We start from the raw sequence: 112,044 nt of genomic DNA on the forward strand, positions 1-112,044 counted from the left end.
CGTCCTCGACGAGGTGCGGACACACGCTCCAGTCCGCGAGGACCGCCGCCGCACGACGGCGTACGGCCGAGACGGCGCCGGCGACGGGCGGCACCGGACACACGTGTTCGTATGCCGCTTGAACCAGCGTCTTGAGCTGTGCCGCCATGGTTTCTCCCAGTGGTGCGTACGGCCGGTCCAGCGCCGTCATGCCGCGTGTTCCGGACTCGCATGCACGTTATGGACACAAATCGGGCCGGTCAATGAACGGCGGTCGGCATTACCGAACGCCCTCTCGCGGGCACGGCGTCCGTGCGGGTAATAGGCTCGCTTCATGGCCGGCCCAGTCCAGTCGATCGAACGGGCGGCGGCGATTCTGCGTCTGCTCGCCGGCGGGCCGCGCCGACTCGGTCTCGGCGAGGTGGCGGCCTCGCTCGGGCTCGCGAAGGGCACCGCCCACGGCATTCTGCGCACCCTCCAGCACGTGGACTTCGTGGAGCAGGACGCGGCGACCGGGAAGTACCAGCTCGGAGCCGCCCTGCTGCACCTCGGCACCAGTTACCTCGACGTCAACGAGCTGCGCTCGCGCTCGCTCAACTGGGCCGACGCCCTGGCCGCCCGCAGCGGGGAGGCGGTACGCCTGGGCACCCCCCTGGAGGGCAGCGTCCTCGTCGTCCACCACGTGTTCCGGCCGGACGACACCTTCCAGACCCTGGACGTGGGCGCGCTGCTGCCCCTGCACGCCTCCTCGCTCGGCAAGGTCCTGCTGGCGTACGGGACCGCGAGCGTCGAGCCGGTCAACCGGGAGCTGGAGGCGTACACCCGGCACACCCTGGCCGATCCCGAGCGGCTCGCCCGGGCGCTCGCGGAGGTCAGGGAACTCGGATGGGCCGCCGAGGTCCAGGAAATGAGCATGGGCGAGGCCGGAATCGCCGCGCCGATCCGCGGGCACGGCGGCCTCGTCGTCGGCGCCATCGGGCTGTCCGGGCCGATCGAGCGGATCTGCGACGGCCAGGGACGCCCCCGCCCGAACCTGATCACACTGCTCCGTGAAGCCGCACGGGCGATCTCCAGAGACCTGGGAGCCGCCCGCTGGTAGGCCAGGACAGCCGCCCCTCGATCCGTCGGAAGGCAGACCCGATCATGGCTGAACGGTATGTAATGTCCATCGATCAGGGCACCAACTCCACCCGATGCATCCTGTTCGACCACCGTGGGCGGCTGGTCTCGGTCGCGCAGAAGGAACACCGGCAGCACTTCCCCAGGCCCGGCTGGGTCGAGCACGACGCCGTGGAGATATGGCAGAACCTGCGGCACATCGTGCCCGAGGCGCTCTCCGACGCCGGTGTCGACAGGGGGCAGGTCACCGCCATCGGCCTGGCCAACCAGCGTGAGACGACGGTGCTGTGGGACCGGCGGACCGGCGCCCCGCTGGGCCGGGCGATCGTCTGGCAGGACACCCGCACGGCGCCGCTCGTCGACGAGCTCGGACAGCGCCCCGGGGAGGCGTTCTTCCTCGAGCGGTGCGCCCTGCCGCCCTCGACCTATTTCTCCGCGCTGCGGATCCGGTGGCTGTTCGACCACGTCAAGGGGGTCGAACAGCGCGCCAGGGACGGCGAGGTGCTGTTCGGCACGATGGAGAGCTGGCTGATCTGGAATCTCACCGGGGGCGCCGACAACGGCCTGCACGTCACCGACGCCACCAACGCCAGCCGCACCATGCTGATGAACATCCGCACGCTCACCTGGGACGACGAGCTACTGGCCTTCTTCGGGGTGCCCCGCGCGATGCTGCCCGAGGTCCGGTCCTCCGCTGAGACGTACGGCGAAGCCCGTTCACTGCTGCCCGGGGTCGCGATCACGGCCGCACTCGGCGACCAGCAGGCCGCCCTCTTCGGCCAGACCTGTTTCTCCCCGGGCGAGGCCAAGTGCACCTACGGAACGGGCAGCTTCCTGCTGCTCAACACCGGCAGCCAGCTGGTTCGGTCCCGGCACGGGCTCCTCACGACCGTCGCCTACCAGATCGGGGACCGGCAGCCGGCCTACGCCCTGGAAGGGTCGATCGCCATCACCGGCGCACTCGTCCAGTGGTTCCGGGACCGCCTGGGCCTGATCAACAGCGCCCCGGAGATCGAGACCCTCGCGCGGACGGTCGAGGACAACGGCGGCTGCTACATCGTCCCCGCGTTCTCGGGTCTGTTCGCACCCCGCTGGCGCAGCGACGCACGCGGGGTCATCGTCGGCCTCACCTCGTACATCACCAAGGGCCACCTGGCGCGTGCCGTCCTCGAAGCCACCGGATGGCAGACCCGGGAGGTCGTCGACGCCATGAACGCCGACTCCTCGGTCTCACTTCAGCAGCTCAAGGTGGACGGGGGCATGACCGCGGACAACCTGCTCATGCAGTTCGTGGCCGACGTGCTCGACGTACCCGTGGTGCGGCCCATGGTCGCCGAGACGGTCTCACTGGGCGCCGCCTACGCGGCCGGCCTCGCCGCCGGCTACTGGCCCGATCTGGAAGTGCTGCGCCGCAACTGGCACCGGGCCGCCCAGTGGCTGCCCGCCATGGACCCCGAACTGCGCGAGTCGGAGTACGACAACTGGCAGCGGGCCGTCGAACGGTCCCTGGGCTGGGTTCGACGTTCGTAGGCGCGCTGAGCCGCATTGACTTGCTCGACTCAAGTAAGTCCTGAGTGGGGACCCGGCCGCTCGCTGCAGAAGCGCTCAGGCAGTCGGGCCGACCGGGGCCAGCCACAGCCCCAGGATGGCGTCCGTGAGGCCCGTGGCGGCGTCCGACCAGGATGCCCTCGGGGTCGGGGTGCCCTCGGCGAGGGACCGCTCCCGTTCGGCGCAGGTGTGCAGGATCAACAGGCGGACCATCTGGCCGCGTTCGGCTCGGACCTCCGGCGGCAGGTCGGGAAGGGTGCGGTTCAGCTCCCCGATCGCCTGCCGCAGCGCCGGTGAGGCCATGGACTCCTCGACCATGATCTCGTGCAGCGCCGGGTCGGTCATCACCTGGGCGCAGAACCGGGCGTACCAGGTCGGGCTGCCGAGTCCGGCCAGGTGCTCGGTCACCGGACGCACCAGGCAGTCGACCCAGTCCCGTACGTCGGTGGAGTCGGCGGCCGCGGCGAGGGCCCGCTCCCTGAGCACCTCGATGCGCTCGGCGTGCCGGCGGGCCACCGCGCGGACCAGGTCGGCCTTGGTGCCGAAGTGGTAGCCGACCGCCGCGTTGTTGCCCTGGCCGGCGGCCTCGCTGACCTGCCGGTTGGAGACGGTGTACACGCCGTGTTCGGCGAACAGCCGTTCCGCCGCGGTCAGGATCGCCTCCCGCGTCGCACTCACCTGTTCGGCCCGCGCCGTCCTGCGCGCCATGCTCACCGCCGCTCCGGGACCGTGCACCACCCCCGGGGCGTTCGGTCCCGCGCGCCGCCCCGGGCCCTCGCCCGGGGCGGCGAGGTCCAGCCGATGAAGCCTACGGTGCGCCTGCCCCGCCGGGGGCAGGCCCCGCGTGCGGTACCGTTTCGGCTCGTATTGTAAGTCAAGCACTTGACTTAAAATGGGGTCGGCTTGCCGGCCGATGTCGCCCTGCCCGTCCAACGCTCCTCGGAAGGTCTCTCCTCATGTCCGACACCCCCGCCCGGCCCGCCGCGGCCGGCAGATCCGTTCCGTCCCGGCCGGGTGCCGTGGTCGCGGTGCTGGCCCTGGCCGGCATCACCGTGTCGCTGATGCAGACCCTGGTGATCCCGATCGTCCCGGAGCTGCCCGGCTATCTGCACGCCTCGGCGTCCGACGCCGCCTGGGCGGTCACCGCCACGCTGCTGGCGGCCGCCGTCGCCACCCCGGTGGCGGGCCGGCTCGGCGACATGTTCGGCAAGCGGCGCCTGCTGCTGGTCAGTCTGGTGCTGCTGGTGGCCGGTTCGGTGGTGTGCGCGCTCAGCGACGCACTGGTGCGATGATCGTCGGCCGTGCCCTCCAGGGGCTGGCCGCGGCCGTGGTGCCGCTCGGCATCAGCATCATGCGGGACGAGCTGCCGCCGGAGAAGCTGGCCGGCTCCACCGCGCTGATGAGCGCCTCGCTCGGTGTCGGCGGTGCGCTGGGGCTGCCCGCCGCCGCGTTCATCGCCGACCACTTCGACTGGCACGTGCTGTTCTGGACGTCCGCCTCCCTCGGCGTCGTCGCCTTCGCGTGCGTACTGACCCTGGTGCCGGAGTCCAGCGTGCGCACCGGTGGCCGCTTCGACCTCGTCGGGGCGCTCGGCATCGCCGTCGGGCTCGTCTCGCTGCTGCTCGCCGTCTCCAAGGGCGCCGACTGGGGCTGGGGCAGCGGCACCACCCTGGGTCTGCTCGCGCTCGCGGTGGCCGTCCTGGTGGCCTGGGGCTTCTTCGAACTGCGCACGCAGGCGCCGCTGGTGGACCTGCGCACCACGGCCCGCCGCCAGGTGCTGTTCACCAACCTGGCGTCCGTCGCGTTCGGCTTCTCGATGTTCGCGATGTCCCTGGTCCTGCCGCAGCTGCTCCAGCTGCCCGCGCAGACCGGCTACGGCCTCGGCCGGTCCATGCTCACCGTGGGGCTGGTCATGGCTCCGCAGGGCCTGGTGATGATGGCCATGGCGCCCGTGTCCGCCATGATCACCAAGGCTCGTGGTCCGAAGACCACGCTGATGGCCGGGGCGGTGATCGTCGCCGCCGGCTACGGCCTCGACATCGTGATGATGAGCGAGGTCTGGCAGCTGATCCTGGTGTCCTGCGTCATCGGCGCGGGCGTCGGCTTCGCCTACGGCGCCATGCCGGCCCTGATCATGGGCGCGGTGCCGCCGTCCGAGACGGCCGCCGCGAACAGCCTGAACACGCTGATGCGCTCCATCGGTACGTCGGTGGCCAGCGCGGTCGCCGGGGTGATCCTGTCGCAGCTGACGATCAGTCTCGGCGGTCACGCGCTGCCGTCCGAGAACGGCTTCAAGGTCGTCATGGCGATCGGCGCGGGCGCGGCGCTGCTGGCCCTCGTCCTCGCCTCGTTCCTCCCCCGGCCCCGCCCGGCCACTGCGGCTCCCGCACCGGCGTCTGCGGAGCCCTCGGCGGAGACGGTCGGCTGAGACGGGCCGGGCCGCTGAGACGAGCCGGTCGGCTGAGACGGGCTCAGGCGGCCGAGGCGGGCCCGTAGATGGCCGTGTGGGGCCGGCATGCGGCCGCGGAGCAGACCGTACGGCCACACTCCCCCGGCCACGGCTCCCTTTGCCCGGCGACCGGTCGGGGCGCCGGGCCGGCCCGGGGCCGGGCATCCCCCGGCCGAGTCGGCACTCGCAGCGTCGGCACACGCCGCCCCGCGGTGTTCTGCCGCAACCGTCCGGTCCGGCGATGTCCGCTGTCGGGCAGCGTGCTTCGAGCTGCCAGGCGGTGCGGGCCCGTTCAGGGGAACCGGTGGCCGAAGGCGCGTGAGGGGGCCGGGAGTGGTCGAGGTCTTCAGCCGTGACCGTCGTACCCCTGCCGCTCATCGTGCCGATGCTCGCCACTCCCGGAGCCCTGCCGCCCGCCGCCCAGGACCAGAGGTGGGCGTACGAGACCAAGCAGGACGGCCAGCGGGTCATGGTCTATCTGCCCGGCGACGGCAGCCTGCTGCTGCGTGCCCGCTCGGGCGAGGACATCACCGCGGCCTATCCGGAACTGCGGCCGCTCGGGGGCGCGCTGGGGCCCACACCTGCGGTACTGGACGGCGAGGTGCTGGCCCTCGACGAACAGGGCCGGGCCGACTTCCAGTTGCTGCAGAGCCGCATGGGCCTGGCACACGCCCCCGCGCGGGCCGCACGCCGGGCCGCCCAGGTGCCGGTGCACCTGGTGCTGTTCGACGTGCCGTACTGCGAGGATTCCCAGCTGCGGCAACCGTACGTACGGCGGCGGGCCCGGCTGACCGAACTGGGCCTGGCCGGACCGTACTGGTCGACTCCGGGTGCGGTGACCGGACACGGCGCCGAGGCCCTCGCGGCGACCCGGGAGCACGGCCTGGAGGGTCTGGTGTGCAAGCGGCTGGATTCGGTGTACGAGCCCGGGGTGCGCTCGCGCGCATGGATCAAGATCCGGAACATGCGCGCCGAGGACGTGATCGTCGGCGGCTGGCTGCCCGGCAAGGGGCGGCTGAGCGGACTGCCCGGCGCGGTGCTGGTCGGTCAGCGCGACGCCATCGGCCGGCTGCGGTACGTCGGCGGGGTGGGCACCGGCTGGAGCGAGGCCGAGCGGAGGGAGCTGGCCGCGCTGCTGCGGGACACGGCGAGCGAACGGTGCCCCTTCGATCCGGTGCCGCGTGTCCCGGGCGCCCGCTGGGTGCTGCCCCGGCTGGTCGGCGAGGTCAGCTACAGCACCCGCACCCGGGCCGGCCTCCTGCGCCAGCCGTCCTGGCTGCGACTCCGACCGGACCTCACCCCGGAGGACTCCGCGGCGGACCTGCCGGTGGGCTTCGGCTGAGGAGACACGCCGACGCGCTGCCGCTCTCCTCCCAGCCGCCCGGGCACGATCACTGGACGGCACCCCAAGGTCAGCGGGGAGAAGTATCCGGCGTTCTTCGCGGGGCCCGGAATGGCGCCGTTCGGGGAGACCGTGGTGTTCGACCCGTTCCTGCACGAGATCGTGGAGGCCGAGCGGGTGGCCGACCCCGCCGAGCCGGTCCGGATCACCGGCCCACGGTCGATCCGCCCATGGGCCGGGACTCCAACTCCCGGTGGCGCACCGACTTCCCCAGTGGGCCCCGACCGGGCGTCGGGCCAAAGGGTCTATCGTGTCCCCATGTCCGTCCCGGAATTGATCCGAATCGTCTCCCGCGACTCCCCCATGGCCCTGGCTCAAGTCGAGCGGGTGCGCGCCGAGTTGGCCGTACTTCACCCCGGTGTGCGCACCGAGGTGGTGCCGGTGAAGACCACCGGCGACAAGTGGCTCGGCGATCTGTCCAAGGTCGAGGGCAAGGGGGCGTTCACCAAGGAGGTCGACGCGGCCCTGCTGGCCGGGGAGGCCGATCTCGCGGTGCACTGCGTCAAGGACGTGCCCGCAGACCGGCCGCTGCCCGCCGGGACGGTGTTCGCCGCCTTCCTGAAGCGGGACGACATCCGGGACGCGCTGGTTCACCCGGGCGGGCTCACCCTGGACGAACTGCCGGCCGGTACCCGGATCGGCACCTCCGCGGTGCGCCGGGTGGCCCAGCTGTCCGCCACGCACCCGCACCTGGAATGCGTGCCGTTCCGCGGCAACGCCAATCGCCGGCTGGAGAAGCTGGCCGCCGGGGACGCGGACGCGCTGCTGCTCGCCGTGTCCGGTCTGGAGCGGATCGGCCGGACGGACGTGATCAGCGAGGTGCTGTCGCCGGACGAGATGATGCCGCCGATCGGTGCGGGCATCCTCGCGCTGCAGTGCCGGGAGGACGACACCGATCTGATCGACGCCGTGAGCGGACTCGGTGACCCGGACACGCATCGCGAGGCGACCGCCGAGCGGATGTTCCTGCACGTGCTCCAGGGCCACTGCAACAGCCCCATCGCCGGGTACGCGCGCGTGGACCGCGGCGGGGAACTGTCCCTGCGTGCCTGTGTCTTCACCCCGGACGGCAAGACACGGCTGAACGCCCACGAGTGGGCGGGCCGGCTCGACCCTGCCACGCTCGGCACCTCGGTCGCGGTGGCGCTGCTGCGGCAGGGCGCGCGGGAGATCATCGACGGCATCCCGCACTGACCGCACTGACCACACCGGCCGTACTGACGGCACGGTCCGGCCCGGGGGTCGTACGACGGCTCCGTCTCGGACCTGCGGCGGGCCCGGTCGCCCGTGTCAGGCGGTGCCGGGCTCCGTCTGGTCCTTCAGGAAGGCGCTGACCTGGTGGGCGAGGCTGTGCTGCCCGGCGGACGCGGGGGCGGCCGCCGTGGTCGCCTCCAGTACGCCGATGCCGCCGGTCCACAGCCGGCGGTCGGCCCACTCGTCCTCCACCCGCAGCTGCACCTGCACGTCCACGTGGGTCAGGGCGGCCTCGGGGGCGGCGGCGTAGAGCACGACGGTGGCCCGGCGCAGCGGGTAGACGTCGAAGCCCTCGATGAACTGGGAGTTGCGCCAGTCGATGAACGCGCCCTCCCCGTCGGGGCCGACGCGGACGTCGATCTGGCCGTCCTCCAGGTGGATGCTGTAGGGCTGTGCGCCGCGGTTCTCGACCGTCACCCGGACGGTGAAGTACGTCAGCCCGACGGCGGCGTCGTCGCGTCCGCGCGGAGGCTCCGCGGCCTCCAGACGGTGGACGCGGACCCGCAGACCGGCATGCTCGTCGTACTCCTGCCAGTCCCCGACCACGTTCGGCTCGTACACAGTGCCCCTCTCGACCTCCGAGAGCTGCTGTCTATCTGTGCGCTGAGCGCACTGTCAAATGAGCGGAATGCGCTGTGGCCAGCGGGTTCGCCCGCTTTGATCGCTGATCAAGCGCTGCCCAGGAAGAATCCCCGCACGGCGGCTTCGGAGGGGGTACGGGTGCGTGCCACACATCACGTCCACAGGCAAGATCATCGGGCCAGGCGGCCGAGCAGTGAGGAGGCCGCGGCGATGCCGAGGGCGGCGGCCACCGCCAGGACGGCGAAGTCGGTGCCGAGGTGGGCGGGCGTGCCGAGGAGCAGGCCGCGCAGGGCGTCGACCTGGTAGCTCAGCGGGTTCACCTTGCTCACGGCCTGGAGCCAGCCCGGCATCACCGAGACGGGGTACAGGGCGTTGGAGCCGAAGAACAGCGGCATGGTGATGGCCTGCCCGAAGCCCATCAGCCGGTCGCGGCTGAGCACGATGCCGGCGATGGTCATCGACAGACAGGAGAAGAACGCGGAGGCGAGTACGACGGCGACGGCGACGCCGAGCAGCTTCAGCGGGTTCCAGGTGAGGGCCACGCCGAGCACGGCGGCGATGACGATCACGACGATCGCCTGGATCAGCGACTTCACCCCGGCGGCGAACGCCTTGCCGGTGATCAGTGCCGAGCGCGGGGTCGGGGTGACGAGGAGCTTGTTCAGGATGCCCGCGTCGCGTTCCCAGATGATCTGGATGCCATAGAAGATCGCGATGAACATCGCCGACTGGGCGATGATGCCGGGCGCCATGAAGTCGATGTACGGGATGCCGCCGGTGGGTATCGCCCGTATCCGGGTGAAGGTCTGGCCGAAGATCAGCAGCCACAGGGCGGGCTGGACCGCGCGGGTGTACAGCTCGGTGCGGTCGTGCCGCAGCTTCTGCAGCTCGACGGCGCACATGGCGACGACCCGGGCGGGCAGCAGCCGCCAGCCGGCGCGTGGCACCGGCGGGCTGAGCAGCAGGGCGGTGCCGCTGCCGGGGGTGCGGTCAGCCGACTCGGCGCGCGGTGCGGCGGGTGCTGCGGACATCGCGGAAACCTCCTCCGGAGTGGGCGTCGAGGCCGCTGCCGGCGACGTCGCGGAAGACGTCCTCCAGCGTGGGCAGGGTGTCGGTGCCCTGGCGTTCGGCGAGGCCGCGGCGCAGCTCGGCCGGGGTGCCGAGGGCGCGGATGCGGCCGCGGTGCATCAGGCCGACCCGGTCGCAGTACTGGTCGGCCTCGTCCATGTAGTGGGTGGTGACCAGGACCGTCATGCCGGTGGCGGCGCGGACGGCGTTGATGTGCTCCCAGACGCCGGTGCGGGCGATCGGGTCGAGCCCGATGGTCGGCTCGTCGAGGATCAGCAGACGGGGCGCGCTGACCAGCGCCTGCGCCAGCTCCAGGCGGCGGACCATGCCGCCGGAGTAGGTGCCGGCGAGCCGGTCGGCGGCGTCCGTGAGACCGACGGCGGCCAGCGCCTGGGCGACCCGTTCGGCGCGCTCGCGGCGGGGCACGTCGAAGACACGGGCGAACAGGGCGACGTTCTCCCGTCCGGTGAGCCCGCTGTCGGCGGACAGCTGCTGCGGGACGTAGCCGAGCAGCCGGCGCACCGCCATCCGTTCCCTGGCCGCGTCGTGCCCGAAGACACCCACCAGGCCGGCGGGGACGGGCAGCAAGGTGGTGATGCACCGGATCGCGGTGGTCTTCCCGGCACCGTTGGGCCCGAGCAGCCCGAACACCTCCCCCTCCCGGACGACCAGGTCGAGTCCGTCGACGGCACGGGTGTCGCCGAAGGCGTAGACGAGCCGGGTACAGCTGACGGCGTCGACGACGGGGGCGGCGGCGGCCGCGGGGCACGCGGCTTCGACGGCTGCATCGCCGGAGTCGGCGGATCCGGGGTCCGCACCGACGGTTCCGGCGGAGCGCGCGGCTGCGGCGGGGGCACCGGAAGCCTCAGCGGAGGTGCCGGGGGGCATGTCGGTACCGATGCCCTGAGCGGGTGCGTCGGCCCCCTCGGCGGACTCGGCGAACCGACCCACGGCTCCCGCGCAACCGACGCCCGCGGCGGACTCACCGAGAGCCCCGCTGGACGCGCCTGGGGCCACGCCGCCACCAACCGCCTCGGCGGGCGCGTCGACACCCTCGGCGAATTCGGGCAACGCGCCCATGATTCCGGCGGAACCAGCGGCTGCGGCAGGCGCATCGAAAGCCTCAGCGGACGCGCCCGAGGCCACGCCGCCACCAACCGCCTCGGCGGGTGCACCGGCGGCTGCCGCCGAGGCATCAGGGCTGTCGACGGCGTCCGCGGAGAAGCACGGGCTGCCGGCAGTGTCCCTGACGTTGTCAGGGGTACCGGCGGCACTCACGGAGGCCCCGGGAGCGTCGGCGGCACCCAGGGAGGCCCCGGCAGCGTCGGCGGCACTCACGGAGACCCCGGCAGCGTCGGCGGTGTCCACGGAGGCGCCCGGGTTGCCGGCAGTCTCCACGGGGGCGCGGGTGCCGGCCGTGGTGCTCGCTGCATCGCCGAGGCTGTCCGTGGTGCCGGCGGCGTCTGCGGGGGTTGCTGCGGTGTCCCTCGTCATGGCCTGCGGACCTCCGTCGTGATCGTCGGCCTCCGTCATGCTTCCTCGGTCTCCTCGTGCAGGCCGGCCGCCAGCCTGCGCAGCGCCGGCAGGGCGGCGCGCAGGGCCTCTCGGTCGGTGTCGTCGAGGCGGGAAACGTGCCGGCCGACCAGTTCGGCCCGGCGCCACTTCCAGTCGCCGAGCCGTTTCCCGGCGGCCGCGGTCAGCTGCAGCCGGGCCGCGCGCCGGTCGGCGGGGTCGGTCTCGCGGAGCAGATATCCGGCCCGGACCAGCTGGTTGACCAGGGTCGACACGGAGTTGCCGGCCAGGTGCAGCGTCCTCGCCGCGTCCGAGATGCCGATGCCGGGCCGGGACTCGACCAGCCGGAGCAGCTCCACCTCTGCACCGCGCAGCCGGGGCTCGCTCAGCCCGTCGCGCAGCCGCCGTCGGACCAGCCGCTGGATGCGCACCAGCGCGTCCGCCAGCTCCTCCGAAAGGGTCTCGGACTCCGTTGCCGCTCGCGGCACCGTCTCGGGTTCCACGCCAGAAGATTACCTCTGTGACAGAGATACTTCCCGCCAAGGGGAGGTCAAGGCCAGTCCGACCTTGCATCCCATTTGTACTTAATTGTTTTGTGATGTCCGGGACGGGGAAAGCGAAGGGCAGTGCTTCGGACCGGAGGCACGTCCGTGGGAGTCGGCACACAGCCGGACGCCCCGCTTTCCATTTTCCCGGTCCGAGCGCGCCTCCCACGGTGTCTGTACATCCAGCACCTGCTGAGAGAGGTGCGCACCATGCGTGTCACCGGCAGCACCACCTCCCATCCCCACGACGACGCCCCCGACACGGCGGACTCCTTCGAGCGGCTCGCGAAGCTGCCCGACGGCCCCGAGCGGCGGGCGCTGCGTGATGAACTGGTCCAGTTGTGGCTGCCCATGGCCGAGCGGATCGCCGTGCGGTTCCGCGGCCGTGGGGAGACCCTGGAGGACCTGTACCAGGTGGCCGCCCTCGGCCTGGTAAAGGCCGTCGACCACTACGACCCCGGACGTGGCCGTGCCTTCGAGGCGTACGCCGTGCCCACCATCACCGGCGAGATCAAGCGCCACTTCCGCGACCACATGTGGACCCTGCACGTGCCGCGCCGGGTGCAGGACCTGCGCAACCGGGTCCGCTCCGCCGGCAAGGAACTGGCCCAGAGCACCTCGGGGCGCCCGCCCACCGTGGCGGAGATCGCCGCCCACACACGGCTCACCGAGGACGAGGTCCGCACCGGCATGGAGGCCCTCGAGTGCTTCTCCGCACTGTCCCTGGACGCCGAGGTGGCCGGCACCGACGGCTACGCCCTCGGTGACTCCCTGGGCGGACCCGACCCCGGATACGACCTGGTGATCGACCGGACCGCCGTCAGGCCCTGTCTCGAGGCGCTGCCGGAACGCGAGCGCATCATCCTCTACCTGCGGTTCTTCCGCGGGATGACCCAGAGCCGGATCGCCCAGCAGCTGGGCATCTCGCAGATGCACGTCTCCCGGCTGCTCAGCAGCTGCTTCGACCGGCTGCGCGAGGAACTGCTCGCCGAGGCCCAGTGATTCACGCCGGCCCGCCGTACGGCCGGCACGCCCCCGGAACTCACTCCTCCAGGGTCCCGGGCACCTGAGTGGGACCGTACCGGTCCAAGGCGTCCTCCAGCTCCGCGCGGACGTCGGGGGGAATGTCGCCGCGGCGGCCCCAGATGAGGATCAGCTCCGCGATGTTGCGCAGCTTGATGTTGGTGTGCTGGGAGACCTCCCGCAGCACCTCCCAGCCCTCGTCCGGGGTCACCCTGCCCAGGGCCACCACCATCCCTATCGCCTGGTCGACGACCGCGTGGGAGACCACGGCCTCCTTCATCTGGTCCACCTCGGCCTGCAGCTCGGAGATCCGGTCGGGCTCGTTCGCTCCCATGCCCCCATCGTGCTCGCCGGCCTGCACCGATGCCACCGGGGGTACTCGGCAGGCATCCGCCCCCTTCCGGTTGGACACTGGTGCGAGAGCGGTGGCCGCCCGGCCCCGAGAGCAGGACGCGACTGACATGAACCACAACGCCCCCGTCAGTGGTGGACCGCGCAGACGAGACGTCGTCTCCACGCACTCCGTCTTCGGCGCCCCGTGCTGGGTGAGTCTGACCAGCCGTGACCTCGCGGCCACCCAGGACTTCTACTCGGCCGTCCTGGGCTGGCGCTGGCGCGGCGCGAAACTCGGCGAGCACTTCCGTATCGCGCTGGCGGACGGGGTGCCGGTGGCCGGGATCGCCGCCGTCGCGGCCATGTGGCAGATGGCCGTGGCCTGGACGCCGTACTTCGCCGTGCCGGACGCCGATGTGGCGGTGTCCCGGGTCCGCGAGCGCGGCGGTACGGCGGCCGTCGGACCGCTGTCCTTCCCGCCGGGCCGCGCCGCACTGCTCGCCGACCGGGACGGGGCCACCTTCGGCATCTGGCAGGGGGAGCTGGTCGCCAACTGGGAGGCATGGCGGCGGGCGGCACCCACGTCCATCCGGCTGCACACCCGCGACGCCTTCGACGCCGCGATGTTCTACGGCGAGATCCTCGGCTGGGCGTCCGGGCTGCCGGGCTGCTGCGAGGTGGAGTACGAGGCCGGTGAGGTGGTGCTGCGCAGCCAGGGCGACATCGTGGCGCGCATCGACTCGGGCGCGGTGGAGTCGGCGCCGGATCCCTCCGTCCGGCCGCACTGGCAGATCCACTTCGCCGTCGCGGACGTCCCGGGCTGCGCCCGGGCAGCGGAGAAGCACGGCGGCAGCGTGCTGAGCGAGGACGAGGACGAGGCGATCCTCCGCGACGCCGACGGGGCCCAGTTCACCGTGAATTCACGCCGGGTGCGCTGAGCGGGCCGTCTCCCGCGGACAGCCGCTCAGTGCGCCATGCGCGCCACCCGTGACGGGCGCGACAGCAGAACGAGACTGCGGGCCTCCGCGCGAAGCCTCGTGCCGGCCTTGCGTTCGCGTTCGTCGGGCATGCCGTCCGGGTCGGCGGTGTCGATCAGGGTCGTCCAGCGCTCGCCGAAGGTGCCGTCGGGCAGGCGGAAGTCGACCGGTTCCCAGTAGCCGTTGACGAGCAGCAGAAAGGAGTCGTCGACCATCCGGCGCCCCTGGGCGTCGCGTTCGGCGATGGCGTCACCGTTGAGGAACACCCCCACCGAGTGCGCGTCCCCGCGTTGCCAGTCCCGGGCGGTCATCTCACGGGCGTCGGGCCTGAGCCACATCAGGTCGGGCAGCGGCTGCCTGGCGTTGGTCGCGGTCTCGCCGCGGAAGAAGCGGCGCCGCCGTAGCACGGGGTGCCCGGCGCGCAGGGCGATCAGGTGCCGGGTGAACTCCGCGAGGGCCTGCTGCTCGTCCGTCAGCTCCCAGTCGATCCAGGAGATCTCATTGTCCTGGCAGTAGGCGTTGTTGTTGCCCTGCTGGGTGCGGCCGAGTTCGTCGCCGTGGCAGAGCATCGGGATGCCCTGCGAGAGCAGCAGCGTGGCCAGCAGGTTGCGCTGCTGCCGGGCGCGCAGTTCGAGGACGGCCGGGTCCTTGGTGGCGCCCTCCACGCCGCAGTTCCAGGACCGGTTGTGGCTCTCGCCGTCCCGGTTGTCCTCGCCGTTGGCCTCGTTGTGCTTGTCGTTGTACGACACCAGGTCGCGCAAGGTGAAACCGTCGTGCGCGGTGACGAAGTTGACGCTCGCGCGCGGTCGGCGCCTGCTGTGCTGGTACAGGTCGGAGGAGCCGGTCAGCCGGGAGGCGAACTCGCCGAGCGAGCCGGGCTCGGCCCGCCAGAAGTCCCGTACGGCGTCCCGGTACCTGCCGTTCCACTCCGACCACAGCGGCGGGAAGTTGCCGACCTGGTAGCCTCCCTCCCCCACGTCCCAGGGCTCGGCGATGAGCTTGACGCGGCTGATCACCGGGTCCTGCTGGATCAGGTCGAAGAACGCCGAGAGCCGGTCCACCTCGTGGAACTGCCGGGCCAGCGTGGCCGCGAGGTCGAAGCGGAAGCCGTCGACGTGCATCTCGGTGACCCAGTACCGCAGCGAGTCCATGATCAGCTGGAGTACGTAGGGGTGCCGCATCAGCAGGCTGTTTCCGGTGCCGGTGGTGTCGTAGTAGTGCGCCCAGTCGCCGTCGACCAGGCGGTAGTAGGACGCGTTGTCGATGCCGCGGAAGGACAGCGTGGGGCCCATCTCGTTGCCCTCGGCGGTGTGGTTGTAGACCACGTCGAGGATCACTTCGAGGCCGGCCGCGTGCAGCGCCTTCACCATGGCCTTGAACTCGTTGACCTGCTGGCCGAGGGTGCCGAAGGCGGCGTAGGCGTTGTGCGGGGCGAAGAAGCCGATGGTGTTGTAGCCCCAGTAGTTGGACAGGCCGCGGTCCTGGAGCACGCCGTCCTGCACGAACTGGTGCACGGGCATCAGTTCCACCGCGGTCACGCCGAGCGAGGTCAGGTGCTCGACGACGGCGGGATGGGCGAGCCCCGCGTAGGTGCCGCGCAAGCGCTCGGGGACGTCGGGGTGGCTTCGGGTCAGGCCGCTCACATGGGCCTCGTAGATCACCGAGTCCGCGTACGGCGTCCGGGGCGGACGGTCGTCGCCCCAGTCGAAGTACGGGTCGGTGACCACGCCCAGCATGGTGTGCCCGGCGCTGTCGGCGGGAGCGGGGCCGTCCGGGGCGCGCTCGTACAGCGAGGCGTGGTTGTCGATCCGGCCGTCCACGGCGCGGGCGTACGGGTCGAGCAGCAGCTTCGCCGGATTGCACCGGTGGCCGAGCGAGGGCTGCCAGGGGCCGTACAGCCGGTAGCCGTAGCGTTGGCCCGGCGCGATGCCGGGCAGGTAGGCGTGCCAGACGAATCCGTCGACCTCGTGCAGCCGGACGGGGGTCTGCTTGCCGGCATCGTCGACGAGGATCAGCTCTACCCGCTCGGCCACCTCGCTGAACAGGGCGAAGTTGGTGCCCTGTCCGTCGAAGGCGGCACCCAACGGGTAGGGCTGCCCACTCCACACGGGCAGCCCTTTCCTGGTCCTGCGGGCGGTCACCGGCTGCCCTCCAGGGCGTCGTACAGGCCGGTGGCCGGCACAGCGGTCGCCTCGTCCGGATCGGCGGCCGGCACGACCACCACATCATCCGGACCGGCAGCCGGCGCGGCGGTCGGCACGGGTGCCAGCGCGCCCAGCGCGTCGTCCATGGCGCCCGCCGGCGCGGCCAGCACCACGACCCGCTCCTCGCGCGGCACCTGCAGCCCCTGCTGCAGCGTCGGCTCGGGGGCGGTCGGCACCAGCGGGACGCGCTGACCGGCGCGGGCCCGCTGCGAGAACCAGATGATCTTGCTGCCGGTCTCCGAGGCGCAGCAGCCCCAGCCGTCGCTCATGGCGGCGATGTCCGCCAGGCAGGACCGCAGGTCCTGGTCGGGGCGCAGGTCCGGGTCGTCGTCGCCGAAGGCGGTGATGAGGTGCTGTCCGTTCCACCACATCTCGATCGACGTGTGCTTGTCGGAGGCGTGCTGGTCGATCGCCCGCAGCAGCAGTTCGGCGCCGCGGCAGACGGGGTCCGCGAGGTTCTCGAGGTCCCAGTAGCGGAGGTGGGCGGCCAGGATGCGGCTGACCTGACCCACCCGTTCCGGGCTGACTTCCACATCGAGGTGGTAGTAGCAGGGCACTGCGGTCTTCATCGTCGCTTGCTCCTCACCGGCGAAGCTCTCGCTCCCCTCGCCCGTCCGGGAGAGATCCCGGATGCCCGTCCGGGAGGGATCCCGGACACATAGCGTGAGCGCTGATCGCTTCTGAGTCACCTCCACGGTGACGGCGCTACGCCATTCGTGCAACACGAGGGTCCGACACGTTCCGTCGTTGAAGATCCAACAAGACGCTGCGTCGTCGTCCGTGCACCATAAGTGAAAGCCTCGATCGCCGTAACGGTGCCGTGCCCTTCCGCGCGCGGACACCACCCGACCGTCGGGAACGCGCCCAGTCGAGAGCGTGGAAGGTGAAGAGGGCAATGCTGCTACCCGCCAAGGCCGAAGTGGCCCGGGCGTTGCGGCGTTACCGGGCGTGGGAGCGCGTGATGCTCGCCTCGCCCCACGACCGCACGGTCCGGGCCACCTTCGAGGACTCGGGCTACACGCTGTGCGTACTGATGGGCAAACGCTGCGCCCGCGAGGCCGCGGACGCCGCCGAACGCTATCTGCGCACCAATCTGGTCACCTACCTGCGCGAGCAGGACGGACGGCCGCGGCCGCGTCGATCGGCCAGAAGAGCGCCGCCACCGGAGCGGCGTTCCACGACGCCAAGCCCCTGACCTGGCACCGTACAAGGCGTTCCCCCCGGGGCCGGCGTGAGTCGGCCCCTCTCGGATCGCGAAGCCGGGCCGGGTGCCCGGCTTCGCGCACGGCGGAGGTGAGATACATGCGCAGGACCCCGGCCATCGGCCGCGTCCCGGTACGTGACGTCCGGCCGGCCGTGGAGTGCGGCAGGCGCCCGGCGAAAGCGGTGGCCGGTGAGACCTTCCAGGTCACTGCCACCGTGTTCCGTGAAGGGCACGACGCCGTGGGCGCCAATGTGGTCCTGCGCGATCCGAAGGGCCGCCGTGGCCCGTGGACGCCGATGCGGGAGCTGTCCCCCGGCAGTGACCTGTGGGGTGCGGACGTCACCCCGGACGTGACGGGCCGCTGGACCTTCCGGGTGGAGGCGTGGAGCCATCCGCTGGCGACGTGGCGGCACACCGCCTCGGTCAAGGTGCCGACCGGGATCGACGTCGGGCTGGTGCTGGAGGAGGGCGCCGAGCTGTACGAGCGCGCGGCCGCCGGAGTGCCGAAGGGTCCGGAGCGAAACGTTGTCCTCGCCGCCGCACAGGCCCTGGGCGACGACGCCCTGCCGGTGCACGAGCGCCTGGAGTCGGCCCTGGCGCCGGAGGTGGACGCGCTGCTGACGCGCTATCCGTTGCGCGAGCTGGTCACCGCCTCCGACCCGATGCCGCTGCTGGTCGAGCGGGAGCGGGCGCTGTACGGCTCCTGGTACGAGTTCTTCCCGCGTTCCGAGGGCACGGCAGAACAGCCGCACGGCACCTTCCGTACGGCCGCGCGCCGGCTGAAGCCGATCGCGGACATGGGATTCGACGTCGTCTATCTGCCGCCCGTCCACCCCATCGGTACGACCTTCCGCAAGGGGCCCAACAACACGCTCACCGCCGGGCCGGAGGACGTGGGCGTGCCGTGGGCGATCGGCTCTCCCGAGGGCGGGCACGACGCCGTCCATCCCGACCTCGGCACGATCGAGGACTTCGACCACTTCGTGGGCGAGGCGCAGAAGCTGGGCCTCGAGGTCGCGCTGGACTTCGCGCTGCAGTGCTCGCCCGACCATCCGTGGGTGCACAAGCATCCGGAGTGGTTCCGTCATCGCCCCGACGGCACGATCGCCTACGCGGAGAACCCGCCGAAGAAGTACCAGGACATCTACCCGGTCGCCTTCGACGCGGACATGGACGGACTGGTCGCGGAGACGGTGCGCGTTCTGCGGCACTGGATGGGCCACGGGGTGCGCATCTTCCGGGTCGACAACCCGCACACCAAGCCGGTCGTCTTCTGGGAGCGGGTCATCGCCGAGGTCAACCGCAAGGACCCGGACGTGGTCTTCCTGGCCGAGGCGTTCACCCGGCCGGCGATGATGCACACCCTCGCCCAGATCGGCTTCCAGCAGTCCTACACCTATTTCACCTGGCGCAACAGCAAGCAGGAACTCACCGAGTACGCCGGCGAGTTGGCGGGTGAGGCAGCGGCCTACATGCGGCCGAACCTCTTCGCCAACACCCCGGACATCCTGCACGCCTACCTCCAGCACGGCGGACGCCCCGCCTTCGAGGTGCGGGCCGTGCTCGCCGCGACCCTCTCCCCCGCCTGGGGCATCTACAGCGGCTACGAGCTGTGCGAGAACACCCCGCTCAGGGAGGGCGGCGAGGAGTACCTCGACTCGGAGAAGTACCAGCTCAGAAGGCGGGACTGGGAGGGGGCGGCGCGCGCGGGCCGGACCATCGCGCCCCTCATCACCCGCCTCAACACCATCCGACGGCAGCACCCCGCGCTACAGCGCCTGCGGAATCTCCGCTTCCATCAGACCGACAACGATGCCGTGCTCGCCTACAGCAAGAGCACGGACGCGGACACGGTCATCGTGGTCGTCAATCTCGACCCGCACCACACCCAGGAGGCAACGGTCTCGTTGGACATGCCGCAACTCGGCCTGGACTGGAACTCCGCCCTGTCCGTGCACGACGAACTGACGGGTGAGACGTACCACTGGGGCAGGACCAACTACGTGCGCCTGACGCCCGGCAGCGCGCCGGCGCACGTGCTCCACGTCGGGCGATCGACGCCCCAGAACGGAGGGCCCGCAGCCTCATGACCGTCAACGAACCCGTACACGACACCTTCGAGGACACGCCGGCCAAGGACCGGGATCCGGAGTGGTTCAAGCGGGCCGTCTTCTACGAGGTCCTGGTCCGCTCCTTCCAGGACAGCAACGGCGACGGCATCGGCGACCTGAGGGGTCTGACCGCCAAGCTCGACTATCTGCAGTGGCTGGGGGTCGACTGTCTGTGGCTGCCGCCCTTCTTCAAGTCGCCGCTCAGGGACGGCGGTTACGACGTCTCCGACTACACCGCCGTGCTGCCCGAGTTCGGTGACCTGGCCGACTTCGTGGAGTTCGTGGACGCCGCCCACCAGCGCGGCATGCGCGTGATCATCGACTTCGTCATGAACCACACCAGCGACCAGCACCCGTGGTTCCAGGAGTCCCGCAAGAACCCCGACGGCCCCTACGGGGACTACTACATGTGGGCCGACGACGACAAGCAGTACGAGGACGCCCGGATCATCTTCGTCGACACCGAGGCCTCCAACTGGACCTTCGACCCGGTGCGCGGCCAGTACTACTTCCACCGCTTCTTCTCGCACCAGCCGGACCTCAACTACGAGAACCCGGCCGTGCAGGAGGAGATCCTGGCGGCGCTCAGGTTCTGGCTGGACCTCGGGATCGACGGCTACCGGCTCGACGCCGTCCCCTATCTCTACGCCGAGGAGGGCACCAACTGCGAGAACCTGCCGGCGACCCACGAGTTCCTCAGGCGGGTGCGCCGCGAGATCGACGCGATGTACCCGGACACCGTGCTGCTGGCGGAGGCCAACCAGTGGCCCGAGGACGTCGTCGACTACTTCGGCAACTACGCCTCCGGCGGCGACGAGTGCCACATGGCGTTCCACTTCCCCGTCATGCCGCGCATCTTCATGGCCGTACGCCGCGAGTCCCGCTACCCCGTCTCCGAGATCCTCGCCAAGACCCCCGCGATCCCCACCGGCTGCCAGTGGGGCGTCTTCCTGCGCAACCACGACGAGCTGACCCTGGAGATGGTCACCGACGAAGAGCGCGACTACATGTGGGCCGAATACGCCAAGGACCCACGGATGCGCGCCAACATCGGCATCAGGAGGCGGCTCGCGCCCCTGCTCGACAACGACCGCAACCAGATCGAACTGTTCACCGCCCTGCTGCTCGCGCTGCCCGGCTCACCGATCCTGTACTACGGCGACGAGATCGGCATGGGCGACAACATCTGGCTCGGCGACCGCGACGCCGTGCGCACCCCGATGCAGTGGACCCCCGACCGCAACGCCGGCTTCTCGACCTCCGATCCCGGACGCCTGTACCTGCCGACGATCATGGACCCGGTCTACGGCTACCAGGTCACCAACGTCGAGGCCTCGATGTCCTCGCCGTCGTCGCTGCTGCACTGGACCCGCCGCATGATCGAGATCCGCAAGCAGAACCCCGCCTTCGGACTCGGCTCGTTCACGGAACTGCAGTCCTCCAACCCGGCGGTCCTGGCGTTCTTGCGCGAGTACGGCGACGACCTCGTGCTGTGCGTCAACAACTTCTCCCGCTTCGCGCAGCCCACCGAACTCGACCTGCGGGCCTACGACGGCCGGCACCCGGTGGAGCTGATCGGCGGAGTGCGCTTCCCCGCCATCGGTGAACTTCCCTACCTGCTGACCCTGCAAGGCCACGGCTTCTACTGGTTCCGGCTCACCCGAGTCGCATCCCGCATCGGCCGCCGACGCTGAACGACCGGCGCCGAGGAAAGGACGCGTCACCATGCCGAAGACCATCACTGTCCGACCGAGAACGGCGGGCGGCCTCGACGGGCCCCTCGCCTCCCTCGGCGGGCTGCTGCGCCAATGGCTGCCCAGGCAACGCTGGTTCGCCGGCAAGGACCGGCCCGTCACCGATCTGTCGGTGCTCTCCCTGACCGAGCTGTTCCCGGGATGTCTGCATCTGCTGGTGCACGCCTCGCACGCGCCCGTGCCCACGCCGGGCGGCACTCCTCTGCCCGGTGACTGCTACCAGCTGCTGCTCGGCCTGCGCGAACACCTCGCCCCGCGACTGGAGCGGGCGTACATCGGGCGGGCCGAGGAAGGCCCGTTCGCCGGGCTCGCGGTCTACGACGCGCTGCACGACCCGCGCGCGGCGAGCCTGCTGCTGGAGCGGCTGCGACAGCCCGGCGCGGCCGGCCCGCTGCGCTTCCGGGCCGACCCCGCGGCCCGCGTGCCCGGCGGTCTGCCGCCGCGCCTGCTGGACGCCGAGCAGTCCAACTCCTCGATCGTGTACGGCGACGCGTACATCCTGAAGGTCTTCCGCCGGATCCAGCCGGGCGTCAACCCGGATCTGGAGGTGACGGCCGCGCTGGCCGCACAGGGGTGCACCCGGGTGCCGGCACCGGTGGCCTGGTTCGGTACGACCGCGCCGCAGCCGGCCACGCTGGGCGTGCTGCAGCCCTTTCTGCCGGACGCGACCGACGGCTGGACGCTGGCGCTGCGCGCGCTCGCCGCGGGTGACGAATTCACCGCCGAGGCCTGGGCGCTGGGCCGGGCCATGGCCGAGGTGCACCTCGCACTCGCCGAGGCCTTTCCGTCGGCCGGGCCGGGCGGCGAGAACGGCCGTACGGCCGAGGCGATGTGCGCACGGCTGGACGCGGCCGCGCACGCCGTACCGGGGCTGCTGCCCTTCGTGCCGGGGCTGCGGGCGGCGTTCGGAGCGCTCGCCACCTGCGACTCCGGGCCGCCGGCCCAGCGCATCCACGGCGATCTGCACCTCGGTCAGGTGCTGCAGGCCGGCCGTGACTGGTTCGTCATCGACTTCGAGGGCGAGCCGTCCCGGCCGCTCGCCGAGCGGCAGGCCCCGCACTCCCCGGTGCGGGACGTGGCGGGGATGCTGCGCTCCTTCGACTACGCGGCCCGGCAGCGCCGCCCCTGGCGACCCGAATGGGCGCGCCGCTGCCGGGAGGCGTTCTGCGCGGGCTACGCGGCCCGCGCCGGCTGGGATCCACGCAAGAAGCACGCGCTGCTGCGCGCGCACGAGACGGACAGGGCGGTGTACGAGGTGCTGTACGAGGCGAGACACCGGCCGGACTGGATGCCGGTACCGATGGCGGCGATCAAGCGGCTCGCCGTGTGGGGAGGATGACGTCATGGCTCTGCGCGACACCTCGCTCCCCGAGGCCGCCGGCCCCGCGCCGGCGCCGGCCCTGCCCCTCGACCCGGCCGATCGCGGCCGGCTGCTCGGCGGCGCCCATCACGATCCGCACGCCCTGCTCGGCGCCCACCCGGTCCCGGGCGGCATCCTGTTCCGGGCCCTGCGCCCGAACGCGCGCGTGGTGAGCGTGGTGGTCGACGGGATGCGCAGCCCGCTGCGCTCCGAGGGCGACGGTCTGTTCGCGGCCGTCCTGCCGTACCCGGAGATCCCGTCATACACGCTGCTGGCGACCTACGACGACGCCGAGCAGGAGGTGCACGACCCGTACCGTTTCCTGCCCGCCCTGGGCGAGCTGGACCTGCATCTGATCCGGGAGGGGCGGCACGAGCAGCTCTGGCAGGCGCTCGGCGCCGAGCCGATGACGCACCAGGGCGTGACCGGCACCCGCTTCACCGTGTGGGCGCCCAACGCCCAAGGGGTGCGGGTGGCCGGGGACTTCACGTACTGGGACGGCACCCAGTACCCTATGCGGTCGCTCGGCGCGTCCGGGGTGTGGGAGCTGTTCCTGCCCGGGATCGGCGAGGGCGCCCGCTACAAGTTCGAGATCACCTCGCGCTACGGCCACCGCTTCCTCAAGGCCGACCCGATGGCGCGGTGCACGGAGACGCCGCCGGACACCGCGTCGGTCGTCGCGGTCTCGCGGTACGAGTGGGGCGACGCGGAGTGGATGGCGCACCGGGGTGACACGCCCGTGCACCAGGCGCCGTTCTCCGTCTACGAGGTACACCTTCCGTCCTGGCGGCCAGGTTTGACGTACCGCCGGCTGGCGGAGGAACTCCCTGCCTACGTCAGGGAGATGGGCTTCACGCATGTCGAGCTGATGCCGGTCGCCGGGTATCCGTTCAGCGGCTCCTGGGGCTACCAGGTCACCTCCTACTACGCGCCGACGCCGCGCCTGGGCGCCCCGGACGACTTCAAGTACCTGGTGGACGCGCTGCACCGGGCCGGCATCGGCGTGATCATGGACTGGGTGCCGGCGCACTTCCCGAAGGACGACTGGGCGCTGGCCCGGTTCGACGGGGATCCGCTCTACGAGCCCGGGAACGCGACGCGCGCCGAGCACCCGGACTGGGGGACGTACGAGTTCGACTACGGCCGCACCGAGGTGCGCAACTTCCTCGTCGCCAACGCGGTGTACTGGTGCCAGGAGTTCCACATCGACGGGCTGCGGGTGGACGCCGTCGCCTCGATGCTCTACCTGGACTACTCGCGGGACTCCGGCCAGTGGCAGCCGAACGTGTTCGGCGGCCGGGAGGACCTGGACGCCGTCGCCTTCCTGCAGGAGATGAACGCCACCGTCTACCGGCGCTGTCCGGGCGTGGTGACCATCGCCGAGGAGTCCACCGCCTGGGACGGGGTGACCCGGCCGACGGACAGCGGCGGGCTCGGCTTCGGGCTGAAGTGGAACATGGGCTGGATGCACGACTCGCTCCAGTACGTCCAGAAGGAGCCGGTGCACCGCAAGTACCACCACAACGAGATGACCTTCTCGATGGTGTACGCCTACAGCGAGAACTATGTGCTGCCGATCTCCCACGACGAGGTGGTGCACGGCAAGCAGGCGCTGGTGTCGAAGATGCCGGGCGACTGGTGGCAGCGGCGGGCCAACCACCGCGCCTATCTGGGCTTCATGTGGGCCCATCCGGGCAAACAGCTGTTGTTCATGGGGCAGGAGTTCGCCCAGGGGGCGGAGTGGTCCGAGCCGCACGGCCCCGAGTGGTGGCTGCTCGGCGACGACTACCACTCGGCCGGGGACCACCGCGGCGTGCGGGACCTGGTACGGGATCTGAACACCGTGTACCGGGCGACGCCGGCGCTGTGGCAGCGGGACACCGACCCGGGCGGTTTCCGGTGGGTGCTGTGCGACGCGGCGGACGACAACGTCTTCGCGTTCCTGCGCTACGCCGCCGACGGCTCCCCGCTGCTCGCGGTGTCGAACTTCTCCCCGGTCGTCCGGCACGAGTACCGGCTGTGGGCCGGCGACGAGATCGCGGCCTGGCAGGAGGAGCTGAACACCGACGACGTCCGCTACGGCGGCAGCGGGGTCGGCGATGAGGGGCTGCTGAAGCCCGAGGACGGGTTCCTCAAGCTCACGTTGCCACCGCTCGCCACGGTCTGGCTGACGCCGGAGCGCTGAGAACCGCAGGTGTCGGCGGCCCGCCCAGGGGCAGTCGGGGGTCGTACGGAGCCTTGACTGCCCCTCGTGGCATGGACTCGGAAGGGTGGCACCACGTGCGCACCGTGGGAGTGGAGGAGGAGCTCCTTCTGGTCGACCCCGACAGCGGCGAACCGAAGGCGCTGGCGGCGGCCGTCCTCGCCCGGTTCGCCCATGACGATCCGGGCCAGAACGTCTTCGAGAAGGAGCTGTTCCGGCAGATGCTGGAGTTCGCCACGCATCCGCAGACCAACATGGCGGACCTCGGCGAGGAGATCGTGCGCTGCCGCAAGGAGGCGGCGCGGCACGCCGGGGAACTCGGCTGCGCGGTCGCGGCCCTGGCCACCTCTCCCCTGCCGGTCAGCCCCTCCCTCAGCGTGAACGAGCGGTACCAGTGGCTGGCCGAACACTACGGGATACCGACCTGGGAGCAGCTGGTGTGCGGCTGCCATGTGCATGTGTGCGTGGAGTCCGACGAGGAGGGCATCGCCGTCCTCGACCGGATCCGCCCGTGGCTCCCGGTACTGCGCGCGATGAGCGCGAACTCGCCGTTCTGGCAGGGAAAGGACACCAGCTACGCCAGCTACCGCAGCCGGGTGTGGAACCGCTGGCCGTCGGCCGGGCCGACCGAGCCGTTCGTGTCGGCCGAGCACTATCACCAGCGGGTGGCGGAGATGGTGGCCACCGGCACCCTGCTGGACGAGAGGATGGTCTACTTCGACGCCCGGCTGTCCGCCCGCTATCCCACCGTGGAGATCCGGGTGGCGGACGTGTGCCTGGGCGCGGACACGGCCGTCCTGATCGCGACGCTGACCCGCGCCCTCGTGGAGACGGCCGCACGACACTGGCGGGCGGGCCGACCGGCGCCCGGCCACAGCGTGAGCATGCTGCGGCTGGCCGACTGGCAGGCCGCCCGGTTCGGCCTGGAGGAGAACCTGCTGGATCCGGCGACCATGCGGCCCGGCCCCGCCGCGCAGGTGCTGCGGTCGCTGCTGGCGCACACCCGGGACGCCCTCGACGCCGTCGGTGACGCCGAGCGCGCCGAGCACGGCGTGGCGGAGCTGCTGCGGCGCGGCAACGGCGCACTCCAGCAGCGCCGGCTGCTGGAGCGGGCCGGCGACCTGCGGGGCGTCGTCACCGAGTGCGTACGGCACACCCAGGCCTGAGCACCCGGGGCCGAACGCCCCCGGGTGGCAGGGCCGAGCAACCGCTCAGACCATCAGCGACACGGCGTACGCCAGGAAGCCCGCCGCGACCAGGGCGACGACGATGAGGATCAGCGTCAGCGGCGCCACGGCCCAGCCGCGGGTCGGGTTGTGCGTCTCCTGGGGCCCGGCCTCGGGCATGCTGCTCTCGGCCGGCGGGGTCTCGCCGGGCGGTACCGAACCCCCGGGCTCCAGCCCGGTGGTCCGCTCGGGCTCCGGATCGGGGTTCACATGACTCATGTCTGCCGAGTCCCCAGGACACGCTCACATCATCAGCCGATCACGACTTCTCCGTTCCCGTCACCGAACGCGGTCCGCTGGGCTACATTCGAGCACCGCCGACACCGAGCCGGTCGGCGGTGTGACCCTCTGTACATCCAGGAGCAGCGCATGCGCGACGTCGCCCTCGCTCCCTCCGTTGCCCCGCCGCTCACCGGCGGCCTCGCCGACAGCGTCTTCGAGACCGCGGAGCGCAGTCCCACCCTGCCGGTGCTCGCGCACCGCGTGGACTCCGCCGCCACCGTGTGGCACGAGGTGACGGCCGTCGAGCTGCGCGACGAGGTGGTGGACCTGGCCAAGGGGCTGGTCGCCGCCGGGATCTCCCCCGGCCACCGGGTGGCCCTGATGTCCCGCACCCGCTACGAGTGGACGGTGTTCAGCCATGCGCTGTGGGCCGTGGGCGCCGAGGTCGTGCCGATCCATCCGGCCTCCTCGCGGGACCAGGTCGAGTGGATCCTGCGGGACGCCGGCTGTGTGGCCGTGGTCGTGGAGGACGAGCAGGGCGTCATGACCGTCGGCACGGTGTGCGCCGGGCTGCCGCGGCTGCGCCACGTCTGGCAGCTGGACGCGGGCGCGCTGCCCGAACTCGTCGGGCAGGGCACGGTCGTGCCGTACACCACGGTGGAGTCGCTGCGCCGGATCGTGCTGCCGGACGCCACGGCGGCGGTCGTGTACACCTCCGGCACGTCCGGCCGTCCCCAGGGCTGCGCCCTGAGCCACCGGAGCCTCGCCTATCCCTGCGACACCTACCTGGCCGGCTGGAAGCACACCGCGGCTCCGCCCGGCGAGCAGCCGTCCGTGCTGGCGTTTCTGCCGTTCTCCCATGTGTACGGCATCATGATCATGCTGGTGTGTGTGCGCGGCGGCGCCCTGATGGCGCACGAGCCGGAGCTGACCGGAGCGTCGCTGGCCTCGGCACTGACCACGTTCCGGCCGACGTATCTGTACGGCGTGCCGTCGGTGTTCGAGAAGCTCTACAAGAAGTTCCTGCAGGCGGCCGAACAGGCGGGCCGGGGTGCCCTGTTCGAGCGGGCCGCGCAGACCGCGCGGGACTTCGCCCAGGCACAGGAGCGCCACCGGCTGGGCACCGGACCGGGTCCCGGGTTCGAGCTGAGGCTGCAACACGCCCTGTACGAGCGGACGGTGTACCGCAGGCTGCGCGCGGCGCTCGGCGGACGGGTGGTGCGCGGCAGCTCCGGCGGTTCCTCGCTCAACCGCGAACTGACCCTGTTCTACGAGGGCATCGGGATGTTCGTCCACGACGGGTTCGGCCTCACCGAGTCCTCCGGCGGGATCACCATGCAGCCGCTCGGCCGGGAGAAGTCCGGTACGGTCGGCCGGCCGCTGCCGGGCACCGAGATCCAGGTGGCCGACGACGGGGAGATCCTGGTGCGCGGTCCGTCGGTGTTCCAGGGCTATGTCGGCGACGAGCCGGCGACTCGGGCCGCGCTGCGCGGCGGCTGGCTGGCCACCGGGGACATCGGACGGCTGGACTCCGAGGGCTATCTGACGATCACCGGGCGCAAGAAGGACGTCATCGTCACCCGCGGCGGCACCAGCGTCGCCCCGGCCCCGCTGGAGCAGCGGCTGCGCATGCATCCGCTGGTCCACCAGGCGGTCGTGATCGGCGACGACCAGCCCTGTGTCGGCGCCCTGATCACCCTGGACCCGGACTTCCTCGCGCACTGGCGCGCCGCCCTGGCGCTGCAGGGCGACAGTCCGGCCCGGGAGAGACGTGAGGAGAACGCGCTGCGGGAGGAGATCGCGCGGGCCGTCGCCTCCGCCAACAGCGCCGTCTCCCGCGCGGAGTCCATCCGGGTCCACCGTGTGCTCCCGGAGCCGTTCGCCGCGGACAACGGACTGCTCACGCCGTCGTTGAAGCTGCGCCGTGACGCCATAGTGCGGCACTACGCCGCCGAGATCGACGCGATGTACCAGGCGCGGTCCCGGGCGGCGCGGGTCCCGCAGGAGCCGGCGGACTGGGACGAGCCCGACGACGTCTTCCGCTGACGCCCTCCCCCCAAAGGGCGCGTCCGACCGGAAGACGCGTCCGTCCGGACCACGGGGCCGGGGCGGACGGATATCCCGCCCGGCAGCGGGAACTCGCACGCACAGAATGAGATCAGCACCGACAGCCGTCCTGGTCGGAGGGCCTCGCCACGGGCCTGACCGCCCGGGACCGGGGAATGCGAGATGGCGACGGAGCCACGTGGGGACGACACACCGCCCTCGGAGGACGAGTACGAGCGCACCTTCTCCTTCGCGGGTGAGCTGCGCAACGTCACCGAGGCCCGGCTCGCCGCGGAGGAGTGGCTCTGCGCGCTCGCCACCCAGGCGCCGCCCGCCGCGCCCGAGTACTGGGACGACATACTGCTGGTCGTGACGGAGCTGGCCGCCAACGTGATCCAGTACGCGCCCGGGCCGTTCGGCCTGCGGATGCGCCGCACCTTCGACGGCGTGCACGTGACGATGCGCGACACGAGCACCACCAAGCCGGAACCGCGCCCCTTCCACCCCCGCACGGGCGGCGGCGGCATCGGCTGGCACCTGGTGCACACGCTGTGCACACAGGTCAGCGTCGTCGTCCACGACGCGGGCAAGGACATCCACGTGTTCCTGCCCTGGTGACCGCACTGGATGTGCGACGTGTATCTGTGCGACAACCGGTTACTCCAGCCGCAGCGGGGGCATGCTGGAGCCCACGCGTTCGTCTGCCTGCCGCACCCGGCTGGCGGAACGGCTCGGGGCACGGTGGGATCGAAGGTGGCGCGCGCCGAATCCAGGGCAAGCGAACGGCGTGGAGTCGGACCGCCTGGAGCCGCAGAAAGGGATGAACACCGTGACACGACCCAGGATCCTGGTGGTTGGCGCAGGCTTCGCCGGAGTCGGGTGCGTGCGCCGCCTGGAGCGCAAACTCGCCCCCGCCGAGGCCGACGTCACCCTGGTGACGCCGCAGTCCTACCAGCTGTATCTGCCCCTGCTGCCCCAGGTGGCCTCCGGCGTGCTCACGCCGCAGTCGATCGCCCTGAGCCTGCGCCGCAGCAAGAGGTACCGCACCCGGATCATCCCGGGTGGCGCGATCGGCGTGGACCTGAGGTCCAAGGTGTGCGTCGTTCGCACCATCACCGACAAGATCGTCAATGAACCCTACGACTACATCGTGCTGGCACCGGGCAGCGTGACCCGCACCTTCGACATCCCGGGGCTGACCGAGCACGCCTTCGGGCTGAAGACCCTGGCCGAGGCCGCCTACATCCGCGACCACGTCATCTCGCAGCTCGACCTCGCGGACGCCAGCGACGACCCTGCGGAGCGGGCCGCCCGGCTGCAGTTCGTGGTGGTCGGCGGCGGATACGCCGGCACCGAGACCGCCGCCTGTCTGCAACGGCTCACGCACGCCGCCGTACAGCGCTACCCGCGCCTGGACCCGGGCCTGATCAAGTGGCATCTGATCGACATCGCGCCCAAGCTGATGCCGGAACTGGGCGAGAAGCTCGGCCGCAGCGCGCAGGAGATCCTCAAGCGGCGTGGCATCGACGTGTCGCTGGGCGTGTCGATCGACAAGGCCGGCCCCGAGGAGGTCACCTTCACCGACGGCCGGGTGGTGCCGACGCACACGCTGATCTGGACGGCCGGCGTGGTCGCGAGCCCGCTGATCGGCACGCTCGGCGCGGAGACCGTGCGGGGCCGGCTGGCGGTCACCCCCGAGATGTGCCTGCCGGGCCACGACGGGGTGTTCGCGCTCGGCGACTCGGCCGCCGTGCCGGACCTGGCCAAGGGCGACGGCGCGGTGTGCCCGCCGACCGCGCAGCACGCCATGCGGCAGGGCAAGAGCGTCGCGGACAACGTCATCGCGACGCTGCGGGGCGCGCCGATGCAGCCGTACGTGCACCACGACCTCGGCCTCGTCGTCGACCTCGGCGGCAGGGACGCGGTGTCCAAGCCGCTCGGCGTCGAGCTGCGCGGAGTGGCTGCCCAGGCGGTGGCCCGCGGTTACCACTGGTCGGCACTGCGCACCAACGTCGCCAAGACCCGGGTGATGACCAACTGGCTGCTGAACGCGGTCGCCGGCGACGATTTCGTGCGCACCGGCTTCCAGGCCCGCAAGCCGGCCCGGCTGAAGGACTTCGAGTTCACCGACGCGTACCTGACGCCGGAACAGGTCCGGGCGCGGGTGCAGAGCGGGGCGGCGGAGAACCCGTGACACCGACCGGCAGGAGCTGATCCGTTCCGCGCTGCTGCCCCGGCCCGTGGGGCAACCGGTCAGGACCGTCGTGCGATGCTGGGTCGGAGATCGATTTCCGGCACGGGAGAGAGCGCGGCGGCGTGAGCACAGCGGGACGACCTGGGCGGGTACGGATGTGGGACCGCCTCGCGGCGTCCGATCCCGGGCTGCTCCGGCTCACCGCGGGAGCGCGCACGGTCACGGCGATCGCGCTCACCCTCGCCGTCCTGGCCGCCCTGCGGGTGCCGGTGCCCCAGCTGGTCGCCGGCGCCATGGCCGCGATGGTGGCGACCTTCGCCATCCGGGAGAAGCAGCGCGCGGCGCAGGCCGTGACCCTCGCGCTCGGCCTGCCGGTGGCGCTGGCGTCGGTGTCGCTGGGCACACTGCTGAACCAACGGGTCGTCGTCGGGGACCTGTTCTTCGTCGTCCTGATCTTCTGCGCGGTCTACGGCCGCCGGTTCGGCGACCGCGGCACGGCGCTCGGCCTGATCGGCTTCCAGGTCTACTTCCTCTCCCTGTTCGTGCGCGCGACCACCTCGGCGCTGCCCGCGCTGTGCGGGGTCGTCTGCGTGGCCTTCGCGTGCAGCGCCGCCGCGCGCTTCGTGCTGCTGCCGCAGACCCCGGCGGGCACCCTGGACCAGCTGCGGCGGGCGTTCCGCGCCCGGCTCGCGCAGCTGATCGCCGTCCAGGCCGAGTTGCTGGACGCCGGGCCGGACGACGTGGACAAGGTCCTGGACGATCTGCGTACCGCCACCGCGCGGCTGCACGAGACGGCACTGCTGATCCAGGGGCGGCTGGAGGACGGCGCCTCCGACCCGGCGGTGGCCCGGCTGCTGCAGCGCCGGGTCGCGGACGCCGAGATCGCCTCCGAGCGGCTCGGCCTGCTGCTGCTCACCGCGCGCAGCGCCGAGCGGACCGACACCCTCACCCTGCATCTGCCGGGCGCCGCGCTGCCCTACGGCGGGGAACTGCCGGTGCGGGACGAGGCGACGGAGGCGCTGCGCCGGGACCTGCAGGCGCTGCGGCTGCTGATGCTGCGGCCGGTCGGCGAGGCCCGGGGCACCGCTCTCGCCCAGGTGCGCAACCGGCTGCTCGGCTACCGCGAGGAGGAGAACCTGCCCAAGGCCTCGCCTGCCGTGCAGGACGTCTTCCGTGGGCTCGGTGAGGCCGCCCGGGCCTCGCTGGGTCTGCGGGTCGCGGTGGAAGGGCCGCAGGACGAGTCCGACGACACCCCGGCGACGGCCCGCTCGCGCGAGGAGCTGGACGCGGAGGACGCCGCGATCGAGGCGGGCGAGGAGGCCGAGGCGGAGGAGCCGGGGCCGAGCGGTCTGGAGCGGCCCACGACCCGCGCCGCGGTCCAGGTGGCCGTCGGCTCCGCACTGGCCATCGCGGGCGGCGAGCTGCTGTCCAGCCAGCGCTGGTACTGGGCGGTGCTGACCTGCTGGATCGTGTTCATCAACACCGCCTCGACCGGCGAGATCCTGGTCAAGGGCTACCGGCGGCTGCTGGGCACGGTGCTCGGCGTGGTGGCCGGCATCGGGCTGGCCGGTCTGGTCGGGCCCCACACGTGGACGGCGTTCGGCCTGGTGCTGGTGTTCATCTTCGCGATGTTCTACACCGCGCCCCTGTCGTACACGCTGATGTCGTTCTTCGTCACGGCGATGCTGGGCCTGCTGTACACGCTGCTGAACACCTACAGCATGGCGGTGCTGGTGCTGCGGGTGGAGGAGACGGCGCTCGGCGCGGCCTGCGGGGTGATCGCGGCGGCGGTGGTGCTGCCCGTGCACACCGACCGCCGTACGAACGACCTTCTCGGCACGGTCCTGAACCGGCTCGCCGAGGTCACCCGGGCCGCCGTGGACCAGTTGAGCGGCGGGGCCGGCGCCGATCTGGTGGAGCAGGCGCGCGATCTGGACCAGGCGCTGGCGGACCTTCGCGCGGCCACCCAGCCGCTGACCCATCCGATCACCCCGCTGCGCGCGCGCCGGGACACCGCCCGGTACGTGGTGGCGCTGCTGGAGACGTGCGCCTACCACGCGCGCTCGCTCGCGGCCACGGCCGAGCTGCTGCCGACGCACCCGTCGATCTCGGCGGATCCCCGGCTGCGCGGGGCGTGCAGGCGGATCGTGCACAACATCGAGGCGATCGCCGCGCATGTCGCGGACCCGCGTGCCACGGCGGAGATCGAGACCGGCTCCAGCATCGCCTCGATGCTGGAGCCGGGAACTCTGCGCACCCCGCGCTACGGCCGGGTCACCGACCGGGTGCTGCGCCATCTGCAGCGGCTGGACGAGGCGGTCTCCGGTCTGGCCCGGCCGCTGGGCGTCACCACGCGGGCGGACCGCCCGAAGAAGTGACGGGCCGTCGGCCGAGGACACCGTGACCCGGACCGCGCCGTCCACGTCACCGCCGGCGCAGGCTTCGATCAGCCGCTCGTGCAGTCCGGCGGAGCGGCACGAGCCGCCCTCGCCGAAGCGCTGCCGCTCCAAGCGGCGGATGAGCGGGGTGCAGCGGGCGACGGTGGCGGCGGCCGCACGGTTGCCGGCCGCCCGGACCAGCACGTCGGTCGAAGACTGGGGAACCTCACGCCGGGTCCGCCCACGCGCGCCGGCCCATGGCCTCGTCGCGGACGCGGGCGCAGCTGCGGCTGATCAGCCGGGAGACGTGCATCTGGGAGATGCCCAGGCGGTCGGCGATGCGGCTCTGTGTCATGTCCTCGAAGAACCGCATGTAGAGGATGGCCCGTTCCCGCTCGGGCAGCCGGCGCAGCCCCTCCTTGGCGGCCTCGCGGTCGACCACGACGTCGTACGAGGTGTCCGCCGCCCCGAGGGTGTCGGCGAGGCTGTAGCCGTCGTCCCCGGTGGACAGTTCGGCGTCCAGGGACAGGGTGCTGAAGCTCTCCAGTGCCTCCAAGCCGGCACCGACCTCGTCCTCACTGAGGCCCGTGTGGGCGGCGATGGCGGCGGTGGTGGGTTCGGGGCTGCCGGGGTGCTGGGCGAGCTCGCGACGGGCCACGCGCACCCGGTTGCGCAGTTCCTGCACCCGGCGCGGCACCCGCAGCGCCCACATCCGGTCCCGGAAGTGCCGCTTGACCTCGCCGGTGATGGTCGGTACGGCGTAGCTCTCGAAGGCACCGCGGGACGGGTCGAACCGGTCGACGGCCTTGACCAGCCCGAGCGCGGCCACCTGCCGCAGGTCCTCGACGGACTCGCCCCGGTCGCGGAAACGGCCGGCGATCCGGTGGGCCATGGGCAGCCAGGCGGCGACGAGTTCGTCGCGCACGGCGTCCCGCTCGGGGCCGTCCTCCAGCTCCGCCAGCCGGGCGAACAGTTCCGCGGTGTCGGGGGCGTCGTCATGGGGCCGCCGCGCGGGAGCGGCGGCGGAGTCCGTGGTGGGTGTGCCGGGGCGGCTTGTCGACATGTCGGTCAGCATGCGGAATCGCTCCTGAACGTGGATTCAGGGCGCACGGCCACAACGAGGTTTCGGGGCCGGGCCCGAACGGTGGTCAGGGTTCGCCGCGGGTCGGTCGCCGGGTCCACCGAGAGGGGGACCCAGGCCGTCGTACGGTTCCCGCTGGGCGCGCGCCTCCGGTCCGAAGCACGAGTTTCCGCCTGCCCCTCGCTCCGAGAGGCAAACACCGAGAGGGCGGAACTTCCCGGTACGGCTTCAGTGCAGCGGCACGACGGCCGTGATGCGCTTGCCCCCGCAGGGCAGCTGCGCGACCCGGATGTCCCGGGACAGCCGGCAGACGATGGGCCAGCCGCGGCCGCCGAGGCCGCGCTCGTCGACAGGTGGGGCGGCCACCGGCAGCTCGTCGCTGCGGTCGCTGACCGAGACCCGTACGGCGCCGGAGTCGACGGCGACGTCGAAGCCGGTGATGCCGCCGCCGTGCAGGATGGCGTTGGTGGTGAGCTCCGAGGTGACCAGCAGGGCGTCCGCCATGGCCGCCGCACCGCAGGAGGCGGCGCGGGCCCGGCACCGCTCGGCCACCGCGCGCTCCACGGTTCTACGGGCGTCGGCCGGTCGGCACGGCAGTCGGCGGCATGGATCCCGCAGCGTCGTGGAGCAGTTGGTCCGGTGCTTGTCGCGCATCCGTCCTCCCTGAGCGATGCCCGGCCTACCAGGGTTCCCCATTTCCGCATCACCTCTTTCAAAGGCGTCAAACACCGTCGGTGCCCGTGTCATCACCGCGGTCTCGCGGGTACCAGTCCGGTATGACCGATGTCGTGGACGCGGACGAATTGCTGCGGCGCATCCGGCGCGGCCGGGAACACGCGGCCGAGGAGGAACGGGCCTGGCGGGAGCGTGCACAGAGCCTGACGGCGACGGACCCGGAGGGGGCGCGGGAGGCGGCGGTCCGGGCGTGGGCGTTCGAGGCGGTGGCGCGGGTGCTGAATGAGATCGTCTGTCCGGGCGGGCCGCCGAGTACGGCCGAAGGTATGAAACAGGTCACGTGACCCGCTACTGATTGGTAGAACGGCCACCAGATGGTTTATCGTTCATACATACGTGATGCCGGAGGTGACCGGAACCGTCCTTCCTCCCTCTGTCGCGTCACCGCAGACGGCCCTGGCTGGTCTCCCCCGTCCAGCCAGGGCTTCTTGCTGTCCGGAACCGTCGGCCGGCTGGACACGCTCCGCGGAAATCCGCGTCCCTCGAGGTGCCCGGAGGGGCGGCAGCAGCTGAAATGGGCTTAGGGAAAGCACCCCCGGACCGCCTCGGCGAGGAGCCCCGCGCCATGACCAAAGCGATAAAACTGCTGACCGCCCTGCCCCAGGCACAGCGCGAACGCCTGATGGAACTGGCCAAGGAGGTCTCGTTCCCCGAGGACATGCGCATCTTCGAGGCGGGCGGCACCGCCGACCGGTTCTGGGTGATCCGTTCCGGCGCGGTCCACCTGGACCAGCAGGTCACCTCCCGGCAGCGGGTCACCGTGGCCACGCTCGGCGCGGGCGACATGCTCGGCTGGTCCTGGCTGTTCCCGCCGTACCGGTGGGACTTCGGCGCGGTCGCCTTCACCGACGTACGCGCCTACGAGTTCGACGGCCCCTCCGTGCTCGCCCTGTGCGTGGAGGACCCGCTGCTCGGCCTCTCGCTGGTCCGGACGGTGGCCGAGATCCTCGCCCACCGCCTGGAGACGACCCGGGGCAAGCTGATGGACCAGTACACGACCAAGCGACGCGGCGGCCTGCTGTAGCTCAGATCCGGTAGCGGCGCAGCGCCGGTACGGTGGCGGCCAGGGCCAGCATCACCACGACCACCAGGGCGCCGCCGCCGGCCACCGCGGCGCGCGGGCCGAAGGACGCGCCGGCCGTGCCGTGCAGGACGTCAGCCAGGCGCGGCCCGCCCGCGACGACCACCGTGAACACGCCCTGCATCCGGCCGCGCATCTCGTCGGTCGCGGCCGACAGGAGGATCGCGCCGCGGAACACCATCGAGACCATGTCGGCGACGCCGGCCGCGGCGAGGAAGGCCAGGGCCACCCAGAGGTTGCGGCTCAGTCCGAACCCGGCGATGGCCACGCCCCAGCCGACGACCGCCCCGATCACCATCCAGCCGTGCCGGCGGGCCCGCGAGAACACCCCGGAGAACAGGCCGCCGAGCACCGCGCCGACCGGGATGCCGGCGAACAGCACGCCGAGCGCGACGCCCTCGCCGTAGGAGTGGTACGTCTGCGCCGCGAGCTGCGGGAACAGGGCGCGGGGCATGCCGAGGACCATGGCGACGATGTCGGCGAGGAAGGACAGCAGCAGCACCTTGTGCCGGGAGATGTACCGGAACCCGGCGGCTATCTCGCGCACCCCGGCCCGGCGGGCGCCGGCCTCGACGAGCGGCGGCAGGGCGGGCAGCCGGAAGACGGCCCACACGGTCACGCACAGCGCCACGGCGTCGATGAGGTACAGCTCGGGCAGCCCGATGACCGGGATCAGCACACCGGCGAGCAGCGGCCCGGCGACCAGGCCGGTCTGCATGACCGTGGAGCCGAGCGCGTTGGCGGCGGGCAGCTGCTCGGCCGGGACCAGCCGGGCGATGGAGGCGTTGCGGGCCGGGGCGTTGAGGCCGAAGAACGCCTGCTGGCACGCGAGCAGCACCATGAGGACGGCGACGGAGTCCGTCCCCGTGACGGCCTGGGCCCAGAACAGCAGCGAGGTGACCGCGATACCGGTGTTGGTGACCAGCAGCAGCTTGCGGCGGTCCACGGTGTCGGCGACCGCGCCGCCCCACAGTGCGAACGCCACCATGGGCACAAGGCCGGCCAGGCTCGCGTAGCCGACCCACGCCGAGGAGTGCGTGACGTCGTAGATCTGCTTGGGCACGGCCACGGCGGTGAGCTGACTGCCGACGGCGGTGACGATGGTCGACGTCCACAGGCGGCGGTAGGCCGGGATGCCCAGCGGACGGGTGTCCATCGCCCAGCGGCGCCAGCCTCGCCTGGGCGGAGCCGCCGCGTCCGTCGCGGCGCCCGGTTCGGTGGTGCTGCTCTCGCTCGTGTCCACGGGTGTCCTGTTGCCGATAGAGATTGCTCGCTACATCTTTTCGATTCGAGAGCCTAACTATCTCAGCAACACCTGTGCACGCCGAAGGGGTCTGTTTCAGGACCCGGCGACGAGCGTGGCCCCCAGCGCCAGCATGGTGACGGCGACCAGGGCGTCCAGCACCCGCCACGCCGCCGGCCGGGCGAGGTGTCGGCCGAGCAGCCGGGCGCCGAAGCCGAGCGCGGCGAACCAGCACAGACTGGCGAGCGCGGCGCCGAGCCCGAAGGTCCAGCGCAGCGCGCCCCGGTCGGCGGCGAGGGAGCCGAGCAGGAACACGGTGTCCAGGTAGACGTGCGGGTTCAGCCAGGTCATCGCCAGACAGGTGAACACCGCCCGGCGCCGGGAACCCGCGGCCTGCCCCTCGGTGCTCAGTCCGGCCGGGCCCGGCCTCAGCACCCGGCGGGCGGCGAGGACGCCGTAGCAGAGCAGGAAGACACCGCCGACGATGCCGACCGCCCGTACCGCGCCCGGCCACGCCTCCACGACCGCCCCGACCCCGCCGACGCCGAGCGCGATGAGCACCGCGTCGGACAGGGCACAGATCCCCACCACGGCGAGGACGGCGTCCCGGCGCACCCCCTGCCGCAGGACGAAGGCGTTCTGGGCGCCGATGGCGACGATCAGGGAGAGGCCGGTGCCGAATCCGGCGGCCGCGGCGGTCAGGGCGTGGTTCATGCCTCGAACCTAGGAAGCCCAACCCCGCAAGTACAGCTAAAGTTTCTTACGTATCCTTAGCACTCGTGATGACAGAGCTTCCGCTGGAGCAGGTGCGGACCCTGCTCGCCGTGGTGGACGAGGGCACCTTCGACGCCGCCGCGGCAGTCCTGCACGTGACCCCGTCGGCGGTCAGCCAGCGGGTCAAGGCCCTCGAACAGCGCACCGGCCGGGTGCTGCTGCAGCGCACCAAACCGGTGCGGCCCACGGAGTCCGGCGCGGTGCTGGTGCGGTACGCCCGGCAGCTCGCCCGGCTGGCACGGGACGCCTGGGGCGAACTCGGACTGAGCGGCGCCGGGGAGCCGACCCGGGTGTCGGTGGCGGTGAACGCGGACTCGCTGGCGACCTGGTTCCTGCCGGCACTGACCCGGGTGGCGGGCCTCTGCTTCGAACTGCACCGGGAGGACGAGGACCACACGGCGGCCCTGTTGCGCGAGGGGCTGGTGATGGCGGCGGTGACCACGGCCGCCGATCCGGTGCCGGGCTGCACGGTCCGGCCGCTCGGCCGGATGCGGTATCTGCCGGTCGCCACACCGGAGTTCACCGCCAACCACCTGGGCGTGCGGCCGCTGCCGGAGGCACTGTGCGAGGCGCCCGTCGTGGTCTTCGACCGCAAGGACGACTTCCAGGACGCCTTCGTACGCCGGCTGGGCCGGGGCTCAGCCGGCCCGCTCAGACATCTCGTACCCACCTCGGAGGGCTTCCTGGACGCGGTCGCCGCCGGGCTCGGCTGGGGCATGGTGCCGGAGGTCCAGGCGCACCCGCTGCTGACGGAGGGCCGGTTGGTGCTCCTCGCGCCCGAGGAGTGGATGGACGTCACGCTGTACTGGCAGCAGTGGAAGCTGGACTCCCCCGCGCTGGCCGGACTGGCCGAGGCGGTGACGGCGACGGCGGCCGAGGCCCTGCGCCACTGACGGTCACGTCACGCTTTATCCGTTTCGCGCCCCTGGAAGGGCCCTGTGGAGTACGGTGGTCGGGCGGTGGCGCGGCGGACGGCGGTCCGGTCCCAGCCGGTTCCCGCCCCCAACTCCGCGCCCCCGGTGCCCGGTCGGGTACGGGTGCCCTCGGCCCGGTGGCCCGTCCGCCCCGTTCCCCGGCCCGTTGGACGCGTGCGGCACGCCCGAGGCCCCGCGCGCACCCGTGGCCGGATCGCGGTCGTCGCACCAACCCCTGTCGCACACGCCGTTTCACACCGCCCCGACCGGTCACCCGAACCCGCAGCACGCAATCGACAGGCACGGACGACTTCGATCGGATCCGGGAGACTTCCATGGACAACTGGCGCGACCACGCCGCGTGCCGTCACGAGGACCCCGACCTGTTCTTCCCCATCGGCACCACCGGTCCGGCGCACGTACAGACCCAACGGGCCAAGGCGGTCTGCGGCCGGTGCGCCGTCCGGGAGGAGTGCCTGGACTGGGCGCTGGGCACGGGCCAGGGCATCGGCATCTGGGGCGGGACGACCGAGCCGGAGCGCCGGGCACTGAGCCGCCGCACCCGTACCCGGCCGCGCTCCGGCTGACCCCGGCGCCCGCGGTCCGGGCCTCAGCGGCCACCGCGGCGCAGCGTCCCCCACTCCCGCTCCTGCCGGGCCATCTCCTTCTTCGCCGCGTCGATCACCTCGTCCGCGATCCAGCAGAGCGGCTCGGCATCGGTCACGAGCGGCTCGTTGTCGGGGCCCCGGCCGGCCTCCCGGCCGCGCAGGACCCAGGGACGTACGCCGGGCCCCTTGTCGTGCGGCAGGTGCGCGTAGTCGTACAGGCGGCGGGCCACCCACAGCTCCACCGACCGGTCCGCCCACCAGCTTTCGATGTCGAGCGGACTGGCGGACAGCCCGGGCAACGCCACGCCGGTGAGGTCGTCGGTGCTGGAGACCTCGGCGAGGTCGGCGCCCGGACCCCGGGACCAGCGGACGTACAGGCCCTGCTGCCTGTCCACCAGGCGGGCCACCTCGGCGAGCGTGGACACGACCGGCAGGTCCTGCGATGCGCTCATGGCAACACCTCCCTCGACGGCGCCGCACGACCGGAGTACCCCCCGGCGGGAGCCAGGAATCCCCGCCCCTTCAGGGTTCCTCGCGCGGCGGCTTCCGGGCGGGCAGCCGCAGGGTGAACACCGCGCCCGCGCCGGGCTCGCTCGTCGCCTCGGCCGTGCCTTCGTGGGCGGCCAGCAGATGGCGCACGATCGGCAGGCCCAGGCCGCTGCCGCCGGTGCGGCGGCTGCGGGACTTCTCGGCGCGCCAGAACCGGTCGAAGACGTGCGGCAGGTCCTCGGGCGCGATGCCCGTGCCGGTGTCGGTGACGGTCAGCACGACGTCGGCGCCGTCCCGGCGGGCGGCGAGCGTGACCGTGCCGTCGGCCGGGGTGTGCCGCAGCGCGTTGGAGACCAGGTTCCCGAGGGCCTGCCGCATCCGGACCGGGTCGGCGTCGAGCCAGGCCGCGGCGTCGGCCTCGGTGCGCAGGGCGACCCCGGCGGCTCTGGCTGCGACCCGGTGCGCGGCGGCCACCTGGTCCAGCAGATCGCCGGCGCGCAGCGGTTCGCGGTGCAGCCGCAGGGTGCCTGCGTCGGCGGCGGCGAGGTCCTGCAGGTCGTCGATGATCCGCTGCAGGACGAGCGCCTCCTCGTGCAGCGAGTCCAGCAGGGGCGGGTCGGGCTCGACGACTCCGTCGCGGACGACCTCCAGCCAGCCGCGGATGTTGGTGAGCGGGCTGCGCAGTTCGTGCGCGATGTCGCTGACCATCGCCTTGCGCTGGGCCTCCAGGCGGGCGCGGCGCTCCGTCAGGTCGTTGAAGGCCTCGGCGAGGATGCCGGTCTCGTCCCGGGTGGTCACTGGGACCCGTACGTGCAGTTCGGGCGGCTGCTGGGCGGCCTCTGTCAGCGCGCGCAGCGGCCGTACCAGCCGCGTGGCGACGAGGGCGGTCACGGCGACGGTGACGGCGAGGACCAGCCCGGCCGCGCCGATGACCTTGGCCTTGTTGGCCGGGGACATGTCGAAGCGGGAGGGGGTCTGGTCGCCGATGCCGAGGAACAGGTCGGCCACCGGGGCGACGTAGGGCTCCAGTTGGGTGCGCCGGGCGGTCAGGATGCAGTGCTGGGCGGCCCGCGCCGTCGCCTTCTTGCCGGCGCCGGCGTACTTGGCGAAGAGGTAGCCGCCGCCGAGGGGGTCCTTGCCGCTGGGGTCGAAGGTGAGGAAGAGCTGCCCGCCGAAGTCCAGGCCGGCCTGTTTCAGGCACGGCCGGGCAAGGTCGGTGAGGTCGGCCAGGGCCTTGTGTTCCGTCGGTGTGGGCGTGTTGAGCAGTCCGTCCTCGCAGACCGCCGCGCCGTAGCCGGTCGGGTCGGTGCCGTCCGGGAGTCTGACGACGGGTCGCCCGCTCGCCGTGCGGACGATGCCGGCCTGGAGGCCGTAGCGCTCGTAGCACTGCCTGCGTCTGGCTGCCAGCGCGTCCAGCTTCGCGCGTTCCTGCGCGGGAAGCCGGTAGGGGCCGACCACGCGCGGGTCGATGCCGCTGAGCTGCGCGCCGGTCTCGCTGTAGGTGTCGGTGCGCAGCGGGTCGACGGTGGCGGCGGGCCGGGGCGGCAGCGGGGTGCCGCGGGGCGCGGAGTCGGCGACGAGGGTGCGGTCGGCGGTGGTGAGCGCGATCCGGCGCCCGGTCTCGGCGGCCAGTTGCCGGACGGTGCGGCGGACCTCCGTCCAGTCGGAGTGGGTGGCGGCGTACCCGCTGAGCCGGGCCAGGATGCTGTTGTCGGCCGCGAGGTCCTGGCCCTGTTCCTCCTTCAGGGCGCTGGTGGTGGTGGTCACCGCGAGCCAGGCGGTGGCGGCCACCGAGCAGACGGCGATCAGGGCGGAGACGGACAGCAGCCGGACGAGAAGCCGTTTGCGCAGCGGGATCCGCCGCCTCACGGACGCCTGCCGGCCTGCGCCGCCCTGCCCGCTCCTTCCGCGCAGCCCGGGCGTGCCCGGCCGGACCCGGAGCAGCCGGCGCCTCACGAATGCCTCCGCCCGACTCGAACCCGCCGGCGCCTCACGGGTACGTCCGCCCCTCCCGGACCCGCCGACAGCTCACGGCGCCTCCACCCGTCCCGGACCCGCCCTCGACTCACGGACACCTCCGCCACCCCGGACCCCACCGACACCCCACGGCACCCCCGCCCAACCCGGACCCGCCGACAGCTCACAGCATCTCGTCTCGAAGCCGCCGGCATCGCAGGGGCACCGCCCACCCGGCGCGCACGTGCCCCGGTACGCACGCCGCCACCCGGCGCGCACACGCCCGCGCCGTACGCGCGTGTCCCACCTCCGGCCGGCGCACGTCTCGCCGGTGCTGCCCCCGCGCCTCACGGACGGGCGCCGCTCAGCTTGTAGCCGACGCCGAACACGGTCAGCAGCCGTACCGGGCGGCGCGGGTCGGTCTCGATCTTGCGGCGCAGGTTCATGATGTGGACGTCGACGGCCCGCTCGGTGGAGGCCCGGTCGAAGCCGCGGGTGCACTGCAGCAACTGCCGCCGGGTGAACACCCGTTCCGGTTCCGCGGCCATGGCCAGCAGGATCTGGAACTCGGCGGGCGTACAGTCCACGACCGCGCCGTCGCAGCGCACCTCGTGCCGTACGGGGTCGACGCCGATCCCGGCGGCCCGTACCACCGGGTCGTCGTCCCGGGTGCCGAGGCCGCGTCCGCTGCGCCTGAGGACCGTACGGATGCGGGCCATGAGCTCGCGCGGGCTGTACGGCTTGGTCATGTAGTCGTCGGCGCCCAGTTCGAGGCCGAGCAGCACATCGTCCTCGGCGGAGCGGGCGGTGAGCATGACCACCGGGATGTCCGGGTCCCCGCCGCCGCGCAGTGCCCGGCACACGCCGAAGCCGTCGACGACCGGGAGCATCAGGTCCAGGACGACGAGGTCGGGCCTGAGGCTGCGGGCGGCCTCCAGCGCGGCGGCGCCGTCGTGCACCACCGTGGCGGTGTGTCCCTCGGCCAGCAGGGTGCGGCGGATCAGTTCGGCCTGCTTCTCGTCGTCCTCGGCGACCAGTACATGTGCGCACACAGGTTCGGATCCTAGGCGGCTCAGGCGGCGAGGAAGTCGGCGTACCCCATGACCACGACCGGATGCCGGTGCGGGTCGAGGGTGCGCAGCAGTTCCCTCATGTGGGCCTTGGCGACACTGACACAGCCGTGCGTGGGACCGCCGTGGTCGACGTGCAGCCATACTCCGCCGCCGCGTTTCGGGCCGAGCGGCCGGGTCCAGTCCAGCGGGGAGGTGCCGGGCTTGCGGTTGTAGTCGATGGCGATGACGTAGTCGAAGCATCCCTCGAGCGGTTCGCCCTCGAAGCCGGTGCCGGGCGAGTGGAAGCCGCCGGAGCGGTGGTACGGCAGATTGCTGCCGGGGTCCGGGAGCAGGCCGCCGGCGTCGGAGAGGGTGTAGACGCCGAGCGGGGAGCGCAGGTCGCCGAGCACGTGGTGGGCGCTCCAGCCGCGCAGCGCGTTGTCGCCGGGCCAGGCGGGGCCGGCCTGCCAGCCGGCGTCGGTGCGTTGGTGCAGGACGACCGTACAGAGCGGGGAGTCCTTCCCGCGCCCGGCGACGACGACGGCCTGCTCGCACCGCTCGGGTACCGCCGCCGATATGACGGGGCCGAGGCCGGGTATGCCGTGGGAGGCCTGCTCCGCCTGTATCCCGGGGGTGACGGTGGGTGCCGGGCGGGTGGGGGGTGTCCGGCGCTCGGTCGCCTCGGCTCCGCCGCCGCAGCCGGTGAGCAGCAGCGGGGAGGCGAGGAGGGCGACGGCAGTTCTGCGATGGATCATGGTGCCGACCCTGGCCGACACTTGTTGGGAACCGGTCAGGATTCAGGCGCTGTTCGGCTTGCCCTTCATGAACAGCCAGGTGTGGAACAGCCCGTCCAGCCGCTTCCCCGAGATCCGCTCGGCCAGCCCCGTGAACTGTGCCGTCGTACCGTGGCCGCCGCGGTGGCCTGCCGTCCAGGCGCGCAGGATCCGGAAGAAGTCCCGGTCGCCGACGGCCTTGCGCAGTGCGTGGAGGGTCATGGCGCCGCGGGCGTAGACGGGCGTGTCGAAGATGTTCCGGCCGCTGCCCGGGTCGCCGGGCGGGAAGGCCCACAGGTGGTCGTTCGCCGGGCGGGCGTAGAGGGCGTCGAAGGTCTTCTGGGCGCTGTCGCCGCCGTGCTGCTCGGCGTACAGCCACTCGGCGTAGGTGGCGAAGCCCTCGTTGAGCCAGATGTCCTTCCAGGCGGTCAGGGAGACGGAGTCGCCGAACCACTGGTGGGCGTTCTCGTGGACGAGGGTGCTGAGGTCGGGCGCGGAGTCGTAGAGCGGCCGGGTCTGGGTCTCCAGGGCGTAGCCGACGTCCGGGGCGTGGTCGACGATCGACCCGGCGGAGCGGAACGGATACGGCCCGAACAGCTTGCTCTCCCAGGCGAGTACGGACGGCAGCTTCTTCAGCACCGGTGCGGCCGCGCGCGCCTCGCGCGGGTCGACGGCGTTGTACACCCGGATGCCGTCGTGGGTGGTGAACTGCTCGACCTTGAACTTTCCGATGGTGACGGTGGCCAGGTAGGCGGCCGTCGGCTCGGTCTCGCGCCAGTGGAAGGTCGTGCGGCCGTGCTCGGTGCGCCGTCCGAGCAGCACGCCGCCGGCTACGGCCGTGCGTCCCTCAGGGACGGAGACGGTGATGTCGTACGACGACTTGTCCCTGGGGTGGCTGTTGGCCGGGAACCAGGTCATCGCCCCCTGTGGCTCGCCGGCGACGAAGGCACCGTCGTCGGTGGGGATCCAGCCGTCCGCGCTGCCGTCGGGGTCGGTGACCGGCTTCGGGGTGCCGTCGTAGGTGACGGTGACCCGGAAGTCCCGGCCCGCGCGCAGGGTGCGGCGCGGGGTGACGACGAGTTCCTGGCCGGCGCGCCGGAAGGCGGCGGGCGTGCCGTCGACGGTGACGCCGGTGACCTTCAGCCCCTTCAGGTCGAGGTCGAAGCGGCTGAGGTTCTGGGTGGCGCAGGCGGAGAGGACGGCGCGGCCGTCGAGGTGCCGGGAGGAGGTGTCGTAACGGAGCGTCAGGCCGTAGTGCCGGACGTGGTAGCCACCGTTGCCGCTGAGCGGGAAGTAGGGGTCGCCCGCGCCGGACGCGCCGGCCGTGCCCGCCGGCGTCGGTCCGGTGGCGCCGAGGAGTGCCGCGAGGGCGGCGGGGACGGTGGCGAGGACCGCCCCGCGGCGCAGGACGGCGGTTGGGCGCCGGGCGGGCTGTCTGCCAAGTGGCGTCACGGGCACTCCTCGGGGGGTGGCTGGTGATCGGCTGGCCGACAGACTAGGGGCGCCGGTGGTCCGGTCTCCCTCTCATTCTGGTCAAGTCTCGCCGCATCGCCGCTCGGCGCATTGGTCGTCGGCGGGTTAGGCTCGCGGAACCGTCCGCCGCCGAGGGAGGAGTGAGGACCGTGAGCGTGCGCGTGCGCCGGATCTACGACCCGCCCGAGCCCGACGACGGCCTGCGCGTGCTGGTCGACCGGCTGTGGCCGCGCGGCCTCGCCAAGGACGCGGCCCGGGTGGACGAGTGGCCGAAGGGGCTCACGCCGTCCACCGAGCTGCGCAAGTGGTTCCACGGGGGCGGCTCGTACGAGGAGTTCAGGAGCCGCTACGAGGCGGAGCTCGACGCTCCGGAGGCCGCCGCACTCCTCGACGGCCTGCGCACGACGGCCCGCAGCGGGCGCATGACCCTGCTCACCGCGTCCAAGACGCCGGAGCAGAGCCACGCGCAGGTCCTGCTGGAGCTGCTGAAGGGCTGAGGTCAGCCCGTGTGCCGGGCGGCGTGCCGGCCCGCGGCCCGCCCGGAGAACAGGCAGCCGCCGAGGAAGGTGCCCTCCAGCGCGTTGTAGCCGTGCACACCGCCGCCGCCGAAGCCGGCCACCTCGCCCGCCGCGTACAGTCCCTCGACCGGCGTGCCGTCGGCAGCCAGGGCGCGGGAGTCGAGGTCGGTCTGGATGCCGCCGAGGGTCTTGCGGGTGAGGATGTGCAGCCGGACGCCGATGAGGGGGCCCGCGGCGGGGTCGAGGATGCGGTGCGGGGAGGCGACCCGGCCGAGCCGGTCCCCGATGTAGCGGCGGGCGTTGTGGATGCCCTGGACCTGGGAGTCCTTGCTGTAGGGGTTGGCCATCTGCAGGTCACGGGCCTCGATCTGGCGGCGCACCTCACCGGCGTCCAGCAGCGGTTTGTCGGTCAGCGCGTTCATCTTGCCGACCAGTTGCTCCAGGTTGCCCGCGGTCACGAAGTCCGCGCCCTTGTCGAGGAAGGCCCTGACCGGTGCGGGCGCGCCCTTGCCGAGCAGCCGGTCGCGCAGCACGGCCTTGCGGTCCTTGGCGGTGATGTCGGGGTTCTGCTCGGAGCCGGAGAGCGCGAACTCCTTCTCGATGATCTTCCTGGTGAGAATGAACCAGGAGTGGTCGTATCCGGCGATGTCCTCGGTGGTCCGCAGGTACTTGAGGGTGCTGAGGGTGTCGTAGCCCGGCAGGCAGGGGTCGGGCAGGCGGCGGCCGAGGGCGTCCAGCCAGATGGAGGACGGGCCGGGCAGGATGCGGATGCCGTGGCCGGGCCAGATCGGGTCCCAGTTCTGCAGGCCCTCGGTGTAGTGCCACATCCGGTCGCGGTTGACCAGGCGGACGCCGGCCTCGGCGCTGATGTCGAGCATCCGGCCGTCGACGTAGGCGGGGACGCCGGTGACCATCTCGGCCGGCGGGGTGCCGAGCCGCGCGGGCCAGTACCGGCGGACGATGTCGTGGTCGGCGCCGATGCCGCCGGAGGTGACGACGACCGCCTGGGCGGTGAGTTCGAAGTCGCCGACGCGGTCGCGGCTGGAGGCGACACCGCGCGGCGAGCGGTCCTCGGCGAGGACGGTGCCGCGCACTCCGCGTGCCGTGCCGTCCTCGATGACCAGCTCGTCGACCTGGTGGCGGTGGTAGAAGGTCAGCAGCCCGTCCCGGGCGGCCTGGCGGGCGTGGCGGACGAAGGGCTCGACCACACCGGTGCCGGTGCCCCAGGCTATGTGGAAGCGGGGTACCGAGTTGCCGTGCCCGCCCGCCCTGAGGTCGCCGCGCTCGGCCCAGCCGACGGTCGGCAGCAGTTCGATGCCGTGCCCCTTGAGCCAGGACCGCTTCTCGCCGGCCGCGAACTCGACGTAGGCGCGGGCCCAGCGCACCGCCCAGGAGTCCTCGTCGTCGAGCCGGTCGAAGCGCGCGCTGCCCTGCCAGTCGCTCCAGGCGAGGTCGAAGGAGTCCTTGATGCCGAGGCGGCGCTGCTCGGGCGAGTCGACGAGGAAGAGCCCGCCGAAGGACCAGAACGCCTGTCCGCCGAGGTTGGCGGCGTTCTCCTGGTCGACCAGGGCCACCCGGCGGCCCCGGCTGGTGAGCTCGTGCGCCGCGACCAGGCCGGCGAGGCCCGCTCCGACGACGATGACGTCAGCGTCCATCGTGACTGTGTCCTTCCTGACGGTCCTCATGCGGGGGTGGTGGTCGTACGGGGTCATGCGGGGGTGGTGGTCGTACGGGGTCATGCGAGGGTGGTGGTCGTACGGGGTCATGCGGGGGTGGTGGTCGTACGGGGTCATGCGGGGGTGGTCCCGCCGGGGTCGTGCGGCGTGCGGCTGCCGTCCGTGAGGAGGGCGGTGAGCAGCTGCCCCAGCCAGGCCCGGGCGGCGTCGACGTCCTTGTCCAGCAGCAGCTGGACGGTGACGCCGTCGTACGCGGCTACCACGGCGTGCGCCGCGCCGTCCACGTCGCCGAGCACGGCGGGCAGTTCGGTGTGGCCGCGGGCCCGGAACAGCCGGTCGGAGATCGCCTCACGGAGCCGGGCGCGGTGGTCGAGGAGGGCCCGGGCGGTCTCCGGGTCGCGGGCGGCGTGCACCAGGAAGTCGGTCTTGACCAGCAGCCAGTCGACGTCGAGGAGGAGCACCTCGGTGACCCGGTCCACGGCCGTCGGCACGTCGAGTCCGGGCCCGTCCTGGGCTAGCGCCTGGGTCACCTGGGAGGCGATCAGGTCGGCGCGCTCCCGGTAGAGCGCGAAGAACAGCTCGTCCAGCGTGGCGAAGTTCGAGTAGAAGGCGCCGCGGCTGAAGCCCGCGGCCTCGCAGACCTCCTCGATGGAGACCCGCCCGAATCCCTTGGCCGCGAACACCTCGAACGCGGCCTGAAGCAACCTGGCCCGGGTGCGGACCCGGCGCCGGGTGACGCGCTTGGCCGTCTCCTCCATGGCAGCCACCTCCCCGTTCGATACGCGAATGTATCGGATACACCGATGTATCGAAAGTGGGAGCCCCGCCCCGCAAGCAAAGGGAACACATTTTCGATTAAGGAGTACGCTGGACCCATGCCTACGCACCTCCAGGGCTCCCTGTTCGACCAGACCGACGAGCTGCGGCTCGGCGCGCTCGACGGGCTGCGCCGGACCGAGCCGGGCGCCGGCGCCTGGATCGACGTGCTGCCGGGCTGGCTGAGCGGCGCCGACGCCCTGTTCGAGAAGCTGGCGGCGGACGTGCCGTGGCGGGCGGAGCGCCGCAAGATGTACGACAACGTGGTGGCCGTACCGCGCCTGCTGGCCTTCTACGCGGCGCACGACCCGCTCCCCCATCCGGTGCTGGACGAGGCACGCGGCGCCCTGTCCCGGCACTACGCCGGGGAACTGGGCGAGCCGTTCACCACCGCCGGGCTGTGCTTCTACCGCGACGGCCGGGACAGCGTGGCCTGGCACGGGGACCGGATCGGGCGGGGTGCCCGGGAGGACACGATGGTCGCGATCCTGTCCGTCGGCACACCCCGTGACCTGCTGCTGCGCCCGGCGGGCGGAGGCGGTACGACGCTGCGGCGGCCGCTCGGGCACGGCGACCTGATCGTGATGGGCGGCTCCTGCCAGCGGACCTGGGAACACTGCGTGCCGAAGACGGCCAGGGCCGCGGGGCCGCGCATCAGCATCCAGTTCCGTCCGCACGGCGTGCACTGACGCGACCCGACGCTGCGGAGCACCGGCACATCTGGTTGGCTGTCCCCGACGGTCAGCCGCACAGGGCTCGGGGAGATCATGCGGGCAGAGGTACACCAAGTCGCCGACGGCATCCATCTGGTGCACGGCAGCCACGTCAACTGGGTGATCCTCAAGGACGGGGACGCCGTCACCCTGGTGGACACCGGCTATCCGGGAGACCGTGAGGGAGTCCTCTCGTCCCTGGCGGAAGTGGGCAGTTCACCGGAGGCGGTCGCCGCCGTGCTGATCACCCACGCGCACAACGACCACCTGGGCTCGGCCGAGTACCTGCGCGCGACCCACGGCACCCCCGTGTACCTGCACCCGGCCGAAGTGCCCCACGCACGCCGGGAGTTCCTGCACCAGGCCTCCCTCGGCGACGTGGTGCGCAACGCCTGGCGGCCGGGCGTCGTGCCCTGGGCGGCCCATGTGATCCGCCTGGGCGGCACCGAGCACAACCCCGTCACCGCCCCCGAGCCGTTCCCCGGGGAGGGCCCGCTGGACCTGCCCGGCCGCCCCGTGCCCGTGCACACCCCGGGCCACACCGACGGCCACTGCGTCTACCACCTTCCCGAGGCGGGCATCGTCATCTCCGGCGACACCCTGGCCACCGGGCACGCGACCTCACGGGTCAAGGGCCCGCAGATCCTGCTCGACTTCTTCCACCACGAGCGCGCCGGTGTCCTGGCCTCCCTCGAGACGATCGGCGCGCTCGACGGCGACACCCTGTTGCCGGGGCACGGGCCGGTGCACCGCGGCTCGGTGCGCGCGGCGGCCGAACAGGCCCGGGACCGGGCCTCCTAGAACGGCCGGCCGGGGCCTTAGGGTTCGTGCCATGGCCTTGCAGATCAGCGCCACGAACCCGGAGCACCCCGCGCTCCTGCTCGCCCTGCCCTGGGACGTGCCCCTGGAGGAGTGGCCCGAGGAGTACCTCGTGCCGCTGCCGAGGGGCATCTCCCGGCACGTCGTGCGGTACGCGCACGCCGGTGACGAGGTGATCGCCGTGAAGGAGCTGGCCCAGCGGCCCGCGCTGCGCGAGTACGAGCTGCTGCGCGACCTGGACCGGCTGGGCATCCCTGCGGTCGACCCGCTCGCGATGATCACCGGCCGCACCGACCGCGACGGCGCCCCGCTGGAGCCGGTGCTGGTCACCCGGCATCTGCGTGGCTCGCAGCCCTACCGCTCGATGTTCGAGACGACCATGCGCCCGGCGACCATGCACCGCCTGATGGACGCCCTCGCGGTGCTGCTGGTGCGGCTGCACCTGGCCGGGTTCGCGTGGGGCGACTGCTCGCTGTCCAACACCCTCTTCCGGCGGGACGCGGGCGCCTACGCCGCCTATCTGGTCGACGCCGAGACGGGCGACCTGCACCCCCGGCTCAGCCCCGGGCAGCGGGAGTACGACCTCGACCTGGCCCGGGTGAACATCAGCGGCGAGCTGCTGGACCTGGAGGCCTCCGGGGCGCTGCACCCGTCCGTCGACCCGGTGGAGTTCGGGCACGAGATCTGCACCCGGTACCAGGGCCTGTGGCAGGAGCTGACCCGCACCTCGGTGTACCCGGCGGGCAGGTACCACTACATCGAACGCCGGATCCGCCGGCTGAACGACCTCGGCTTCGACGTGGCCGAGATGCAGATCGAGCACTCCTCGAACGGCGACACGGTCACCTTCGTGCCGAAGGTGGTCGACGCGGGTCACCACCAGCGCCAGCTGCTGCGGCTGACCGGCCTGGACGCCGAGGAGAACCAGGCGCGGCGGCTGCTGAACGACCTGGAGAGCTGGATGGCCACCCAGGACGACTACGCGCCCGGCGATCCGCTCGCCGCCCGCCCGGAGGTCCTGGCCCACCGGTGGGTGCGGGACGTGTTCCGGCCCACCGTGCGGGCCGTACCGCTTCAGCTGCGCGGTGCCATGGACCCGGCCGAGATCTACCACGAACTTCTGGAACACCGCTGGTACCTGTCCGAGCGCGCCCAGCACGACATGGGCCTCGACACGGCGGTGAAGGACTACATCGAGAACGTCCTGCCGAGGGCGCGGGCCACCCTGGAGCCGGCCGAGGCCGAGTAGCTCACTCGTGCGGGACCACGGCGACCGGGCACTCGGCGTGGTGCAGCATCCCGTGCGCGACCGAGCCGACCCGGGCGCCCACGGCTGTACGGTGCGCCCGGCGTCCGACGACCATCAGCTGGGCCCGGCCGGCCGCCGACAGCAGCACCTGGCCCGCGCTGCCCATCTCGACCTGCTCGGCCACGGGCACCTCCGGGAACCGCTCCCGCCAGGGCCTGAGCGCGTCGGTCAGCGCCTGCCGCTCGTAGGGTTCGAGGCCGCCCGCGTCGTCGAGGAGCCTGAGCGAGCCGGGGCTGTAGGCGAACACCGGTGGCAGGGTCCACGCCCGTACGGCCCGTACGGCCGCGCCGCGGGCCGCCGCCGTCTCGAACGCGAACCGCAGGGTGTCCGCGCTGTCCTCGGGGTCGCCGTGCTGGCCGACGACGACGTCCCGCCCTGCGGCCTCGGCCGCCGGCTGGTCCCCGGCCCGCACCAGGACCACCGGCCGGCTCGCCTCCGCGATCACCTGCTGGCCGACCGAGCCCAGCAGGAACCCGAGGACGGGCCCGTGCCCCCGCGAGCCCAGCACCAGCATCTCCGCCTCCGCCGCGGCACGGGCCAGCGCGTGCACGGGCTCGCTCTCGACCACGTCGACGCTCACCTCGAGCTCCCGGTGCCGGCCGGAGACGGCCCGCACGGCCTCCGCCACGCCCTCCGACACCCATCCGTGCTGGGTGTCCCGGTCGGCGGTGGCGAGCGACTGCGCGTACCGCCAGGCGTGCACCACGCGCAGGGGCAGTCCACGGCGTACGGCCTCCCGGCCCGCCCAGTCCAGCGCGGCCAGGCTCTCCTGACTGTCGTCCACCCCTGCCGTGATCGGGCGTGTCATGCGTGGCCTCCTCGTCGCCGCCCTCGTGCTGCTGGTGCCCACTATCGGGCACCGGGCAACGAGTTCTGCCGCCCGGACAACGCCGGGCCCCATCAGGGTCGTCGCCCTATCCGAAGCGAACCCGGCCGATCGAACATACGATGGCTGCGGACCGGTGCGGTGGTCCCCACGACACCGACCCGTGGAACCAAACGCTCGGGGTGGGAGACGTATGGCACAGGCCGCCGACACAGCGCGGACCGTCATCCTGACCGTGGACGACGACCCGGGGGTCTCTCGTGCCGTCGCCCGCGACCTGCGGCGGCGCTACGGCGAGTCGTACCGGATCGTGCGCGCGGAGTCCGGGGAGTCCGCGCTCGAGGCGCTGCGCGAGCTGAAGCTGCGCGGCGATCTGGTGGCCGTGATCCTGGCCGACTACCGCATGCCGCAGATGAACGGCATCGAGTTCCTGGAACAGGCGCTGGACGTCTACCCGGGGGCGCGGCGGGTGCTGCTGACCGCGTACGCGGACACCAACGCCGCCATCGACGCGATCAACGTCGTCGATCTCGATCACTATCTGCTCAAGCCCTGGGATCCGCCGGAGGAGAAGCTCTACCCGGTGCTCGACGACCTGCTCCAGGCCTGGCGCACCAGCGCCTACCGGCCCGTGCCCAGCACCAAGGTCGTCGGACACCGCTGGTCGGCGCGGTCCTCGGACGTGCGCGAGTTCCTCGCCCGCAACCAGGTGCCGTACCGCTGGTACTCGGTGGAGGAGCCCGAGGGGCAGCGGCTGCTGGCGGCCGCCGGGCAGGACGGGCGGCGGCTGCCGCTGGTGATCACGCCGGACGGCGGCACGCTGGTCGAGCCGGAGGCGCCCGAGCTGGCGGCGCGGGTGGGGCTGGCGACGACGCCGACGGCCGACTTCTACGACCTCATCGTGATCGGCGGCGGGCCGGCCGGGCTCGGCGCGGCCGTGTACGGGGCCTCCGAGGGGCTCAGAACCGTGCTGGTGGAGCGGTCGGCGACCGGCGGGCAGGCCGGGCAGAGCTCCCGGATCGAGAACTACCTGGGCTTCCCCGACGGCGTCTCCGGCGCCCAGCTCACCAACCGGGCGCGCCGGCAGGCTGCCAAGTTCGGCGCGGAGATCCTGACCACCCGTGAGGTGACGGGACTCGAGGTCAATGGCGCCGCCCGGGTCGTACGGTTCGCGGACGGCTCGGCGATCGCCGCGCACAGCGTGATCCTCGCGACCGGCGTGCAGTACCGGCGGCTGGAGGCCGCCGGCTGCATGGATCTGACCGGCTGCGGGGTGTTCTACGGCTCGGCGCTGACCGAGGCCGCCTCCTGCCAGGGGCAGGACATCTACATCGTCGGCGGCGCCAACTCCGCGGGACAGGCGGCGATGTACCTGTCCCGGGGCGCGAAATCGGTGACGCTGCTGGTGCGCGGCCCCGACCTGTCGGCCTCGATGTCGCACTACCTGGTCCAGCAGATCAACGAGGCGCCGAACATCTCGGTGCGCCCGCACACGGTCGTGGACGCGGCGCACGGCTCGGAGCGCCTGGAGCAGCTGACGCTGCGTCACACCGTGACCGGGGAGTGCGAACGGGTCGACGCGCACTGGATGTTCGTGTTCATCGGCGCCGCCCCGCTGACCGACTGGCTGGGCGACGCGGTGCTGCGCGACGAGCGCGGGTTCATCCTGGCCGGGCCCGATCTGACCGCCGACGGGCGGGCGCCCGCCGGCTGGGAGCTGGACCGGCCGCCGTACCACCTGGAGACCAGCGTCCCCGGCGTGTTCGTGGCGGGTGACGCTCGTGCCGAGTCCGCCAAGCGGGTCGCGTCCGCCGTCGGCGAGGGAGCCATGGCCGTGATGCTCGTCCACCGGTATCTGGAACAGTCATGAACGATCAGGAGCAGTCATGAGCGGGCAGATCATGCCGTGCAGCCCCAAGGAGATCGGCTCGCTGTTCCTCTTCGAGAAGGTGAGCCCCGAGCAACTGGGCCGGTTGTGCAGCGAGGGGCGGGTGGAGCTGTTCGAGCCCGGTCCCGTGTACACCGAAGGCGACCCGGCCACCTGCTTCTTCGTGATGATCGAGGGCACGGTGGTGCTCTCCCGCCGGGTCGGCGGCGACGACGTGGAGGTCGCCCGCACCTCGCAGCGCGGCGTGTACGCGGGCGCGATGCAGGCCTACCTCGGCGACCGGGTGCCGCAGGTCTACAACAACTCGATGCGGGTGACGGAGCCGACGCGGTTCTTCGTGCTACCGGCGGACATCTTCGCCGACGTCATGACCGAGTGGTTCCCGATGGCCGTGCATCTGCTGGAGGGCCTGTTCTTCGGGTCCAAGCGCACCCAGGCGGCGATCGGCCAGCAGGAACGGCTGCTGGCGCTGGGCTCGCTGTCGGCCGGGCTCACGCACGAGCTGAACAACCCCGCGGCGGCGGCCGTACGGGCGACGGCCACGCTGCGCGAACGGGTCGCGAAGATGCGGCGCAAGCTCGCCGTGATCGCCGAAGGCCCCTTCTCCCGTGACGCGCTGGCGAGCCTGATCGAGATCCAGGAGCGCACCGCCGAACGGGTCGCCAAGGCCCCGGTGCTCAGTCCGCTGGAGGCCGCCGACCGCGAGGACCTGCTCACCGACTGGCTGGAGGACCACGACATCGCCCAGGCCTGGCAGGTGGCGCCGACCTTCGTGCAGGCCGGACTCGACGTCGACTGGCTGGAGCAGGTCGCGGCGGCCGTGGACGAGGAGATCCTCACCGGTGCGGTCGGCTGGCTCAACTACACCATCGAGACCGAGCTGTTGATGAACGAGATCGAGGACTCCACCACCCGCATCTCGCATCTCGTCGACGCGGCCAAGCAGTACTCGCAGCTGGACCGGGCGCCCTACCGCGTGGTGGACGTGCACGAACTCCTCGACAGCACCCTGCTGATGCTCTCCGGCAAGATCGGCGCAGGCATCGAGGTCGTGAAGGAGTACGACCGCACCCTCCCGCCGGTGCCCGCCTATCCGGCGGAGCTGAACCAGGTGTGGACCAACCTGATCGACAACGCGGTGTCCGCCATCAACGGCGCGGGCGGCACGGGCACGCTGACCGTGCGGACCGTGCTCGACCACGAGCGGCTGCGCGTGGAGTTCCAGGACACCGGGCCCGGCGTCCCGCCCGAGATCAAGGACCGGATCTTCGACCCGTTCTTCACCACCAAACCGGTCGGCGAGGGCACCGGGCTGGGCCTGGACATCTCCTGGCGGATCGTCGTCAACAAGCACCACGGCAGCCTGCGCGTGGAGTCGGTGCCCGGCGACACCCGCTTCCAGGTGCTGCTGCCGTTGACCGCCGAGGTGCCGGACACGTCCATCGAGCAAGCGGAGGAAGCCGTATGAGAAGCGTCGAGGGGTTCGACGGGAACGTCCCGCCCAGCGGCACCGGCTGTGTGGAGTGCGAGGAGGCCGGCGGCTGGTGGTTCCATCTGCGCCGGTGCGCCCAGTGCGGGCACATCGGCTGCTGCGACGACTCGCCCGCGAAGCACGCCACCGCGCACTACCACGCCACGGGCCATCCGGTGATCCAGAGCTTCGAACCGGGTGAGGAGTGGTTCTGGGACTACGCCACGGAGGAGTTGTTCACCTCGGGTCCGGGGCTGGCCCCGCCCGACAGTCATCCCGCCGATCAGCCGGTGCCGGGCCCTGCGGGGCGGGTGCCGAAGAACTGGGCGGAGACGCTTCGGGGTTGAGCGCCTGCCGGCTCGGTGGGTTCTCTGCGGACGGCGACTGCGGGTGCCTCGTTCGGTCGCTCGGCGTGTCAGGATGGGGCGTGTCGCAGATCGTCTTCAGTGCCCCGCCGTTGATCGGGCGGGACGAGGAACTGGCCCGGCTCATGGGCGTGCTGGAGCGTGCCCGGGCCGGTGCGGCACGGGCGGTGCTGCTCGCCGGTGACGCGGGGGTCGGCAAGACACGGCTGCTGGACGAGGTCGCGGGGCGGGCGGCGCGGGCGGGGAGCACCGTGGTCACCGGGCACTGTGTGGACCTCGGCGACGTGGGTCTGCCGTATCTGCCGTTCACCGAGATCCTCGGCGTGCTCGCCGCCGACGCACGCTTCTCGTCCGTGCTGGCCGCGCATCCGGCGGTGGACCGGCTGCTGGGCGCGGGCACGGACCCGGCGGGCGGCCCGGACGGGCGGCTGCGGCTGTTCGAGGACGTTGCGGGGCTGCTGGCCGAACTGGCCGCCGTGGCGCCGCTGCTGCTGGTCCTGGAGGATCTGCACTGGGCCGACCAGTCCTCCCGGGACCTGCTGCGCTTCCTGCTCAGCCGGGGCGTGCTGCACCGGCCGGGCGGCGGCCAGGAGCGGCGCCTCGCGGTCCTCGCCTCCTACCGGGCGGACGATCTGCATCGCCGCCACCCGCTGCGCCCGCTGCTCGCCGAACTGGTCCGGCTGCCGGCCGTGGAGCGGCTGGAGCTGCGGCCGCTGCCCGATCCGGAGGTCGCGCGGCTGGTGCGGGCCCTGGAGGACCGTCCGCTGCCGGAGGCCGTCGTACGCGGCATCGTGTCCCGCGCGGAGGGCAACGCGTTCTACGCGCAGGAGCTGTTCGCGGCGGCCGGCGCGGACGCCGGCGGCGTGCCCAGCGGGCTCGCGGACCTGCTGCTCATCCGGGTCGAGCAGCTGGCCGACACCGCCCAGCAGGTGCTGCGCACCGCCGCGGTGGCCGGTCGCCGGGTGGAACACGACCTGCTGCGCGAGGCGGCCGGGCTCCCCGAGGAGGAGCTGGAGGCGGCGCTGCGCGAGGCCGTCGGACGGCAGCTGCTCGTGCCCGGGGACGGCGACACCTACGCCTTCCGGCACGCCCTCACCCGCGAGGCGGTCTACGCCGACCTGCTGCCCGGCGAGCGGTCCCGGCTGCACGGGGCGTACGCCCGGCTGCTCGCCGCCCGCGGCCGCGCCCCGGAGACCGCCGCCGAGCGCGCCCACCACGCCCACGAGAGCCACGACCTGCCGGGGGCGCTCACCGCCTGTCTGGAGGCGGCCGACCACGCCCGGCGGCTGGGCGCGCCGGCCGAGGAGCTGCGGCATCTGGAGACCGCACTGGACCTGTGGTCGTCGGTGCCGGCCGAGGAACGGCCGTGCGCCGACGGGATCGCGCCCGTCACACTGACCCTGCGGGCCTCCGCCGCGGCCGCGCAGGCCGGCGACTCCCATCGGGCGGTCTCCCTGACGCGGGCCGCGCTCGCCGAGGTCGGCGAGGACGCCGACTCCGCGCTCGCCGCCCGGATCCGCTACACCCTGGCCGGCAACCTGCTCCACGTGGACCGGCTGAAGGCGGCCTTCCGGTACAGCAGCGAGGCGCTGGCGCTCATCCCCGCCGAGCCGCCCTCGCGGACCTGGGTGTGGGCGGCGGCCACCCATGTCATGGCGGCCCGTCACCTCGGCGCGGACGAGACGGCCCTGAGCATCGCCCACCGCGCCCTGCGCGTCGCCGAGGAGCTGGGCATGGCCGACGCCCAGGCCGATCTGCTGATCTCCCTGGCCAATCTCGAAGGCGGCGGCCGGCGCTCCGCGGAAGGCCGGGACAGACTGCGGCGGGCCCGGGAGCTGGCGCGGTCCGCCGGGCACGGTCCGGTGGAGATGCGCGCGCTGTTCAACCAGGCCATCAGCCGTCTGGAAGCCGGCGATCCGGAGGCCTGCCTGCCCCTGCTGGCCGAGGCGCTTCAGCGGGCCCGCCGGACCGGGCTGCTGTCCTCGCCTTATCCGCTGGAGATGCGGTATCTCCAGCTGCTGGCGCTGTACACGCTCGGCCGGTGGGACGCGTGCCTCGGCGCGGCGGCCGAGGCCGAGGCCGTGCTGCCCGCCACGGGCGCCTTCGCGGCAGGTCCCGCGCTGTACGTGGCGGTGGCGCGGGGCGACGCCGGGGCCGTCGAGCGGACCGAGGCCCTGCTGGAGGGGCCGTTCAACTGGATGGGCACCCTGGTCGCCGGTATCGCCCTCACCGACGCTGCCGCGCTGCGCGGCGCCCCGGAGGCGGCCGTGGAGCGGATGCGGGCGACGCTCGCCGCGCTGGGCGACGTCTCGGGGCGGCGGCCCGACGTCACCGTCCGGCTCGCCGCGCTCTGCCTCACGGCGGTCGCCGACCGGACCGTGGCACTGCGGCGTGCCGGGGACGCGCCGGCGCTGCGCCGCTGGGCGGACACCGCGACCGAGCTGGTGGAGCAGGCCCGGGCCTCGGCCGCGGGGGACGAGGAGGGCCGTCCGCAGGGCCCGGAGGGCCAGGCCTGGCTCGCCCGCGCCGAGGCGGAGTGGACGACGGCCGCCTCCGGCCCGGATCCGGCGGCCTGGGAGAAGGCGGTCGCCGCGTTCGCGTACGGCGATGTGTACGAGCAGGCGCGCTGCCGGGTGCGGTACGCGGAGGCGCTGCTGTCCGTCGAGCGGCGCGCGGAGGCGGCGGAGCAGGCGCGTGCGGCGAGGGCGACGGCGGCCACGCTGGGTGCGGCACCGCTGCTGGAGCGGATCGACGCGCTGACCCGCCGGGGCCGCCTCACCGCCGCCTCCGCGACCGGCACGGCCGGTGCCACGACGCTGACCGCCCGGGAGCAGGACGTGCTGCGGCTCCTCGCGCGGGGCCGCAGCAACCGGCAGATCGGCGAGGAGCTGTTCATCAGCGGCAAGACGGCGAGCGTGCACGTGTCCAACATCCTGGCCAAGCTGGGCGCCGCGAGCCGTACGGAGGCGGTGGCGGTCGCCTACCGCCGGGGCCTGATCGCGCCGGAGCCCACCGGGGCGGGGTGAGCCGGCCGGAACCCCGGTCGGCGGGTGCAGTCCAGGCTGCGGAGGTCGAGGGCGTCGGCCAGCGTCCGCATGCCCTTGTCGTCGGGGTGGAGGTGGTCGCCGCCGTCGAGGACCGGCCGCAGCCGTGCGGAGTCGTGGGGGCGGCGCAGGGTGCGGTCGAAGTCGGCGGCGGCGTCGAACTCCCCGCTGGTACGGATGAACCGGTTCACGTGGCGGCGTGCGGCCTCGGCGGCCGGGTCCCACTCCGGTCGGCCCTGGAAGGGGCCGATCGTGGCGGCGACCACGCACTTCCCCGCCGCGTGCACCCGCTCGGCGATCTTCCGGTAGCCGGCGATCAGGTCCTGCGCGGTGACTCCCGGGTGCGCCCTGAGGTCGTTCACCCCCTCGAAGAGGAAGACGGTGCGCACACCGGGCAGGGACAGCACGTCCCGGTCCAGCCGGTGCAGGGCGCTCTGCCCGACGCCGTCGGCGAGCACCCGGTTGCCCGAGATGCCTTCGTCGGCGACGCCTCGGACGGCCGCGTGCGCTGTGTTCAGGCGCCGGGCCAGGTAGTCGGGCCAGCGTCGGTTCCGGTCCATGGTGGAGTGCCTGCCGTCGGTGATGGAGTCGCCGAGCGCGACCACGGCTCCGGTGGCGCGGCGGGAGGGCCGTACGGACACGGCGTCGAGGTACCACCAGGAGCGGGTGGTCCGCGTCCAGTCGGTGCCGCTCTCCTCGGCGGTGTGGTCGCCCCGGCCGGTGTACGAGGTCTGCAGCGCCAGCCAGTGGCCGGTGGCCGGTCCCGCCGCGGCCGGGGTGTACAGGCTGACGACCAGATCGGTGCCGGCGCGCAGCCGGCCGGGCAGCGGATCGCTCCAGGCGGTGGCGCCCGGCGGAACGGTGACCGTACGACCGCCGCCGAAGGTCAGCCGCCGGTTGCTGCCCGGCCGCAGGGCGGCTCCCTCGCCGCGCACTCCGGCGTAGACGCTGTCCACGGTCAGCGGCCGGTCGCCGAAGGCGTTGCTCAGGCGGACGCGCGGATCGTCGCCGCCGACGCTGGTGTGCACGATCAGCCGGTAGTCCTCTCCGGCGGTGCCCTCGCCCAGGCGGTCGGCGCTCGCCGCCCAGGTGACGACCCCGGAGGCCCGCTCGGCGGACGCGGGCGGAGGGGCCGACCGGGCGGGTGCGGGCTGGCAGACGACGGCCGTGAGCAGGACGGCGGCGACGCGGCGGGCGCCTCCGGTCCGGCCGGTCATCTGACGAGGTCCCGCGGCGTGACGGACCCGCCGGCCGGCATGCGGACCGTGCGGTTCGTGCGGGCCGTGCGAGCCGTGCGAGCCGTGCGAGCCGTGCGAGCCGTGCGAGCCGTGCGAGCCGTGCGAGCCGTGCGAGCCGTGCGGGCCGTGCGAGCCGTGCCTGCGTATCCCACGCAGGTCATGGTCCCGCCGACGCCGGGGACGCGCACCTCGGTGGGTTCGCGGTCCGGAGGGTGCAGGTCGGCGGCTGCGCCGCGATGGCGTGGGCATTGGCCGCCGCCCGCCGGGGGCGAGCGGTCGCACGAGGTAGCCGGGAGCGAAGCCGGTGGGCGGGGGGAGTCGGCCGTGGGTGGTCGCGCGGCGGGCCGACGGTCGCGGCGCGGTCGGTGTCCCGGCCGGTTCCGCCGCCGTACGGTGAGTGCCGGACAGGGCCCGCACCGGCGCCGGCGTGGGTGACGCCCCGGGCGTCGTCGGGAGGGCCGTGGCGGGAGGGGCGCGCTCATGGCCGGGAATCCGGGCGGCGGTTGAGGCGGTCCGGGACGCCTCCGGACATGCGGATGCCCCGCGCGAGGCGGGGCATCCGGTGGTGCGGCGGCCGTGTCAGTGACCGGCGGCCGGCGTGTTGGCGGCGGTGACGTTGACCGCGGCCCACGCCTTGTCCACCGTCTTGTACTCGGTGCTGTTCGCGCCGTACAGGTCCTTGGCCGCCTTCAGCGTCGCGACGCGCGCGTCGTGGAAGGAGGTCGTGGAGACCATGTAGCGGGTGAGCGCACGGTAGAAGATCGCGGTGGCCTTGGTACGGCCGATGCCCTTGACCGTGGAGTGGTCGTAGGTCGGCGAGTAGTACTTGACCCCGTTGATCGTCTTGCTGCCGCTGCCCTCCGCGAGGAGGTAGTAGGCGTGCGAGGAGACACCGGACCCGGCGTGCACCTCGGTGTAGTAGGTGTCCGGCGACCAGTAGTCGATCGTGCCCTCGAGCTTGTCGAGCGACGGGTGGTCGAGACGGCGCAGGAACTTCTGCGCGAGGCCCAGCTTCTCGCCGATCAGGTAGTCCGGCGTGTCCTTCGGGTTGTTGGCCGAGAACTCGACGTTGGAGCCGAAGATGTCCGCGAGCGACTCGTTCAGCGCGCCGGGCTCACCGTACTGGTTGCCGTCGGAGTCGACGTAGGTCGGCTCCAGCTTCGCGGTCGCGTCCACGACACCGTGCGTCAGCTCGTGGCCGGTGACGTCGAGGACGACGAGCGGCTTCTTGAACATCTGGCCGTCGCCGTCGCCGTACAGCATGCAGTTGCAGGTCGGGTCCCAGAAGGCGTTGGCGACCTTGTTGCCCCAGTGGACCATGCCCTGGGCGGCCTTGCTGTTGTTGGCTATGCCCTTGCGCCCGAAGGTGGCCTTGTAGAAGTCCAGGGTCTTGGTGATGCCGTACTGGGCGTCCGCGGCGGCACTGGCCCGGTTGCTGGTGGTGCCGTTGCCCCACACGTTGGTCGTGTTGGTGAACGCCGTGCCCGTGCTGAACTTCTCGGTGGTCCTGCCCTTGGCGTCGCGCGTCTCGGTGCCGTACCGGCTCGGGTCCTTGAGCTGGTAGTGGCCGCGCGAGGTCTGCGTGGTGGTCAGGCCGACGCTGCCCACGAAGAGGGTCTTGCCGGTGCCCTTGGCGGCCGACGGGTAGCTCGCCGCGGCACCTGCGACGCCGGAGCCGAGCAGGCCGGCCTCCGGGGAGGCCGTGCCGATGCCGGTGGCCGGGTCGATGGTCTCGCCGTGCTTGCGCAGGCTCTCCAGCAGCTTCGGCGACAGGAACTCGTCGCTGTCGGGCGTGTTGCTGCGCACCTTGCCGGTGACGGCGTCGACGACGACGGTGTTGGTGCCGCTCTGGTCGGTGACGGTCACCTGGTAGGCGAGGGCGGAGGAGCCGCCGCGCGCGTCGACGACCAGCTGGGGAGTGCCCGCGTCGCCCTTGGCGGCCTGGGCGGCCTTGGCGGCGGCCTGGTCCGCGGTCAGCTTGGCCTTGGTGGTGGCCGGCTGGACGGCGTGACCGGCGGCGCGGGTCACGCCGGCGTAGGCCAGCTTGTGGTCGAGGTGGACGACGAGGTCGCCGCCGAGCACGGGCATGCCGTCGTGCGTGCGGACGAAGCGGACGTGCCGGGCGCCCTCGGGGTCGAGCATCACGTCCTGCGCGTGCAGTTCGTCGCCCTGGGAGACGCCGGTCGCCGAGGCGTGGGCGAAGGCCGCGGTGCGCGCCGCCTCGACCACCCCGGTGGCGTTCGTGGTGGCGGACACCGAGGCCCGCTCCGCCCCCGTGGAGGGACCCGCGAAGGCCGTACCGGCCAGACCCGTGGCAGCGGTCGTCACCGCGATGGCGACGGCCACACTGCGTATGTGAGGTCTACGCAAGGATCAGGGTTCCTTCGTTCTGAGGCAGCCGGGGTCACCAACTGCCTTGAGGCATGACGCTGTTCCGCGTCACGGGGGCTGGTCGGGCCCCAAGGCGTAACCCTTACCGATCAGTCATGTCCACGTAAAGACGGAATGATCCATTTCGCGACCTTCTATGGCAATCCTTTACGAATGCGTGCCATAGAGCGATCACTTACTGACCGACTGTGTGTCGGCTGTGGAGACGGCGACTCAATCCCCTAGGTTCCAACGCCGGAATGTGACCGAGGTCGCATCAAACCTCGTACTGACTCGTATCACTGGAAGCGGGTGGCGGATGGTCTCGGCAACGGTGGGGCGGGGCGCGGTCCTCGGAGCGGTCGCGCTGTCGCTCCTCGCGGTCCCGGCGCGGGCCGCGACGGCAGCGCCCGACGCCCCGACGGCAGCGGCGGTTTCACGGGCGGCGCCGCCGGCACCCGACACCGCGGGCCTCGCCGCGGCGCTGCGGTCCGCGGTGGACCGGGGCGCGCCGGGCGCCCTGGCCCGCGTCGACGACCACGGCCGGACGTACGAGACGACACGCGGCGTCGCCGACCGGAGTACGGGACGGGCCGTCAGCGCCGACGACCGGTTCCGCGTCGGCAGCGTCACCAAGACCTTCTCGGCCGTCGTCCTGCTCCAGCTCGCCGACGAAGGCCGGCTGGCGCTCGACGCGCCGGTCAACCGCTATCTGCCGGGCCTGCTGCCGGACGACCGCATCACGGTCCGCCAGGTGCTCGGTCATCGCAGTGGCCTGTACGACTACACCGACGACATGTTCGCCGACAGCGTGTCCGGCTTCGAGGCGGTGCGGAACAAGGTCTTCACCTACCGTCAGCTGGTCGCCCTCTCCCTGAAGAAGCCCCGCACCAACGCGCCCGGCGCCGCGTACTCCTACTCCAACACCAATTTCGTGGTGGCGGGCATGCTCATCGAGAAGCTCACCGGGCACTCGGTGCGGACCGAGTACGAGGACCGCGTCTTCAAGCCGCTGAACCTGCGCGACACGTTCTACGTGCATCCCGAGACGGGGATCCCCGGCCGGTACGCCCGCGGATACCTCACCCCGGACAAGGCCGGCGACCCGCTGGTCGACTCCACCGAGCAGACGGTGTCGTGGGCGCAGAGCGCCGGGGCGATCATCTCCAGTGCGCGGGATCTCGACACGTTCTACGGCGCGCTGCTCGGGGGCAGACTGCTGTCCTCGGCGCGGCTGGCGGAGATGGAACGCTTCACGCGGGTCGACAGCACGACGGCGTACGGGCTGGGGCTGCGGCGGCGTGATCTGTCGTGCGGAGTCCCGGTGTACGGGCACACCGGGGTCGTGCAGGGGTACTACACGTATGCCTTCGCCTCGCAGGACGGGGCGCGGAGTCTCACGGCCATGGCCACCACGTCCAACAACGGGAAGGCGGCGGATGCGTTGGCGGGGGCGCTGGAAGCGGCCTTCTGCGGGAGCAAGGGAATGAAGGGGGCTGAGAGGGCTGAGGGGACTGAGGGAGACTGAGGGTTGGAGGGTTGGCTCCGTGCCCCTGCAGGGCCGGAACCCTCCGACAGACGCAGCCTCGAACAGCGGACGTACGACCGCGCGGCGACACCCTGGTCGTCGAGCCGGCCCTGCTGCGCGGTGGCGCCTCCCGGGTCACCGTCGTGGAGAGCGCGGTGCGCGGCCGGGCCGGCCTGCCCCCGCCGGCGGCTGACCCGCAGCTCACGGCCGCCGCGCAGGCGCACGATCAGCGGGAACACCGCCTGCGGCCGGCGCTCCCCCGCCGAGGTCGTGGACGGCTGGACGAACAGCCCCGGGCACCGCGCCAACGTCCTCAAGCGGGAGTTCCGCCACATAGGCGTCGGCTTCGCGGGCGGCGGCCGCGCGGGCACGTACGGGACCCGGCTGTTCGGTGGCTGAGCCGGCACTTTGCGTGATCTTGGCGGAATGGCATCCTCCGGGACACCATGCCCCGCATGAAGGGTGACCTCTTTTCCAGTGCGCACGTGGTGCGGCCGGCCATGCAGCCGGGAATGTCCGTCGAGAACGCCAAGTGCATCAAGTACGCGGTGAACGGCGAGATGTACGCCCGCCAGGGCGCGATGATCGCCCATCGCGGCGGCCTCAGGTTCGAGCGCAAGGGGCAGGGCGTCGGCGGCATGCTGAAGCGTGCGGTCACCGGTGAGGGGCTGCCCCTCATGGCGGTGCGCGGGCAGGGCGAGGCCTGGTTCGCGCACGAGGCGCAGAACTGCTTCATCGTCGAGGTCGAGCCCGGCGACCAGTTCACGGTCAACGGCCGCAACGTGCTGTGTTTCGACGCCTCGCTGTCGTACGACATCAAGACGGTGAAGGGGTCGGGCATCGCCGGCGGCGGCCTGTTCAACAGCGTGTTCAGCGGGCAGGGCCGGCTCGGGCTGGTCTGCGAGGGCAACCCGCTGGTCATCCCGGTCTCCGCGCAGTCCCCGGTGTACGTCGACACGGATGCGGTCGTCGGCTGGACGGCACACCTGCAGACCTCGCTGCACCGCTCCCAGTCCATGGGCTCGATGCTGCGCGGCGGTTCCGGCGAGGCCGTGCAGCTGATGCTCCAGGGCGAGGGCTTCGTCGTGGTGCGTCCGAGCGAGCTGACCCCGCAGAAGTCCCAGCAGCACTGAACCTTCACAGGGTGATCCGCGCCGCACGGGCAACCCCCGTCGCCGTACCCGCGTCTTGATCGACAACAGACCGACACGCCCCGGTCCCCTCGGCCGGGGCGCATTTCCGAGATCCTATACACGCGACGTATACACGCGATGTATACGCGTCGTGTATAGAAAGGCACGCATGTACGGCAAGGCTTTCGCCCCGGAGTACCAGGGCGCCCTGACCACACTGTCCGTGAACTCCTCGCTGGTCGATGTGCTGGCGCAGGGCACCGAGAAGCTGCGCGAGGCCGAGCGGTCAGGACGCAGCGCCGAGGCGGCCCGCTGCGGGCTCGCCGTCGCCGAGGCGCACCGGCGGCTCGGCCACACGGCGGACGCGGACCGGGCCTGGAAGGCGAGTTACCGCGCCGCCCGCGCGGCCGGCGACACCGCCGCGATGGCGTGGGCGCTGTGGAGCGGCGGCACCCTCGCCCGGCAGCGCGGGGCCTTCCCGCTGGCCTGGCGGCTGCTGGGGCTCGCGGCCGAACTCGGCGAGCGCGGCGGCGACATCGTCTGCCGGGGCTACTCACTGGCCGGTCTCGCCGAGACCGGCCGCATCCAGGGCGACTACGCGGCCGTCGGCCGGCTGCACGAGCAGCTGCTGGCCGAGGCACGCCGGCGCGGCGAGGCCCGGCACACGGTGTGGGCGCTGGAGGGCATCGCGCAGATGCACCGCAACACCGGGGACCACGACCGGGCGTACGCGCTGTTCGAGGAGGCGGCACAGATAGCCGAGCGGGCGGAGGACCGGCGCGGGCACGCCTGGGCGCTGCGCGGACTCGCCGACATCCTCTCGGTGCGCGACAAGGACACCGAGCGGGCGCTGGAGCTGCTGTCGACCGCGGAAGCCGGCTGCCGGGCGATGAACCTCTCCAGCGCGCTCGCCTACAACCACAAGATGCGTGGCAACGTCCTGTACCGGGCCGGCCGTTACACCGAGGCGCGGGATCTGTACGAGCTGGCGCTGGAGGAGTTCCGCGCGATGAGCGAGCCGCGCGGCGAGGCGCTGGCCCGGCTGGGCCTGGCCAAGTCGCTGGCGCAGCTGGGCCGGGACCGCGCCGAGACCGCCGCCGAACTCGCCGACCTGGCACGGACGCTGGAGCGCAGCGGACTCAAGCACGCCCGGGAGATGGTGGCGCGGGCCCAGGAGGAGTTCGGCCTCGAGGCGGCGGAGGTCGCCCGGTGACCGCCGTACAGGCGCCGCCGTCCGCACCCGAAGTCCTCGTCCGCTGCCGCGAGTTGGTGGACCCGGCGCTGCGCGGGGCGGTGGACCGGCTGCATCCGTGGGTGGCCGAGATGGCCGGGTACTCCTTCGGCTGGTGCGAGGTCGGCGGGGCGCCCGCCGCCGCAATGGGCGGCAAGGGCGTACGGCAGGCGCTGGCGGTGCTCGGTGCCGAGGCGGCGGGCGCCGACGGGCGGGCCGGTGTCCCGGCCGCGGTCGCGGTGGAGCTGGTGCACGCCTTCTCGCTGCTGCACGACGACATCATGGACGGCGACGCGACCCGGCGCCGCCGCCCCGCCGTGTGGAAGGCGTACGGCACGGGCCCGGCGGTGCTGGCCGGGGACGCCCTGTTCGCGCTGGCGGTGGAGACCCTCGCGACCGCGCCGCAGGGCGCCGGCACCGTACGGCTGCTGTCGGCGGCTCTCGCCGACCTGGTCCGCGGGCAGGCCGACGACCTGCTGTTCGCCACCCGGCCCTGGACCGGCCCGGAGCGGGTCACACCCGAGGAGTACCGGTCGATGGCGGAGGGCAAGACCGGCGCGCTGCTGGGCTGTTCCGCCGCGCTGGGCGCTGTTCTCGGCGGGGCGGGCGAGGCCGAGGCGGGCGCGCTGGACCGGGCCGGACGGCATCTCGGCGTCGCCTTCCAGCTGGTCGACGACGTGCTGGGCATCTGGGGCGACCCGGCCGTCACCGGCAAGCCCGTGGGCGGCGATCTGCGGCAGCGCAAGAAGACGTATCCGGTGCTGGCCGCGCTCGGCTCCCCGGCGGCCCGCGGGCTGCCCGGACTGCTCGACTCTCCGGGGCGGGCCGAGGAGGCCGCCGCGCTGATCGAGGCGGCGGGTGGGCGTACGGCGGCGCTGGCCGAAGCCCGTGCCCACACCACCGCCGCCCGGGCGCTGCTCACGAAGGCACCGCTGGCCGCCGGAGCCGCCGGGCAGCTCCTGCGGCTCCTCGATCACCTGGTGGACCGTCAGCTGTGATCCCGGCCGTCCGGTGAAACCGTGTTGACCTCGGGAGTCCGCACGGGTCAGGGTGCGAACGGCGCGGCCCAACACCCCCGCGCCGGAAGGGTGAAGCACCTTGATCGGCATCAGGGAGATCGAAGCCGCCGCGGAGCGGATCGCCGGGCATGTCATACGGACGCCGACCGTGCCTAGTCCGGGCCTGAGCGAGCTGCTCGGCGTCCCGGTCACCGCCAAGCTCGAACTGCTCCAGCGCACCGGTTCGTTCAAGGCCCGCGGGGCGACGGCGAAGCTGTTGTCGCTGAGCGAGGCGGAGCGAGCGGCGGGCGTGGTCGCCGTCAGCGGCGGCAACCACGGGATCGCCCTCGCGGTGATGGCCGCGGCCCTCGATGTGAAGGCCACCGTGGTCATGCCCCGTACCGCGCCCGCGCGTTCCGTCGCGCTCGCCGAGCGGGCGGGGGCGCAGCTGCGGCTGACGGACGGCATGGACAGCGCCTTCGCGCTGGTGACGCGGCTCAGGGACGAGGGGCTGACCCTGGTCCACCCGTTCGACGACCCGGTGGTGATCGCCGGGCAGGGCACGGTCGGGTCGGAGTTTGCCGAGGACGCGGCGGACGACCTGACGGACGTCGTGGTCAGCATCGGCGGCGGGGGGCTGATCGCCGGGGTCGCGGCGGCCCTCGCCGCCCGGCGTCCCGGGGTGCGCGTCTGGGGCGTGGAGACCGAGGGCGCCGAGGCCATGTCGGGTGCGCTGAGGGCGGGCGGACCGGTGCCGGTACCCCTGTCGTCCCTGGTCACCACGCTCAGCGCGCCCTCCGTGTCCCAGCTGACGTACGACCATGTCTCCGCGCTGGTCGAGGAGGTGCTCGTGGTGCCGGACCGGGACGCGGTGCAGGGCTCGCTGGACCTCGCCGACCACGCCAAGGTGTGGGCCGAGCCGGCCGCGGGCTGTCTGCTGCCGGCGGTCCGGCAGGTCGCGGCCCGGGTCGGTGACGGCGCCCGGATCGGACTCGTGGTGTGCGGCGGCAACACGACACCGCGGGAACTGACGGGCTGGGCCGAGCGGTTCGGGCTGCTGTGAGCCAGGGCCGCGCCCGGGAATTTACCCTCGGTTACCCGCAGGTCGAACGACCCCCGGGTGCGGCCATCCCAAACTCGCAAGCCCTTTCGAAGAATTGAATGAAAGGCAGGAACGGCACCGGACTGGCGATTCTTTGAACGCACCCCGGCACGCCCCGCGTACCTCTGTAGGACACGAAACAGGGGTTTCAGCGAGGGATGACCATGACCAAGGCGCACGTCTCCGCTCACGAGTTGGTCGCCGGACGATACCGGCTCCTGGAGGTCTTCGCCCGCGAGACGAACCGCCTGTGGTGGTACGCCGAGGACGTGGCGGCGGAGCAGCCCCGGCTGGTGGCCCAGACCACTCTGCCGGAGCCCGCCGGTGACGACACCGCGCGCCGGGTCACGGCCCGTGTCGTGCGGACCTCGGAGACCATGCGGCTGCTGTGCCCCGGCCAGGTCGCCACGGTCGTCGACGCCGTGGTGGAGGCCGGCACCCTGTGGACGGTCACCGAGTGGATCGACGGCACGCCCCTCGACGAACTCCTCGGCCGCGAGGGCGGGTTCAACGTCGCGCGGGCGGCCCGGGTCGGTCTGGAACTGCTCGATGTGCTGCAGGCCGCGCACGACGGGGGCATCACCCACGGCGAGCTGAGCCCCGGCCAGGTCTTCGTACGGGACAGCGGGCCGGTCGTCGTCACCGGGTTCGGGCTGGCCGGCGCGACCCTGGTGCCACGGCTCACGGCACCGTCGTACGCCTCGCCCGAGCAGGCTCGCGACGAGCGCATCGGACCGGCCGCCGACCTGTGGGCGCTGGGTGCGCTGCTGTACACGATGGTGGAGGGTCGGCCGCCGTTCCGCGACCGCGGCCGGCCCGACGCCACGCTGAAGGCCGTGGACCGGCTGCCGCTGCGCACCCCGCTGCGCACGGGCCCGCTCACCCAGGCCGTGCAGGGGCTGCTGCGGAAGAACTCGCGGGAGCGGCTGACCCGGCCGGTGGTCAGGGAGGCCCTGATCCGGACCCTCGACGGGGACGCCGACGCCGACCGGGAGCCGGTTCCCGTGCCCCGGCTGCGCGGCGCGTACACCGGTGTCCGCCTCGCCGGGCGGGAGCCGGGCAGATGGCTCCTGGCGGCCGGTACCGCGCTGGCCGTGGTCACCGTCGCCGCCGCCGTCCTGGCCGCGACCCACCAGGGGCCGGGCGCCGGCGGCGCGCAGGCACCGGCCCACCCCGCCACCTCGGCCGGACCGCCCGGCAGGCCCACCGCGGGCACCGCGCCCTCCTCCCCCACCCCGACTGCGAGTGCCTCAGCCGGCCTGCCGGCCGGCTATCACCGCTACACCGCCCCGGAGGGCTTCTCCGTCGCCCTGCCGGCCGGCTGGAAGCGGCTGACCACCTCCCGCGCCACCGGCGCCTACCGCGTCATCTTCGGCCGGGACGGCACCTCCCCCACCCTCGCCGTCACGCACAGCGAGCACGTCGGCCCGGATCCCGTGGCCGTCTGGCAGGAGGACGTCGAACCCGGCCTGCAGCGTTTCCCCGGCTACCAGCGCATCGGCACCGTCCGGGCCACCACGTACGAGGGGTACAGGGCCGCCGACCTGGAATGGCTGGCCGGGACGGGGGACGCGCGGGTGCACACTTTCGGGCGCGGCTTCCTGACCGGCCGCGGCGACGCCTTCTCCCTGCGGTTCACGACCCCTGCCGCGACCTGGAACGACGCCGCGAACCGGCTGGCGCTGAGGACGTTCCTGCAGACGTTCCGGTTGCCGCAGGGCTGACCGGCGCCGTGGTCCGTTTTCCAGCCGCCACCTCGGGGACTCGCCACGTATGGTGCAAATCGGGTACACGATGATGACCGAGCAGGCAGGCCCCCGGGACCTCGTGGACCACGTCGTCCGGGCCGAGGAGACCGGGTTCGACTTCTCGGTGATCTCCGACCACTACTTTCCGTGGCTGCGCTCGCAGGGCCACTCCTCGTACGCGTGGAGCGTGCTGGGCGCCGCCGCCCAGGCCACCTCGCGGATTCCGCTGATGACCTATGTGACCTGCCCCATCCTGCGCTACCACCCCGCGATCGTGGCGCAGAAGGCGGCCACCGTGCAGCTGCTGTCCCAGGGCAGGTTCCGGCTCGGGCTGGGCGCCGGCGAGAACCTGAACGAGCATGTGGTGGGCACCGGCTGGCCTCCGGTGGACGTACGGCACGAGATGCTCGAGGAGGCCGTGGGGATCATCCGCGCCCTGTTCGAGGGCGGCCATGTCACCCACCACGGGCCGCACTACGACGTGGACTCGGCCCGGCTGTGGGATCTGCCGGAGGAGCCCCCGCCGATCGGGATCGCCGTCTCCGGCGACCAGTCGTGCGAGCTCGCCGGGCACCTCGCCGACCTGGTCATCGCGACCGAACCGGAACGGGGACTGCTGGAGGCCTTCGACCGGCACGGCGGCAGCGGCAAACCCCGGGTCGGCCAACTGCCGGTGTGCTACGACCCCGACCGGGACACGGCGGTCAAGCGCGCCCACTCCCAGTTCCGCTGGTTCGGGCTCGGCTGGAAGGTGAACGCCGAACTGCCGCACCCCGACTCCTTCGAGTCCGCGACGCAGTTCGTGGACGAGGACGACGTGGCCGCCTCCGTCCCGTGCGGCGACGACCCGGACGCCTTCGTCGAGGCCGTGCGGCCGTATGCCGAGGCCGGGTTCGGGGAGATCGCGCTCGTGCAGATCGGCGGCGACGCGCAGGCGGAGTACCTGGACTGGTCGGCGAAGACCCTGCTGCCCGCGCTGCGGGAGGCCTTCGGCTGACAGCCCGGACACCCGGCCCCAACCGGACCGCCGAAGCGTGGTCAATGCGTCGATATAGGCTTTCCGGTCTGCGCCCGCTCCCGGGTGCGGTCCCTTGAGCATGCCTGCAGGAGAGTCATCCGTGACCCTGGTCATCGACCCGTCCGAGACGTCCGCCCCGGCCGCGCAGCCGCTGTCCGACCTGGTGGCGCGCGACGCCCGTGAGTTCGGCGGCTACGCGCGCGCCGGAAGCTGGGCCTTCGCGCTGATGGTGGCCCGCAGTGTGCGGCCGGGCGGACAGGCCGCCGGGGAGACGCCGAAGGTGTCCGCGAAGGAGTTCGCGCAGCTGGCCGGCTGCTCACCGGAGCGGGTCATGCGCTACTACAAGGCCTGGGACCGGGCCGCCGACGACGGGCTCGTGCCGCACTTCGAGGCGCTTCAGCCGGGCCAGGAGGTCGAACTGCCGGACGCGGACGTGTGGCTGAGCTACTACGTCTCCCGCAACAGCGCGACCTCCGAGCGCGGCACCGCGATCGCCGAGGCCGCCGAGGCCGAGGGCATCCGCCCCACCAAGGCACTGGAGGTCGCCGAGAACCCGACCGCCCTGCGCGCCGCCATCCTCGCCGACCCCTCCACCGCCCGAGCGGCCCGCGCCGCCCTGCTGGACCGGCTGCAGGAGGACCCCGGGCTGCAGGCGGAGCTGGCCCGTGACGTCGTACGGACCGACGACCTGAAGAAGGCCGTCGCGACCGAGAGCCGGGCCGCGGACCGGATCGGGTACGTCCGGCAGATCGCCGAGTCCGGGCAGATCAGGACGCCGGCCGGGCAGACCGTCGACGCCCCGGCCGAGCTGCGCGAGGAGGCCGAGCGCCATCTGTCGCTGCTCGACGAGCTGGAGGACGGCGAAGACACCGGCGAGTGGGCCACCGAGGCCTACGGCACCATGAAGTCGCTCGTCGTCGAGGCGGTCGAGGCCGACCCCCGCTTGCGCGTCCAGGAACGGCGGACGAAGTTCTACAGCAGCCTGCAGAAGGCGACCAGGGCCTTCGAGGAGCTGACCTTCGACGACGCCCAGGACTTCTACGAGGACGACATGGTCCGGCGCCTGGAGGATCTCCAGCAGGCCATCGGCAGTTGTCTGGCCGCGCTGCGCGGAGCCGGCGGGAATCCGTCGCAGGGTTGAGCATCCCGGCCGTCACGGGGGTACTAGAGGGCCCTGAGCCGATCGTCGCCGGGAGGCCCTCGCGTGACCGCGTTCGTGCACAAGACCCTGGTGGTGGAGCTCCGCTCGGAAGGCACCGGCCGGTGCCCCGTGCTGGCCCATCTCAGTTACCACGCCGACGACCCCTTCGCCGTCACCGCCGTCTTCTGCCACGACGGCCGGGTGCTGGCCTGCTGGCGGCTGGACCGGGAGATGCTCCTGGAAGGTCTGGCGCGGCCCGTCGGCGTGGGGGACGTACGGCTGCGGCCGGCCTCGACCGGTGGGTGGCACGAGCTGCGCATGGAGTTCCTCGGGGACGTCCGCCCGGACGGCGGCCGGCAGCACGCGGTGGTGTTCGCCTGGGCGCCGGCGGTCGCCGCGTTCCTGCGGCAGACCCACCGGATCGTGCCGCCGGGTCGGGAACGCGCCCCCGTCGACGCGCTGTTGGCCGAGATCCTCTCCGCGGGCTGAAGAGCTCGGGCCGTTGCCCCGGCCCGATGATGATCAGTAAAGTCATCCGGGTGACTGCCGGGTCGGCCATGGGCCACGCACGAGTGAGGTTCCCGGCCCCGGCGTGAGCGCGAGGCGGGCCGGAGACCCGCCGCCGTCTCCGAGTGCTCCTGGCCGGCGCCCGCGTGGGCGCCCGCCCTTCCCACGGACCTCGACACCCGGAGACCCCCTTGAAGCCCATGCAGACCGTCCGGCCCACCGTGCAGCACGCCCCCACGCCCGCCGTCCGGCTCGACCACACCGCCGTCCTCGCCACGGACCGGCGCCTGTCGGCGGAATTCCTCGCCACCGTCCTGGGCCTGAAAGTGGGCGCCCCGTTCGGGCCGTTCCTGCCCGTCGGCCTCGGGGGCGGCGTGACGCTCGACTACTACGAGAAGAGCGACGCCCCGGTCCAGCCGCAGCACTACGCGTTCCTCGTGCCCGACGAGCAGTTCGACGGCATGATCGCCCGCCTGGAGGCGCTCCGCGTCACCTACTATGCCGACCCGCACCACAGCGAGCCCGGGCGGATCAACCGGCTCTTCGGGGGCCGCGGCGCCTACTTCGCCGACCCGGCCGGGCACAACATGGAGATCATGACCCGGCCGTACGTCCGCCCCTAGCCGGGGACCCGGGCGGGCGCACGTCCTCGTCGCCGGACGGGGACGTGTGCCGGCGGCGGGCCCACAGGGGCAGGCCGAGCCACCACAGCAGGTACCAGGCGACGACCACTGACACCAGGACCGGCACACAGGTGCCGTGCGTGGCCACCCGGAGGATCAGCAGCAGCGCCGATGTCATGGTGGCGAGCAGCATGACCAGGCCCACCAGGGTCATCCGGGACGCCAGCCGCACCGCCCGCGGCTTGACCCGGCGGCCGGAGACCAGCCGGTGCAGGGAGACCGGACCGATGAGGGCCCCGGTGGTGCAGGCGCCCAGGACGACGGTCACGATGTAGATGACCTGGTCGGCGTGGGGCAGCGTGGCGTACTTCGGCTGGAAGACGACGGTCAGCAGGAAGCCGAACAGGATCTGCACGCCCGTCTGGGCGACGCGGACCTCCTGGATGAGATCGGCCCACATCCGGTCGGCCCGCTCCTCCTCGGTCTCGTTGCGCCCCCTGCGCCGTCCTTCCTCCGTCATGCGGTGTCGTGTAACCGCCCGGCCGTTCGTTCAAACGGTGGGTACGGGAGTGCCTACCACCGGTGTTCGACCTCTTCCCTGATCCGCCGCTCGTACAGCTCGCGGATCGCGGTGAACGTCTCCTCCGGCAGCGGCGGCAGCTTGGCGGCGGCCGCGTTCGCCCGGGCCTGCTCCGGTTTGCGGGCGCCCGGGATCACCGTGGTCACGCCGTCCTGCTCGATGATCCAGCGCAGCGCCAGCTGGGCCGGGGTGTAGCCCTCGGGAGTGAGCCCGGCGAACTCGGCGGCGGCCTCGACACCCGTCTCGTAGTCGACGCCGGAGAAGGTCTCGCCCTGGTCGAAGGCCTCGCCGTGCCGGTTGTAGGTGCGGTGGTCGTCGGCCGCGAACACCGTGTCCTTGGTGTACTTGCCGGACAGCAGGCCGGAGGCGAGGGGCACGCGCGCGATGATGCCGACGCCGGCCTCGCGGGCGGCGGGGAGCACCTCGTACAGGGGCTTCATGCGGAACGGGTTGAGAATGATCTGCACGCTCGCCACGTTCGGCCGGGCGATCGCCGTCAGCGCCTCGGCGCAGGTCTCCACGCTCACCCCGTAGGCCGCGACGCGCTCCTCCTCGACCAGGGTGTCCAGGGCGTCGAACACCGCGTCGGAGGAGTAGACGGGCGTCGGCGGGCAGTGCAGCTGGACCAGGTCGATGCGGTCGACGCCGAGGTTGCGGCGGGAGCGGTCGTTCCAGGTACGGAAGTTGTCCAGGACGTAGTTCTCGGGGATCTGCTCGACCCGGCGGCCCATCTTGGTCGCCACGAGGACATGGAGGTCGGGCCGGCCGCGCAGGAAGGAGGCGATGGTCTCCTCGCTGCGTCCGTCGCCGTACACGTCGGCCGTGTCGAAGAAGGTGACGCCCGCCTCGGCCGCGGTCTCGAGAACGGACAGCGCCTCCTTGTCGTCCACGTCGCCCCAGTCGGCACCCAGCTGCCACGTGCCGAGCCCGATCACCGATGCCCACTGTCCCGACCTGCCGATTACACGTTCGTCCATGGCGCCCAGTGTGTCATCCGGCACCGGGGCGCGCCCGAACTCCCCACGGAGCGTCCGCGCCCCGACGACCGCCCGGCCCCGACGGAACCTTCGTCGACGACGCGGCCTTCCGCGGGTCCGCGGAGGCCCTGCTCACCGGGCCGGGCGAGGCTCGCTGGGTCGGCTGTGCGGGGTCAACTGGGCCTGGACGAGCGGCCCGTAGCGGTCGGCGATGGTGTCGACGTCGGTCTGCCGAAGGTGCGGGCCGCGTGCGATGCCGTACATCACGCCGAGGCCGACGAGTGCGGCGACGGCGAGTTCGGCACGCAGGCCGGGGTCGGGGCCGGTGAGCCGGGCGGCGAGGCGTTCGGTCACCTGGGCGCGGAAGTTGGCGCGCAGGATGTCGCCGCGGTCGCCGTGCAGCGGGGCGAAGGCGATGCGCAGCAGCGGATCGGCGCCGCGCTCGCGCTGGCTGGCGAGGACGTGCCGGGCCATGTGCCGGCCGAGGCCGGCGAGCGGCGCGTCCAGCAGGGCGTCCGCGTCGGTGTCGAAGGACATCACGCGGGCGAACAGGGCGTCCTTGTTGCCGAAGTACTTCACGATCAACGGCGGGCTCACACCGGCGCGTTCGGCGACGGCCCTGAGCGTGATGTCGGCGTGCGCGTGCCGGGCGAGGAGGTGGCGGGCCGCTGTGAGGATGGCCGCCTTGGTGGCCTCGGCGTCGCGGCGGGCGGACAGGCCCGGTGCGGGTGGCGTGCTCACGTCTCCTGTGCTCCCTCCATGGCCTGGCCGCGGGCGCCGCGGGTGGCGTCCGTGGCACGGCGGGTGCCGTCCGGGGCGCCGTCGCCGGGGATGGACAGGGCGGCGGCGCAGGCGGCGAGGGCGACGGCGCCCGCCATCGCGAACGCGAGCAGATACCCGTGCAGGGTGGGGACCGGTACGCCGCCGACGGGGCTGCTGTGGTGCACGAGGACGGCGGCGACGGCGGCGCTGGAGGTGGCCTGGCCGACGGTGCGCATGAGGACGTTGACGCCGTTGGCGGAGGCGGTCTGCCCGGCCGGTACCGCCCGCAGGATGAGCGTCGGCAGCGCCGAGTAGGCGAGTGTGGTCCCGCTCGCCACGACCGTGGCCCCGCCGATGATCAACCACAGGTCGCGGCTGTCGGCGATGCGGACCCCGTAGCCGCAGGCGATGACGGCGGCACCCAGCGCCAGGGTGATCCGCGGGCCGCGCGCGGCCGAGATGCGGGCCGACAGCGGCGACAGGAGCAGCATGGTCACCCCGCCGGGCAGCAGACACAGACCGGTGGCGACGATCGACAGGCCGAGGCCGTAGCCGGTGGCCTTCGGTGCCTGGACCAGCTGGGCGGTGACCAGCGAGTTGGCGTAGAAGGCGAACCCGGTGAGCAGGGCGGCGACATGCGACAGGCCCACCCGCGGCCGGGCCACCAACCGCAGGTCGACCAGCGGCCGTTCGGCGCGCAGCTGCTGCCACCACCACAGGGCGAGGACGACGCCGGCACCGAGGAACAGCCCGAGGACCCGGGCGCTCCCCCAGCCCCAGGAGCCGCCCTGCGAGACGCCCAGCAGCAGGCACACCAGCCCGGCGGCGAGCCCCAGCGCACCGGGCACGTCGAACCGGCCGGGCTCGCGCACCGGCGACTCCCTGACCGCCCACCAGGTCGCGCCGACGCCCATCGCGCCCAGGGCGCTGGTGAGCCAGAACATGGTGTGCCAGTCGGCGTACTGGACGACCAGCGCGGCGAGCGGCAGGCCGAGCGCGGCGCCGATGCCGACGGTGGAGCTCATCAGCGCCACCGCCGAGCCCCGCCGTTCCGGCGGGAGTTCGTCGCGCAGGATGCTGATCGACAGCGGTACGACGGAGGCGGCGGCGCCCTGGAGTGCGCGGGCGGCGATGAGGACGCCGATGTCGGAGGTCAGGGCGCACAGCACCGAGCCGATGGTCATCAGGGCGAGCGCACCGGTGAGCACCCGGCGCTTGCCGTACATGTCGCCGGCCCGGCCGAGCACCGGGGTGAGGACGGCGCCGGAGAGCAGGGTCGCGGTGACCGTCCAGGAGACGGTTGCGGCGGACGCGCCGGTGAGCCGGGGCAGGTCCGGCAGCAGGGGGACGACGACGGTCTGCATGACCGCCATGAGGATGCCGCCCGACGCCAGCACCGGGATGGTGAGCCGGTCCCGCAGCGGGAGCGGCATGACCGGGCCGGGCGGCCGGGGTATCGGGGCGGACTGGTCCATTCTGCGCTCCTGTGGACGGCACGGTGCTCGGTGAATGGCCATTCACCTTATCGGGTGAATGGCCATTCACCAATGTTTCCGGTACCGGCGCGGGGCACTCAGTCGAGGTTCTTCTCCAGGGCCGCCAGATAGTTGTGCATGAAGTGGTCTCGGATGCCGTCGGAGGCGGGTGCGAAGGCGTCGGCGGTCAGTCCGGTCGCCCGGTCGGTGAGCGCCGACAGCATCGGCATGCTCTCGTGCAGCCGGCCGTGCGAGTCGATGTAGCGCAGGGCGCGGACATGGGTGAAGGCGGGCTCGGGCGGCAGCTGGGGCACGATGTCGTTGTTGTTGACGAAGCGGTACATGCGGCCGCCGAATCCCTTGTGGAACGCCTCGGCGAGCAGCCGGTCGCAGGTGCGCGGCTGGCCGTAGGTGTACACGCCATCGGCGGCCAGGTGCGGGTCCTCCAGATACATCCGGGCGCCGGCCAGCATTGCGAGGGCGCCGCCCAGGCTGTGCCCGGTGAAGTACACGGTCCGGCCGTCGGTGCGCAGCTCGGCGAGGGTCCGGTGGACGGCCGGGTAGACCGATTCCAGGGCCTCGGCGAATCCGTGGTGGACGTATCCGTTGCCGCCGGGTCCGGGCCTGGGCGGGGTGGTGGCGTCGGTGAGCCAGTCCTTGATCCGGGTGGGTTCGGTGCCGCGGAACGCGGTGACGATCATCCGGTCGCTGGCCACGGTGTACGCCTGGGTGTCCTGCAGCGGGAAGGGCGGGGTGAAGCGGGTCTCGTGGTGGCGCACCTGGTCGAACCCCCACTGGGCGGCCTGGTCCTCGACGACGGCGGGGTCCTTGTAGGCCAGGTCGGCGGCGCGGGCCAGCCAGTAGGCGCGTTGCAGGCTGTAGCCGGCGGAGGTCTGGTCGAACGAGACGGGTACGGCCATGGACGGGACTCCTCGGGTGTGGGGGGAAACCAGGGGGTGCCGGGGCGGCGGGAACGGGCGGGGACCTAACCGCGCCGGGCCGGGGACCAGGCGTGCGGGGGGCGCGCCGCCCTGGGGCCGAGCCACCGTTTGAACCTGTGCAGCGCCTTCAGCCGGCCGGCCGCCTTGTCGAGGCCGTAGTACAGCTGCGGCGGGACGTACGGCAGCAGGGGCGAGTGGCGCCGGCCGAGGAGGGCGAACATCCGGTGCGGGGGGAGGTGGATGTAGCGGGACAGGTTCTCGTACCACTGGGCGCTGTGGCGCGCCGCGCTCTGCTCGGGCAGCAGTTCGGCCGTGCGCCGGTGCTCGTAGGCGGCGAGGGCGTCGGTCAGGCCGGTGTGCTCGTGCAGGGCGCGGGCGAGGCACATGGCGTCCTCCAGCGCTTGGGCGGTGCCGGCGCCGCCGGAGTAGTGGGTGGCGTGGGCCGCGTCGCCGAGCAGCACCAGGTTGCCGTGGTGCCAGGTGCGGTTGCTGACGGTGCGGAAGGTCAGCCAGCCGGCGCCGGGGCGGCCGGTGAGCGGGTGGCCGTCGAGGACGTCGGCGAAGAGTCGCTCCAGCAGGGTGAGGCCGTCCGCCTGCGTCGCCCGGTCCAGGCCGAGCCCGGTGAACGTCTCCGGGGAGCACTCGACGACGCAGGTGCTGTGCTCGCCGCCGCAGCCGTGGCCGCAGACCCAGATCCAGCCGTGCTCGGTCTCGGTGAAGGCGAAGGTGAGGGCGTCGAAGACCTTGGTGGTGCCGAGCCAGACGTAGCGGTTGCGGCCCGGGGTGATCCGGGTGCCGAAGGCCGCGGTACGACGGGTGCGCAGGGTGCTGTGCGGCCCGTCGGCCGCGACGACGAGGTCCGCGCCGGCCGGCGGTTCGGTGATCCCGCTTGCGAACTCCAGCCGGACGCCGAGGAAGCGGGCCCGGTCGGCGAGCAGGCCGAGCAGCCGGTGGCGGCCGATGCCGAAGCCCTCGTCACCGTGGTGTCGGATCGTCAGGCCGCCCACGTGGGCGACGCCGTCGCTCCAGCGGACGGAAGCGTCCTCGATGGCGCGCGCCGAGGCGAGGTCGTGCTCCCGGAGCCGTTCGAGGAGGCCGCGCCGGTAGGTCACGCCCCAGCCGTAGGTCGAGCCCTCGGGGTCGCGCTCGTGGACGGTGATGTCATGGGACGGGTTCTGTCGCTTGAGCAGGATGGCGAGGTACAGACCCGCGGGCCCGCCTCCGACGCAGACGACCTTCACGCGCACACCCCTGACAGTCACCCTATGCGGTCGGACGGAAACGCAGGGTAGCAGGGCGGCTGGGCCGCCCGATCGCGTCAGTTTGGCGTGGTGATCAGGGCCACTCGGACGGACCGCGGACGAGAAGGATCCGTGGAATCGGGGCCGCAGCGGCAAGGAATTCCCTGTTCCGGGGCACATCACCCCCCGGTCACAGCAAGATCACCTTCGTTCAAATCTGTATGACATGTGGGCAATTGTCCGGATCGTAGCCAACCGGCTCCGGGCGATTTCTTCCCGCCCCGAAGCCCCCGATAGGCATGCGTCGTCACCCACCGGAACACCCTCCAGGAGGATCCGTATGCCCGACATCACCCGGCGCCGTGCGCTCACCGCGACGGCGGCCCTCGCCGCGACGGCCACCGTGACCACCCTCGCGGCACCCGCCGCCTCGGCCGCCGGCCACGACCAGCCCATGCCGATGCCGGAGACCTTCGACGAGGTCTACAAGGGCCGCCGGATACAGGGTCGGCCGATGACGATGGGTCACGGCGGCCATCACCACGAGCACGGCGGCGGGTACGAGGTGTTGATCGACGGCGTCCAGCTGCACGTGATGCGCAACGCCGACAGCAGCTGGATCAGCGTCGTCAGCCACTACGCCCCGGTGCCCACCCCGCGCGCCGCCGCCCGGGCCGCGGTGGACGAGCTGCAGGGCGCCCCGCTGCTGCCCTTCCCCGCCAACTGACCGCCCCCGCAAGGACTTCGGAGCATCGCGCACCATGACCGTACGCAAGAACCAGGCCACCCTGACCGCCGACGAGAAGAAGCGGTTCGTGTCCGCCGTCCTCGAACTCAAGCGCAACGGGCGCTACGACGAGTTCGTCCGCACGCACAACGAGTTCATCATGTCGGACACCGACACCGGCGAGCGGACCGGCCACCGCTCACCGTCGTTCCTGCCCTGGCACCGCAGATTCCTGCTCGACTTCGAGCGGGCGCTGCAGTCGGTGGACTCCTCGGTCGCGCTGCCGTACTGGGACTGGAGCACCGACCGCACCGTGCGTGCCTCGCTGTGGGCGCCGGACTTCCTCGGCGGCACCGGGCGGAGCACGGACGGTCGGGTGACGGACGGCCCGTTCGCCGGCTCCACCGGAAACTGGCCGCTGAACATACGCGTCGACGGCCGTACCTTCCTGCGCCGCTCGCTCGGCACGGCCGTGCGCGAGCTGCCGACCCGGGCGGAGGTGGAGTCGGTGCTGTCGATGCCGACGTACGACATGGCGCCGTACAACAGCGCCTCGGACGGCTTCCGCAACAACCTGGAGGGATGGCGCGGGGTCAATCTGCACAACCGGGTCCATGTCTGGGTCGGCGGGCAGATGGCCACCGGGGTCTCCCCCAACGACCCGGTGTTCTGGCTGCACCACGCCTACGTCGACAAGCTGTGGGCTCAGTGGCAGCGGCGGCACCCGGACGCGGGGTACGTGCCGGCCGGCGGCACGCCGGACGTCGTGGACCTGGGCGAGACGATGAAGCCGTGGAACGACGTGCGTCCGGCGGACCTGATGGACCACACGCGGTACTACACGTTCGACAGCTGATCTGCTCCGGTGTGATCAGGCCTCGGCGGTGCGGCACTCCGGGTGGCCCCAGCCCTGCGCGTTCTTGGCGATGGACTCGCCGGCCGCGTAGGAGCGGCCGCACAGGCAGCGGCCCGGGAACTTCGCCTTGATGGTGCGGGAGGACGCCGCGCCGCCGGTGCTGCGGGGCGCCTTCCTGCGCGGGGCGGCCGCCTTCGGGGTGTCGGGCGAGGGCGGCGGCTCGGGCGAGCCGAGTGCGCTGCCGGCCGCCTCCTGCACGGAGGCGGCCTGGCTGGCGGCGCGGTCGGCGAAGTCGTTCAGCGGGTCGCCGTCGACCTGGTGGGCCGGTACGTAGCGGAACTCGACCGTGCGGCCGTCGAGAAGCGCGTCGATGCGCACGACCAGGTCCTGGTTGGCGACGGGCTTGCCGGCCGCGGTCTTCCAGCCGTTGCGCTTCCAGCCGGGCAGCCAGGTGGTGACGGCCTTCATCGCGTACTGGGAGTCCATGCGGATCTCCAGCGGCACGTCGGCCTCGACGGCCGTGAGCAGTCGCTCCAGGGCGGTGAGTTCGGCGACGTTGTTGGTGGCCCGGCCGAGCGGCCCGGCCTCCCAGCGGGCGGGGGTCCGCTCGTCGCCGTTCGAGACCACCCATGCCCATCCGGCCGGCCCGGGGTTTCCCTTCGAAGCACCGTCGCACGCGGCCACCACACGTTCACGCATACGCACGATCATGCCATGGCCGCGCCGGTCCCCGTCACGGTCGGGTCAGACGTCCTTGACCTTGGGCATCTCACCCTCCGTGGTCGCGATGTCGATCACGGAGAAGTTCGCGCCCTGCGGGTCGCTGAGCGCCGCGAACCGGCCGAAGGGGCTGCTCATCGGCCCGAAGCGGAGGACACCGCCGAGCTTGGTGGCACGGGCCACGGCCTCGTCGCAGTCGTCGACGGTGAAGTAGACGTTGATGTACGACGGCACCTCGGGCGGGAAGTCGTCGGTCATCCGCATCCGGCCGAGGACGGTCTCCTCGCCGACGTCGAACATCCGGAAGTCCACCGCGTCGTCCACGATGTCCTTCATCCGGTACGGGAAGACGGCGGAGAGGAAGGTGTCGGCCTTCTCGGGCTCACGGGTGAAGACCTCGGCCCAGCAGTAGGCGCCCGGGGTCGCCGTCGCCTCGAAGCCCTCGTGGCTGCCGGCCTGCCAGACGCCGAAGACGGCCCCGCTGGGCTCGCGGGCCAGACACATCGTGCCGAAGTCGCCGACCTGCATCGGCTCCATCAGCACCTCGCCGCCGTTTTCCCGGATCTTCTCCGCGGTCGCGGCGGCGTCCGGCGAGGCGAAGTACAGGCACCACTGCGACTGGCCCTCCTGGCCGGGCATGGGCGGGACCACGGCCGCCACCGCCTTGCCGTCCGCGTAGGCCTGCGTGTAGTTGCCGTACTCCGACGACGACTCGCCGAAGGTCCAGCCGAGGACGTCGCCGTAGAACCGCTTGGCTCCCTCGACGTCGTTGAACATCGCATCGGCCCAACAGGGCGTTCCCTCGGGTTGTACGGCCATGCTCACGGCCTCCTGGTCTTCGGTCCCGTACGGATGGTCCCCCGCCTGTGAGGCTTACGTCCCGAAGCTCACGCTAGCGATCCGCCCGTCGGCCCGCGCGCCGAACCGGGGAAGCGCCCGGACAATGGGAGTGGAGGCGACGGTGCGATGACGACGGGCACGATGCGGGCGTGGTCGGTGGTGCTGCCGGGGCCGGTCGACGGGCATCCCCTGCGGCTGGTGGAGCGGCCCGTGCCGGTGCCGCGGGCGGACGAGCTGCTGGTGCGGGTGCGGACCTGCGGGGTGTGCCGGACCGATCTGCATGTCGCCGAGGGCGATCTGCCGGTGCACCGCCCCGGGGTGACCCCGGGGCACGAGGTGGTCGGGGAGGTGGTGGGGGCCGGGGCCGGGGTGCGGGACTTCGCAGCGGGTGACCGGGTCGGCGTGGCCTGGCTGCGGCACACCGACGGGGTGTGCGCGTACTGCGCGCGGGGCGCCGAGAACCTGTGCCCGTACTCGGAGTACACCGGCTGGGACGCCGACGGCGGATACGCCGAGTACACGACCGTGCCGGCCGCGTTCGCCTACCGGCTGCCCGGCGCCCTGGCCGACGTGGCGGCGGCACCGCTGCTGTGCGCGGGGATCATCGGGTTCCGTGCGCTGCGGCGGACCGGACTGCCCAAGGGCGGGCGGCTCGGCCTGTACGGGTTCGGGGGCAGCGCCCATCTGTGCGCGCAGGTGGCGCTCGCCGAGGGTGCCACCGTGCACGTGGTCACCCGGGAGCCCGCCGCCCGCAGGCTGGCTCTGGAACTGGGCGCGGCCTCCGCGCGGGACCTGGACGAGGCGCCGCCGGAGCCGCTGGACGCGGCGATCCTGTTCGCCCCGGCCGGCGAGCTGGTCCCGGTGGCGCTGCGCGCCCTCGACCGGGGCGGCGTGCTCGCCCTCGCCGGGATCCACCTGACCGACGTACCACCCCTGCACTACGAGACCGAGCTGTTCTACGAGAAGGAACTGCGCAGCGTCACCGCGAACACCCGTGCCGACGGCCGGGAGTTCCTCGCCCTGGCCGCCCGGCACGGCGTTCGCGCGACCACGCACGCCTATCCCCTCTCCCGTGCTCCCCAGGCACTTCGCGACCTCAAGGCCGGCCGGTTCGACGGGGCGGCCGTCCTGTACGCCGACCTGTCCTGAGCAGCAGGCAGGCACACCACACCGGCGTACGGGCACCCCGCGCGAGGGCGCGGTGCACCGGCGCCCGGGCACTCCGTTCGCCGGTTGTGCCCCGATCAGCAGGTTTACACCACCGAGTGTCATGATCAGCCCCCTTCGCGCTGTATCGGGCACCTCACGAGGACTGTTTGGCTTGGCCCGGGTGCAGGATCACCACGCTCACCACCCGCCGATCCGGCCACCCCTGTTCGCACGCAGCTCCGCTGGAGGGAATGTGACCACCACACCGGACAGCGCCACCGGTCCCGCCGTCGACGAACCAGCCCCCGGCCCCGCGGCCGACGGGCAACTCACCAGTCTGTCCACCCGGGCGGCACGCCAGCTCACCACGACCACCAAGTCCGAACCGCAGATGCAGGCCATCACCTCGCGATGGCTGCTCAAGACCCTGCCGTGGGTGGACGTCAAGGGCGGCACCTACCGGGTCAACCGCCGCCTTCAGCTGCGCACGGGCCGCGGCCGGGTGCACTTCGAGCACAACGGCGCCGACGACATCCGGGTCATCCCGGAGACGCTGACCGAGCTGCCGATCCTGCGCGGCTACCCCGACACCGACGTGCTGCGGGAGATCGCCGGCCGCTTCCAGCCACGGGAGGTGCGCGCCGGGCAGGTGCTGTTCGAGGCCGGCCAGCCGGTGACCGAGGCCTATCTGGTCGTCCACGGCCGGTTCACCCGCTACACCACCGGCAAGTACGGCGACGAGGAGATCATCGGGGTCGTCACCGACGGCGACCAGATGGGCGACGAGGCGGTCGGGCAGTCCGATCCCCTGTGGCTGTCCTCGGTGCGGGCCGAGACCGCGGGGGTGGTGCTCGCGCTGCCCTGGGCCGTCGTGCAGGAGTTCACCGGGCGCGTCCCCTCCCTCGCCGCGCATCTCCAGGCCTATGTCGAGCGGCAGCGGCTGCCGATGAACCGCAAGGGCGAGGCCGAGGTGCCGGTGCAGGCCGGCCATGTCGGCGAGCCCACACTGCCGGGCGGCTTCGTGGACTACGAACTCGCCCCGCGCGAATACGAGTTGTCCCTCACCCAGACCGTGCTGCGGGTGCACACCCGGGTCGCCGACCTCTACAACCACCCGATGGACCAGACCCAGCAGCAGCTCCGGCTCACGGTCGAGGAGATCCGCGAGCGCCAGGAGTGGGAGCTGGTCAACAACCGGGAGTTCGGGCTGCTGCACAATGTCGACTACGGCCAGCGGATCAGCACCTTCACCGGCCCGCCGGTCCCGGACGACCTGGACGAGCTGCTGTCGATGCGGCGCAAGACCAAGGTGTTCCTGGCCCATCCCAAGGCGATCGCGGCGTTCTTCCGGCAGTGCAACCGGCGCGGTCTGGTGCCCGGCACCGCGAACGTCGACGGCCACGAGGTACCGGCGTGGCGCGGGGTGCCGATCTTCCCGTGCAGCAAGATCCCGATCAGTGACGACCACACCACGAGCATCATCGCGCTGCGCACCGGCGAGGCCGACCAGGGGGTGATCGGCCTCTACCAGACCGGCATCCCCGAGGAGTTCCAGCCGGGCCTCAACGTCCGGTTCATGGGCATCGACACAGCGGCGATCATCAACTACCTCGTGACCGCCTACTACTCGCTGGCGATCCTCGTGCCCGACGCGGCCGGGATCCTGGAGAACGTGCAGATCGGCCGGTTCCCCGAATGACATCCGAGCACGCCATGAACACCCCCGCCGCCTCCTACACGCTGCCGGGGCCGCCGGACATCGCCGCGAGCCTGCGCAGACCCCGCCGCACCGGGGCGATCCCCGGGCTGCACCACCAGCCGGCCGTGCCCGCCGACCCGGTGCAGGCCGCCGAGGTCGACCGGCGCCTGGAGACCTGGGCCCGTGGCCTGGATCTGTTCCCGGAGGCCTGGAAGGGGGACTTCTCCGGCTTCCAGTTCGGCCAGGCCGTCGTACTGCAGCATCCCGGCGCGCTGGACGTGGACCGGCTCACGGCCGCCGGGAAGCTGCTGCTCGCCGAGAACATCGTCGACTCCTGCTACTGCGAGGAGGACGAGGGCCGGGGCGGGGCGCGCCGTGGCCTCGGCGGCCGGCTGATCATGGCCCAGTCGGCGCTCGATCCCTACCACGGCGTCCCGGAGCTGGAGGAGGAGTGGCGCCAGGGCATGCGGGCCGACGGTCCGCTGCGCTCGTACCACTTCGCCCTGGAGGACTTCGCCGGGTTCGCCACGCCCAGCCAGACCGACCGGTTCGTGCAGGACATCGCCCGACTGCACCTGGGCTACCTCGCGGAGGCCGCCTGGGCGGAGACGCGGTACATGCCGCACGTCTGGGAGTACCTGGTGATGCGGCAGTTCAACAACTTCCGCCCCTGTCTGTCGATCGTCGACGCCGTGGACGGCTACGAGCTGCCCGAGCAGGTCTACGCCCGGCCCGAGATCCAGCGGATCACCGCCCTCGCCTGCAACGCCACCACGATCGTCAACGACCTGTACTCCTTCACGAAGGAGCTGGCCAGCGACCCCGACCATCTGAACCTGCCGCAGGTCGTCGCCGCCAACGACCGGCGCGGGCTGAAGGCCGCCTATCTGAAGTCCGTCGAGATCCACAACCGGATCATGGCGGCCTTCGAGGAGGAGTCGGCCCTGCTGTCGGCCACCTCGCCGCTGGTGGAGCGCTATGCCCGGGGGCTCGCCGCCTGGGTGTCCGGCAACCACGAGTGGCACGCCACCAACACCCACCGCTACCACCTGCCCGACTACTGGTGACCGCCCTCTTTCCGAAACGCCGTCACATGCACCAGGAACGCCGTAACAAGCACCACGAGGAGCCACCTTTGACCACCGTCCCCGTTGCCCGGACCACGTCCGTTCCGGTCCCGACCCAGTCCGTCTACCAGAGCCGGGTCGCCGACTACTGGAACGCCGAGGAGAACCCGGTCAACCTCGAGCTCGGCCGGATCGACGACCTGTACCACCATCACTACGGCATCGGAGCGGCCGACCGTACGGTGCTCGACGAGCCTGATCCGGACCGGCGCCGGGACCGCGTCACCGCCGAACTGCACCGCCTGGAACACGCGCAGGCCGAGCTGCTCGCCTCGCATCTAGGTCCGCTGACCCCCGCCGACCGTGTCTTCGACGCCGGCTGCGGCCGGGGCGGCGGCAGTGTCGTGGCGCATCTGCGCTACGGCTGCCACGCCGACGGCGTCACCATCTCCGCCAAACAGGCCGGGTTCGCCGGCGAGCAGGCCCGCGGCCGGGGCATCGACGACAAGGTGCGCTACCACCACCGCAACATGCTGGACACCGGCTTCGAGACGGGTGCGTACGCGGCCTCGTGGAACAACGAGTCCACCATGTACGTCGAGCTGGACCTGCTGTTCGCGGAGCACGCCCGGCTGCTGCGCCGCGGCGGCCGCTATGTGGTGATCACCGGCTGCTACAACGACACCTACGGGCGGGCCTCGCGCGAGGTGTCGCTGATCAACGCCCACTACATCTGCGACATCCACCCGCGCTCGGAGTACTTCAAGGCGATGGCCCGCAACCGGCTGGTGCCGGTGCACGTCGAGGACCTGACCGAGGCGACGATCCCCTACTGGGAACTGCGCCGGGAGGCCGACCACCTGGTCACGGGCATCGAGGACACGTTCCTGGACGCCTACCGCAACGGCAGCTTCCAGTACCTGCTGATCGCGGCCGACCGGGTCTGAGGCCGGGCCCCGGCGGAAATTCCGTCGACAGCGAGAGCGTCGAGGCGCTGGGATGGGCCGCCATGAGTGCCCACGACAGCCAGAGTCCGCCGCGGATGCACGCGGACGAGTTTTCGACCTCGACGCCCCGCTGGTCCAGCGCCTGATCGCCCGCCGCTTCCCGCGGTGGGCCGCGCTGCCGGTACACCGGCTGCCGTCCTCCGGGACCGAGAACGCCATGTTCCGGCTGGGCACCGACCTGCTGGTACGGCTGCCCCGCCGGCCCGGCGCCGTGGAGGACCTGGGACTGGAGCAGCGCTGGCTGCCCCGGCTCGGGCCGCAGCTGCCGGTCGCCGTGCCCGAGCCGGTGGGCATCGGCGGGCCGGACGAGGGCTATCCGTGGCCCTGGTCCGTCTACCGCTGGATCCAGGGGTGCAACCCGGTGGCCGGCGCCGTGCGGGAGCCGGAGCGGCTCGCCGAGGACCTGGCGGCGTTCGTGCGCGCCCTGCGCCGGATCGACCCGCAGGACGCGCCGTCCGGCTACCGGGGCGGCCCGCTGCGGGACCGGGACGAGCCCACCCGGGCGGCCGTCGCCGAGCTGGGCGCACGGGTCGACGCCGGCGCGATCACAGCCCTGTGGGAGGAGTCCCTGCGGGCCCCCGGGCACGCGGGGCCGCCGGTGTGGGCCCACGGGGACCTCTCCCCCGGGAACGTGCTGGTCGACGAGGGCCGGCTGAGTGCGGTCATCGACTTCGGCTGCGCGGGAGTCGGAGACCCGGCGGTGGACCTGATCGTGGCCTGGAATCTGCTGCCCGCGTCCGTCCGGGACACCTTCCGCAAGGCCGTCGGCGCCGACGACGCCCAGTGGGCGCGGGGGCGGGGCTGGGCGCTGTCGGTCTCGCTGATCCAGCTGCCGTACTACTGGGACACCAACCCGGCCCTGGCGGAGAACTCCCGGCATGTCATCGCCGGGATCCTGGCCGAGGCCGGGTGACGGTCGCGGACCGACCGGGGGTCCGCTACTCCCCCGCGAACGCCTTCTCCAGCGCGGCGACGTCCAGCTTGCCCATGGCCAGCATGGCCTTCATGGTGCGGGTCGCCTTCTCCTGGTCCGGGTCGCCGAGCAGATCGGGCATCCGGTCGTAGACGACCTGCCAGGAGACGCCGTACTTGTCCTTGAGCCAGCCGCAGGGGCCGCCCTCGCCGCCGTCCTCGGTGAGCTTGGCCCAGTAGTGGTCGATCTCCTCCTGCTCCGAACACATGATCTGGAAGGAGATCGCCTCGTTGAACTTGAACTGGGGGCCGCCGTTGAGCGCGACGAACTTCTGGCCGTTGGCCGTGAACTCGACGACCAGCACGGAGCCGGCCGGGCCGGGACCGGCCTCGGTGTAGCGGCCGACGCGACCGATGCTGGAGTTCTTGAAGACCGACACGTAGTACTGTGCGGCCTCCTCGGCCTGGCCGTCGAACCAGAGACAGGTGACGAATCCGTCGGTGGTCATGAGCACCTCCTGGGCGGGGAACACGGTCGTGTGTGTGGACCGATCCTCGCGGCGAAATTCATCGGCCAGGTCGCCGAACAAATCGGCCGGGCCGCCGAATAATCCGGGCGGACGAACGGCGCCCCCGCCTAGCATCCCGATCATGACCTCCACACCCGCCGAACGCATCGAATCCTTCCGGCTGTCGGTGCCGCAGGGCGACCTCGACGACCTCCACGACCGGCTCGACCGCACCCGCTGGCCGGCCGAGCTGCCGGGGGCCGGCTGGGAGTACGGCGTTTCGGCCGGGTATCTGCGGGAGCTGGTGCGGTACTGGCGGCACGAGTACGACTGGCGGGCCGCCGAGGCCGAGCTGAACCGGTGGCCGCAGTTCACCACCACGATCGACGGAACCAAGGTCCACTTCGCCCACGTCCGCTCCCCGGAGCCGAATGCCACGCCGCTGGTGATCACCCATGGCTGGCCGGGCTCGATCGTGGAGTTCCTGGATGTGGTCGGCCCCCTCACCGACCCGGTGGCGCACGGCGGCGACGCGGCGGACGCCTTCCATGTCGTCGTGCCGAGCATTCCCGGCTTCGGCCTGTCCGGGCCCACCACCGAGCGGGGCTGGGAGGCGCGCCGGGTGGCCGACGCCTGGGCGGAGCTGATGCGACGGCTCGGCTACGAGCGGTTCGGGCTGCAGGGCGGCGACTGGGGCGCGGGGATCTCGCGCGAGCTGGGGCGCGTGCATCCGGAGCGGGTGATCGGGGTCCACCTCAATCTGCTGCCGGGCGCGCAGGCGACCACCGAGCCGACCGAGGCGGAGCTGGCCGCGCTCGGTCCCGAGGAGCGGGAGCGGACCCTGCGGTCCTGGCGCCGGTGGGACGCGTGGCTCCGCGACGGCGCCGGGTACGCGGGCCTGCAGTCCACCCGTCCGCACACCCTCGGCTACGCCCTGACGGACTCGCCCGTCGGTCAACTCGCCTGGATCGTCGAGAAGTTCCGGGAGTGGGCGGACTGCGAGGAGCTGCCGGAGGAGGCGGTGGACCGGGACCGGCTGCTGACCAACGTGATGCTGTACTGGCTGACCGGTACGGCCGGTTCGTCCGCCCGTATCTACTACGAGCGGGCCCACGTCGCCGGCGACCGCGCGTGGCAGCCGGCCGAGCCCTCGACGGCGCCGACCGCGCTGGCCGTGTTCCCGGCCGACCCCCAGATGCCGCTGCGGCACAGGGCGGAGCGGACCGAGAACCTCGTGCGCTGGACGGAGTTCGACCGGGGCGGCCACTTCGCGGCGATGGAGGAGCCGGACCTCATGATCGACGACGTCCGGGCCTTCTTCCGGCAGCTCCGCGAGAAGTGACCCGGCCGCCGGGTCAGGCGGCCAGGCAGAGGCCGTTGCAGGGGCGGTGCGGCGCTGCTGCCGTCCGGTGCGGCATGGCGGCTGTCCGGTGGGGCATGGCGGCTGTCCGGTGGGGCGCGGCTGCCATCCGGTGCTGGGCGCCCGTGCGCCTGGTCAGCTCGCCGTGCGCCAGGGAGAGCAGGTCGCCGAGGCCCAGGCCGAGGGCCTGCGCCGCGGCCGCGAGGACCTCCGAGGAAGCCTCCTTGCGGCCCCGCTCGATCTCGGACAGGTAGGGCAGCGAGATCCTCGCCGCGTCGGCCACGTCCTTGAGGGTGCGGTCCTGCTCCCGCCGTTCACGGCGCAGCACCTCACCGACCAGGTCGCGCCACAGGGGCTCCTTGTCCGCCACGGGCTCGGACTCGGGTGTCGCGGAGCGGTCCGGCGCCGGTCGCAGGGGGATCACTCGGGCTTCGTTGCTCACCTGGTTGCTCATCCCCGTCAGCCTAGGAGCCTCGAGGCGTGGGACAAGGGCGCGGCATTGCGCCCTGAGGGAAAACCGTCCTCCGAGGCAGGCGCCAGACGGTTTCCAGATCCGGCAGCGGGGCGTGCATGCGCGGCGTGACCGGGGGTACCCGCCCCGTGAGCACGCCCGCTGGTACGCATGAAACAGGATGTTTCGGGTACACGCGGGCGAACATCAGGAAACGGATACGCAGTGACCGCCGAGGCAGACACAGAGCCGTGACTTTCGTGGGAGAGGTAATGGACACCGCCGGGATCCGGTCGGAAGCAGAGGTCGCCGAGAGGACCGAGCAGGACAGGACGGGCGAGGCACCGGTATCACTGCCAGGCATCGCGGAACCGGCGTCCGTCGCACCACGTGACGCACGGGAGCTGTCCCGTCAGTTCTTCCGCCGGCTGGCCGAGCTGGACGAGGGCACGCACGAATACCAGTACGCGCGCAACACCCTCATCGAGATGAACATGTCGCTGGTGCGGTTCGCGGCCGGACGGTTCCGGGGCCGCGGCGACGACATGGAGGACATCGTCCAGACCGGCATGATCGGCCTCATCAAGGCCATCGACCGGTTCGAGCTGGCCCGCGAGGTGGAGTTCACCTCCTTCGCGCTGCCGTACATCGTCGGTGAGATCAAGCGGTTCTTCCGGGACACGACGTGGGCGGTGCACGTACCGCGCCGTCTCCAGGAGCTACGGGTGGAGCTGGCCAAGGCGCGTGAGGAGCTGTCCAGCCGGCTGGACCGGGACCCGACGGTGGCCGAGCTGGCGACCCTGATGAACATCTCCGAGGACGAGGTGGTCGAGGCCCAGCTCGCCTCCAACGGGTACAACTCCGCCTCCCTGGACGCCGCGCTCACCGGCGACGGGCCGGAGGAGGGCGAGGCGGTGCTCGCCGACTTCATCGGCGTGGAGGAGGAGGGGCTGCGGCTCGTGGAGGACTTCCACGCGCTCGCGCCGCTGATGGCGGAACTCAGCGAGCGGGACCGGCGGATCATCCATCTGCGGTTCGTCGAGGAGGCCACCCAGGCGGAGATCGGGAAACGGCTCGGCTGCTCCCAGATGCATGTGTCGCGGCTGATCAAGCGGATCATCACCCGGCTGCGCCAGGGGATGCTCGGCGAACTCGACCGCGTCTGAGACCGGGAACCCGAGATCCCTGAGATCGGGGACCTGGGAACGAGGCGGCGGCGCGTCCGCCGCCTCCGCGGTCCGGTTCAGCGGGCGGTTCGGTTCACCGGCTGAGTTCGAAACGGACACGCACCCGTTTGCCCACGGGCACGCGCTCCGCGGTGACCTCGGAGGCCAGGGCGTACACGATCTCCATGCCGTGCCGTCCGACGCGTTGGGGGTCTCTGGGGAAGCAGCGGGGAAGGGCGGAGCTGCTGTCGTAGACGCACACCGTGACGGCGCTGTCCGTGCCTTCCAGTTCCAGGATGTACGGGCCGTTGCTGTGCCGGTCGGCGTTGGTGACGAGTTCGCTCACGACCAGGAGCAGCTCACCGTAGGCGCGGTGGTCGGCGATGGCGCACCACTCGGTGCGCAACTGCTCCAGGAAGCGGGCGGCGAAGGCACGCGCCTCGGCGATGCAACCGGGTTCGCCGGTGTAGTGTGCTGCGCGCCACAGCGGCTCCACGGGTACGTCGAAACCAGTCGGTATCACTGCCCCGTCCAGGTGCTTGGTCATGCTGTCTCTCTCGGAAAGCCCGGCCCGGCCGGTCGCCTGTTGCACCTGTCCTCGTACCCCGTGCCGGGCTCCGCAGTCCCCCGCGGCGTTCGCCGACCGCGCACCGTGGCGATGGTCACGCTGCCCGGTGGCTACGGCCGCTCACTGCGCGGGCGGCTCCCCCGGCTGCTGCTCCGGAGGCGATTCCTCCGGCTGCTGCTCCGGGGACGATTCCTCCGGCTGCTGCTCGGTGGGCGAGACCTCCGACTGCTGCTCCGTGGGCGAGACCTCCGACTGCTGCTCCGTGGGCGAGACCTCCGACTGCTGCTCCGTGGGCGTGGTCGCCGACTCGCCGGGCGTACCGGGGGCCGGACCGGAACTCTCCGAGGACGGCTGCGCGGAGGTGGGCGTCTGCTGCTGCGACGGCTTCTCGGTCGCGGACGAGGGCGCGGACGACCTCTCGGTCGACGGCGAGCCCGCGGACGGCGACACCGGCCTGGCGGAGGAGGACTCGGTCGACGGCGGCTTCGACGCCGGCGACTTCGACTCCGGCGACTTCGACTCCGACGACTTCGACGCCGACGGCGAGCCCGCGGACGGCGACACCGGCCTGGCGGAGGAGGACTCGGTCGACGGCGGCTTCGACGCCGGCGGCTTCGACGCCGATGTCTGCGAGGCCGACGGCGACTTCGACGCCGGCGGTGACTTCGACGGCGGCGGTGACTTCGACGGCGATGGTGACTTCGACGGCGACTTCGAGGCCGACGGCGACTTCGAGGCCGACGGCGACGGTGACTTCGAGGCCGACGGCGAGGGCGAGGACGGGGCGGACTTGGACGGCGACGGCGACGAGTTCGGCGAGGAGGACGTCGACGTGCTCGGCTTGCCCGGTGTGGACGGGCAGTGCTTCGAGCCGGGCGGGCACGACGGGGACGGGGACCGGGGTGGGCTCCAGGGATGCGGGAACTTCGGCGGCCTGGCGTGCTGGTCGTGCCGGCCGTACTGGTCACCGCGCTGACGGTGGATCCAGTCCTTGTGGTGGCTGTCGTAGAGCTCGAAGACGCTGACGACCGTCGGCGCGGGCCTCACCACGACCACGTTCGAGGGCCGGTACGCCGACCAGCTTCGGCCCACCAGCTTCGGCGTGCTCTTCTGGGCGACCGGCGGGTTCAGCGGGTTGCCGCAGGCGCAGCGCACGCGGGGGACGCCGTGGTTGTCCACCAGCACGGCGGTGCCCGCCTGGAGGACCGACTGGTAGCTGTTGGCGGCCCCGTTGCGGTAGCCGTGGTTGGTGACCCGGGTGTCGACGCGCAGCTGAACCGGGGTCAGCGAACGCAGAAAGGCGGGCACGCCGGCGGGCTGGACGCCGGCCGCGGCGGCGAAGGCCTTCTCCTTGCCCGGGTCGGCCTGGAGGAACTTGATCTGCTTCTCGACGTCGCAGGCGGGGGTGCGATTGGTGCCGCCGTACAGGCCGGGCGCGCCGCCCTCGATTCCCTGCACCGCGTTGGCCGTGCCGGAGGGCGCGACGGAGGCGGAGGGCGGGGGCGGGGCGGAACTCTCCTTCGCGGTGGATTCCGTGAACGGGTCCTGGCCGCTGCTGTTCGCGGACTGCAGGAAGACCTCGCCGCCCTTGGCGGATCCGCCCGGACGGGTGAAGACCACCGCGAGGACCACGGCGGCGACGACGGCGGCGGTGAGGCCCGCCACCCGCGGCACGGACTTCCACCACGGCCCGTGGGGTCCCGGGGCCCCGCCACCGGCACCGCCACGCGGCGGTTGGGAGGGCGGTGGTCCGGAAGGAGGCCGGGACGAGCCCGACAGCGGGCCGGAGGGCGGCCCGGTCGGGCGGCCGGAGGACGGAGGTTCGGCGCTCACGAGCACTTCTTCCCGTCGCGATCGTCGCGATACGCGGGGCGATACGCGGCTTTTCTCAGTCAAATCCCGTTTGGTGCATTTGGCTGCATATTGATCCCATTGTGTGTCGCAGGGGCGTGAGGCTCGCAAGCCGACGCGAACGGCCCACCCGGCGGGCGGGGTGCCCGGCCACTGCTTAGCGTGGCAACCGTGAGCGTTTCCACCGTCGACCCGCCCGTCGCCCGTCACGGCTGGGTGCAGGCCGTGGCGGTGGTGCTGACCGGGCTGGCCGTCATGGTGCTGGTGGCGGCGCTGGGACTGTGGGCGGCCGGAGCGGGTGACCTGCCGGACGGCGCGTTCCCGCGGGTCGTGGCCGCGACCCTGGTCACGGCGGTCGGCGGCAGTGTGGAACTCTCCGGCAACGCGGGCGCGCTGGCACAGACCCAGGCCGGGGTCACCGTGATGCCGCTGTCGGTGACCCTGGTCGGCGCGCTGGCGATCGGCGGGGGCTTCCTGCGCCCGCTGCGGCACCGGGCGGTCGCCTCGGCCGGTGAACTGACCGGCTGGGCCGCCCGGATCGCGGTGCTGTGGCTGCTCGTGCTGATCGGCCTGGCCTTCGGCGCCCGGCAGACCTTCGCCGTCGACGTGGGCAGCGGCACACTGAGCGACCTGACCGGTCTGTTAGACGCCACGCCCCGGATCGGCTTCACCACGGACGTGCCGCTGACGGTGCTGTTCGGCCTGCTGTGGCTGGCCGGGGTGCTGGTGCTGGCGCTGCTGGTCGCGCGCGGGGCGCCGCTGCCGGGGCGGCTGCTGCGTCTGCAGGAGTCGGTACGCCCGGCGGCGCACGCGATGGTGGTACTGCTCCTCGCGTACGTCGTCGTCGGCCTGGTCACCGCGCTGATCACGGCGGCCACCCGGGATCGTGCCCAGGCCACCTTCGCGCTGATCCTGCTCGGCCTGCCCAATCCGGCCTGGCTGGCCCTCACCATCGGCCTGGGAGCGACCTGGAACGGCCGCGTGCACGGCCCGTTCGGCCTGCCCATGCCGCACGTCCTGGACGCGATCCTGCGTACCCCGGACGTCTCCGCGCTCAACCTGCGCTCGCTCACCGCCTACGACGGCAGGTGGTGGTGGCTGGTGGCCGTGGACGCGATCCTGCTGCTGGCCGTGGCCTTCCGGATGGCAGCGAGCTCTCCGGCCCGGATCCGTCTGTGGCAGCACGCCGTTCACCTGGGCGTGGCGCTTGCGCTGACGGTGCTGATGATCTGCCTGACGGGCCGCATCTCGGCGCACTACGGACTCTCCCTGCTCGGCATCGGCGACCTGGGCGGCGGGCTGTCCGGAGAGCTGTTCCTCAGACCCCAGCTGTGGCGGACGGTCGGCCTGGGCGCGCTGTGGGGACTCGTCGCCGGGTTCCTGGGCGGCCTGTCGGCCCGCCGGGTGCAGCGTCGGGGCGAGGTGGGCGGGCCGGGCGAGTGACCCGGCTGGTCGAGGGCCGGATCACCGAGGACTTCCGGCCGAGTCGGCACGGTGAGTGGTCTCAGGCGGGGTTTCGCTCCGTTCCCTCCGCCCGGTATACGGGGTCCGCTCCCTCCGCCCGGTATACGGGGTCCGCCCAGTGCGGGGGTCTCGGAGGGCCGCTCACCGTCGTGTGGTCCGTCTCCGTGTCGGGCTCCGGCGCCGGGCGGGCATCGGCCGGGCCGGCGGCGGTCGCCGTGGTGGCGCGCAGGGCGCCGACGAAGGCGAGGCAGGTGTCGTAGCGGGCGTCGGGGCTCTTGGCCAGGGCCTTGGCGAAGACCGGGTCCACCGCGGGGTCGAGGCCGGGGCGGGACCCGCTCGGCGGGGGCGGATCGTCGTACTGGTGGGCCCACAGCAGGGCCATGTCGTCGTCGCGGAGGAACGGCGGGCGGCCGGTGAGCGTCTCGTAGACGACGCAGGCCAGGCCGTAGACGTCGCAGCGGCCGTCGACCGGGCGGCCGGAGATCTGCTCGGGGGCCACGTAGTCGAGGGTGCCGACGAACTGGCCGACGCTGGTGAAGCCGGTCAGGGACAGCGACTTCTTGGTGAGCCCGAAGTCGGTCAGATACACGTGCTCGGGGTGGTCGCTGTCGATGCCCTCGGCGACCAGGATGTTGCCGGGCTTGACGTCCCGGTGCACCAGGCCGTGCTCGTGGGCGGCGTCGAGGGCTGACGCCACCTGCGCGGCGATCCGCACGGCGTCGGGCAACGGCAGCGGTCCGCGCAGGTCGAGGAGATGGCGCAGGTCTCTTCCGGAGACGTGCCGCATGGCGATGTAGAGCACGCCATCGGTCTCGCCGGCCTCGAAGACCGGCACGATGTGCGGGTGGTCGATCGCCGCGGCCACCTGGGACTCGTGGGTGAACCGCTTGCGGAAGGTGTCGTTGCGGGCGAGTTCGGGGGCGAGCAGCTTGAGGGCGACCGTGCGGTCCAGGCGCAGGTCGCGGGCGCGGAAGACGACGGCCATGCCGCCGCGCCCGATCTCGCTCTCGATGAGGTAGCTCGCGATCTGCCGGCCGATCAGCTCCGAGGGCCGGCCGGAGAACTGGCTGGTCTCGTGCGCCATCAGCGCTCACCTTCGGGCGCGACCAGCCGGGTCGGGGTGTGCCCGGCGTCGTCGCCGGTGACCTCCCGGTCGGTGGCGTAGGTGGTCAGCCGCCGTCCGTCGCCGTACACCCAGCGGCCCTCCTCGGGGTCGTACAGCCACATGGACTCCCCGTCGACCACGACCCCGATCCTGAGGCCCCGGGTGCGCTCCTCGAAGTCCTCCCCGTCCAGCGCGCCGGCCGCGAGCTCCTCCACCGCGGACCGGTAGTCGGCCAGGGCCTGTTCGGCGCGGGCCAGCAGGGGCCGTGGATCGGCGGTGTCCGCCGGGCCGTCGACGGCGGGCGGGTCCTCGGGTACGGCGACGAGCCGGCGGCCGTCGACCCAGGCTCCCCAGCCGTTGGCGCAGCGGATGTACCCCCAGTCGCCGCGCCGCTCCACGAGCTCGACCGGCAGCAGCGGGTCGAGGGGCAGGGTTGGCCGGGCCGGGTCGGGGGCCTCCCAGGCGGGCATGCCGCGCGGCGGCACGACGTGCGTGGGCCGGAATCCGGGACTGGGCGCTCTGCTCATCGGGACGCCTGCTTCCGCGTGTGTGCCATCGCGTTCGCCTACTTCCGCATCACGGCGGGTTCGTGCCGGCGCAGCAGCCGGGCGACCACGATCCCGTAGAGGACGGAGAGCACCACCAGCATGACCAGATCGAGCAGCCAGACGCCCGTCGAGTGACGGAAGAGGGGGTCGGCGGTCAGGCTGCCCGGGACGATCCGGGACAGCCCGACCGTGCCGGCCATCGCGCCGAGCGCCCAGCGGGAGGGCACGAGCCAGGACAGCTGCTCCAGGCCGGGCACACCGTTGAGCGGGAGCAGCGCACCGCAGAAGACGACCTGGACGATGGCGAGCAGCACCAGCAGCGGCATCGTCACCTCCTCCTTGCGCACCAGCACGGAGACCAGCAGCCCGAGCAACATCGCGGTGAACGCGAGCAGGGCGGCGGCCAGGGTGATCTCGGCGAGCGGCGGCAGCAGGACGCCCCGGCCGCCGGGGGTGTTCAGGTCGACACCGAGGAGGGCGACCAGGGTGAGGACGACGGCCTGGAGCACGCTGATCGTGCCGAGCACCACGATCTTGGACATCAGATAGGCCGAACGGGACAGGCCGACGGCGCGTTCGCGCTGGTAGACGACGCGTTCCTTGACGAGTTCGCGCACCGCGTTGGCGGCGCCGGTCAGCACGGCGCCGACGCACAGGATGAGCAGCGCGTTCATCGCGGTGTCCCGGGCGAGCCGGCCGCCGGCCAGGGCGCGGGCCATGGCGCCCATGACGAACGGCAGGGCGATCATGACGAGCAGGAAGGTGCGGTCGGAGCTGAGGACGGCCGCGTAACGGCGGACCAGCGTGCCGAGCTGGCCTCCCCAGCCGCGTGGGCGGGGCAGTGGTGCCCGGACGACGGGGGCCGGGCCCGGGTGGTGGGGCTGGGTGGTGGCCTCGGTGACGTAGTGCCGGTGGAACGGCGACTCGCGGTACTCCCTGGCCCAGTCGCGGTCCGGGTCGCGGTCGAAGGCCTCGAAGGCCTCCGGCCACTGTTCGAAGCCGAAGAAGGCGAGGGCGTCGTCGGACGGACCGTAGTAGGCCACCTTGCCGCCGGGGGCGAGCACCAGGAGGCGGTCGCAGACGCCGAGGCTGAGGACGCTGTGGGTGACCACGATGACGGTACGGCCGTCGTCGGCGAGGCCGCGCAGCATGTTCATCACCGAGCGGTCCATGCCGGGGTCGAGGCCGGAGGTCGGCTCGTCCAGGAAGAGCAGCGAGGGTTTGGTGAGCAGTTCCAGGGCCACGCTGACCCGCTTGCGCTGTCCGCCGGAGAGGCTGTGCACGGGCTGGTCGGCACGCTGTCCGAGGCCGAGTTCCCGGATGACCTCGTCCACCCGGGCCCGTCGCTCGGCGGCGGCGGTGTCCTCGGGGAAGCGCAGTTCGGCGGCGTAGGTCAGGGCGGCGCGCACGGTGAGCTGGGGGTGCAGGATGTCGTCCTGCGGGACCAGTCCGATGCGCTGGCGCAGTTCGGCGTAGTCGCGGTAGAGGTCGCGGCCGTCGTACAGGACGGTGCCGCGGTCGGCGGGCCGCTGCCCGGTGAGGGCGTTCAGCAGCGTGGACTTGCCGGCGCCGCTCGGTCCGACCACCGCGAGCAGGGACTTCTCCCCCACCGGGAAGGACACGTGGTCGAGGAGGATTTTGCGTCCGCCGTCGACGGCGACGGTGAGGTCCTGGGCGTCGAGGGAGATCTCACCGGTGTCGACGTACTCCTGGAGTTCGTCGCCGACCAGGCAGAACGCGACGTGGCCGATGCCGACGATGTCGCCCGGGCCCATGGGCGCACGGGTGACTGGCCGGCCGTTGAGGTAGGTGCCGTTGTGGCTGCCGAGGTCGATGATCTCGTATGTGCCGTCGGGGTGGGCGCGCAGTTCGGCGTGGCGGCGGGAGACGATCAGGTCGTCCACCACCAGGTCGTTGTCGGCGGCCCGGCCGATGCGGACCGGGCGCACGGGCAGCGGGCGGACACTGCTGGGCCGGCGGAAGGTGCCGGTCAGCAGGGGGAGCGACACTGCGGAGGGCCGGTCGGGGGCGGGCTGCGGGGCGCCGGCGGGGACGGCGCGGGGGCCGTCGGTGGGGTTGCCGAAGCGGATCACGCTGCCGGGGCGCACACCCCACCGGTCGATCCGGCGGCCGTCGGCGTAGGTGCCGTTGGTGCTGTGCTGGTCCGTCAGGGTCCAGCGATCGTCGTCGCAGCGCAGCACGGCGTGGTGCCACGAGACCCGGGCATCGTCCAGGACGATGTCGCTCAACGGGTCGCGTCCGACGTGGTAGTCGTGCCCCGGGCTCATGATCGTGGAGCCCGTGTCGGTCTCCAGGACGAGTTCGGGCGCCGTCGGGGCGATCGGCCGCTCCGCCATGGCCAGAATTCTACCGATTCACCCGCATATGCGCCCAGAGTCGGGGGCCGGACGGCCGACGGACACGTGTCAGGCGACGGGTACGACCAGCGCCGGCAGGGTGCGCTGCATGCGCAGCGCGTCGACGGACTCGGCGAGCAGTTCGTACTCGGTGGTCTCGTCACTGGCGGCGATCCGTACCAGCCGTCCGCCCGCCAGCTCGTCGGCCACGAGCTCCTGCCGGACGTCGTCGGCGCACCAGGCGCGCAGCAGGGCGGGCACGTCGGCCACCGTGTCCGCGACCGGCACCAGCGAGCCTGCCGGGAAGGCGGGGTCCTCCGGGCTCGGGTCCAGACGCTCCGCGATCCAGGACGCGCGGTCGCGCAGCCACCACAGGGCCAGGGCCAGCGTCGGGGCGCGGTAGGTGCCGAGCGGTACCCCGATGCGCCGGCCGTCGCACATGCCGTACGCGGTGACATGGCACAGGAATTCGTCGTGCACCTCTCACTCCCCCGTCGCCTCGCTGGTTGCGCCCGGCCCGGCCTCGCTCTCCGTGCGGATCCTGTGCGGTGAAGTGCCCCTGACGTTCGAGTATCGCCACTCCCGAAACACTGTCACCATGACTTTCCGGCCAGTCTGTTGGCATATTCACCGCACGTTCTGGCCGGAACACATCGGCGCCCTCGCGGCCGCCGGGCATTACCCGGCAGGTAATCGACCCGCCTGTCGGCGCTCCGGCATGGTGGTCACACCGGATCGGCGTAGCCCCGGATCCGGCTCTGACCAGCAGTAATCAGCAAGTTACGACCTCGATGGAGGCTGATTCACCATGTCCGTGGACACCAACCGTTACGAGAGCGCCGCAGCCCGCTACTTCGAGGCCTGGAACGCCACCGAGCCGGAGGCCCTGAAGAAGGCGGTCGCCGCCGCGTGGACCGCCGACGGCGGCTACACCGACCCGCTCGCCGACGTCCGCGGCCACGAGGGCATCGCGGCCGTGATCGCGGCGGCCCACGAGCAGTTCCCCGGGTTCGTCTTCCGCCCGCTCGGTGCGGTGGACGGACACCACGACACCGCGCGCTTCGGCTGGGAGCTGGTGAACGAGGCTGGGGGTGCCCCCTCTGGGGGAGGCTCGGCGCCGGTCGCCGGGTTCGACGTCGTCACGCTGGACGACGAGGGCCGGATCCGGCAGGTGCTGGGCTTTCTGGACCGCGTGCCGGCGGCTGCCTGACACCGCCCGGCCGGCGATGAGTTCCGCCGCGCGCGACGGTCTGCCCTGACGCACGATTCCCGGCAGAGCGCCGCGCGCGGCCATACACGGAGGAACACCATGCAGACGAGCGGTCCGGTGGACGTGGAGTTCACCGCGGTTCTCCAGCGGAGTCCGCAGGCCGGCGGCTGGACCTATGTGGTCTGGCCGCGCTCGGCCGAGTTCTTCGGCACCCGCGGCCTGGTCAAGGTCGGCGGCACGGTCGACGGCCACCCGTTCCGGAGTTCGTTCATGGCCCTGGGAGACGGCCGGCACAAGCTCCCGGTGAGGGCCGGCATCCGGAAGGCGATCGGCAAGCGGGAGGGCGACACCGTGACCGTACGCCTGGCGGAACGGCTCAGCTGACGACCGACTCCGGGTAGCGGCGGAGCGCGACGCCGACGGTGCGCTCGAAGGCGTTGCCGAAGGCGCTCTGGGAGCTGTGGCCGACCGAGCGGGCCGGTTCCGCCACGGCACGGAGTCCTTCCTCGGGGCACGGGCGGCCAGGCTCATGCGCCAGTTCTGCGGACAGGCCGGCGCCGGCGCACGCCCGCGGCCCCCCGGAGCCGCAGAGCCGCACGGCGAAAGTCGCCCGCGACATCGCGGCGGCGCGCGCCCGCTCCTCCAGTTGCCAGGGGTGGGCCGGGCCGGAGTGCATCCGGCGCGGGGCCAGGGGCCGGCCGCTCGTCCGCGAGCGCCCGCAGCCGGCCGGCAGCCCCGCGGCCTGCCCTCCGCCCGGCCCCTCCGGTCCAGAACTGCGGCATCAGCCCGTGGTGGGCCCGGGGGCGAGGCCTGCCGGCGGGCGGAACCGGGGGGCCCGGCGTGCTGCCGTACGCCGTCGGCCGGGAGGCGGCGGCCCGGCTGTGGGAGGTGAGCGAACGGCTCACCTCCTGACCGGGGTCACCGGCCCGGGGGTGCTCAGCCCTGCACGATCGCGTCGATCAAGGCCAGTTCCTCGGCGTCGAAGTCCAGGTCGCGGATGGTGCCGACGCTGTCCTCGAGCTGCTGCGGGCTGCTCGCGCCGACCAGCGCGGAGGTGACCCGGCCGCCGCGCAGCACCCAGGCCAGGGCCAGCTGGGCCAGGGTCTGGCCGCGGGACTTGGCGATCTCGTCGAGGGAGCGCAGGCGGGCGACGAGGTCCTCGGTGACCGCGTCCGAGTGCAGGAAGGGGCTGTCGCTCGCGGCCCGGGAGTCCTCGGGGATGCCGTCGAGGTAGCGGCCGGTGAGCAGGCCCTGCTCCAGGGGGGAGTAGGCGATGGAGCCGACCTGGAGTTCGTCCAGGGCGTCCAGCAGCCCCTCGCCCTCGGGGCGGCGGTCGAGCATCGAGTAGCGCGGCTGGTGGATGAGCAGCGGGGTGCCGAGGTCGGCGAGGATGCGGGCGGCCTCGCGGGTCTGCTCCGCCGAGTAGTTGGAGACGCCGACGTAGAGCGCCTTGCCCTGCTGCACCGCCGAGTGCAGGGCGCCCATCGTCTCCTCCAGCGGAGTGTCCGGGTCGAAGCGGTGCGAGTAGAAGATGTCGACGTGGTCCAGGCCCATGCGCGCAAGGCTCTGGTCGAGCGAGGACAGCAGGTACTTGCGCGAGCCCCATTCGCCGTACGGGCCGGGCCACATGAGGTAGCCGGCCTTGGTGGAGATCACCAGCTCGTCGCGGTACGGCCCGAAGTCGGCCTTGAGCGCCTCGCCGAGGGCGGACTCGGCGGCGCCGGGCGGCGGGCCGTAGTTGTTGGCGAGGTCGAAGTGGGTGACACCCAGGTCGAAGGCGCGGCGCAGGATGGCCCGCTGGGTCTCGGCGGGCCGGTCCGGGCCGAAGTTGTGCCACAGACCGAGGGACAGCGCGGGGAGCTTCAGTCCGCTGCGTCCGGTGCGCCGGTAGGGCATGTCGGCGTAACGGTCGGGGTGTGCGGTGTACAACGCGACTCCAGAGGGGTTGGCACACGGTGTTCCCGGCTCCGGGGGCCTGCGGCTCCCGGTGACCGCTTCCACTCTTTCCCGTCCGCCGGGCAGCGGTCCAACAGAAGAATCCGATGGGATTCAGCGGCTAGGCTTCTCAATCATGGAACTGCGTCATCTCCAGCATTTCGTCGCCGTCGCCGAGGACCAGCACTTCACCCGGGCCGCCGAGCGCCTGATGGTGTCCCAGTCGGGTTTGTCGGCGTCCATCCGGGCGCTGGAGCGGGAGCTGCGGGCGCCGTTGTTCGTGCGTACCACCAGGCGGGTGACGCTCACCGAGGCGGGGCGGGCGCTGCTGGTGGAGGCCGAGCGGATCCTGGCGCAGGTCCGTGCGGCGCACGAGGCGGTCGCGGCGGTGCAGGGCGTGCTGCGCGGCACGCTGGCGCTGGGCACCGAGCAGTGCATCGCGGGCGTGCACCCGGCACGGTTGCTGGCCGCGTTCCGGGGGCGGCATCCGGACGTGGAGATCCGGCTGCGGCAGGCCGGTTCGGGCGCGCTGGCCGAGGAGGTGGCGGCCGGCCGGCTCGACCTCGCCTTCGCCTACCGCACCCAGGCGGACAGCGACCAGTTGCGTTCGGTGGCGCTGACGAGCGAGCCGATGACCGTGCTGTGCCATCCCGGACACCGGCTGGCCTCGGCCGGCGCGGTGCTGACCCCCGAGGACCTGGCCGGTGAGGTCTTCGTGGACTTCCACCCGGACTGGGGCCCGCGCCGCACCACCGACGCCGCGTTCGCCGCGGCCGGCGTGCGGCGCACGGTCGCGCTGGAGGTCAACGACGTGCACAGCCTGCTGGACCTCGTGGACGAGAACCTGGGGATCGCGGTCGTACCCCGGCACTTCCGTCACAAGCGGCCCTCCCTCACGGCGCTGCCACTGAAGGGCACGGGCGAGACGGAGTACGAGACCGTGGCGCTGCTGCCGCCGGACCGTGCCACCAGTCCCGCCGCCCGGGCGCTCGTCACGCTCCTGGAGACCGGCGGTGCAACAGGGGGTCTGGCACCACCCCAGGAGGGGTCCCAGCCCTCCTGATTCCGGCCGCCCGCCACACGAGACTCGGGACCGTCGGCCAGGACGACGACGGTCAGGAGGACATGGCATGGCGGAACACACACGGCGGACCGTGCTGCGCGGCACGGCCGGTCTCGCGGCGGCGGGCGCCCTCACCGGACTGGGGACCGGCCGGGCGGCGGCCCGCCCCGCAGGCGAGCCGATGGATCGTCACTATCCTTTTCTGGAAGGGGCGTTCGCGCCCGTCACGGAGGAACTGACGGCTTTCGACCTGCCGGTGACGGGCCGCGTCCCGCGCGAGCTGAACGGCCGCTTCCTGCGCAACGGACCCAACGTCCTCGGCCTGGAGGACCCCCGGGCCCATCACTGGATGCTCGGCGAGGGCATGGTGCACGGCGTCCGGCTGCGCGACGGAAGGGCCGAGTGGTACCGCAACCGCTGGGTGCGCTCCGCGCAGGTCGCGCGGAAGCTGGGCGAGGCGTATCCGGGACCGGTACCGGAGGAGGACTTCGCGTGCAACACCCATGTGATCCCGTACCGGGGACGGATCCTCGCGCTCCAGGAGGGCGGTCCGCTGCCGTACGAACTCGACGGAGAGCTCGGCACGTCGGGGACGTACGACTTCGCGGGAACCCTGCAGGGCGCGTTCGCCGCGCACACCAAGTTCGACGTGCGCGCCGGTGAGCTGCACGCCGTCGCCTACCACGCGACCTGGGACCACGTCCGGCACCTGGTCGTGGACCGCGCCGGGCGGGTCGCCCGGACGCACCGGATCCCGGTGGCGGACGCCCCGATGATGCACGACTTCGCGCTGACCGAGCGGCACGTCGTCCTCTTCGACATCCCGGTCACCTTCGACGCGGCGGCGGCCGGACGCGGCGCACCGGTGCCGTACGGCTGGAACCGGAACCACCCGACCCGGGTCGGCGTCATGCGGCGGACCGGCGGCCCGGTGCGCTGGTTCGGGATCGACCCCGTCTTCTGCTCGCACACGCTCAACGCCTACGACGAGGGCGGGTCCGTGGTGGTCGACCTGACGACCTACCCGGCGCCGTTCTACGTCGCCGGGCGCGGCTCGGACGGTCCGTACGCCACGGGCACCACGAAGCTGGAGCGCTGGACGATCGATCTGCACCACGGCCGCGTACGGCAGCGCGTGCTGGACGACCGGCCGCAGGAATTCCCGCGTGTGAACGAGTCACTGGTGTCGCGGCGGCACCGCTACGGTTACACGGCCGCGGCGGCCGAGATGACGGCCGCCTATCTGACACCGGACGGCGGCACCCCGTCCGACGACGCCTTCTCCAACGCGCTCGTCAAGCACGACCTGCTGCGCGGCGCCACCCAGGTGCACCGGCTGCCGAAGGGCGCGGCGGCGGGCGAGGCGGTGTTCGTACCGCGGGACCCGACCGACCACCGGACGGCCGAGGACGACGGATACGCGATCGCGTACGTCCACGACCCGGACCGCGGTGCCGCCGACCTGGTGATCCTGGCCGCTCAGGACTTCACCGGCGAGCCGGTGGCACGGGTGCACCTGCCCGGTCGGGTGCCGCTCGGCTTCCACGGGAGCTGGATTCCGGACGCGTGAGCGCCCGCTGTTTGGGATGGTGGGCGGTATGCATGCGAAGGACATCCTCATCGACGGCTACGGCCGCATCCAGGAAGAAGTCCATGCCGCCCTCGACGGCCTCGGACCGGACGCGCTGCACCACCGCCCGGCGCCCGACGCCAACACCATCGCCTGGCTCGTCTGGCATCTGACCCGGGTGCAGGACGACCACGTCGCCGACGCCTTCGACCTCGACCAGGTGTGGCTGTCCCAGGGCTGGGAGAAGCGCTTCGGCCTCGACCTGCCCCGCCACGACACCGGGTACGGGCACAGCCCGGCCAAGGTCGCGAAGGTGCGGGTCGAGTCCACCGACCTGCTGACCGGGTACTACGACGCCGTCCACGAGCAGAGTCTCGGCGCGCTGCGCTCGCTGGCGGCCAAGGATCTGGAACGGATCGTGGACGAGCGCTGGGATCCCCCGGTCAGCCTGGGGCTCCGCCTGGTGAGCGTCCTGTCCGACGACCTTCAGCACATCGGACAGGCCGCCTACCTCAGGGGGCTGGTCCAGAGCTCAGGGGGCTGATTCAGAGCTCAGGGGGCTGATTCAGAGCGCCGCAGCGTAACCCGGCAGGACCACGTCCTCGATGAGGGCCTTGCGCTCGTCGAACGGGAGGAAGGCGCTCTTGAGCGCGTTCACCGTGACCGTGCGCAGGTCCTCGACCGTCCAGCCGGCCTCCTCGACCAGCAGGGACATCTCCCGGGTCATCGTCGTCCCCGACACCAGACGGTTGTCGGTGTTGAGGGTGACCCGGAAGCCGAGGTCCTTCAGGGCCGTGATGGGGTGCTCGGCGATGGAGGTGGCGCAGCCGGTCTGCAGGTTGGAGGTGGGGCACATCTCCAGGGCGATCCGGCGGTCGCGCACCCAGGAGGCGAGCCGGCCGAGCTTGCCGTCCACGATGTCCTCGGTCAGGCGCACGCCGTGGCCGATGCGCTGGGCGCCGCACACCTGCAGGGCCTGGTGGATGCTGGGCAGGCCGTGCGCCTCGCCGGCGTGGATGGTGAAGGGCACGCTCTTGCGGCGCAGGTGCTCGAAGGCCTCCAGGTGGTCGGCGGGCGGGAAGCCGTCCTCGGCGCCGGCGATGTCGAAGCCGACGACACCGGCGTCGCGGTAGGCCACGGCCAGGTCGGCGGCCTCACGGACCCGGTCGAACATCCGCATGCCGCACAGCAGGGTGCCCACGCGTACGGGGGTGCCGGCGGCGGCCGCCTTGGCCATACCGGCGGCGAGGCCCTCCTGCACGGTCTCCACGACCTCGCTCAGCGACAGGCCGCCCCGCGTGTTCAGCTCGGGGGCGTAGCGCACCTCGGCGTACACCACACCGTCGGCGGCGAGGTCGAGGACGTACTCCTCGGCGGTGCGCAGCAGGCCCTCGCGGGTCTGCATCACGGCGAGGGTGTGCTCGAAGGTGGCTATGTAGCGGACCAGGTCGCCGGAGTTGGCGGCCTCGAAGTACCAGGCGGCCAGCTCGTCGGGGTCGGTGGTGGGCAGGGTGTGACCGATCTCCGCCGCGAGTTCCACGACGGTGGCGGGGCGCAGGCCGCCGTCGAGGTGGTCGTGCAGCACGGCCTTGGGGAGCCGGCGGAGGGTCTCGGTGTCGATGCGGGGCGCGGTCATGGCGTTTCGTTTCCTCGGCAGGTGGTGCGGTGGTGATCAGCGGGTGGCGGGCTGGAGCAGGTCCCAGTGGTTGCCGTACAGGTCCTGGAAGACGGCGACGGTGCCGTAGGGCTCGTGCCGCGGCTCCTCCAGGAAGGTCACGCCGGCCGCGGTCATCCGGGCGTGATCACGGGCGAAGTCATCGGTGTGCAGGAAGAACCCGACGCGTCCGCCGGTCTGGTCGCCGACGCGGGCCCGCTGGGCCTCGTCCTTGGCGCGGGCGAGCAGCAGTCCGGTGCCGGTCTCCGGGCCGCCCGGCTCCACGACGACCCAGCGGGAGCCGTCGGGTCGGGGGGCGTCCTCTGCCAGCTGGAAGCCGAGGGCCTCGGTGTAGAAGCGGATGGCCTCGTCGTAGTCGTCGACGACGAGGGTGACCAGGGCGACGCGTCGCATCGGGACCTTCCGGTGTGGGTGGTTAGCGCGTGAGGTTATACGTAAAACCTGACGGGCGCCAGTCATGGTTCTACGCGCGTTGCCGTGCGGCTTTCAAGGGGTGGAGGTGATGCGGGGTTGCGTCAGGGGCCGGACCTGCGGCTCAGGGCGTCTCGTCGCCCTGGGCGACCTCCACCCGGTGGTGGAAATCGGCCATGCCGACGACCGAGGCGGCGCACGAAAGGGCCGTGCAGACGACGAGGAGGGCGGCGATCGCACGGCCGGCCCGGGGCACGAGGGGAGCGGCCAGCAGGGCCTGGACACGCTGCGGGACGGGGCCGGTGGTCGCGGCGGGCGCGAAGTCGGGGCGGACGGAGTGGGCTGGGCGGGCGGCCTGTCCGGCGAGGGCCGCGCGGGCGATGGCCCGGGCGGTCAGGCGCCGGTCGCCGACGCTGGCGGCGGCGGCCTCGTCGGCGGCGCGCTCGGCGGCGAGGCGGATGGTCTCGCGGACCGGGCGGAGCGCGGGGTGGCAGTGTGCGGCGAGTTCGGCGGCGCCGAGGAAGTAGTGGTGGTGGCCGTCGTTGTGCGCCCGCTCGTGCGCGAACAGCGCCTCTCGCTCCGGACCGTCCAGGCTGCGCAGCATCGCGGTGGTGACGACGATGCGGTGCGGGCGGCCGGGCAGGGCGTAGGCGTCCGGGCGGGGCGAGTCCACCACGCACAGGTCGCCGGCCGAGGGGCCGCGCCCGGCCTCCGTGCGAGCCGCGCGGAAGGCACGGGTCTGGTGCAGCACCGAGCGCACGAGGGTCCAGCCGCAGACGGCGAGCACGCCGACGGAGGTCGCGGCGGCCGGCAGCACCACGAGGTCCGAGGCGGTGCGCAGCGGGTGGATCAGCTCGCCCAGCGCGGCGAAGAGCGGGACCTTGAGCAGCCCGATGAGCACGAACGAGCCGAGCGCGGCCAGCGAGGAGCCGGCGAGGGCGACCGCACAGCCCGTGACGGCCCACAGCGCGGCGACCGGGGCCAGCCGGTCCAGGGCCCGGCGGGCCAGCGCCGGCAGGGCGAAGGGCAGCAGCAGGGGCAGCAGGAGGAGTGCGGTCATTGTTCGTCGGGTTCGAGCAGGTCCCGCAGGATCCGTTCGTCGCCGGGGCTGAGCTGGGCGACGAAGCGGGCGAGGACGGTCTCGCGGTCACTGTCCCGGTCGAGTTCGCTGTGCATCCGGCGGGCGGTGAGACCGTGCGCGTCCTGGACGTCCCGAACCGGGAGGTAGGCGTAGCCACGGCCCTGACGGTGCCGCTCGACGACGCCCTTGTCGTACAGGCGGGTCAGGATCGTGGTCACCGTCGTACGCGCCAGGTCGGCACCGAGGCGCAGCTGGACCTGGCCGGGCGTCTGCGGGGTGCCGGCGGCCCACAGTGCGGCCATGACGCTCGCCTCGAGCTCACCGGCCGGCCGGCGCTCGTCCTTCGCCTCGGTCATGGAACGTCCCTCACCCGTCTTCGTGTGCGGCTGTGCGGCCGGGCGACCGTCTACACGATAGTAGTCAATCGAGCCTTCGTACGGCTGTGCCCCCGCACCATTATGGGAGGGCCGCCGGCAGGGAGGTCGCCGTCGGGGGGACAGGCGGCCTGGGCCATCGGGTGTGAGGAGTCGAGGCACAGGAAATCCCGGGGAGATCGGTCTTGCCGGGTCCGATCGAGCGGCCGGGGTCGGTCAGCAGGTCGGATCCCGGCCCGCCCACTTGGTGTGAGGCGACCGCACCGGGCACGGGGGCGCCCGGTGCCGCGGGAAAGTCCTGGCGCGACCCTCAGCGGCATGGGCGGGTGTTGAGCCGGGCGGCCTGGCGTGTCAGGTGGTCGCGCTCGGCGAGGTTGGGGGCCTTGTGGGCCGCCTCGGCGTACAGCCGTGCCGCCGTCGCCGGGTCGCCGTCGCGCTCGTGGAGGTACGCCGCCACCGCGGCGTGGCGGGGCAGTGAGGCGTCCAGCGCCGCGAGCGCCGCCAGGCCGGCGCGCGGTCCGTCGGCCTCCCCGACGGCGACCGCGCGGTTGAGCCGGACGACCGGGCTGTCGGTCAGGCGCGCGAGCTCGTCGTACCACTCGACGATCTGCACCCAGTCGGTCTCCTCGGCGGTGGGTGCGTCTGCGTGGAGTGCCGCGACGGCGGCCTGGGCCTGGAACTCGCCCAGCCGGTCGCGGGCGAGGGCGGCCTGGAGGATCCCGACGCCCTCGGCGATCAACGCAGTGTCCCACCGGCCGCGGTCCTGCTCGGCGAGCGGCACGAGGCTGCCGTCGGGCGCGGTCCGGGCGGCGCGCCGGGCGTGGTGGAGCAGCATGAGGGCGAGCAGCCCCGCCGCCTCGGGGTGGTCGATCGCGGCCGCGAGCTGCCGGGTGAGCCGGATGGCCTCGGCGGCGAGGTCGACATCGCCGGAGTAGCCCTCGTTGAAGACCAGGTAGAGGACGCGCAGCACGGTGGCGACATCGCCGGGCCGGTCGAACCGCACTCCGGAGACGGTGCGCTTGGCCCGGCTGATCCGTTGCGCCATGGTCGCCTCGGGCACCAGGTAGGCCCGGGCGATCTGGCGGGTGGTGAGTCCGCCGACGGCGCGCAGCGTGAGCGCGACCGCCGACGACGGCGTCAGTGACGGGTGGGCGCACAGGAAGTACAGCTGGAGGGTGTCGTCCTCGGCGGTCGCGGGACCGGGCGCCGGTTCCTCGTCGACGAGGCCCTCACGCCGGCGGCGGGCGGCGTCCGCCCGCATCGCGTCGAGGAACTTGCGCCAGGCGACGGTGATCAGCCAGCCCTTCGCGTCCCGCGGCGGGTCGGCCGGCCAGACGCGCAGTGCCTCGACCAGTGCGTCCTGCACGGCGTCCTCGGCCGCCGCGAAGTCCGCTCCGCGGCGCACGAGGACGGCGAGCACGTTCGGTGTGAGGCTGCGCAGCAGGACCTCGTCCATCGCCGAGGTCACTCGGTGACGTTGCAGTGCTCGGCCAGGAACGGGCGCAGCTCGAGCCATTCGTGGATCGGCTTCCCTCCGGCCCCGGGGGCGGCCGACAGTTCCGCGGCCAGCTCGAGGGCCCGCTCGTGGCTGTCGACGTCGATCACCATCCAGCCGGCGATGAGGTCCTTGGTCTCGGCGAAGGGGCCGTCGGTGACCGGTGGGCGCCCTTCGCCGTCGTACCGGACGAAGGTCCCCTCCGGGGCGAGTGCCTGGCTGTCGACGAACTCGCCGGTCTCTTCGAGGCGGGCGGCGAAGTCGCGCATGTACTGCACGTGGGCCGAGATCTCCTCCGGCGTCCACTGGTCCATCGGCACGTCGTTGACCGAAGCCGGGGCGCCGCGGTAGTGCTTGAGCAGCAAGTACTTGGCCATCGTGGTTCTCCTCGGTGCTGGTGCGACCCATTGTGGTCGCGTTCACCCCGGGGACGGAGCCCGTCACAGGTTCTCGACATCGCCGTCCGATTTTTTCTGGGCTCTCGTGGATGACCATGGATGAACCTGGGTGAGCCGTCTCGCGGTGTGCAGGTGCACGGCGTGGCGCGAGGGCGAGAGCTTCGGAGATCGGCACGGACCGAACAACTGAATCAAGCGGAGGGGGCGTGTCCGTCGGCGGACCGGAGCGCGGCGTCGAGCGCGGGTCTTTCCGTCCGCGTCCAGCGAACGGCGCGAGGAGCGGGTGCGTGTCAGTCCCGCCCACCGCGCCGAGCCTGTCCGCCGACGGGCGGGCGCGTCCGCCGCCCCCAGGGACGACGATCTCCGCCTTTGCTCGTCGCCGGCCTCGGCGAGCCGGTCGGCCGTCTGCCGCCAGGCCGCGTCCAGGCCGCGCGTGCGCCGGGCCGGTGCTCGTCGGTGTCCTCGGTCGGGCTCAGGCCCCCGAGCACGTGCGCGCATCGCCTCCTTCGTGTGACCAGGACACATCAGCTCGTGTGGGTGTGGAGGGCGTTCAGGCGGGTCAGTTCGTCAGCCGTGAGGCGGAGGGCGCCCGCGGCGACGTTCTCCGCGACGTGGTCCGGGTTGCCGGTGCCGGGGATGGCGAGGACGTGCGGGCCCTGGTGCAGGGTCCAGGCGATGCGGATCTGCGCGGGGCTCACGCCGTGGGCGCGGGCGATGTCGCGCACGGTGTCGTCGTGGGTGTCGGCCGCCGCCCGGGGTCCGGCCTCGCCCGCGACGGCGAAGAAGGGGACGAACGCGATGCCGTGTTCGCCGCAGAGGCGCAGCATCTCGTCGTCGACGGGATCGGGCCGGTCCAGGGCGTACCGGTTCTGCACGCACACCACGGGGGCGATCTCCAGCGCCTCGGCGAGGTGGCGCGGTGCGACGCCGGAGACTCCCAGGTGGCGTATCAGGCCGGCCTCGCGCAGTTCGGCGAGCGCGCCGAAGTGCTCGGCGATCGAATCCTGTTGCTGGCGGCGGAAGTTGACGACGTCGAGGTGGTCGCGTCCGAGCTGGCGCAGGTTCTCCTCCACATGACCGCGCAGCTGGTCGGGCCGCGCCGCGTCGCCCCACTCGCCGTAGTAGTCGCGGAACGGACCGACCTTGGTCGTGATGACCAGGTCGTCGGCGTACGGGGCGAGGGCGGTGTTGATCAGTTCGTTGGCGGAGCGTGTGGCGGAGAAGTAGAAGGCGGCGGTGTCGATGTGGTTCACGCCGAGCTCCACGGCCCGCCGCAGCACGGCTGTGGAACGTGCGCGGTCGCTGGGCGTGCCGAGGTGGAACGCGGCGCTGCCCGTCAGCCGCATGGCCCCGAAGCCGATGCGGTGGACGGGCAGGTCGCCGAGTTCGAAGGTGCCGGAGGCGTCCGCGGTGATCGTTTCAGCAGTCATTCGGCGGAGTGTCGCACATCTGGCGTGCCACGCAGGGGAATTAGCTCAGCGGCTTGGCCAGCACCGCCTTGCGGTGGCTGAACGTCTCGATGGAGTACCGGCCGTGGTAGCTGCCC

Annotated in this window: 101 protein-coding genes and 4 pseudogenes (2 of these 105 only partly in view); 55 read left to right on the top strand and 50 right to left on the bottom strand. The window is 72.4% G+C overall.

Features of this window, described 5'->3' with window-relative positions; translation table 11 throughout:
• On the bottom strand, nt 1-148 hold the beginning of the coding sequence (locus ACWGJ5_RS12550) for an ATP-binding protein (protein ID WP_453309707.1). The gene continues 275 nt to the left of window position 1, outside the view; 148 of the gene's 423 nt are visible here — the first part of the coding sequence; the start codon lies at nt 146-148; the stop codon falls past the left edge of the window.
• 165 nt (nt 149-313) lie between these two features.
• Here ACWGJ5_RS12550 and ACWGJ5_RS12555 point away from each other — a divergent pair, with 165 nt between their 5' ends.
• Together ACWGJ5_RS12555 and glpK are read left to right on the top strand one after the other, a co-directional pair.
• Nucleotides 314-1,078 carry an IclR family transcriptional regulator gene (locus tag ACWGJ5_RS12555; protein WP_453309708.1) on the top strand — a complete coding sequence of 255 codons (765 nt, stop codon included), beginning with the start codon at nt 314-316 and terminating at the stop codon, nt 1,076-1,078.
• Nucleotides 1,079-1,122: 44 nt separating this feature from the next.
• On the top strand, nt 1,123-2,628 hold the full coding sequence (gene glpK, locus ACWGJ5_RS12560) for a glycerol kinase GlpK (RefSeq protein ID WP_453309709.1): 1,506 nt from the start codon (nt 1,123-1,125) through the stop codon (nt 2,626-2,628).
• 75 nt (nt 2,629-2,703) lie between these two features.
• On the opposite strand, the gene ACWGJ5_RS12565 is transcribed toward glpK, so the two are convergent.
• Nucleotides 2,704-3,354 carry a TetR/AcrR family transcriptional regulator gene (locus ACWGJ5_RS12565; protein ID WP_453309710.1) on the bottom strand — a complete coding sequence of 217 codons (651 nt, stop codon included), beginning with the start codon at nt 3,352-3,354 and terminating at the stop codon, nt 2,704-2,706.
• Nucleotides 3,355-3,602: 248 nt separating this feature from the next.
• Here ACWGJ5_RS12565 and ACWGJ5_RS12570 point away from each other — a divergent pair.
• The 3 genes and pseudogenes from ACWGJ5_RS12570 (at nt 3,603) to hemC (ending at nt 7,691) form a co-directional block, all read left to right on the top strand.
• Nucleotides 3,603-5,074: pseudogene (locus ACWGJ5_RS12570) on the top strand (MFS transporter).
• Between the two features lie 406 nt (nt 5,075-5,480).
• Nucleotides 5,481-6,437 carry an ATP-dependent DNA ligase gene (locus ACWGJ5_RS12575; protein WP_453309858.1) on the top strand — a complete coding sequence of 319 codons (957 nt, stop codon included), beginning with the start codon at nt 5,481-5,483 and terminating at the stop codon, nt 6,435-6,437.
• Between the two features lie 318 nt (nt 6,438-6,755).
• On the top strand, nt 6,756-7,691 hold the full coding sequence (gene hemC / locus ACWGJ5_RS12580; protein ID WP_453309711.1) for a hydroxymethylbilane synthase: 936 nt from the start codon (nt 6,756-6,758) through the stop codon (nt 7,689-7,691).
• 96 nt (nt 7,692-7,787) lie between these two features.
• On the opposite strand, the gene ACWGJ5_RS12585 is transcribed toward hemC, so the two are convergent.
• The 4 genes from ACWGJ5_RS12585 to ACWGJ5_RS12600 form a co-directional block, all read right to left on the bottom strand.
• A complete protein-coding gene (locus ACWGJ5_RS12585; RefSeq protein ID WP_453309712.1) occupies nt 7,788-8,312 on the bottom strand; it encodes a hypothetical protein in 525 nt (174 codons plus the stop codon).
• A gap of 191 nt (nt 8,313-8,503) precedes the next feature.
• Nucleotides 8,504-9,364, bottom strand: a complete 861-nt coding sequence (locus ACWGJ5_RS12590) for an ABC transporter permease (RefSeq protein ID WP_453309713.1) — start codon at nt 9,362-9,364, stop codon at nt 8,504-8,506.
• A complete protein-coding gene (locus ACWGJ5_RS12595; RefSeq protein ID WP_453309859.1) occupies nt 9,324-10,289 on the bottom strand; it encodes an ATP-binding cassette domain-containing protein in 966 nt (321 codons plus the stop codon). The genes ACWGJ5_RS12590 and ACWGJ5_RS12595 overlap by 41 nt, the downstream gene beginning before the upstream one ends.
• A 641-nt stretch (nt 10,290-10,930) precedes the next feature.
• Nucleotides 10,931-11,416, bottom strand: a complete 486-nt coding sequence (locus ACWGJ5_RS12600) for a MarR family winged helix-turn-helix transcriptional regulator (protein ID WP_453309714.1) — start codon at nt 11,414-11,416, stop codon at nt 10,931-10,933.
• Between the two features lie 252 nt (nt 11,417-11,668).
• Between ACWGJ5_RS12600 and ACWGJ5_RS12605 the strand changes: the two genes are divergently transcribed.
• Entirely contained in the window at nt 11,669-12,460 is a 792-nt protein-coding gene (locus tag ACWGJ5_RS12605) for an RNA polymerase sigma factor SigF (RefSeq protein WP_453309715.1), read from the top strand.
• 40 nt (nt 12,461-12,500) lie between these two features.
• Here ACWGJ5_RS12605 and ACWGJ5_RS12610 read toward each other — a convergent pair whose 3' ends face one another.
• A complete protein-coding gene (locus ACWGJ5_RS12610) occupies nt 12,501-12,815 on the bottom strand; it encodes an ANTAR domain-containing protein (RefSeq protein WP_453309716.1) in 315 nt (104 codons plus the stop codon).
• Nucleotides 12,816-12,942: 127 nt separating this feature from the next.
• On the opposite strand from ACWGJ5_RS12610, the gene ACWGJ5_RS12615 reads away from it, so the two are divergent.
• The gene (locus ACWGJ5_RS12615) at nt 12,943-13,752 is read left to right on the top strand and encodes a VOC family protein (protein WP_453309717.1); all 810 of its coding nucleotides are present in this window, start codon (nt 12,943-12,945) and stop codon (nt 13,750-13,752) included.
• 26 nt (nt 13,753-13,778) lie between these two features.
• Here the strand turns inward: ACWGJ5_RS12615 and glgX are convergent, their stop codons facing one another.
• Nucleotides 13,779-15,932, bottom strand: coding sequence for a glycogen debranching protein GlgX (glgX, locus tag ACWGJ5_RS12620; protein ID WP_453309718.1), 2,154 nt, complete (start codon nt 15,930-15,932; stop codon nt 13,779-13,781).
• Complete coding sequence (locus ACWGJ5_RS12625; protein ID WP_453309719.1) at nt 15,929-16,564, bottom strand: pep a2; 636 nt, start codon at nt 16,562-16,564, stop codon at nt 15,929-15,931. The genes glgX and ACWGJ5_RS12625 overlap by 4 nt, the downstream gene beginning before the upstream one ends.
• Nucleotides 16,565-16,890: 326 nt before the next feature.
• Between ACWGJ5_RS12625 and ACWGJ5_RS12630 the strand changes: the two genes are divergently transcribed.
• The 6 genes from ACWGJ5_RS12630 (at nt 16,891) to ACWGJ5_RS12655 (ending at nt 25,793) form a co-directional block, all read left to right on the top strand.
• Nucleotides 16,891-17,190: a DUF5133 domain-containing protein gene (locus ACWGJ5_RS12630; protein ID WP_453309720.1), complete on the top strand. Its 300-nt coding sequence runs from the start codon at nt 16,891-16,893 to the stop codon at nt 17,188-17,190.
• A gap of 107 nt (nt 17,191-17,297) precedes the next feature.
• Nucleotides 17,298-19,289, top strand: a complete 1,992-nt coding sequence (locus tag ACWGJ5_RS12635) for an alpha-1,4-glucan--maltose-1-phosphate maltosyltransferase (RefSeq protein WP_453309721.1) — start codon at nt 17,298-17,300, stop codon at nt 19,287-19,289.
• Nucleotides 19,286-21,004, top strand: coding sequence for a maltose alpha-D-glucosyltransferase (gene treS, locus ACWGJ5_RS12640; protein ID WP_453309722.1), 1,719 nt, complete (start codon nt 19,286-19,288; stop codon nt 21,002-21,004). The genes ACWGJ5_RS12635 and treS overlap by 4 nt, the downstream gene beginning before the upstream one ends.
• 31 nt (nt 21,005-21,035) lie before the next feature.
• Complete coding sequence (locus tag ACWGJ5_RS12645) at nt 21,036-22,403, top strand: maltokinase N-terminal cap-like domain-containing protein (protein ID WP_453309723.1); 1,368 nt, start codon at nt 21,036-21,038, stop codon at nt 22,401-22,403.
• 4 nt (nt 22,404-22,407) lie between these two features.
• The gene (glgB, locus tag ACWGJ5_RS12650; protein ID WP_453309724.1) at nt 22,408-24,609 is read left to right on the top strand and encodes a 1,4-alpha-glucan branching enzyme; all 2,202 of its coding nucleotides are present in this window, start codon (nt 22,408-22,410) and stop codon (nt 24,607-24,609) included.
• A 95-nt stretch (nt 24,610-24,704) separates the two neighbouring features.
• The gene (locus ACWGJ5_RS12655) at nt 24,705-25,793 is read left to right on the top strand and encodes a glutamate--cysteine ligase 2 (protein WP_453309725.1); all 1,089 of its coding nucleotides are present in this window, start codon (nt 24,705-24,707) and stop codon (nt 25,791-25,793) included.
• Nucleotides 25,794-25,838: 45 nt separating this feature from the next.
• Here ACWGJ5_RS12655 and ACWGJ5_RS12660 read toward each other — a convergent pair whose 3' ends face one another.
• On the bottom strand, nt 25,839-26,072 hold the full coding sequence (locus ACWGJ5_RS12660) for a DUF6480 family protein (protein ID WP_453309726.1): 234 nt from the start codon (nt 26,070-26,072) through the stop codon (nt 25,839-25,841).
• A 150-nt stretch (nt 26,073-26,222) separates the two neighbouring features.
• On the opposite strand from ACWGJ5_RS12660, the gene ACWGJ5_RS12665 reads away from it, so the two are divergent.
• From ACWGJ5_RS12665 to ACWGJ5_RS12680, 4 genes are all read left to right on the top strand, one after another.
• The gene (locus ACWGJ5_RS12665; protein ID WP_453309727.1) at nt 26,223-28,121 is read left to right on the top strand and encodes an AMP-dependent synthetase/ligase; all 1,899 of its coding nucleotides are present in this window, start codon (nt 26,223-26,225) and stop codon (nt 28,119-28,121) included.
• Nucleotides 28,122-28,304: 183 nt separating this feature from the next.
• A complete protein-coding gene (locus tag ACWGJ5_RS12670) occupies nt 28,305-28,739 on the top strand; it encodes an ATP-binding protein (protein ID WP_453309728.1) in 435 nt (144 codons plus the stop codon).
• Nucleotides 28,740-28,941: 202 nt separating this feature from the next.
• Nucleotides 28,942-30,315, top strand: coding sequence for an NAD(P)/FAD-dependent oxidoreductase (locus ACWGJ5_RS12675; RefSeq protein WP_453309729.1), 1,374 nt, complete (start codon nt 28,942-28,944; stop codon nt 30,313-30,315).
• A 155-nt stretch (nt 30,316-30,470) separates the two neighbouring features.
• Nucleotides 30,471-32,693, top strand: a complete 2,223-nt coding sequence (locus ACWGJ5_RS12680; RefSeq protein ID WP_453309860.1) for an FUSC family protein — start codon at nt 30,471-30,473, stop codon at nt 32,691-32,693.
• Nucleotides 32,694-32,714: 21 nt separating this feature from the next.
• On the opposite strand, the pseudogene ACWGJ5_RS12685 reads toward ACWGJ5_RS12680, so the two are convergent.
• The 3 genes and pseudogenes from ACWGJ5_RS12685 to ACWGJ5_RS12695 all read right to left on the bottom strand — a co-directional run.
• A pseudogene (locus ACWGJ5_RS12685) lies at nt 32,715-32,900 on the bottom strand (FCD domain-containing protein); the annotation flags it as partial.
• Between the two features lie 19 nt (nt 32,901-32,919).
• Nucleotides 32,920-33,768 (bottom strand): SigB/SigF/SigG family RNA polymerase sigma factor, encoded by an 849-nt coding sequence (locus ACWGJ5_RS12690; RefSeq protein ID WP_453309730.1) that lies wholly within the window; start codon nt 33,766-33,768, stop codon nt 32,920-32,922.
• Nucleotides 33,769-34,002: 234 nt separating this feature from the next.
• Nucleotides 34,003-34,428: an ATP-binding protein gene (locus ACWGJ5_RS12695; RefSeq protein ID WP_453309731.1), complete on the bottom strand. Its 426-nt coding sequence runs from the start codon at nt 34,426-34,428 to the stop codon at nt 34,003-34,005.
• Between the two features lie 122 nt (nt 34,429-34,550).
• Here ACWGJ5_RS12695 and ACWGJ5_RS12700 point away from each other — a divergent pair, with 122 nt between their 5' ends.
• Complete coding sequence (locus tag ACWGJ5_RS12700; RefSeq protein WP_453309732.1) at nt 34,551-34,793, top strand: hypothetical protein; 243 nt, start codon at nt 34,551-34,553, stop codon at nt 34,791-34,793.
• Between the two features lie 281 nt (nt 34,794-35,074).
• Nucleotides 35,075-35,533 carry a cyclic nucleotide-binding domain-containing protein gene (locus ACWGJ5_RS12705; RefSeq protein ID WP_228626183.1) on the top strand — a complete coding sequence of 153 codons (459 nt, stop codon included), beginning with the start codon at nt 35,075-35,077 and terminating at the stop codon, nt 35,531-35,533.
• A gap of 1 nt (nt 35,534) precedes the next feature.
• Here ACWGJ5_RS12705 and ACWGJ5_RS12710 read toward each other — a convergent pair whose 3' ends face one another.
• Together ACWGJ5_RS12710 and ACWGJ5_RS12715 are read right to left on the bottom strand one after the other, a co-directional pair.
• Nucleotides 35,535-36,833 carry an MFS transporter gene (locus ACWGJ5_RS12710; RefSeq protein ID WP_453309733.1) on the bottom strand — a complete coding sequence of 433 codons (1,299 nt, stop codon included), beginning with the start codon at nt 36,831-36,833 and terminating at the stop codon, nt 35,535-35,537.
• Between the two features lie 96 nt (nt 36,834-36,929).
• A complete protein-coding gene (locus ACWGJ5_RS12715) occupies nt 36,930-37,547 on the bottom strand; it encodes a LysE/ArgO family amino acid transporter (RefSeq protein WP_453309734.1) in 618 nt (205 codons plus the stop codon).
• Nucleotides 37,548-37,612: 65 nt separating this feature from the next.
• Between ACWGJ5_RS12715 and ACWGJ5_RS12720 the strand changes: the two genes are divergently transcribed.
• Both ACWGJ5_RS12720 and ACWGJ5_RS12725 read left to right on the top strand, forming a co-directional pair.
• Nucleotides 37,613-38,500, top strand: coding sequence for a LysR family transcriptional regulator ArgP (locus tag ACWGJ5_RS12720; protein ID WP_453309735.1), 888 nt, complete (start codon nt 37,613-37,615; stop codon nt 38,498-38,500).
• A 356-nt stretch (nt 38,501-38,856) separates the two neighbouring features.
• Entirely contained in the window at nt 38,857-39,108 is a 252-nt protein-coding gene (locus ACWGJ5_RS12725) for a WhiB family transcriptional regulator (protein WP_453309736.1), read from the top strand.
• A 23-nt stretch (nt 39,109-39,131) separates the two neighbouring features.
• Here the strand turns inward: ACWGJ5_RS12725 and ACWGJ5_RS12730 are convergent, their stop codons facing one another.
• From ACWGJ5_RS12730 to ACWGJ5_RS12750, 5 genes are all read right to left on the bottom strand, one after another.
• The gene (locus ACWGJ5_RS12730; RefSeq protein WP_453309737.1) at nt 39,132-39,581 is read right to left on the bottom strand and encodes a DUF6098 family protein; all 450 of its coding nucleotides are present in this window, start codon (nt 39,579-39,581) and stop codon (nt 39,132-39,134) included.
• A 70-nt stretch (nt 39,582-39,651) separates the two neighbouring features.
• Complete coding sequence (locus ACWGJ5_RS12735; RefSeq protein WP_453309861.1) at nt 39,652-41,487, bottom strand: sensor histidine kinase; 1,836 nt, start codon at nt 41,485-41,487, stop codon at nt 39,652-39,654.
• Nucleotides 41,488-41,921: 434 nt separating this feature from the next.
• Nucleotides 41,922-42,626: a response regulator transcription factor gene (locus ACWGJ5_RS12740; RefSeq protein ID WP_228626166.1), complete on the bottom strand. Its 705-nt coding sequence runs from the start codon at nt 42,624-42,626 to the stop codon at nt 41,922-41,924.
• Between the two features lie 20 nt (nt 42,627-42,646).
• The gene (locus ACWGJ5_RS12745; RefSeq protein ID WP_453309738.1) at nt 42,647-43,381 is read right to left on the bottom strand and encodes a L,D-transpeptidase family protein; all 735 of its coding nucleotides are present in this window, start codon (nt 43,379-43,381) and stop codon (nt 42,647-42,649) included.
• 42 nt (nt 43,382-43,423) lie between these two features.
• Entirely contained in the window at nt 43,424-44,851 is a 1,428-nt protein-coding gene (locus tag ACWGJ5_RS12750; RefSeq protein WP_453309739.1) for a M1 family metallopeptidase, read from the bottom strand.
• A 170-nt stretch (nt 44,852-45,021) separates the two neighbouring features.
• Between ACWGJ5_RS12750 and ACWGJ5_RS12755 the strand changes: the two genes are divergently transcribed.
• On the top strand, nt 45,022-45,369 hold the full coding sequence (locus ACWGJ5_RS12755) for a DUF488 domain-containing protein (RefSeq protein WP_453309740.1): 348 nt from the start codon (nt 45,022-45,024) through the stop codon (nt 45,367-45,369).
• Between the two features lie 2 nt (nt 45,370-45,371).
• Here the strand turns inward: ACWGJ5_RS12755 and ACWGJ5_RS12760 are convergent, their stop codons facing one another.
• Both ACWGJ5_RS12760 and ACWGJ5_RS12765 read right to left on the bottom strand, forming a co-directional pair.
• The gene (locus ACWGJ5_RS12760) at nt 45,372-47,045 is read right to left on the bottom strand and encodes an FAD-binding dehydrogenase (protein ID WP_453309862.1); all 1,674 of its coding nucleotides are present in this window, start codon (nt 47,043-47,045) and stop codon (nt 45,372-45,374) included.
• A 134-nt stretch (nt 47,046-47,179) separates the two neighbouring features.
• On the bottom strand, nt 47,180-47,824 hold the full coding sequence (locus ACWGJ5_RS12765; RefSeq protein WP_453309741.1) for a TetR/AcrR family transcriptional regulator: 645 nt from the start codon (nt 47,822-47,824) through the stop codon (nt 47,180-47,182).
• A 117-nt stretch (nt 47,825-47,941) separates the two neighbouring features.
• On the opposite strand from ACWGJ5_RS12765, the gene ACWGJ5_RS12770 reads away from it, so the two are divergent.
• From ACWGJ5_RS12770 to ACWGJ5_RS12780, 3 genes are all read left to right on the top strand, one after another.
• Nucleotides 47,942-48,571 carry an alpha-ketoglutarate-dependent dioxygenase AlkB gene (locus ACWGJ5_RS12770; protein ID WP_453309742.1) on the top strand — a complete coding sequence of 210 codons (630 nt, stop codon included), beginning with the start codon at nt 47,942-47,944 and terminating at the stop codon, nt 48,569-48,571.
• A gap of 78 nt (nt 48,572-48,649) precedes the next feature.
• On the top strand, nt 48,650-49,396 hold the full coding sequence (locus ACWGJ5_RS12775; protein WP_453309743.1) for an MBL fold metallo-hydrolase: 747 nt from the start codon (nt 48,650-48,652) through the stop codon (nt 49,394-49,396).
• A gap of 31 nt (nt 49,397-49,427) precedes the next feature.
• The gene (locus tag ACWGJ5_RS12780) at nt 49,428-50,663 is read left to right on the top strand and encodes a DUF4032 domain-containing protein (protein ID WP_453309744.1); all 1,236 of its coding nucleotides are present in this window, start codon (nt 49,428-49,430) and stop codon (nt 50,661-50,663) included.
• Nucleotide 50,664: 1 nt separating this feature from the next.
• Here ACWGJ5_RS12780 and ACWGJ5_RS12785 read toward each other — a convergent pair whose 3' ends face one another.
• Nucleotides 50,665-51,531, bottom strand: coding sequence for a universal stress protein (locus ACWGJ5_RS12785; RefSeq protein WP_453309745.1), 867 nt, complete (start codon nt 51,529-51,531; stop codon nt 50,665-50,667).
• Between the two features lie 211 nt (nt 51,532-51,742).
• Between ACWGJ5_RS12785 and ACWGJ5_RS12790 the strand changes: the two genes are divergently transcribed.
• From ACWGJ5_RS12790 to ACWGJ5_RS12805, 4 genes are all read left to right on the top strand, one after another.
• Nucleotides 51,743-53,419 carry an FAD-dependent oxidoreductase gene (locus tag ACWGJ5_RS12790; protein WP_453309746.1) on the top strand — a complete coding sequence of 559 codons (1,677 nt, stop codon included), beginning with the start codon at nt 51,743-51,745 and terminating at the stop codon, nt 53,417-53,419.
• 16 nt (nt 53,420-53,435) lie between these two features.
• On the top strand, nt 53,436-54,905 hold the full coding sequence (locus tag ACWGJ5_RS12795; RefSeq protein ID WP_453309747.1) for an ATP-binding protein: 1,470 nt from the start codon (nt 53,436-53,438) through the stop codon (nt 54,903-54,905).
• Complete coding sequence (locus ACWGJ5_RS12800) at nt 54,902-55,255, top strand: UBP-type zinc finger domain-containing protein (RefSeq protein ID WP_453309748.1); 354 nt, start codon at nt 54,902-54,904, stop codon at nt 55,253-55,255. Before ACWGJ5_RS12795 ends, ACWGJ5_RS12800 begins: the two co-directional genes overlap by 4 nt.
• A gap of 80 nt (nt 55,256-55,335) precedes the next feature.
• The gene (locus ACWGJ5_RS12805; RefSeq protein WP_453309749.1) at nt 55,336-58,299 is read left to right on the top strand and encodes a helix-turn-helix transcriptional regulator; all 2,964 of its coding nucleotides are present in this window, start codon (nt 55,336-55,338) and stop codon (nt 58,297-58,299) included.
• Here the strand turns inward: ACWGJ5_RS12805 and ACWGJ5_RS12810 are convergent.
• Nucleotides 58,254-59,534 carry an SGNH/GDSL hydrolase family protein gene (locus tag ACWGJ5_RS12810; protein WP_453309750.1) on the bottom strand — a complete coding sequence of 427 codons (1,281 nt, stop codon included), beginning with the start codon at nt 59,532-59,534 and terminating at the stop codon, nt 58,254-58,256. The genes ACWGJ5_RS12805 and ACWGJ5_RS12810 overlap by 46 nt on opposite strands.
• Before the next feature lie 600 nt (nt 59,535-60,134).
• Nucleotides 60,135-61,925: a M4 family metallopeptidase gene (locus ACWGJ5_RS12815; RefSeq protein WP_453309751.1), complete on the bottom strand. Its 1,791-nt coding sequence runs from the start codon at nt 61,923-61,925 to the stop codon at nt 60,135-60,137.
• A 319-nt stretch (nt 61,926-62,244) separates the two neighbouring features.
• Here ACWGJ5_RS12815 and ACWGJ5_RS12820 point away from each other — a divergent pair, with 319 nt between their 5' ends.
• The 11 genes and pseudogenes from ACWGJ5_RS12820 (at nt 62,245) to ACWGJ5_RS12870 (ending at nt 72,954) form a co-directional block, all read left to right on the top strand.
• Nucleotides 62,245-63,453: a serine hydrolase domain-containing protein gene (locus tag ACWGJ5_RS12820; protein WP_453309752.1), complete on the top strand. Its 1,209-nt coding sequence runs from the start codon at nt 62,245-62,247 to the stop codon at nt 63,451-63,453.
• A gap of 123 nt (nt 63,454-63,576) precedes the next feature.
• Nucleotides 63,577-63,852: pseudogene (locus tag ACWGJ5_RS12825) on the top strand (CAP domain-containing protein); the annotation flags it as partial.
• A gap of 56 nt (nt 63,853-63,908) precedes the next feature.
• Entirely contained in the window at nt 63,909-64,586 is a 678-nt protein-coding gene (locus ACWGJ5_RS12830; protein ID WP_453309753.1) for an AIM24 family protein, read from the top strand.
• 169 nt (nt 64,587-64,755) lie between these two features.
• The gene (locus ACWGJ5_RS12835; protein ID WP_453309754.1) at nt 64,756-65,799 is read left to right on the top strand and encodes a tetratricopeptide repeat protein; all 1,044 of its coding nucleotides are present in this window, start codon (nt 64,756-64,758) and stop codon (nt 65,797-65,799) included.
• A complete protein-coding gene (locus ACWGJ5_RS12840; protein WP_453309755.1) occupies nt 65,796-66,815 on the top strand; it encodes a polyprenyl synthetase family protein in 1,020 nt (339 codons plus the stop codon). The genes ACWGJ5_RS12835 and ACWGJ5_RS12840 overlap by 4 nt, the downstream gene beginning before the upstream one ends.
• A 100-nt stretch (nt 66,816-66,915) precedes the next feature.
• Nucleotides 66,916-67,878 (top strand): threonine/serine dehydratase, encoded by a 963-nt coding sequence (locus tag ACWGJ5_RS12845; protein WP_453309756.1) that lies wholly within the window; start codon nt 66,916-66,918, stop codon nt 67,876-67,878.
• Nucleotides 67,879-68,075: 197 nt separating this feature from the next.
• Nucleotides 68,076-69,641 carry a serine/threonine protein kinase gene (locus ACWGJ5_RS12850; RefSeq protein WP_453309757.1) on the top strand — a complete coding sequence of 522 codons (1,566 nt, stop codon included), beginning with the start codon at nt 68,076-68,078 and terminating at the stop codon, nt 69,639-69,641.
• A 49-nt stretch (nt 69,642-69,690) separates the two neighbouring features.
• Nucleotides 69,691-70,662, top strand: coding sequence for an LLM class F420-dependent oxidoreductase (locus tag ACWGJ5_RS12855; RefSeq protein WP_453309758.1), 972 nt, complete (start codon nt 69,691-69,693; stop codon nt 70,660-70,662).
• 121 nt (nt 70,663-70,783) lie between these two features.
• The gene (locus tag ACWGJ5_RS12860) at nt 70,784-71,824 is read left to right on the top strand and encodes a hypothetical protein (RefSeq protein ID WP_453309759.1); all 1,041 of its coding nucleotides are present in this window, start codon (nt 70,784-70,786) and stop codon (nt 71,822-71,824) included.
• Between the two features lie 63 nt (nt 71,825-71,887).
• Complete coding sequence (locus ACWGJ5_RS12865) at nt 71,888-72,313, top strand: SsgA family sporulation/cell division regulator (RefSeq protein ID WP_453309760.1); 426 nt, start codon at nt 71,888-71,890, stop codon at nt 72,311-72,313.
• Nucleotides 72,314-72,531: 218 nt separating this feature from the next.
• A complete protein-coding gene (locus ACWGJ5_RS12870) occupies nt 72,532-72,954 on the top strand; it encodes a VOC family protein (protein ID WP_453309863.1) in 423 nt (140 codons plus the stop codon).
• Here ACWGJ5_RS12870 and ACWGJ5_RS12875 read toward each other — a convergent pair.
• From ACWGJ5_RS12875 to ACWGJ5_RS12900, 6 genes are all read right to left on the bottom strand, one after another.
• On the bottom strand, nt 72,926-73,474 hold the full coding sequence (locus ACWGJ5_RS12875; RefSeq protein ID WP_453309761.1) for a DUF6328 family protein: 549 nt from the start codon (nt 73,472-73,474) through the stop codon (nt 72,926-72,928). The two genes, ACWGJ5_RS12870 and ACWGJ5_RS12875, sit on opposite strands and share 29 nt — an antisense overlap.
• A gap of 53 nt (nt 73,475-73,527) precedes the next feature.
• Nucleotides 73,528-74,511 (bottom strand): aldo/keto reductase, encoded by a 984-nt coding sequence (locus ACWGJ5_RS12880; protein ID WP_453309762.1) that lies wholly within the window; start codon nt 74,509-74,511, stop codon nt 73,528-73,530.
• A 132-nt stretch (nt 74,512-74,643) separates the two neighbouring features.
• Entirely contained in the window at nt 74,644-75,252 is a 609-nt protein-coding gene (locus tag ACWGJ5_RS12885) for a TetR/AcrR family transcriptional regulator (protein ID WP_453309763.1), read from the bottom strand.
• The gene (locus ACWGJ5_RS12890; protein WP_453309764.1) at nt 75,249-76,748 is read right to left on the bottom strand and encodes an MDR family MFS transporter; all 1,500 of its coding nucleotides are present in this window, start codon (nt 76,746-76,748) and stop codon (nt 75,249-75,251) included. Before ACWGJ5_RS12890 ends, ACWGJ5_RS12885 begins: the two co-directional genes overlap by 4 nt.
• A 98-nt stretch (nt 76,749-76,846) precedes the next feature.
• Nucleotides 76,847-77,668 (bottom strand): lipase family protein, encoded by an 822-nt coding sequence (locus tag ACWGJ5_RS12895; protein ID WP_453309765.1) that lies wholly within the window; start codon nt 77,666-77,668, stop codon nt 76,847-76,849.
• Between the two features lie 65 nt (nt 77,669-77,733).
• Nucleotides 77,734-78,936, bottom strand: coding sequence for an FAD-dependent monooxygenase (locus ACWGJ5_RS12900; protein WP_453309766.1), 1,203 nt, complete (start codon nt 78,934-78,936; stop codon nt 77,734-77,736).
• A 334-nt stretch (nt 78,937-79,270) separates the two neighbouring features.
• Here ACWGJ5_RS12900 and melC1 point away from each other — a divergent pair, with 334 nt between their 5' ends.
• Both melC1 and melC2 read left to right on the top strand, forming a co-directional pair.
• Nucleotides 79,271-79,657, top strand: a complete 387-nt coding sequence (melC1, locus tag ACWGJ5_RS12905; protein WP_453309767.1) for an apotyrosinase chaperone MelC1 — start codon at nt 79,271-79,273, stop codon at nt 79,655-79,657.
• 34 nt (nt 79,658-79,691) lie between these two features.
• Complete coding sequence (gene melC2 / locus ACWGJ5_RS12910; protein ID WP_453309768.1) at nt 79,692-80,513, top strand: tyrosinase MelC2; 822 nt, start codon at nt 79,692-79,694, stop codon at nt 80,511-80,513.
• A 15-nt stretch (nt 80,514-80,528) separates the two neighbouring features.
• Here the strand turns inward: melC2 and ACWGJ5_RS12915 are convergent, their stop codons facing one another.
• Both ACWGJ5_RS12915 and ACWGJ5_RS12920 read right to left on the bottom strand, forming a co-directional pair.
• The gene (locus tag ACWGJ5_RS12915) at nt 80,529-81,224 is read right to left on the bottom strand and encodes a ribonuclease H family protein (protein ID WP_453309769.1); all 696 of its coding nucleotides are present in this window, start codon (nt 81,222-81,224) and stop codon (nt 80,529-80,531) included.
• A gap of 33 nt (nt 81,225-81,257) precedes the next feature.
• The gene (locus ACWGJ5_RS12920) at nt 81,258-82,052 is read right to left on the bottom strand and encodes a VOC family protein (protein ID WP_453309770.1); all 795 of its coding nucleotides are present in this window, start codon (nt 82,050-82,052) and stop codon (nt 81,258-81,260) included.
• Between the two features lie 162 nt (nt 82,053-82,214).
• On the opposite strand from ACWGJ5_RS12920, the gene ACWGJ5_RS12925 reads away from it, so the two are divergent.
• The 5 genes from ACWGJ5_RS12925 to ACWGJ5_RS12945 all read left to right on the top strand — a co-directional run bounded on the left by ACWGJ5_RS12925 (nt 82,215) and on the right by ACWGJ5_RS12945 (nt 87,908).
• Nucleotides 82,215-83,222 (top strand): zinc-binding alcohol dehydrogenase family protein, encoded by a 1,008-nt coding sequence (locus ACWGJ5_RS12925; RefSeq protein WP_453309864.1) that lies wholly within the window; start codon nt 82,215-82,217, stop codon nt 83,220-83,222.
• 253 nt (nt 83,223-83,475) lie between these two features.
• Nucleotides 83,476-84,921, top strand: coding sequence for a family 2B encapsulin nanocompartment shell protein (locus ACWGJ5_RS12930; protein ID WP_453309771.1), 1,446 nt, complete (start codon nt 83,476-83,478; stop codon nt 84,919-84,921).
• On the top strand, nt 84,918-85,988 hold the full coding sequence (locus tag ACWGJ5_RS12935; RefSeq protein ID WP_453309772.1) for a family 2 encapsulin nanocompartment cargo protein terpene cyclase: 1,071 nt from the start codon (nt 84,918-84,920) through the stop codon (nt 85,986-85,988). The genes ACWGJ5_RS12930 and ACWGJ5_RS12935 overlap by 4 nt, the downstream gene beginning before the upstream one ends.
• A gap of 68 nt (nt 85,989-86,056) precedes the next feature.
• Entirely contained in the window at nt 86,057-86,935 is an 879-nt protein-coding gene (locus ACWGJ5_RS12940) for a geranyl diphosphate 2-C-methyltransferase (protein ID WP_453309773.1), read from the top strand.
• 52 nt (nt 86,936-86,987) lie between these two features.
• The gene (locus tag ACWGJ5_RS12945; RefSeq protein ID WP_453309774.1) at nt 86,988-87,908 is read left to right on the top strand and encodes an aminoglycoside phosphotransferase family protein; all 921 of its coding nucleotides are present in this window, start codon (nt 86,988-86,990) and stop codon (nt 87,906-87,908) included.
• Nucleotides 87,909-87,933: 25 nt separating this feature from the next.
• On the opposite strand, the gene ACWGJ5_RS12950 is transcribed toward ACWGJ5_RS12945, so the two are convergent.
• Nucleotides 87,934-88,416 carry a VOC family protein gene (locus ACWGJ5_RS12950; RefSeq protein ID WP_453309775.1) on the bottom strand — a complete coding sequence of 161 codons (483 nt, stop codon included), beginning with the start codon at nt 88,414-88,416 and terminating at the stop codon, nt 87,934-87,936.
• A gap of 142 nt (nt 88,417-88,558) precedes the next feature.
• Here ACWGJ5_RS12950 and ACWGJ5_RS12955 point away from each other — a divergent pair, with 142 nt between their 5' ends.
• Entirely contained in the window at nt 88,559-89,758 is a 1,200-nt protein-coding gene (locus ACWGJ5_RS12955) for an epoxide hydrolase family protein (protein WP_453309776.1), read from the top strand.
• 13 nt (nt 89,759-89,771) lie between these two features.
• Here ACWGJ5_RS12955 and ACWGJ5_RS12960 read toward each other — a convergent pair whose 3' ends face one another.
• The gene (locus ACWGJ5_RS12960; protein ID WP_453309777.1) at nt 89,772-90,230 is read right to left on the bottom strand and encodes a helix-turn-helix domain-containing protein; all 459 of its coding nucleotides are present in this window, start codon (nt 90,228-90,230) and stop codon (nt 89,772-89,774) included.
• A gap of 269 nt (nt 90,231-90,499) precedes the next feature.
• Here ACWGJ5_RS12960 and ACWGJ5_RS12965 point away from each other — a divergent pair, with 269 nt between their 5' ends.
• A complete protein-coding gene (locus tag ACWGJ5_RS12965; protein ID WP_453309778.1) occupies nt 90,500-91,393 on the top strand; it encodes an RNA polymerase sigma factor SigF in 894 nt (297 codons plus the stop codon).
• A gap of 94 nt (nt 91,394-91,487) precedes the next feature.
• Here ACWGJ5_RS12965 and ACWGJ5_RS12970 read toward each other — a convergent pair whose 3' ends face one another.
• Together ACWGJ5_RS12970 and ACWGJ5_RS12975 are read right to left on the bottom strand one after the other, a co-directional pair.
• On the bottom strand, nt 91,488-91,940 hold the full coding sequence (locus ACWGJ5_RS12970) for an ATP-binding protein (RefSeq protein WP_453309779.1): 453 nt from the start codon (nt 91,938-91,940) through the stop codon (nt 91,488-91,490).
• A gap of 579 nt (nt 91,941-92,519) precedes the next feature.
• Nucleotides 92,520-93,794 (bottom strand): annotated as a pseudogene (locus ACWGJ5_RS12975) (DUF6777 domain-containing protein); the annotation flags it as partial.
• Between the two features lie 180 nt (nt 93,795-93,974).
• On the opposite strand from ACWGJ5_RS12975, the gene ACWGJ5_RS12980 reads away from it, so the two are divergent.
• Complete coding sequence (locus tag ACWGJ5_RS12980) at nt 93,975-95,255, top strand: streptophobe family protein (RefSeq protein ID WP_453309780.1); 1,281 nt, start codon at nt 93,975-93,977, stop codon at nt 95,253-95,255.
• Nucleotides 95,256-95,316: 61 nt separating this feature from the next.
• Here the strand turns inward: ACWGJ5_RS12980 and ACWGJ5_RS12985 are convergent, their stop codons facing one another.
• The 4 genes from ACWGJ5_RS12985 to ACWGJ5_RS13000 form a co-directional block, all read right to left on the bottom strand.
• A complete protein-coding gene (locus ACWGJ5_RS12985) occupies nt 95,317-96,360 on the bottom strand; it encodes a serine/threonine-protein kinase (RefSeq protein WP_453309781.1) in 1,044 nt (347 codons plus the stop codon).
• Nucleotides 96,360-96,908 (bottom strand): hypothetical protein, encoded by a 549-nt coding sequence (locus ACWGJ5_RS12990; RefSeq protein ID WP_453309782.1) that lies wholly within the window; start codon nt 96,906-96,908, stop codon nt 96,360-96,362. The genes ACWGJ5_RS12985 and ACWGJ5_RS12990 overlap by 1 nt, the downstream gene beginning before the upstream one ends.
• A gap of 38 nt (nt 96,909-96,946) precedes the next feature.
• Nucleotides 96,947-99,286: an FHA domain-containing protein gene (locus ACWGJ5_RS12995; RefSeq protein ID WP_453309783.1), complete on the bottom strand. Its 2,340-nt coding sequence runs from the start codon at nt 99,284-99,286 to the stop codon at nt 96,947-96,949.
• A 69-nt stretch (nt 99,287-99,355) separates the two neighbouring features.
• Entirely contained in the window at nt 99,356-99,766 is a 411-nt protein-coding gene (locus ACWGJ5_RS13000; RefSeq protein WP_453309784.1) for a hypothetical protein, read from the bottom strand.
• A 328-nt stretch (nt 99,767-100,094) separates the two neighbouring features.
• On the opposite strand from ACWGJ5_RS13000, the gene ACWGJ5_RS13005 reads away from it, so the two are divergent.
• Both ACWGJ5_RS13005 and ACWGJ5_RS13010 read left to right on the top strand, forming a co-directional pair.
• Nucleotides 100,095-100,496 carry a nuclear transport factor 2 family protein gene (locus ACWGJ5_RS13005; protein WP_453309785.1) on the top strand — a complete coding sequence of 134 codons (402 nt, stop codon included), beginning with the start codon at nt 100,095-100,097 and terminating at the stop codon, nt 100,494-100,496.
• 99 nt (nt 100,497-100,595) lie between these two features.
• A complete protein-coding gene (locus ACWGJ5_RS13010) occupies nt 100,596-100,880 on the top strand; it encodes a DUF1905 domain-containing protein (protein WP_453309786.1) in 285 nt (94 codons plus the stop codon).
• Between the two features lie 552 nt (nt 100,881-101,432).
• Here the strand turns inward: ACWGJ5_RS13010 and mgrA are convergent.
• Nucleotides 101,433-102,425, bottom strand: coding sequence for an L-glyceraldehyde 3-phosphate reductase (mgrA, locus tag ACWGJ5_RS13015; protein WP_453309787.1), 993 nt, complete (start codon nt 102,423-102,425; stop codon nt 101,433-101,435).
• A 142-nt stretch (nt 102,426-102,567) separates the two neighbouring features.
• Between mgrA and ACWGJ5_RS13020 the strand changes: the two genes are divergently transcribed.
• The 3 genes from ACWGJ5_RS13020 to ACWGJ5_RS13030 all read left to right on the top strand — a co-directional run bounded on the left by ACWGJ5_RS13020 (nt 102,568) and on the right by ACWGJ5_RS13030 (nt 105,608).
• A complete protein-coding gene (locus ACWGJ5_RS13020) occupies nt 102,568-103,494 on the top strand; it encodes a LysR substrate-binding domain-containing protein (protein ID WP_453309788.1) in 927 nt (308 codons plus the stop codon).
• A 67-nt stretch (nt 103,495-103,561) separates the two neighbouring features.
• Nucleotides 103,562-105,064: a carotenoid oxygenase family protein gene (locus tag ACWGJ5_RS13025; protein WP_453309789.1), complete on the top strand. Its 1,503-nt coding sequence runs from the start codon at nt 103,562-103,564 to the stop codon at nt 105,062-105,064.
• Between the two features lie 28 nt (nt 105,065-105,092).
• Complete coding sequence (locus ACWGJ5_RS13030) at nt 105,093-105,608, top strand: mycothiol transferase (RefSeq protein WP_453309790.1); 516 nt, start codon at nt 105,093-105,095, stop codon at nt 105,606-105,608.
• 21 nt (nt 105,609-105,629) lie between these two features.
• Here ACWGJ5_RS13030 and ACWGJ5_RS13035 read toward each other — a convergent pair whose 3' ends face one another.
• From ACWGJ5_RS13035 to ACWGJ5_RS13070, 8 genes are all read right to left on the bottom strand, one after another.
• Nucleotides 105,630-106,700 (bottom strand): adenosine deaminase, encoded by a 1,071-nt coding sequence (locus ACWGJ5_RS13035; protein WP_453309791.1) that lies wholly within the window; start codon nt 106,698-106,700, stop codon nt 105,630-105,632.
• A gap of 36 nt (nt 106,701-106,736) precedes the next feature.
• Nucleotides 106,737-107,132, bottom strand: coding sequence for a VOC family protein (locus ACWGJ5_RS13040; RefSeq protein WP_453309792.1), 396 nt, complete (start codon nt 107,130-107,132; stop codon nt 106,737-106,739).
• 142 nt (nt 107,133-107,274) lie between these two features.
• A complete protein-coding gene (locus ACWGJ5_RS13045; RefSeq protein ID WP_453309793.1) occupies nt 107,275-108,210 on the bottom strand; it encodes a M48 family metalloprotease in 936 nt (311 codons plus the stop codon).
• On the bottom strand, nt 108,207-108,587 hold the full coding sequence (locus ACWGJ5_RS13050) for a BlaI/MecI/CopY family transcriptional regulator (protein ID WP_453309794.1): 381 nt from the start codon (nt 108,585-108,587) through the stop codon (nt 108,207-108,209). The genes ACWGJ5_RS13045 and ACWGJ5_RS13050 overlap by 4 nt, the downstream gene beginning before the upstream one ends.
• A 328-nt stretch (nt 108,588-108,915) precedes the next feature.
• On the bottom strand, nt 108,916-110,061 hold the full coding sequence (locus tag ACWGJ5_RS13055; RefSeq protein WP_453309865.1) for an RNA polymerase sigma factor: 1,146 nt from the start codon (nt 110,059-110,061) through the stop codon (nt 108,916-108,918).
• A gap of 8 nt (nt 110,062-110,069) precedes the next feature.
• The gene (locus ACWGJ5_RS13060; protein ID WP_228622480.1) at nt 110,070-110,477 is read right to left on the bottom strand and encodes a YciI family protein; all 408 of its coding nucleotides are present in this window, start codon (nt 110,475-110,477) and stop codon (nt 110,070-110,072) included.
• Nucleotides 110,478-111,022: 545 nt separating this feature from the next.
• Nucleotides 111,023-111,928, bottom strand: coding sequence for an aldo/keto reductase (locus ACWGJ5_RS13065; protein WP_453309795.1), 906 nt, complete (start codon nt 111,926-111,928; stop codon nt 111,023-111,025).
• Nucleotides 111,929-111,968: 40 nt separating this feature from the next.
• On the bottom strand, nt 111,969-112,044 hold the 3' portion of the coding sequence (locus ACWGJ5_RS13070; protein ID WP_453309796.1) for an aldehyde dehydrogenase family protein. Its footprint extends 1,247 nt past the window's final position; only the last 76 of its 1,323 coding nucleotides appear in the window; its start codon lies off the right edge, out of view; its stop codon occupies nt 111,969-111,971.

Source organism: Streptomyces sp. NPDC054783, assembly GCF_053611725.1.

Excerpts from the sequence above, each read along its gene's own strand:
- ACWGJ5_RS12555 (WP_453309708.1), top strand. The coding sequence starts at position 314 with ATGGCCGGCCCAGTCCAGTCGATCGAACGGGCGGCGGCGATTCTGCGT.
- glpK (WP_453309709.1), top strand. The coding sequence starts at position 1,123 with ATGGCTGAACGGTATGTAATGTCCATCGATCAGGGCACCAACTCCACC.
- ACWGJ5_RS12565 (WP_453309710.1), bottom strand. The coding sequence starts at position 3,354 with ATGGCGCGCAGGACGGCGCGGGCCGAACAGGTGAGTGCGACGCGGGAG.
- ACWGJ5_RS12575 (WP_453309858.1), top strand. The coding sequence starts at position 5,481 with ATGCTCGCCACTCCCGGAGCCCTGCCGCCCGCCGCCCAGGACCAGAGG.
- hemC (WP_453309711.1), top strand. The coding sequence starts at position 6,756 with ATGTCCGTCCCGGAATTGATCCGAATCGTCTCCCGCGACTCCCCCATG.
- ACWGJ5_RS12590 (WP_453309713.1), bottom strand. The coding sequence starts at position 9,364 with ATGTCCGCAGCACCCGCCGCACCGCGCGCCGAGTCGGCTGACCGCACC.
- ACWGJ5_RS12595 (WP_453309859.1), bottom strand. The coding sequence starts at position 10,289 with ATGCCCCCCGGCACCTCCGCTGAGGCTTCCGGTGCCCCCGCCGCAGCC.
- ACWGJ5_RS12605 (WP_453309715.1), top strand. The coding sequence starts at position 11,669 with ATGCGTGTCACCGGCAGCACCACCTCCCATCCCCACGACGACGCCCCC.
- ACWGJ5_RS12610 (WP_453309716.1), bottom strand. The coding sequence starts at position 12,815 with ATGGGAGCGAACGAGCCCGACCGGATCTCCGAGCTGCAGGCCGAGGTG.
- ACWGJ5_RS12615 (WP_453309717.1), top strand. The coding sequence starts at position 12,943 with ATGAACCACAACGCCCCCGTCAGTGGTGGACCGCGCAGACGAGACGTC.
- ACWGJ5_RS12625 (WP_453309719.1), bottom strand. The coding sequence starts at position 16,564 with ATGAAGACCGCAGTGCCCTGCTACTACCACCTCGATGTGGAAGTCAGC.
- ACWGJ5_RS12630 (WP_453309720.1), top strand. The coding sequence starts at position 16,891 with ATGCTGCTACCCGCCAAGGCCGAAGTGGCCCGGGCGTTGCGGCGTTAC.
- ACWGJ5_RS12635 (WP_453309721.1), top strand. The coding sequence starts at position 17,298 with ATGCGCAGGACCCCGGCCATCGGCCGCGTCCCGGTACGTGACGTCCGG.
- treS (WP_453309722.1), top strand. The coding sequence starts at position 19,286 with ATGACCGTCAACGAACCCGTACACGACACCTTCGAGGACACGCCGGCC.
- ACWGJ5_RS12645 (WP_453309723.1), top strand. The coding sequence starts at position 21,036 with ATGCCGAAGACCATCACTGTCCGACCGAGAACGGCGGGCGGCCTCGAC.
- glgB (WP_453309724.1), top strand. The coding sequence starts at position 22,408 with ATGGCTCTGCGCGACACCTCGCTCCCCGAGGCCGCCGGCCCCGCGCCG.
- ACWGJ5_RS12660 (WP_453309726.1), bottom strand. The coding sequence starts at position 26,072 with ATGAGTCATGTGAACCCCGATCCGGAGCCCGAGCGGACCACCGGGCTG.
- ACWGJ5_RS12665 (WP_453309727.1), top strand. The coding sequence starts at position 26,223 with ATGCGCGACGTCGCCCTCGCTCCCTCCGTTGCCCCGCCGCTCACCGGC.
- ACWGJ5_RS12670 (WP_453309728.1), top strand. The coding sequence starts at position 28,305 with ATGGCGACGGAGCCACGTGGGGACGACACACCGCCCTCGGAGGACGAG.
- ACWGJ5_RS12675 (WP_453309729.1), top strand. The coding sequence starts at position 28,942 with ATGAACACCGTGACACGACCCAGGATCCTGGTGGTTGGCGCAGGCTTC.
- ACWGJ5_RS12680 (WP_453309860.1), top strand. The coding sequence starts at position 30,471 with ATGTGGGACCGCCTCGCGGCGTCCGATCCCGGGCTGCTCCGGCTCACC.
- ACWGJ5_RS12690 (WP_453309730.1), bottom strand. The coding sequence starts at position 33,768 with ATGCTGACCGACATGTCGACAAGCCGCCCCGGCACACCCACCACGGAC.
- ACWGJ5_RS12695 (WP_453309731.1), bottom strand. The coding sequence starts at position 34,428 with ATGCGCGACAAGCACCGGACCAACTGCTCCACGACGCTGCGGGATCCA.
- ACWGJ5_RS12700 (WP_453309732.1), top strand. The coding sequence starts at position 34,551 with ATGACCGATGTCGTGGACGCGGACGAATTGCTGCGGCGCATCCGGCGC.
- ACWGJ5_RS12705 (WP_228626183.1), top strand. The coding sequence starts at position 35,075 with ATGACCAAAGCGATAAAACTGCTGACCGCCCTGCCCCAGGCACAGCGC.
- ACWGJ5_RS12715 (WP_453309734.1), bottom strand. The coding sequence starts at position 37,547 with ATGAACCACGCCCTGACCGCCGCGGCCGCCGGATTCGGCACCGGCCTC.
- ACWGJ5_RS12725 (WP_453309736.1), top strand. The coding sequence starts at position 38,857 with ATGGACAACTGGCGCGACCACGCCGCGTGCCGTCACGAGGACCCCGAC.
- ACWGJ5_RS12730 (WP_453309737.1), bottom strand. The coding sequence starts at position 39,581 with ATGAGCGCATCGCAGGACCTGCCGGTCGTGTCCACGCTCGCCGAGGTG.
- ACWGJ5_RS12745 (WP_453309738.1), bottom strand. The coding sequence starts at position 43,381 with ATGATCCATCGCAGAACTGCCGTCGCCCTCCTCGCCTCCCCGCTGCTG.
- ACWGJ5_RS12760 (WP_453309862.1), bottom strand. The coding sequence starts at position 47,045 with ATGGACGCTGACGTCATCGTCGTCGGAGCGGGCCTCGCCGGCCTGGTC.
- ACWGJ5_RS12765 (WP_453309741.1), bottom strand. The coding sequence starts at position 47,824 with ATGGAGGAGACGGCCAAGCGCGTCACCCGGCGCCGGGTCCGCACCCGG.
- ACWGJ5_RS12770 (WP_453309742.1), top strand. The coding sequence starts at position 47,942 with ATGCCTACGCACCTCCAGGGCTCCCTGTTCGACCAGACCGACGAGCTG.
- ACWGJ5_RS12775 (WP_453309743.1), top strand. The coding sequence starts at position 48,650 with ATGCGGGCAGAGGTACACCAAGTCGCCGACGGCATCCATCTGGTGCAC.
- ACWGJ5_RS12780 (WP_453309744.1), top strand. The coding sequence starts at position 49,428 with ATGGCCTTGCAGATCAGCGCCACGAACCCGGAGCACCCCGCGCTCCTG.
- ACWGJ5_RS12785 (WP_453309745.1), bottom strand. The coding sequence starts at position 51,531 with ATGACACGCCCGATCACGGCAGGGGTGGACGACAGTCAGGAGAGCCTG.
- ACWGJ5_RS12790 (WP_453309746.1), top strand. The coding sequence starts at position 51,743 with ATGGCACAGGCCGCCGACACAGCGCGGACCGTCATCCTGACCGTGGAC.
- ACWGJ5_RS12795 (WP_453309747.1), top strand. The coding sequence starts at position 53,436 with ATGAGCGGGCAGATCATGCCGTGCAGCCCCAAGGAGATCGGCTCGCTG.
- ACWGJ5_RS12800 (WP_453309748.1), top strand. The coding sequence starts at position 54,902 with ATGAGAAGCGTCGAGGGGTTCGACGGGAACGTCCCGCCCAGCGGCACC.
- ACWGJ5_RS12810 (WP_453309750.1), bottom strand. The coding sequence starts at position 59,534 with ATGACCGGCCGGACCGGAGGCGCCCGCCGCGTCGCCGCCGTCCTGCTC.
- ACWGJ5_RS12820 (WP_453309752.1), top strand. The coding sequence starts at position 62,245 with ATGGTCTCGGCAACGGTGGGGCGGGGCGCGGTCCTCGGAGCGGTCGCG.
- ACWGJ5_RS12830 (WP_453309753.1), top strand. The coding sequence starts at position 63,909 with ATGAAGGGTGACCTCTTTTCCAGTGCGCACGTGGTGCGGCCGGCCATG.
- ACWGJ5_RS12835 (WP_453309754.1), top strand. The coding sequence starts at position 64,756 with ATGTACGGCAAGGCTTTCGCCCCGGAGTACCAGGGCGCCCTGACCACA.
- ACWGJ5_RS12850 (WP_453309757.1), top strand. The coding sequence starts at position 68,076 with ATGACCATGACCAAGGCGCACGTCTCCGCTCACGAGTTGGTCGCCGGA.
- ACWGJ5_RS12855 (WP_453309758.1), top strand. The coding sequence starts at position 69,691 with ATGGTGCAAATCGGGTACACGATGATGACCGAGCAGGCAGGCCCCCGG.
- ACWGJ5_RS12870 (WP_453309863.1), top strand. The coding sequence starts at position 72,532 with ATGCAGACCGTCCGGCCCACCGTGCAGCACGCCCCCACGCCCGCCGTC.
- ACWGJ5_RS12875 (WP_453309761.1), bottom strand. The coding sequence starts at position 73,474 with ATGACGGAGGAAGGACGGCGCAGGGGGCGCAACGAGACCGAGGAGGAG.
- ACWGJ5_RS12880 (WP_453309762.1), bottom strand. The coding sequence starts at position 74,511 with ATGGACGAACGTGTAATCGGCAGGTCGGGACAGTGGGCATCGGTGATC.
- ACWGJ5_RS12890 (WP_453309764.1), bottom strand. The coding sequence starts at position 76,748 with ATGGACCAGTCCGCCCCGATACCCCGGCCGCCCGGCCCGGTCATGCCG.
- ACWGJ5_RS12895 (WP_453309765.1), bottom strand. The coding sequence starts at position 77,668 with ATGGCCGTACCCGTCTCGTTCGACCAGACCTCCGCCGGCTACAGCCTG.
- melC1 (WP_453309767.1), top strand. The coding sequence starts at position 79,271 with ATGCCCGACATCACCCGGCGCCGTGCGCTCACCGCGACGGCGGCCCTC.
- melC2 (WP_453309768.1), top strand. The coding sequence starts at position 79,692 with ATGACCGTACGCAAGAACCAGGCCACCCTGACCGCCGACGAGAAGAAG.
- ACWGJ5_RS12915 (WP_453309769.1), bottom strand. The coding sequence starts at position 81,224 with ATGATCGTGCGTATGCGTGAACGTGTGGTGGCCGCGTGCGACGGTGCT.
- ACWGJ5_RS12920 (WP_453309770.1), bottom strand. The coding sequence starts at position 82,052 with ATGGCCGTACAACCCGAGGGAACGCCCTGTTGGGCCGATGCGATGTTC.
- ACWGJ5_RS12925 (WP_453309864.1), top strand. The coding sequence starts at position 82,215 with ATGCGGGCGTGGTCGGTGGTGCTGCCGGGGCCGGTCGACGGGCATCCC.
- ACWGJ5_RS12935 (WP_453309772.1), top strand. The coding sequence starts at position 84,918 with ATGACATCCGAGCACGCCATGAACACCCCCGCCGCCTCCTACACGCTG.
- ACWGJ5_RS12945 (WP_453309774.1), top strand. The coding sequence starts at position 86,988 with ATGGGCCGCCATGAGTGCCCACGACAGCCAGAGTCCGCCGCGGATGCA.
- ACWGJ5_RS12950 (WP_453309775.1), bottom strand. The coding sequence starts at position 88,416 with ATGACCACCGACGGATTCGTCACCTGTCTCTGGTTCGACGGCCAGGCC.
- ACWGJ5_RS12955 (WP_453309776.1), top strand. The coding sequence starts at position 88,559 with ATGACCTCCACACCCGCCGAACGCATCGAATCCTTCCGGCTGTCGGTG.
- ACWGJ5_RS12960 (WP_453309777.1), bottom strand. The coding sequence starts at position 90,230 with ATGAGCAACCAGGTGAGCAACGAAGCCCGAGTGATCCCCCTGCGACCG.
- ACWGJ5_RS12965 (WP_453309778.1), top strand. The coding sequence starts at position 90,500 with ATGGACACCGCCGGGATCCGGTCGGAAGCAGAGGTCGCCGAGAGGACC.
- ACWGJ5_RS12970 (WP_453309779.1), bottom strand. The coding sequence starts at position 91,940 with ATGACCAAGCACCTGGACGGGGCAGTGATACCGACTGGTTTCGACGTA.
- ACWGJ5_RS12985 (WP_453309781.1), bottom strand. The coding sequence starts at position 96,360 with ATGGCGCACGAGACCAGCCAGTTCTCCGGCCGGCCCTCGGAGCTGATC.
- ACWGJ5_RS12990 (WP_453309782.1), bottom strand. The coding sequence starts at position 96,908 with ATGAGCAGAGCGCCCAGTCCCGGATTCCGGCCCACGCACGTCGTGCCG.
- ACWGJ5_RS12995 (WP_453309783.1), bottom strand. The coding sequence starts at position 99,286 with ATGGCGGAGCGGCCGATCGCCCCGACGGCGCCCGAACTCGTCCTGGAG.
- ACWGJ5_RS13005 (WP_453309785.1), top strand. The coding sequence starts at position 100,095 with ATGTCCGTGGACACCAACCGTTACGAGAGCGCCGCAGCCCGCTACTTC.
- ACWGJ5_RS13010 (WP_453309786.1), top strand. The coding sequence starts at position 100,596 with ATGCAGACGAGCGGTCCGGTGGACGTGGAGTTCACCGCGGTTCTCCAG.
- ACWGJ5_RS13020 (WP_453309788.1), top strand. The coding sequence starts at position 102,568 with ATGGAACTGCGTCATCTCCAGCATTTCGTCGCCGTCGCCGAGGACCAG.
- ACWGJ5_RS13025 (WP_453309789.1), top strand. The coding sequence starts at position 103,562 with ATGGCGGAACACACACGGCGGACCGTGCTGCGCGGCACGGCCGGTCTC.
- ACWGJ5_RS13030 (WP_453309790.1), top strand. The coding sequence starts at position 105,093 with ATGCATGCGAAGGACATCCTCATCGACGGCTACGGCCGCATCCAGGAA.
- ACWGJ5_RS13035 (WP_453309791.1), bottom strand. The coding sequence starts at position 106,700 with ATGACCGCGCCCCGCATCGACACCGAGACCCTCCGCCGGCTCCCCAAG.
- ACWGJ5_RS13040 (WP_453309792.1), bottom strand. The coding sequence starts at position 107,132 with ATGCGACGCGTCGCCCTGGTCACCCTCGTCGTCGACGACTACGACGAG.
- ACWGJ5_RS13045 (WP_453309793.1), bottom strand. The coding sequence starts at position 108,210 with ATGACCGCACTCCTCCTGCTGCCCCTGCTGCTGCCCTTCGCCCTGCCG.
- ACWGJ5_RS13050 (WP_453309794.1), bottom strand. The coding sequence starts at position 108,587 with ATGACCGAGGCGAAGGACGAGCGCCGGCCGGCCGGTGAGCTCGAGGCG.
- ACWGJ5_RS13055 (WP_453309865.1), bottom strand. The coding sequence starts at position 110,061 with ATGGACGAGGTCCTGCTGCGCAGCCTCACACCGAACGTGCTCGCCGTC.
- ACWGJ5_RS13060 (WP_228622480.1), bottom strand. The coding sequence starts at position 110,477 with ATGGCCAAGTACTTGCTGCTCAAGCACTACCGCGGCGCCCCGGCTTCG.
- ACWGJ5_RS13065 (WP_453309795.1), bottom strand. The coding sequence starts at position 111,928 with ATGACTGCTGAAACGATCACCGCGGACGCCTCCGGCACCTTCGAACTC.